The organism is Bacillus cereus group sp. BfR-BA-01492 (genome assembly GCF_022662815.1).
In the GTDB taxonomy this organism is placed as follows: domain Bacteria; phylum Bacillota; class Bacilli; order Bacillales; family Bacillaceae_G; genus Bacillus_A; species Bacillus_A cereus_BD.
Window position 1 is genome coordinate 115343 of the sequence record NZ_JAKUEH010000006.1, and the last position, 95608, is coordinate 210950.

Sequence of the window (95608 nt, forward strand, 5' to 3'; positions counted from 1 at the left end):
GTTTCTGCAACATATCGATATTGTTTAGAAATATTTTGTTTAAAATATTTTCCCACTGTTTTTCTCGATGCTTATATGTCATATTCTCTAAAATCTCCTTAGGCAACAATCCACTATATGTTGTTTTCCAACTATCAACGTGTACTTTTGCTATACTAGGAATATCTTCTTTTCGTGCTGTTCTAACCTTTATTTGCATTTCTTTCCCACCTTTTGTCTTTATAACGATTTCGTGTATAAAAAATAAATGATTGCAAGCCCCATCCATTTTTCTATATCATTTATTTTCGACAGTAACTCTTCATAATCCTATTTATACAACTTCTTTCATTTTCTCTAAGCTCTAAATGAAGATCTTATCGACCGGTAACGCAGTACAAAAATTGTTACAAATAAAAAAAGGATGAAATTCATCACCCTTCTTTACTCTTCCTATCTACTTTCCACTTCAACTGAAACGATATGATCAATTTCTTTTAAAGTGCTATATAACTCTGTTGTATATAAATCCTCCGGTACCAATATCACCATTTCTAATTTTTGTGATGTACCATTCTCAATGTCTTTTATTTTAACTCGTTTCACTTGCATATTTAAATTTTTTATTTGCTTAAAAATCCCATCTAACTCTCTATGTTCATTTACAATAATTTTTATAGATAAGTCTTTTTGTCTTAACGAATAAGGGCCAGCAATTTTAACAAGTTGCGGCAATACATTAATTGCTAATATAATTAAAACCATAGCTACTGTCGCTTGTATATAAAAACCAGCTCCAATTGCAATCCCTAAAGCCGATGCTGCCCATACCATAGAGGCTGTAGTTAACCCAGAAATCACATCATTATTTCTTCGTAAAATGACCCCTGCCCCTAAGAAACCAACACCACTTACAATTTGGGCTGCTAAGCGCATTGGATCCATATTAGTGTGTCCTGGCGAAGAATATACATTTACTGATTCAATTGAAACCATTGTAATTAAACAACTTGCTACCGAAATAACCATACTTGTTTTTACACCAAGCGGCTTATTCTTTAGCTGCCTGTCAACTCCAATAAATAACCCTAAAAAAAGTGCTAAGCCTAATTTCAGTAAAAATTCATATGACATATTTCATTCTCCTTACTTATATGATGCTCATCATTTTATATGTTAACCATCATCTTTCTCTAAATTATAAACTATAACTCTTTTATAGTATGAATTCCAGTCTTTTCTATAAATGAAACGAAAAAAGTCGAAAAAACATGTATATATTTTTTCGACTTTTTTCATTATTTATCTTTCTTTTCCTCTTTTATCTTAATATTGGCATTTTTATAAAAGGCTAATTTTCCTTCATTATATTCTTTTGTATATTGATTAAATTTCTCTTTCTCTTTTTGAATTTCTTCATTCAATGTATTAAAAGCTTTTACTTTTTCGCCAATTTCTTTTAATTTTGTTTCTTTTACTTTCAATTTCTCATATAATTCTTTTTCAATTGTCAATGACTGCTTATAACTTTCATTCATCTTTTTGAAAGATTCATAACGGTTTTTATAAGCTTCATTTACTTTTTTTGCCTGTTTTTGAATTTTTTTATCTTCAATTTTATCTGCATTACCTGGAACAGATTTTATCTCTTTTTGCGCTTTTTCAAGCAAATCTTTTTCATTTGCAACTATTTTTTCTCGTTCATCTACATTTGCAACCGCTTGGTCAACTTTTTGAATAACCACTTCATTATGCTCTTTTCCTTCTTTCATAATTTGAGCATATAATTCTTGGCCTTGCTTCTCTAACTTTTCTAGTTTTTTCACATCACTAGATAGTTCCTTCTCTTGCTTTGCTGCGTTTTCAAAAGCAACATAAATGTTTTCTTCTAGCTTCTCACCAAAACAACCTGATAATAATCCTACTGATAATGCTCCAACAAGTGCTACTTTTCTATAACTCACTTTCCATTCCTCCATCAAATACGGTTATCATGCCAAAAATTCACCGAGAAGTGACTTTCTTCATGATACGCTTCAAATTCATACCCTTTTTCTTTTAAGCCTTTTATAATTGCTGGAACAGCCGCAACAGATTGCGGATGAATATCATGCATTAAAATCACTTCTTGATCATTTGTCGCGCCAGCAAGTACATTTTGCACAATTTTAGCTGCTGCTGCATCGACTGGCATCTTGTTATATTTCCAGTCTAAAGAGTCAATTGTCCAATCCCATACTTTTAGGTCACCTTCAACCACTTTGTTGCGAAGCGCTTCATTTAATCCTGGCATTGATCCATACGGTGGACGTGTTAACTTAGGGGATTGCCCAATAATATTTGCTATTAAGCTTTGATCCTCTTTCATTTCATTTACGTATTCACCACTTGTATATAACTTTTTAAAGTTATGTGTCATACTATGCATACCTACATAATGACCTTCTGCCTGTTCACGCTTTACTAAATCAGGATATTGTTTTACATTTGCACCAATTAAGAAGAATGTAGCTTTCGCATCATTTTGTTTCAAAATCTTTAGCAATTCTGCCGTATATTTTCCTGGTCCATCATCGAAAGTAAGATATGCTACCTTTCTCACTTGACCATTGAATTTACTTGGCGCTGTTTTTTTAAGTTCAACTTTCACTTGTTCACTTGCTAACTGCACCGGATTCTCTTGCTTAGCTACAGCTGTCGCTGGCGAAGTAATAGATTGAAACATGAAATAGCCGACTGCAATTGCAATAATCGCTACCATTATAACGACAATACGTTTTGCTTTTAAAGCATTCTCCATTCTATTATTCCCTCTCTCTATTAATTTTATATATAAATTACACAATGTAATTATACACGTATTTATTTGATTGTAACGATAAAAAGACAAATATGGGATAAATTTTAGCGGAATTGTTATACCGATTTTTTTTGTACTCTCAACATATTATACCTCATATAGAACTACAATTTTTCATAATCACTCATTAGATTTTCATGTGCAACTCTACTCGCATCTATCTTTCTTATTTCTCTCTGAATCCTAAGGAGAACCATACACCGTTATGAATCCGATACAAAAAGGATGGCAAATGCCACCCTTTTCATCTCATTTTGAGTTAATTTGATGCAATGCCTAGGTGCTCATTTAATGTTTTCGAAATTTCTTTCACATTGTTCTCATTTGGAATATAATAATAAATTCCACGAATCCGTTTATCTGTACCTTCTACTTGTATTTTGTCCATTTGCAAATTGGAACCAGCCATATTTTTTGCAATCGAAAGCATATCATCAAATGTTAAATTCGTTTTCATATTATTATCAATTGCATCTAATAATGAACTCATTTTACTAATAGATTGAGCTGACAATGCTTTTTTCGCAATAGCTTCAATGACAAGTTGCTGTCTTTGACCACGCATTGCATCACTATCAATTTTACGTGTTCTCGCTAATGCAAGAGCTTGTTCCCCATTTAAATGTTGATACCCTTTTTCTAAATGAATCATACCTGCTTGATCTTTACTGTCTTGTTCCGTAAACGTTACAGGTACATCCACATCAATGCCTCCAAGCGAATCAACAATTTTCACAAACGAATCAAAATTAAATTTCACATAATAATCCACTGGAACATCTAAAAATCGTTCAACAGTATTTCTTGTACTTTCAACACCACCAAATACATGAGCATGTGTAATTTTATCTAATTTCTTTCTTGATGGAATATATACGCGTGAATCACGTGGAATACTTACTAATTTCACAGATTTATTATCTTTATTAATAGTAGCTAATAAAAGCGCATCAGTACGAACTGCTTCTCCATATTGACCTTTTCTTATGTCACTACCATCTACACCCATAATTAAAATTGAAATATTATCCTTTAATGGTTCAACTTCCTTATCCCGTTTCACTGATTTATCAATTTGTGCATATGCTTCATTTACAACTGCTTTCGCTTTATTATATAGAAAAGAACCATATCCAATGCCTCCAAAAAGAAGCAAAAACAATGGAATTAAAATGAACCATTTAAATGATTTTCTTTTAGAACGTCTCTGTCTACTTCTTGTATTATGTTCTAATTCAGAGCTCATGTTCATTCTCCTCTCTTTCTCTTTTCTTAGTATACTTCATGTATAGTAAACTTCCTATTGAATTTCATTTCATTCACCTTACATTTTTGTAAGGTTTCACTTCAAAAAATGCAAAACGAATATATATTCCAGTTCACATTATACTCTCGTATTTTCTTTTGACAAGGTAAGAAATACTACTTCTAAAAATTCACAATCATAAAACCCTTATCGATTCATACATAATCATATAAGTTAGAACCTTCTCATCATACTTTATAATATGTAACAGAATATCTTTATTTTTTCACATTCCCTGTTTCTATATCTCCACACATACATATACAAAGCGTTTATTAAAAATGCAATAACAAAAAAGAAAGCTAGTACACGGCCAGCTTTCTCTCCTCACGATTTTTCTTTTTTAACATATTTCATGCTACTTACCTGTTCACTGATATGTCCGTATTTACAACTACTCCCTCGTGATCAATCTCCAGTTCACACACCTCTATCTTTGGAAATACTTTCATTAACTGTTCAGCAATCTCCTGACGATTTTCATATGGAGTTAAAATGAAGAGAGATGGGCCCGCACCACTTAGTGCTGTTCCATATGCTCCAAATCGCTTCGCATATGCACGAACAGAAGGTAGAAGAGGAACCAGTTGCAAGCGATACGGCTCATGAAATGGATCTCTTCCCATCATTTCACCAACTATTTCCCATTTCTTTTCACATAATGCTGCCACTAATACGTTACTAATCGAGCTAGCATGAACAGCATGATGAAATGAAAATGTTTCAGGTAGCACGGAACGGCTTTCATTGGTATTTAGTTCTTCATCTGGTATTACAGAAATAACTCCTAATTCTTTACTTTCAATCCGAACAACGGATACATGTCCCTCATTTATTGCACCGATGACTGTTCCTCCTAAAATAGAAGCTGCTACATTATCCGGGTGCCCCTCAAACCTTGTAGCAAGAAGAATTTTTTCGTCTGTTGTTAAGTGTAACGCTCCTAGCTGATTAGCAAGTTCAATTCCAGCAACAATAGCAGATGCACTGCTTCCTAATCCTCTTGTAAGTGGAATATTACTCATAACTTCTATTATATGAGAAGGTAACGATGGACATACTTGAAGGGCAGTACTTATAATTAAATTTCTATCATCGTTTGGAACAGATCGATCAAATGGATGGATAACATGCCAATGCGGTGATTCTTCCTTCACAATCACTTCTAGATATAAGGATAGTGCCATTCCTACAGAATCAAAACCAGGGCCTACATTTGCTGTACTCGCTGGAACACGAATTTTAAATGGTATCACGAAATGATCACTCCCTTAATATGACCTTTCATTTGTTCTAAATCATTTGAGATACTTGTAATTTGTAATGGATTCGAGGAGATTGCAATATCCGGGTCTTTCAACCCATTTCCTGTTAATACAGCGACAACTGTCTCTCCTTGACGAATTTTTCCTAATTGAACATGCTTGATGATACCCGCTAAAGAAGCGTTGGAACCTGGTTCAGCAAATACTCCTTCTGTTCTCGCTAGCAATTGATAAGCCTTTACAATCTCTTCATCCGATACCATATCAATTTCACCATTCGACTGTTTGGCAGCCTCCACTGCATAATGCCAGCTTGCAGGATTACCAATCCGAATTGCAGTTGCAATTGTTTCTGGCGCATCAATGACATGACCTTTTACAATCGCAGCTGCACCTTCCGCTTCAAACCCATGAATTCTTGGTTTTTTATATCCTTTTTCTTTCTCATATTCACAAAATCCTTTCCAATACGCAGTAATATTCCCGGCATTTCCAACTGGAATAGCAAGAACATCTGGCGCTTTTTGCAACTGATCACAAATTTCAAACGCAGCTGTTTTCTGACCTTCAATCCGATACGGATTAACAGAGTTTACTAGTGTAATAGGCTCTTCAGCTGCGATTTGTCGTACTGCTCGCAGCGCATCATCAAAATTTCCTTCTATCGAAATAATTTCTGCCCCATACGCAACCGCCTGTGCTAACTTTCCATGGGCAATTTTCCCTTCCGGTATAACAATAATACATTTCATTCCAAGGCGAGCCGCATATGCTGCTGCGGATGCCGAAGTATTCCCTGTCGAAGCACAAATAATGGCTTTTGAGCCCGCCTCTTTTGCTTTTGCAACTGCCATTACCATACCGCGATCTTTAAATGAACCGGTTGGATTCGCTCCTTCATATTTTCCGTATAAACAGATCCCTAATTTTCCAGAGATATTTCCAAGCGGAATAAGCGGTGTATTTCCCTCCATCAAACTAACCTCTGGTGTATTGTCGCTCACAGGTAAATAAGAAGCATATTGTTTTAATAACCCTTTATACATATTGTTTTTCCTCCTCAATACTGTAGTAACTTTTTATTTCATTTGCTACATCCTCTAATAACTGTAAAACTTGTGAAAATTGATATTTGGAAGTTTGATGCGTTACAATTACAATGTCTGCAAATTCTTTATTTATTGGTAATTGTATAATTTCTTCTAAACTAACAGAACAATTTACGAAACATTCCGTTACTTTTTGAAACATCCCTGGTTCGTCACGTAATACAATACGCAAGAAATATTTTGAAACAATATCTTTATCTTGTTTTAATTCATAAGGCTCAATTTCTTTACATACATCTTGATTTTGCACCTCTTGGTTCATCTTTTTAACAATGGCAACAATATCACTTACTACAGCAGACCCTGTCGGTAACTTGCCTGCACCTGGTCCGTAAAACATGACTTCTCCAACTGCATGGCCATGTACATATACAGCATTGAACTCATTATTTACACTTGACAGAGGGTGTTTGCTCGGTAATAAAGTAGGTGCAACGCTTAAATGAATGGCTGAACCTTCTTTTTCTGCTTTTCCAATCAGTTTCATTGTAAACCCTAGTTTTTCTGCCATTTCCAAATCTTCTTTTTCAATATTCCGAATACCGCGAACGTAGACATCATCTAAAGACACATTCATTGAAAATCCTAAATTAGCAAGAATAGCTACTTTTCTTGCTGCATCCAGCCCATCTACATCTGCTGTAGGATCTGATTCTGCAAACCCTAATCTCTTTGCTTCTTGCAACGCTTCTTCATAAGACCAGCCATTTTGGCTCATCTTTGTTAAAATATAATTTGTTGTTCCATTCACAATTCCCATCATTTTTTTAATATGATCTGAAGCTAATCCGTCGGCAAGTCCTCTTAATATTGGAATTCCACCCGCTACACTCGCTTCATAAAGCAACTCACAATGATTCTCGTTTGCAAGTTGTAGTAATTCTGCGCCATGTACAGCCATCAAATCTTTATTAGCAGTTACAACATGCTTCTTATGTTGCAACGCTTTTACAATATACTCTTTCGCTTCTTGAATCCCGCCCATCACTTCTACAACAATATCAATATCTGGATCATGTAAAAGTTCTTCGGCCTCTCTCGTAACAACCATTCCCTCTATAGACACATCTCGTTCTTTTTCTAAATCACGCACAATAACTGTTTTCACCTTCACTTCACACCCTGTCTCAAGACCAATCTTCTTACCATGTTCCTGTAAAATTTGAACGACGCCACTTCCAACAGTTCCTAGTCCTAATACTCCAACATGTACAACACGATTCATCTTTCAAACTCCTCTCAAATTTAAAAATAAACAGTCTGATCTTTCCTTATTTGCTTTCTATACGTGCTAGCGGTTCCTTCCGTACATATAACCGTCATCTACAGCACCCCCTTTCAAAGTTATAAAAAAACACATTCATCCCTAGTAAAGGGACGAATGTGTTTTCGTGGTTCCACCCTTGTTCCAATCTAGATACGCTTTCCTTCTAGATTGCTCAAGTTCAGATAACGGCTGAGACCGCCAATAATTACTAGATTTCTCGTTCACTATTGAAGTTCAAAGGTGGTAAGATCATTTCTCGTGTTAGGAAGCTCACAGCCTTAGACTTCCCTCTCTGCAAACCGTAAAAATCATCTCGTATCCTTATCATTACTTTTCGATTCATATTTATTTGTTAACTCATTATACGCACATACAAAACAAAATCAATACATTTTTTTGATTATTATTTCTTTTCAATCTGTTTAATTCACAAAAAAAAACACACTCATCCCTAATAAAGGGACGAATGTGTTTTCGTGGTTCCACCCTTGTTCCAATCTAGATACGCTTTCCTTCTAGATTGCTCAAGTTCAGATAACGGCTGAGACCGCCAATAATTACTAGATTTCTCGTTCACTATTGAAGTTCAAAGGTGGTAAGATCATTTCTCGTGTTAGGAAGCTCACAGCCTTAGACTTCCCTCTCTGCAAACCGTAAAAATCATCTCGTGTCCTTATCATTACTTTTTCGTTCATGTTTATTTGTTAATTTATTATAATTACGAAAATTTAAAAAAGCAACCCTATTTCCACATATTTTTAATAAATTTTTTCATTATTATATTTTAAAATAATAATTTCTTATCACCAAAACATCCCATTTCTGCTTACAGCACTCCTTATAAAAATAGAATTGCACATAGTGAACTATATTTTCTTCGATAAGGAGATTTTCTTTTTCCTATTTTCAAAATTATATTTCAAAATAATAAAAAACCATCTTTTAATATAATCTTTTTGTATAACTCTCTTCTAAAGAATATGCAACTTCTTCTTCTGAAGCATTTACTTTCGCATGCTCCTTTAACATTTTTGCAGCTGAAGGTAACTCTTTTTTCTCTAGCCACGATTCTGTATCCCATATTTTTGAACGTATAAATGCTTTTGCACAATGAACATAGCACTCCTCTACCTCAACAACAATACCAAGTAAAGGAGTACGGCCATTTGCTTTCATTTCTTTTAAAATGGCTTCATCGTTCGTAATAGATGCACGGCCATTTATTCTTAATGACTCCCCAAGCCCAGGAATAAAAAAGATTAATCCTACTTGTGGATTGGAAATAATATTCAATATAGAATCTATACGACGATTCCCTGGCCTTTCTGGAATAATAATTTTATTTTCATTTACAACATATACAAATCCAGGTGCATCTCCTCTTGGTGAAGCATCACACTCTCCAAATTGATTTGCAGTCGATAATACTAAAAATGGGGATTTAGAAAGAAAATCTAGACAATGATGGTCAAGCGATGAAATAACTTTTTTCAACGCTCGTTCACTTGGTTGCCCTAATATTTGACGTAATTCCTTCTCTGTTAAAATAAATGACTTTATTTCTTTCTCTTCTCCTTTCACTCAAACCCCTCCTATTTTCTTTATTTTTCAAAATTTCATACGATTATTGTATAATAAAATATATAGAAAGGGGAATTAAAATGGCAGAATGGTTATCGATATTTAATATGCACGGAGAAAAAATCGGCAAGAAGCTTCGAGATGACGTACATCGCGACGGCGACTGGCATGAAACATTTCATTGCTGGTTTGTAGAAAAAAACGAGAAAGATATGTTTTTATATTTTCAATTACGCTCTAAAAACAAAAAAGATTTTCCTGGCAAGTGGGATATTACATCAGCAGGACACATTATGCACAATGAAGAGGTAACAATGGGAGGTCTTCGTGAAATAAACGAAGAAGTAGGACTTTCCTTGCAGACAACTGATTTAATATATAAAGGAATCTACAAAATAGACTATGAAATCCCTCATTTTATTGATCGTGAATTGTGCCATATGTATTTTCATCATGTCACGCAAACACCTCCATTTTCACCAAATGAAGAAGTAGATGACGTGATGAAAGTAGATACAACTTCTTTGCTACAACTATTAAAAAAAGAAATTTCATCCATAACGACTATTTCTAGTTTAAACAATACACCGATTACAATTACATTTAAAGATATTTACCCATATAATCTGACATACTATGAATTTGTTATAAAAAATGGACAAGATTTGCTACAAACAAGTTAATTCATATATCATCTCCATCATATATTTACTTTCTTTGTTTCGATGTACCGAACATACTTGGAAGTGTTACAAAACGTGTTCCTTTCATCTTTAATTCAGGAATGATTCGGTCTAGCGCCTCTACAGATCCTTGTAATTTTCCACCTGGTGTCGAATGCTGAAGTATTACACTACCTGGAAATGTATTTCCCAACACATGATTGGTAATATTTTCTGCGCTTACTCCTTTCCAATCAACTGTATCAACACTCCACTGTACAATCATAAAATTTTGTTCTGTCGCCCACTTTAATTGGTTTTCAAGGATTTCTCCATAAGGTGGGCGAACAAATTTAGGAACATATCCAGCTAAACGGTTCAGTATTTCTTCTGTTTTTATAATTTGATTATGATACTCTTTCTCATTCACTTTCGCTAAATTCGGATGATTATACGTATGGTTACCAATTATATGTTCTTCATCGGTGATGCGTTTTACTATATCAGGATACCTTTCTGCATTTTCACCAAGAAGAAAAAAAGTAGCTTTCACATTATATTTTTTTAACGTATCTAATATTTGTGGTGTAAATATTAAATCTGGTCCATCATCAAATGTAAGTGCTACCTCCGCTTTATTGTAAGGGCCGGAGAATGCATACGCATATTTTTCAACCCACGAAAATGGCGTCCACGATCCCCTTTCTCTTTCTTTCCTTTGCACGTGATTAGGAGTAGTAGCATATATCACATCAGAAATTCTATAAAAATAGTTTTCATAATACGGTATATTTACATACGGCATATAACTACCCAAAGAAGTATTTACTTGACAAGGGCTCATCATTTTAAATGGATATACATCATACATAATCAAAAACCTCCCTAACATTTTATATGCCTTTCCTCTGTACTTTGTTAGAGAAATGATCATCCGTAAATAGAAATGGGATCTCTACTCCATTACAGAATAGAAATCCCATTTTCATTTTATATTTTCTCTTCTTCTTACGGATTAGTGGACCAAAGCCCTGCTGATTTAATAAACGTGCGTTTATTTAACTTCAACTGCGCTACGATAAATTCTGCAATATCTTCAGCTTGCATTACTTTATCTGGGTTACCGTCTGTTAATCCTAATTCTACTGCCATATCTGTTGCTACTGTACTTGGTGTTAACGCTGTGACACGAATATTATGTTTACGAACTTCCATTGCTAATGATTCTGTTAAACCAAGAACACCAAATTTAGATGCACTATATGCACTTGTTACTGGTGCACCTTTTTGCCCTGCTGTAGAAGAAATATTAATAATATCGCCAGATTGTTGCTCGATCATGCTTGGTAAAGCTGCACGAGTTACATAATATACACCCATTAAGTTAACTTGAATTATTTTTTCCCAATCAGCTACATCTAGTTCTAAAAATTTACCGAATTTAGAAACACCTGCATTATTAATTAAAATGTCAATAGAACCTAATCCTTCTTTTAACGTTTCAATAGCAGTTGTAACTTCCTCATATGAAGATACATCAGCAGTAGCAATAACAGCTTTTACACCTTCTGCTTCTACTTCTTTTGCAACGGCCTTTAAATTCTCTTTAGAACGCGCTAATAGACCAACGTTTACACCTTCTTTTGCTAAAGCGATTGCTACAGCACGACCGATTCCGCGGCCTGCTCCTGTAATTAACGCATTTTTGCCTTGTAATAATTCTGCCAAATAAAACACTCCTCAATCTATGTTGCTTATTTCATATCATGAATTCTATATGCATATGATAAAAAATGCAATGATGCACTTTGATGTGCGTAGGTTACTTATAAGTAACTATAAACAATTTATTACTTTTTACAAGCCTTAAATTCCCTCTTCTATCTTTCATACTTCGTAATTCGGAAGAAATATATGGAACTCCCACTTACTTCTACATGAGCTGGAGGTAGGAGTCTTACTTCCCTAAAATAGCGGGATAAATTATAAATATCCCCATTCCTTGAAAGAAGTATCTCTTTATAAACAAATCAGGATGCCAATAAGCAAACTTCGCCCTAACTATTTTCATGATTTATACGCAAAAGTTTTACAAGATCATGAAAGTGAAAAAGGCCTTCCAAGTTTCCTCGGAAAGCCTTTTTTATCATAATGATATTATCTCTTATTATGCTTTTGTATAACCTAATAGATGCTTACTCCAGTAAGAATTATTTACTGAACTAATTCTTACACCAGTTTCATCAGTTTCTGCACTAATGAATTGACCGTTTCCTAAATAAACACCCATGTGTGAAGGACCAGCTTTATAAGTATTTGCAAAGTATACTAAATCGCCTGGTTGTGGATTGTTTGTTTTTGTCTTAGAGCTCCAGTAACCTGCAACTGTTTGACGAGGACCGCTATGCCCTGTTTGTTTTAATACATAGTAAATAAAGCCACTGCAGTCAAAACCAGCAGGTGTTGTTCCAGCTGTTCTATATGGAGAGCCATTTAAAGATCTTGCAAATGCGGCAACTGATGATGTATCACCTGTTGGTGCATTCGGTTTTTGTGTTTGAGCTGTTTCTTGACTTGCACCTGTATTTGTATTCGCTACTCCACCTTTTACGAATTTTACATAGTCTGCACTTACATAACCTGTTCTTCCGTTATGATTAACTTTGTACCAACCATTTTCTACACCAGTTACTTGTAACACTTGACCTCTTGTTACACCACCAATAACAGCATTATATGTAGCAGGACCTGTACGTACTTTTAAAGCACCTGTATTTACTACATATGCTCCACCAGTTTGAAGTGCCACACTATTGTTCGTAGCTGGTTTCTCTGTTTGGCTAGATACAGCTGTACCGCCTTTTGTTACGAAGTCTTTACTTACGTATCCAGTTCCACCATTGTAGTTAACCTTAAACCAATCTTGCACTTCACCTACAACTTGTACTACTTTTCCTTTATGTACAGAGCCTAAAACAGTATGAGATGTACTTGGGCCTGTACGTACATTAAGTGAAGATACATTCACTGTATAGTTGCCTGTTCCTTGTTGAACAGCAGTACCTTTTGTTCCACCAGTTGTTACAAAATCGCCACTTACATAGCCTGCTTTACCATTTACATTTACTTTAAACCAACCGTTTTCTTCGCCAGTTACTTGTAGTACTTGACCTTCTGTTACCTTAGAAATAATGTTATGTTCTGTACCAGCACCTGAACGAACATTCAATACATCAGCTGTTACTGTATATTTTAGTTCAGAAGGTGTTTCAGATACTTTGTTTGTTTCAGTCGTTTGTTGTTGAGTTTGTCCATTGATTTCCTTTAACGCATCAGATGTAACTTGCGCATGAGCAGCGTCCATTCCAGGAACTGCTACACCAGCTACAGATGCTGCTGCCAAACCTGCAATTACTTTCTTCATAAGTTGTTTTTACTTCCTTTCCCTACTACCCTCTTTAAAAAAATGAACTTAATAATCTACAATATTCTTAAAATTGAATGCGCATTAAGTTCCATTTTTTGACAAGAGCTTTATTTTTCACACGTCGTTTATTGTAAAACATTGACGTGAATTTTGTGTGAACTTTGTGTGAACTTTTTAAGATTGCAAGATAAATTGAAAAGGATTACTTAACTTATCAAATTGCTATCTCATTCCAAACGTTCATTCTACAAGTCACTCTCCCATCATGACAAAAATCGAATAATTTATCAACTATATAATATTTCGAAATACTATATCTTTTTTAACATAGTACCTTTTCGTTTAACTGACACTCCCCCCTCTCCCTCTACATGAGCTAAAGATGAGGCGCATCATGAGCATTTTCGTAAAAAATACTCATGATACATTCTTCATTTTTTATAGAGAAAAGAAACGATCTCTTTCTGGAGCAATCCAAGAATCTATATTTTGATCTGCCTCTCTCACTAAACGATTCACTAAAATATCATGCCATATGTAGTTCTCTAATAGATAGACATGAACTGGATCATCTGTATAAAAAGCATGTCCTCGTTTTTCTATAGAATGGCCATATACCATTTCTTTTCCATCAATTGAGATGATAAACCATTTATGCTCTCCAATATTTTCAACATAGCTTGTTTTCCGATGCATTTCTAATCCTCGCAATGGCTTTTCAACTTGAAAAACTATCCCTTTCACGCTACATTCCGGCTCTTTTTTCTGTAATTCTATTAATAATTTTTCATACATCGTATCCCATATTGAAATAATAATCTTTTTTTCTGCCCTTCGAATTAAAATCTTACAAAAAGCTAATATATTTTCTTCTCCTTTTAAAGTAGTAACTTTCGGATCCGTCTCTGGCTCTTTTTTTTCGAACACTTTTAACTCTTGTTCTACATATGTATAAGTCTTCTCCCATTTTTCTCTTATCGTCTCTAAAAATACATCTACAGGTAAAGGAGAATACTCCACCGCCTCATTAACTTCTTCTCTCATAACGATTCCTTTTTGTTCGAGAGAATCTAATATTTCATATATACGTGCACGGGGTACCCCGGAGTTTTTGCTCACTTGATACGCACTAGAAGTTCCATGCTTAACTAATGAAACATATGCTTTCGTTTCATATTGATTTAAGCCTAGCGTTTGAATCTTTTGTAGTAAGTCTTCCATTGTAATCCTCCTAATGAATATATTTTTATTACATCATAATAGTGATTACTCTAATAGTAACCATAAATATAGATAGAGTAAACATACGAATAAAAATATAAACCTCCCTATTTACATAACGTAAATTGATAGGTACTATTTTAGTAGTGACTATTTTATAGGGATGGGAGATAAACATATGGATGATATTCATTTATATACACTACTTTTCTTAGTAGTAGCAGGTTTTTTAGCAGCATTTATTGATTCCGTAGTAGGCGGCGGTGGCTTAATTTCAATACCAGCTTTGTTATTTACCGGCCTTCCACCTTCTACAGCAATTGCAACAAACAAATTAGCTAGTTCAATGGGGGCGCTTATGAGTACAATCTCATTTATTCGATCGGGGAATGTGAATCTCAAATTAGTCTCTAAACTATTCCCATTAACTTTTATCGGTTCTATTCTTGGCGCCTTCGTAGTAAAACTTATTTCACCTGAAATATTAAAACCATTAATACTCTTACTATTAATTGCTGTCGCCATTTATACCATTATGAAAAAAGACTGGGGAAAAGATGCAATGTATAACGGCATGACTACAAAGAAAAAGATTATCTTTTCGATTGTCATTTTTATTATCGGCTTTTATGATGGTTTTTTTGGTGCAGGAACTGGATCATTTTTGTTATTTACATTTTTAATAATGGGTTTTGATTTTATTCAATCAGCAGGCAATGCAAAAGTTTTAAATTTCGGCAGTAACATTGCCGCTCTTTTCATTTTTCTTTATTTAGATGTGGTTCATTTTTCATATGGAATTCCAATGGGAATTGCAATGGTTCTCGGAGCTTTCGTCGGTTCAAATTTTGCTATCAAAAAAGGTGTATCCTATGTCAGGATTTTATTTATCATTGTAACGCTAGTTCTCATTGGCAAAAATATTTGGGATTACTTAGGACTTTTCTAAAAGAATCTCTTGCTATCTTTCAGATAAAAAGTTCGTGCTTCATCTAAAAATAGAAGATACAATTTAAACATGTTAAAATAACTATTACATATAGAAACAATAGGAGAATCTTATTCATGGCTTACGTGATTGATCAACATTTTAAAGAGCACAATGAAATTTACTATGCATGTATGTGTCTATTATCCGTATTAACATTCCGAAAAATTCTAACGATTGAACAAAAAAGAAAAACTTAAAATATGCTATGACTCACGATTTGAATGATATAAACAAAGATAACATTTATAAATTATGAATCTTCTTATACAAAAAAGGATTACATATTTTCTGTAATTCTTTTTTCATTATATTAATACATTCGAAAGGAACTATCGTTCATGAAAGTTTTCGCATTACATATAGACAGATTATTACAAACAAGTGAATTTCATACTTTAATGAAGCGCATTTCACCAGAACGAATTACAAAAATCAATCAGCTTGTTTTTCTTAAAGACAAACATCGTTCATTACTTAGTGAAATTTTTACCCGATTTATTATTCAAGAGGAACTTCATCTCCCAAATCACAACATTACATTTCAATTTGGACCGTACGGAAAACCTTTTGTCAAAAATCTTCCTTCCTTTCATTTTAATATATCTCACTCTGGTAATTGGATTGTATGTGCAATAGATTCTCATCCAATCGGAATTGATATTGAAAAAATAACACCGATAGATTATAGCATAGCAAAACATTTCTTCTGTTATGAAGAATACAAAGATTTGATGGCAAAAATAGAACCTGAACGAATGGCTTATTTTTATCATTTATGGACTATAAAAGAAAGTTTTGTAAAGCAATCTGGTGCAGGTTTAACCGTTCCCTTGTATTCATTTTCAATCTCAATTGATTCATCTCAAAACGTTTATATACGAACTATCGAAAAAACAAATCCTGTTTTTATCGAAATTCTTCACATTGGCACTGGCTATAAATCTGCAGTTTGCTCTTATAAAAAGAATGATCCTACTAAAATTACATATATAAAATTGGAAGACCTTCTTTTGTAGAAAACAGCAAAAAGGATTACCGGTATCGGCAATCCTTTTTGCTTATTTATACATTTTTATACGACTTTCTCACACTGCAAATTCTTTTTATCCAGCTAGCGACTGTCTTATGTATTTCTAGTTATCGAGGATATTCCACTCTTTCAAATTTCAAATAATCTGTTTCTTCCTGTTCCTTTATCTACTTAACGAATTCAAATCCATAAGACATTAATTTATATGTTTCAGTGAATCGTTTTGTTTGACTCTTTGTTCCCATAACAACTGTAATAATGCGTTTATCTCCCTGTTTTGCTGTTCCTGTGAAACAATATCCCGCACTATCAGTAAAGCCTGTTTTTAATCCATCCATTCCTTCTATATGAAGGTTTTTATTAGCTGTATTTAACATCTCATTTGTGTTTGTAACAGCAATATTTTTAAAAGTTAATTGGCTTTGACGTAAATGTGTTACCTCCAATATTTCTGGATATTCTTTAATAAGATGATACGCCAACTTTGCAACATCGGCAGCTGGCATCTTCGTTTCACTTCCATCTGGTTCTTGTAGACCAGATGCATTAGCAAACTTCGTTTTATTAGAAAGCTCCAAATCCTTCGCCTTTTGATTCATGATTTGAACAAAGTTTTTTTCTGTCTTTGCCATATGTTCTGCCAAAGCAACCGCTGCATTATTCGCTGACTGAATCATTAAAGCATGAAATAAATCTTTCACCGTTACTACATCATTCATTTGCATCGGAATTTTAGAACCTTCCGTTTGTGCTGCTTTTGCACTTATGTTCACACGATCTTCCCAATGCACTTTTCCCTTATGTATATTTTCTAAAAGCAAATATGCGGTCATCATTTTTGACATACTCGCTGGAGCAAACGTTTCATTTTCATTATTTTGATAAATTACTTCTCCATTACTCGCATCAATAATAATTGCTGCTTTTGCTTCCACAACCGGGAGATACTTTTGCGGAATGACTTTTTCAGATATACCCAACTTTGGCAACTCTGCTACTTGAAGAGGCGGTCCCTCTATTGAATGATTTTCTTTTGCTTCCGCAATATCTCTACCATCTTTTTCCAAACCCCCATGAAAAATAAACCAACATATACCTAAAATAACGGCTAATAGTATTGTTACTCTTCCCCACCTTAACCTTTTCATCACCTAAACTCCTTTTAATCTATCAAATTATCATTTCAGATTTAACCTTATCAACAATGCCTTCATACCGTCAAGGTAAATAGAAAAGTCCTAACATACTAATACAAATCATACACACTGTGTAAGGTCAATTGTAAACTATTTATTCTACACATTTTTTATAAAATAGAAGATATGTACAAGCCAAAACCATTTTATTTAATAGAATATAGTACATCTTAACAAAAGGAGGAATTACGATATGGCAAATCGTAGTAACAGAGGGCCAATCTTTGAATTACTATCAGGTTTAAATCCTGGAACAGATGTAGAAGATGTTTTTATCAACGGCCTAGAAGAAGCGGTTGATGCTTTTGCTTCTTTTGATAGAAGAAGCGGCCTTGCAACTTTTTCAAAAGGAAATGGAGAAATTTTGGTAGTTGATTATCGTAGAATTGATGCTATTGAATTCAACTAATCATTAAACTTAATCTCTCATTATCTACTCATGCTAAGCATTTTTTTGCTTAGCATTTTTTCATAAAATGAATCCTATTTATGAAGAAACAAGTTTCTTTTCTAAAAAAGAGACTTGTTCCCTCATATTGTTTTCCAACATAAGACATGATACTATATACCTTGGAATGTGAAGGGACAAACATTCTATATCATAAAGAATATAATGAAATACATTCGCTTCAAATTAATGTATTTATATGTAAAAGAGAGTGAATATATGAAACCAACTATAAAAAATTATATCTTTTTACATGCTGCTTTCCTACTATATTCAATTATCCTAGTTTATATGAAATGGGCAGCTCAATTTCCAATCGCATCTATTGGCTTTTTTGGCGCCTACTTCGGACTTATCGTAGTTTTATTTGGATATGCTATTATTTGGCAACAAGTCATTAAACACTTTGAAATATCTAGAGCATACTCACACCGAGGTATTATTATATTATGGTCTATGCTATGGTCTGTTCTCCTATTCGGCGATACAATCAAGTGGAATCATATACTTGGTGCGGCTATTATTATCGTTGGAATTGTGGTGGTGACAAAAGATGAATAATTATATGTTACTATTTATTTTTGGTATTATTTTAGCCAATTACTCACAGATTTTACTAAAAAAAGCAACGTTACAAAAATACGACTCTAAACTAAGAGAATATGTCAATCACTATGTTATTATCGGGTATTCTTTGTTTGTTATGAATGCTGGCTTTAATGTCATTGCATTAAAAGGCTTGCCTTTAAAACAAGCATCTGCCTTAGAATCACTAAGCTATCTTATTATTTTAGTATTTAGTTGGTACTTCTTAGGTGAAAAAATTACAAAAAGAAAGCTCATTGGTAACCTTATTATTGTCATCGGTGTTGTCATTTATTGTATACAATAAATATAGCAGTACAAAAGTCCGTCATTGAAAACGGACTTTTTGTACTCTCACACTTATTGTCCTATATTTTGAATCTTATTTTTCAACTCTTGAACTTGTTGAATTGTCTGCATAAACTCTGAATCTTTAAATTGTTCTAGATCCACTTTACCTTCCTCGACCTTTTTCATCGTTTCATCAATCCATTTACTTAACGTTTCATTATATCCAACAATCTGCTCATGCATTTCTTTTGCTACATCCGGTGGCGTTAATTTATTAAATCTTGAAATATCCTTTTGGATCTCTCCTAACTTATTCTCTAACTCTTTTCTTGCTGTGCTATCATTGATTGCTTTTTCCGCTAACTCTGGTGCCTCATTTGCAAACTGACTGACTTCGTTTATATAGTCCGTTGTCTTTTGTGCATAATCAACGGAGTTTTTCCCCTCTTCAATCATCGAGCAACCCGTTAATCCGATTAAGAGTACAGCTAAAAATGATAAAACTCTTTTGATTACCATTGTTTTATCTCTCCTTTCTCTTCATGGATTCACCACATACATTCATTATTATGTATTCTGGTAAAACGTTTCTTTCCCTTGTTAGTTGACTATAAAAAATATTTTTTTACATATGCTATAACTGTTACATCTTCTAACTCTAAATGGAACTTTCCCCTTCCTTTAGAGGAAAGGGGCTTCTCAGTTATAGTATTCCCTTAGTATACTCTCGTTTAACTAAACATGAGTTTCTATCATTTCTAATGCTCTCTTTATCGTATCTTGATTGAATCCCTCACCTATCATAACCAAATTAGTTGGAAAGCCGAAGTCTTGTTCCAATAAAGTTGGTACTCCAAACGAATATTGCAATAAGTGTGGATACTTATTCCCATGAAATTTCACAAAGCCTTTCACACGATAAATACAATCAGGTAATGTTGATAACCATTCATATAATCTTTCTTGATCGATCGGTTTCGTAAATTGATATGTCATTGTTTGAATATGTAAGTGTTGTTTCACATGTAATGTCTCATGCTCTTCATTGCTTCCAAACTCAGCTTTTTCTATATCAGCTAAAGATATATTACAATACTTTGTTTCATACAATTTAGCATGCTGATTCATCGCCCTTACATCTTCTAAAACCTTGTTCTTATCCTCTTCTGTTAGTAAGTCTACTTTGTTCATAAGAATATGACTTCCATATTTTATTTGTTCTTGTAATAACTGCTGAACATTTGCACTTAATACACTTCGGTTTAACCACCTTACTCCATCTAAAACGACTACAATTGATTTCACTTCAAGAAAAGGAGCTAAAATTGGTGAGACACATGCATCTAATACTTCAATTGGGTGAGCTACTCCCGTTGTTTCTATGTAAATAACATCCGGCTTTTCTTGTTGATATAAAGAATGTAACTGGATTTCAAGTTCTTCTTTTAATGTACAACAAATACAACCTTTTAGTAGCTCCCTTAAAACATTCTCTTTCCCAATAATATCTGTATCTACTGAGTATTCACCTATTTCATTCATTAAAACAGCAACTTTTCTATTATTTTTCTTTTCTGCTAATAATAGGTTTTGAAGCAATGTTGATTTTCCGCTTCCTAAAAACCCACCTAATATATGAATTTCTACTTTCTTCATTTCATCGACCATCCATTTCTCTACTCAAATCTTTTCAAAACGTAACAATTACGATTTATACTCATTATTTTATTAAAAGAACTATGTTTTGTAAACTAAACTGTCTCATTCACCCCCTATGCAACTCGAACTCCAGATTCAATTGCACCATCTGAATAATGGTCGGTTAACAAAGAACCTAATGAATATCTTTTTTATAATGTCATAAACTAGGTGAGAGTCTGTATAAGCAGAATCCATTTGTACATATCAAAATTATTGAAATAGCGAGGAATTGGTGTATGAAAAAAGGTATTAACCGTGTTGTATTAGTAGGAGCTGGAGCGGTAGGATGTAGTTATGCTTACTGTATGATTAACCAAGGCGTTGCTGAAGAATTTGTTTTAGTTGATGTAAATGAGGCGAAAGCAGAAGGCGAAGCAATGGACTTAAGTCATGCAGTTCCTTTCGCTCCGGCACCGACAAAAGTTTGGAAAGGAAGCTATGAAGACTGCAAAGATGCTGACCTTGTTGTAATCACTGCTGGTTTACCACAAAAACCAGGTGAAACTCGTTTAGATTTAGTTGAAAAGAATGCAAAAATCTTTAAACAAATTGTACGTAGTATTATGGAGAATGGATTTGATGGCCTTTTCTTAATTGCTACGAATCCTGTAGACATTTTAACTTATGTAACATGGAAAGAGTCAGGATTACCAAAAGAACGTGTCATCGGTTCTGGTACGACTTTAGACTCTGCACGTTTCCGATATATGTTAGGAGACTATTTCAACGTTGCTCCTCATAATATTCATGCTTATATCATTGGTGAACATGGTGACACAGAACTTCCGGTTTGGAGTCACGTATCAGTTGGTGTTCAGAAACTACAAACGATTTTAGACAAAGATAATAAACATAATCAAGAAGAATTAGATAAAATCTTCATTAAAGTTCGCGATGCTGCCTATCATATTATTGAACGTAAAGGCGCTACGTATTACGGCATTGGCATGTCTCTTTTACGCATTACAAAAGCAATTTTAAACAATGAAAACAGCGTATTAACAGTCTCTGCTTACTTGGATGGCCAATATGGACAAAAAGACGTATATATCGGGGTGCCAGCTGTTCTAAACCGCCAAGGTGTTCGCGAAGTATTAGAAGTTGAATTAAATGAGCAAGAAGAATTGCAATTCGATCACTCTGTTCAAATATTAAAAGAAACAATGGCTCCTGTTCTTTAATCAAGAATAAGCGACATGTATCGCAATCAAAAAAACGCTTGAAGATCAAGCGTTTTTTTGTAACTCTGTTAAAATAGAAAGTGAATCCTAGAAATGAAAGTAGCAATTTAATCGTACTTACATGATCTCCGTCGATATCATGTAAGTACGTATAATGCGGAATCCCGTTCATGCTCGGAAGTTCTTTTTTACATATTTCGCCTCTTTATTATGAAATGATTTCAACCATTCAAACCTTTAGGCTGGAAACATACGTATTCTTTTCATTTCTTAACTATTCTTCATCATTTACTTCAAATACATCTAATAAGAAAATAAAAATTGGAATTCCGATAATCAGGCCCCATGTTCCTAAAAAATGCTGTGAGAAGATTAAAATCATAAATGTATAAAAAATGGGCAAGTTCGTTTTTGCAGACATAAATTTTGGATTTAAAAAATAACTTTCAAGAGCATGAATAACTGTAATCACAATTAATATGTATACAACGTACATCATTCCGCCAATATTGTAGGCAATGATACAAAGTGGAAACAATGAAATAATAACACCCGCAACAGGAATTAAGCCAAGTAGAAAAATCATAATTGCTAATACGAGAAGTTGGGGAAATCCTAAAAAAACAAGTGCAATGACCGTGAGAATACAATTTACAATCGCAATTAAAAACTGCGCTTCAATCACTTTTCCAAATGATCGTGCAAACCGTTGAGCAAAATAGGCAATTTCTTCATAAAAAATCTTTAATTTACTTTCTTTAAATTTGGACGTAAACGTAATAATTCGTTCTTTTTCTAGCAAGAAAAATAAACTTAAAATAAGAGATAATAAAATTTGTATGCTGACTTTTCCAATGTTCGCTAAAGACTGATAAATGACGTCTACACCTTGTTCAATATAGTTTGATACTTCCATTTGATTAATTGTCGCAAGTACATATTTAATGATTTCATTATCAGGCGGATGCTGAAAAAACAGTTTAAAATGATAAATTAACTGAGAAATTTGTATCGTTAATACCGGTAAATATTTATATAATGTTGTAACAATAAATATTACTAAAACACTATATAAACAAGCAATCACTACTTTTCGATTTATTTTTAACTTTGTTGAAATAAATCGTTGAAATCGATCCATTAAAAAAGTAAGAATAAAAGTGATTAATATTAAATTAATCATACTTTTTAATCCATATAATAAAAACGCTAATATGACGAATACAATGAATCGTTGAAATCCTCTACTTTGAAAAAAGTTTTTTACTTGAATCATGACAAATTACTCTCCCCCTTCAATGGATTGATATTCATATATTGAAATACAAGTCTATCTATTGCCATATTACTACATATTATGAATTCCTGTAGACAATCTTTCTCATAAATTGAAAAGAATCCTCTATTTTCTTTATCTTTTCTATTTGTAGCTCTTTTCATTGCTTATTGATAATATCCATACACATTCTTTTTTTGAACAGCCCAATTGCCGAAGATTCATCATCAGTGGAAAACGAAGCACTCATTAATGAAAGTTTCATTTTATACCGCTTAAACATGAACAAAGCTATAAACATAATGTTTATAGCTTTGTTTTCATCTGTTTGACTAATAATTCCTTTACTTGATTATATGTTAGCCCTGAGTTTTTATTTAATCGTTTCACTTCTTCAATGTCAGTGCCTACTACTGTATATTTCTTATCCTTCTTCATTCCGACACATCCTTCTCTAAAAATCCACTACGTATAACACATGATGTATTCTATTTTTCCTTTTCAACCATAAGTTCATACTTCTTCTACCATAATCTTTTATCAACATATAAAAAGAGAGAAGCTATGTTTACATAACTTCTCTTCTTAGCTTTAAGAAAAAACTACTTCGCCTACTCATTTTGTTCATCCATCCATATCCTTAATGCTTTTATCCTATTCTTTCAGTTTATTTGTAATACTTGACTTTCTAAATAAGTTAGTGCGTAATCAAGCGCATCCATAGCTTTATCAATGTCTTTACGGCTTACATTTAACGAGGTTCCAAAACGAAGTGTATTCGGCATTACCCCACCGATTAATACTCCTTTTTCAATCGCTTTTTCTCTAATCATATTGGAAGGAAACGTACTTGGGTCTGCTTCGTGAGTAAAGTTCCTATCTATTTCAACAAAAGGTGTCATTTTCTCATCTTTTACGAGTTCCACAAGCCATAGAACCCCATACCCCGCGATTTGTCCAATTGATTGGTGTTTTTTCTTTAACTCTAATAATTTTTGTTTTATATAATGCCCAGCCGCTGCGGCTTTCTCTACCAAATTTTCTTCCATTATATATTCTAAATTTGCACATACCGCAGCCATAGCGATTGGATGCCCTGAATACGTTGAAACTGTCTCCCATCGATATTGATCCATAAATTTCGCAATTTCTTTACTCACAACGACAGCACCTGCTGGAATAGCTGAGCTAGAAATTCCTTTTGCCATTGATACGATATCAGGCTCGACACCATAATGCTGATATGCAAACCACTCCCCTGTTCTTCCAAACCCTGTCAACACTTCGTCAGCAATCCATAAAATATTAAGTTCTTTCGTCATTTTACGAATTTGTGGAATATACTCATCTGGTGGCTGAACAGAGCCAGCTCCTTGTGTAACTTCTGTAATAATTGCTGCGACTTGTTCTGGTCCTTGATTTTCAATAATACGTCTCGTATATTTCACACAAGCGAGTTCACCATTTTCATCTTGGCAAGTACCATATTTATGACCAAGTGAACAGCGCATACAATTAGGAGAAGGTGCTACGGCAACAAGTCCACCGTCTTGAGCTGGTACATGATGCGGAAGTGAATTAGGAGCTGATTCCGTCACCCCACTTTTACTTCCCTTTAATCTTGTCATTGATGAAGCTCCTTTTGTCCAACCATGATAAGCATATTCTCTCGTTACAACAAGAGGACGATTTTTGTATAGTCTAGCAATCATAAGCGCTGTCTCTACCGCTTCACTTCCAGTAGAAACAAAACGAACTTTCCCTGGCCAACTTTCATTTCCTAATACATCTTCAATAATCATTTTTGCTGCCTTTGCCTTATAATCTGTCACGTAAGCATCTTGTAAAAAGCCATATCGATCTAGAGCGTCCTTAATCGCATTATTAATTTTCTCATTCTTTTGACCAGCATTTACACAATACAATTGATTAAAACAATCTAATAACTTTGTACCATCTGGCAAAATTAAATAATCGCCTTCTGTAGTCGCGATTGGAATCGGCTCATATTCTTCTTGGGTCGAAAATGTTCTCATGATATATTTTTTATCCCACTCTAATACTTGTTGCCAATCCATTTTACTCATATCATTTCCCCCTCTTTTTATTCCCTGCATGCTATAGCAAAAATATAACTTCCACCAATTATTCAATTGATGCCCCCTGATTGACCAAAAAATATGTTATAATCATTTATCCCTCATACCAGTTTAAAGCTCTCTCATTTAAATCAACCCACACATGTTTAGTCTGCGTGTACATCTCCATTGCCTGCACCCCTAGCTCTCGGCCGAACCCACTTTGTTTTGTGCCTCCAAACGGCGCTGCACTATCTAAAAAACTATACGTATTGACCCATACTGTTCCCGCTTTTATACTGCGCGCCATGCGATGTGCTCGTTTTAAATCGTTTGTCCATACGCCAGAAGCAAGTCCATAAACCGTATCATTTGCTTTCATTAGCGCATCCTCTTCATCTTTAAAACGAATCACCGACACAAAAGGTCCGAAAATTTCTTCACGAGCAATCGTCATTTTGTTGCTAACATTTTCAAAAATAGTTGGTGTAAAATAATAACCATCTCCAGCTTCTGGATATCGTTTACCACCGGTTACTAAATTAGCTCCTTCATCAAGTCCAGCTGCTACATATTGTTCAATTTGCTTCAACTGCTTTTCTGAAATTTGTGGCCCCATTTGTGTTGTCCTTTCAAGAGGATCTCCAATGCGAATAGACTTCGCTTTTTTCACAAAAAGATCCATAAATGTATCATAAATCGACTCCTGAACAAATAACCTCGAACCTGCTGCACAGACTTGCCCTTGTGCAAAGTAAATACCGAATGCCGACATATTTACTGCATCTTCTAAATTTGCATCTTCAAACACAATGTTCGGCGATTTCCCTCCAAGCTCCAATGATAGCGGTTTCAATTTCTTGCTTGCTGTTTGCATAATGAGTTGACCTGTACGAGTAGAACCTGTAAAGGCAATTTTGTCAACTTCTGGATGAGCTACTAATGCATCTCCAGCTTCATCTCCAAACCCTGGAACAATATTTATTACACCGTCTGGAATACCGACTTCTTGAAATATTTTTGCTAACTCTAAAATACTAACAGGTGTTTGTTCTGCTGGCTTAATAACAATCGTATTTCCTGCTGCTAAAGCTGGTGCTAATTTCCACATCGCAAGCATAAGCGGAAAATTCCACGGCACAATGGCCCCAATTACCCCGAGTGGCTCTTTCAATGTATAATTTAAACGATTTTTTGGTGAAGCCAATGTTTCACCTTGTACTTTATTTGCTAAACCAGCGTAAAATTCTAATACATCAATCGTTGCTGGCATAGCAATGTATTTTGTCTCATTGATAGGTAAACCGTTATCCAGCGATTCTATCTCAGCAAAGAAATCTAACTTATCTCTCATTTGCATCGCTGCTCTATATAAAAGCCTCCCTCGTTCACTCGGATCCATATTGGACCATGCTCCTGATTCAAAAGCGTTGCGAGCAGCCTTTACAGCTAAGTCAATATCTTGCTTACCAGCTTCTGCTACAATGGCATGTATTGCTCCCGTACTAGGATTAATGGATTCAAATGTTTTTCCCGATACCGCATTTACCCACTTGCCATTTATAAATAATTGATATGTCTTTAACATACGATCCCTCCCCTCTAAACTTAAGAAAATAATAGCCAATTACCGTCCATATTGATTGTAAAAAACGGAACATTTTGATAATTTTAGAAATATTTTTATTTCACCAACTACTCTACATCGAAACGTAACTTTCCAAAAAACTTTTCAGCATATTCCCTTGGAGTTAAGGGGCCAAAACTTTTAAATTCATGAATGAAATGAGCTTGATCATAATAACCATTTTCATTGATGATATCCCAAACGGTAAAGTTCTTCATTTTAAGCAACATATTTAAAGCAGATTGATATCTTACAATTTGACTAAATCGCTTTGGAGAGATTCCGATAGATTCTTTAAATTGCTTCCGTATATATCTCGTTGAATATCCCACCTCACCCGCCAACTGACTTATGTTCATATTTCCTTTTGATTCATAAATTTTATTTAGCACTTGTCCTGTTATGTTCATTGAACCATCTGATGGAAAAACAACTTTACCAATTAACTCCTTAAACAATCCCATTCTTTCTTGAAACCCTTTTGCAAATATTATTTTTTCTATGGCTGTACGTTGAATAGAAAACATATCGATTAAAGGTACTTCTGTATCGACTATTTCTTTTACCATATAATTTGAACGAAGGACCTCTTGATATGGCAGGAACCTTACACCAAAGTATTCACTGCCAGCTCGCAGATGAATCATTCGACTTCTAATGACACTTCCACACATATTTGCAAACAAATCCCGTTCATTACAACCAAATAATATATCTATACACCCATCAGGAATCACTGAAACAGCAGGATGCAAATCTTTTTTTAGACGAAATTGATAAAATAATAATACTGTCTGATTCCATATATTTTTTTCTCGATGTTCTATATAATAGTCTGCCATCCCTTCAAACTCAGGCTGAAATGGAAAATATTGATACGTTTTTATATGTTGAAAAATGCTCAACATACTCTCCTCCCCTGTAAAGCTCTTTGTTTTTGATTTAATTATTTCCCTTTTCATGTTTCTTGTTGTCAATTTTACTATCCGTCACTTTCTAGAAGCAATACAAAGTTACCAACGCCCCTTTCATATAGAAGGAAATCAAACTTTCAAACGTACAATTCGTTTTCTTTCTATCATTTAAAGGAAAACTTTGTGCTTTATTATTTAAAAAGAGACTGATATCGGAAACTGTTCATGTTCTTAAATACATATATATTTTTCGTATAGAGATACTTTTCTAAACAAAACTTCTCATACATATAAAAAACCAACATGGCTAACCATGTTGGTTTTTTACAGAATACATCATCCCTTATACTTTTTACTTTTCATCAACCTTTTTTAGCAATAACGTTTAAGCGAATTCCTAACAGAATTAACATACCACCAAGAAGTGAAAGCCAATTCATAGAGTGACCTGTTGCTGGTAATTTTTTCTCTCCATTCGAGTCTTGTCCAATTGACGATTTGCTTTTATCCACATTTCCTTCTAATGAAGTTCCTGTTTCTTCTAAGTTACTTGATTCTTCTCTTTCCTCTCCTGGTTCACCTGGTTTTTCTGTTTCTTCTCCCGGTTCACCTGGCTTTTCTGTTTCTTTTTCATTTTCCACTTCAACTGTAACTATATCTTGTTCCTTTTGAAGCGTTACCTTCCACTCTTTATTAGAAAGTTTGTATCCCTCTGGTGCTTCCTTTTCTTTTACAACATAATCACCAAGCGGTAAGTCTTTCACCTCTGCTATACCATTGTCATCTGTCGTAACAGTGGCTACAACTTCATTGTCCTTATTTACAACTTCAAATACCGCACCTTTCAAAACAATATTCTTATTACTCGCATCAACTTTTTTAATTTTTAACTGCTCTCTTTTAGGTGTCTTTTTTTTCCATTTTGACCAATTAAGTTGAAAGTTATGAACTTCAAATCCATCTCTTTGATGTAGCCCCCCAAGGTAAACTTGTCCATTAATAGATCCGCCTTTTGTTTCTACTACAGCATTAGGAGCAAATACACTTCCGACAATTCCATATCCTTTAGTTGAAATTTTAGTTGCCTTTGGGAAAACCCAAATAACTTTACTAGCTAATTCAGTAAAGTGTGAATTAGGATCATACGCTTGAGAAGTATTGATCATTTCGGTTGCTGTTCCAATGTCATTTGTATCATAAAAAATGGCACCATTAGCAAAGTTTACTTCCGTTGCATCTGAATAAATAACAATAAAATCTTTGTTATTTACATTAGGAAGGAAAACACTGTCTATATCTTGCTTTTGTTTTCCTGTTAATGTTGAAGAAACATAAATATTAGGATTATTCACATCTTCACCAATTCCAAAAGACATATTCTGTTTTGGGTTGTTTGTATGGAACTGACTTGTCTCTTCAATCACACCATCAATATCTTTTCGGAATTCTTTAAATTTCGCATCAATCTCAGATTTTTCTTTATAAGAGACACGACCATAGGATGATGTTAACGAACCAGTTGGATCGCCTTCTTTTGTCATTACAACTGTACCATCTTGAATAATTACTTTCCCTTCTCCTGCCTTAGTAAATTCCCTCCCCAATAGTAAAGATGGGTATCCTTCATCATTCCATTTTGCCCCAGCTAAATTGAATGCTCCAGTTGCAGCTGCAGTAACTGTATAGCTTGATGCATTCATATTTCCTTGAACTGCCATTGCACCTTCAATATCAGCACTTGTGGCACTATGATCTCCAAAAATAATCGCATTGTAATAAGTTGCATCTCCTAGACCTTTTAACTCTGTTGTAGCCGCTTCTGCTTTACTTGGTAAATGGATTAAAAAATTCATAAGCACAAGTAATAAGGCTATGAAGCTAAAACTTGCTTTTTTCATTTTTTTATTTAACGATTTTACCAAAAAACATTCCTCCTCTTTAAAATTTTATTGAAAAACTTAAAGGCCTAATGACAGTTGCAAAACAATCGTTATACAATACCCACTTTTTACTATTAATCTTAAAAATTTACTAAAAAGAGACTAACTTACATATCATGTTGTCTAGATAACTATTTTGGTTATTTTGAAGAAAAAATACATCAAGAATAAATAGAGTGATTTTTAGAATGCTCACAAAATACGTATATCATCTTCAAATGATGGTAAAAAATAACAACCTCCTCTACTTTACAATACTCCTTCCAACCATTCAAGAGAATTGTATGATTTCAATATTTTTTTAATATTCAATAAATAGTTTAAAAAATAATTTTAGATTAATAAGCTTTTTAAATGAATTATACAAAGAGAATCAGGGCGGGACTATTACAATTTCTATATAAGAGCGTATTCCATACATAGAATACACCTTTCCATATTTCTTTTTACCGCCATAGTAACTTAATTTTAAGTCTTTACGTAAAATTGGAAACGAATTTACATCAAAAAATATCATCATTCAAATGCTCTTAACTATCCAACACAGCAGTCTCTATTTGGTAAATACAACTTTTTTGTGCAGAAATTCTTTTCTGGACTATAGTTCTCATACATATAAAAAAACCAACATGGCTAACCATGTTGGTTTTTTTACTCTCATTACTTCTCAATTAAAATGTTGCAGCTACTTTCTTAACTTTTTCTAATCCTTCTTCAACAATTTGCTGTGAGCGATCTGGATATTGATTATGCCCTTCAATTACGACTGTCTCTGGATTTGTAATGCCCCAGAATCCAAGTACAGTTGTAACATAGTTCACAGCCATTTCCATAGAAGCCATTGGCTCAGAAGAGTAATCAGAACCACGAGCACCTAGTACAACTACTTTTTTCTCACCAGCTAATCCTACTGGACCATTTTCTGTATATTTAAATGTTTTTCCCGCTTGAGAAAGGTATGAAATATACGTAACTAATGGTGCTGGTACTGTAAAGTTCCATAATGGGAAGGCAAATACAACTTTTTCTGCTTTTAAAAATTGATTTAAATATTTGTCAACTGTCGCAACAGCTTTCTCTTCTTCTGCTGTTAATTCTAGTCCTTGACTACGTTTATACCCACCTGTAATCGCTACATTTCCGTAATATGGAAGATTTAATTCATATAAATCTAACTCTGTCACTTCTGTATTCGGATTTGCTGCCTTATACGTGCTTACAAATGTTTCATACATTTTTGAACTAATTGCTTGATCTGCAGGACGGTCATTTGCTTTCACAAATAATACTTTTGACATTGTTTTTGTCTCCTCTACTTTTTTCATTTCTTCTTTCTTACCAAATAATGAACTAAATAAACCCATTTTCTTCACCTAAACTTCCTTTTTATATTCATTATTCATCAACCTAAAAAACTTATTCTAAGAAAAGATTCTATCCTTTATTATCGGAATCTTCTTATTGTATTCTGATTTACACTTTATCTAAGTTGAAGCAAAAACGTTTTATTACCTTACGTAAGTAAGTATACTTAAGTAACTTACTTTAGTAAAGTAACTTTTGATAAAATTTAAATTCTCAAATTAAAAATATTTTTAAAGCTTGTTATAATAATAAAGTGAACTTTGAAACAGTGCATTTTTTCATCCCCCACTGATTGTTAGCCCTCAACTATCTTCCTTGTTTCTCTCTGAATTTGGAGGTAGAAGTCTTACCGATTCCCAATCGTGTAAATAAAGTGAAACTTTAATCAGTGGGGGTTTTCTTCATCCCCCACTGATTATGAGCCCTCACCAATCGGGCTGTTACGGACAGCCCTACTCCCACCTATCTTCCTTGCTTCTTTCTGAATCTTGAGGTGGGAGTCTTACTGCCCTAAAATAGCGGGATAAAAATAAAACAGGGAGAGATCTTCTATTCAACTGTCCAGTTTAATGTAGCAAGTACCGTTTCAAGCGATTAAAGAAACATTCCTTTTCATTTCAAGATTTCCTCTTATAACAAAAGGACCTGCATTCATAAGAAGCAGATCCTTTTATGTTTCTTTCCCTCTATACAGTTTTTGGAACTAGATTAAAACATCTTTTGTATATCCATTCATAATCTTTTACTGTTAGGTCACGCGGGTTCCCAACCGTTTGAGGGTCTTTCATCGCTTCTTTGGCTAGGCGCTCGATCATATCAGCTGGTACACCTTGTTTTTCAAGTGTAGGTATTTCTAGATTTTCTACGAGACCATACATCCAATTTACTGCCGCTTTCGCTGCATCTTCAGTCGATAATTCATGCGTATTAATTCCTACCGCTTGCGCAATGCGTGCAAACTTTTCAGGATTTCCTTTCCAGTTAAATTCCATAACTGGACCCATCATAGCTGCGACACATTGTCCATGGGCAACAGGAATGATTCCGCCTAATGTTTGACTCATCGCATGTGCAGCACCTGCGGATTCACTTCCATAAGATAGTCCTGCTAACATTGCTGCTTGTGCCATACCGTAACGAGCTTCCAAATCTTCACCGTCTGCAAATGCGCGGTAAATATATTTTGATGCATACTCAATCGCCATTAATGCAACTGCATCTGTAATAGGCTGCGCATATTTCATTGTATAACATTCAATCGCATGTGCTAAAGCATCAACACCCGTCATAGCTGTTACATGTGGTGGCATAGATATATGTAATTCAGGATCAATAATGGTCAGATGTGCAGCGATAAGAGGTCCCCCTGTATTAAATTTAAATTCTCGCTCTTCATCTGTAATTACAGCCCATTGCGTTACTTCGGAGCCTGTTCCAGCTGTAGTTGGAATGGTTGTCAATGGTGGAATTCGATTCTCAAGTGGTTTTTTCCCTTCCGCTGCCTCATATTCTAAGACAGATCCTTCATGTGTTGCTTCCACCCCAATCGCTTTTGCTGTATCCATTGAACTACCACCACCGACTGCAACGAGTCCATCGCAGCCTTCTTTTTTGTAAAGAGCAGATCCTTCAGCAACTAAACGTACTGGCGGATTCGGTTCAACCTTATGAAAGATAACTACCTCTACATTTTCTTCCTTTAAATATTTCATAACAGGATCAACAACACCTGCGTTAAAAATTCCAGGGTCTGTGACAAGCAATACTTTTGATACACCTAAATTTTTGACTTCTTTTCCTACATGGCGAATAGCTCCAATTCCATGTTTAATTGCTGTAGGCACCTCAAATTGATGGAACTTATACATCTGTTCAACTTTCATATTTAAACTCATACATGACAACCCCCTGTTTTTTCCTCATTCCTTTATTTAAACCAGTTAATTGCTTCCGGTTTCGTATTTCGATAAATATGTTTGATTTCAGTATATTCTTCCAGCCCGTTGCTTCCTAATTCACGTCCAAAACCAGATTGTTTATATCCACCCCAAGGCGCTTGGGCAAAATATGGATGGAAATCATTAATCCAAACCGTTCCCATTCGAAGACGCGAAGCAACAAACTCAGCTTTCTCAATATCCTTTGACCATACAGCTCCTGCTAGCCCATAAATCGTATCATTCGCAAGTTGTAGGACTTCTTCTGTTGTTTTAAAAGTCTCCACCGTTAAAACTGGTCCAAACACTTCCTCTTGAACAATTCGCATTTGTGAATGACAGTTCGCAAAAATTGTCGGTTTATAAAAGAATCCATTTTGAAGTTCTGGATCTTCTGGACGTTCCCCGCCAAGAACTAATTGTGCTCCCTCTTGTTTTCCAATTTCTACATATCTTTCTACTTTCGCACGATGTTCCATTGAGATAAGAGGGCCACATTGCGTATCTTTATCAAATCCGTTTCCCAATTTTATATTTTTTGCACGGTTAACAACAGCTTGTAAAAATTCATCGTGAATACTTTCTTCAACTAGTAAGCGTGCTCCCGCTGAACACACTTGGCCAGCATGATAAAAAACTGCGTTGAGCGCTTGATCTACTGCTACTTCAAAATCTGCATCCGCAAATACAATATTCGGGTTTTTCCCGCCGAGTTCAAGTGCAATTTTCTTTACATTACTGCTTGATGCTTGCATAATTTTCTTCCCTGTTTCAATCCCTCCGGTAAAAGAAAGAAGATCGACATCTAGATTACTAGATAATTCTGAACCTACTGTCGATCCAGGACCTAATACTAAATTAACTACTCCGTTTGGTACACCAGCCTCTTCCATTAATTCAAATACTTTTATAGTTGTTAGTGGTGTAATTTCACTCGGTTTCACAATAATTGTATTTCCTGCAGCTAGCGCAGGTGCAATTTTCCATGCTGCTTGAAGTAAAGGATAATTCCACGGTGTGATTTGAGCACAAACTCCAACAGGTTCACGAACAAGTCGGCTTTGAGAATTAGGAATAGGAGAAGAAATAATCTCTCCGCCATACTTATCAGCGAGACCTGCAAAATATTGAAATACATTGACGATGTCATCCATGTCCGCTTGGCTTTCAATTAATGTTTTTCCTGTATCTAAGGTTTCTAGCTTAGCCAATTCTTCTTTATCTCGGCGAATGAGCTCCGCAATCTTTTGAACAAGTTCTCCGCGTTCATTTGCAGGCGTACTGGCCCAATCACCTTGATCGAATGCTGCACGTGCCGCTTTAATCGCGAGCTTGGCATCCTCTTCGTCTCCCTCAGTTACAGTTGCAATGATTTCTTGATTAAAGGGATTAATGATGTTTCTCGTTTTTCTAGAAATGGACTCTACCCACTCTCCGTTTATATACATTGTTTTTAGAGACATGCAATCACTCCTTTCAAAGTCACTAAGTTAAATTTGTTAAGTTTTTTCTTAACGTTTTTAACAAAATTAACGTAACATACGTAAAAAATGTTGTCAAAATAAAAAATAAATTTAGAATTTTGCAATCTGTTGGCACATAAAGGATTATCAAGTATAAAAAAATTATTTATCGACGTATTTTTTTGACATTTTTCTGTAATACGTTAATATAAACATTGTTCAAAATAAACTTTACATTCTTAACGCTTTGACTTTTCTCTACTAGGAGGTTTTTTATAGGATGGACGATAAAGGATATGAGGCTATTGAAAAGGCAAAAACATTCGTAATTGATTCAATTGCTGAAACAATGGATCTGTATGGAGTTACACGAAGTGCAGGAACATTATATGGAACCATGTACTTTGAAGATGATATGAATTTAGATGAAATGCGTGAACGACTAGGAATGAGTAAACCTAGTATGAGCACAAGTGTAAAAAAGCTACAAGACTTTGATATTGTCAAAATGACCTTTACGAAAGGGAGTAGAAAGCATACTTATGTAGCCGAAAAAGACTTTTTTAAATTTTTCACTCATTTCTTTTCTCATAAATGGGAAAGAGAGGTAAAGATAAATTTGAATGCATTAGGAAAGTCTCAAAAAATATTGAGAGAAGTGATGAATAATCAGGAAGAGCCAGAAGAAGTCAAAGCGCATGCAAAGCAGATTTATGAGCAATTAGAAGAATCACGGGCTTATTATAAATGGCTACAAAAATTAGTAGATTCTATAGAAGATGAGAGTATTTTTGAATTGATTCCTATAGAAGATAAATCGTGAAAAATGTTACTGAGGGTGATTTGAATCAGAATCGTTTTGGAAAACTCATCCTCATGTACATTTTAAATATACATTTACATAAAAAGGAGTGGTTGCGTGCCAGAAAGTAATAGCACATCAAAAAGAAAGAATATTCCAATAATAGTTTTTGGACTCTTTACTTTAGGGATGTTGGCAGTCGGATTCCTCAATAAAGCTATTCATTGGGGTGGCTTATTTTCTATGCTAGTATTCTATGCTCTTATCTATTATGTAGGAGTGTTTTTCGCCGCTAAAAAATCTTCATCCCTCCAAGATATGATGGTAGCCAATCGAGGTTTGCCTCTTGGTGTTGCCATTTTTACAATGGCGGCAACTTGGGTCGGTGGAGGATACATCAATGGAACAGCAGAATCCACCTACTATTCCGGACTCGCTTGGGCACAAGCACCATGGGGATATGCATTAAGTTTAATCATTGGCGGAATCTTTTTCTCCAGAAAAATGCGCCGTCATGAATTTATGACGATGCTTGATCCATTAGAACAACGTTTCGGTAAGAAAATGGCAGGTGTCTTATACATCCCTGCATTATTAGGTGAATTATTTTGGAGCGCTGCGATTCTTACGGCGTTAGGCACCACTTTTGGTACAATTCTAAATATAGACTTTACGACTTCTATCATTTTATCCGGCGCCATTGCCATTGCTTATACAGTTGTTGGTGGTATGTGGGCAGTTGCTTACACAGACCTTTTTCAAATGGGGATATTAATTGTTGGATTGTTTTTGGTGATTCCTTTCGCTCTCGAACATACCGGAACCGTTCAGCATGTATGGGCAACCTATCAAGTAGATTTCGGAAGTTATGCCAATTTATTTCCACCACTTGATGGCTGGAAAGATTCTAATTGGGGAAACTTATATTGGAATTGGTGGGATAATGCATTTTTGCTAATCTTCGGTGGGATTGCTTGGCAAGTATACTTCCAACGCGTTCTTTCCGCCAAAAATGAAAGTACTGCAATGACATTATCTATTTTAGCCGCTTTTATATGTATTATCGCGGCAATTCCTGCAGTGTTAGTTGGATTAATTGGTCATAGCATTAATTGGACTTCGCTCGGCATTGCCGAACCTGAAAATGCCTCTATTATTCTACCGTACGTGCTTCGTTATTTAACACCTGAACTAATCGGAGCGATTGGACTTGGCGGATTAGCTGCTGCCGTAATGTCCTCCGTTGATTCATCGATACTTTCTGCATCCTCGATGGCTGCATGGAATGTGTACCGTCCTTTAATCAGCCCGAAAGCAAGTGATGATCAGCTGAAAAAAGTAATTAAACGATCCATCATTTTCATTGGAGTGGCCGCAATTATTATTGCACTCAATGTGAAAAGTGTGTATACATTATGGTATTTAGCATCAGATTTAGTTTATTGTATATTATTCCCGCAGTTGACTATGGCATTATTTTATCGAAATGCCAATCTTTATGGGTCTATCGCTGGTTTTGTTGTAGCAGCCATTTTAAGAATTGGCGGAGGAGAGCAAGCTATCGGACTTCCACCATTATTGCCTTATCCGATGATAGAAAATGGAACCGTATTATTTCCATTTCGAACATTGACATGTATTACAGCATTTTTCACCATCTTTGTCGTGTCCAAGCTTTCACAAAAAGTTTGTCCTCCTCAACCATTACTGATGCCGAAAAAACAATCAAAAGCAGCTTAAAGATTTTCTTAATCCCGACAGGCCTCAGCCTGTCGGGATTTCTCTTTTTGTCGGCTAGTATGATATGATAGCATATAATATATAAGCACCAATCATACTTCTTTGGTGATACTCCTATACATACAATGTATCAATCAATATTTGTTTCAATTATCGTTTTCTTTATATTGACGATACTATAGAAATTGAAAACCACTCTTTTCATCTAGAAAATCCTATATGTATTTTCCCTATCCTTCACAATGTTCCTTTTAAAAGGAAACAAAAAACTACCAAACAAAGTGGTAGTTTTACATACAATGATACATTTTACAATAGGGATAGGAGTGTACCCCCAATACCACCAGTCACGACAATGACCCAAGGTGGCATTTTCCAATATACTAAATAATATAGCAGCAAAAGCGAAATCAACAGGTTTTAAGATAGCGCTAGTCCAAATTGGGTGATAGCAAGCTGAAATTAAAATCCCTACTACCGCTGCATTTACTCCCATTAAGGCGCCTTTCATTTTAGGATTTCGTCTTACTTGATCCCAAAAAGGTAATGTCCCTAATATAAGAAGGAATGCTGGTAAGAAAATAGCAATCGTTGCAATGAATCCCCCTTGCCATCCACCGATAATAGCACCAATATATGCTGCAAATGTAAACAATGGTCCAGGTACAGCTTGAGTAGCACCGTAACCCGCTAAAAACGAAGATTGATCCATCCATCCTGTAGGGACAAATTCACGCTCAAGTAAAGGTAAAACAACATGACCTCCACCGAACACTAAAGAACCTGAACGGTAGAAACTATCAAACATTGCAATCCAATTCAATGATGTAATTCCTCTTAGAATTGGCAGGAAAATAAGCAACCCAAAAAACAGTGCTAAACAAATGAATCCTACCTTTCGAGAGATTGGAAAGTTTAGTTTTGATTCATCATTGTCCGCTTGCTTTTTATAAATATAATAACCAATCAGACCGGATAAACAAATGACTGCTACTTGTGTAAAAACCGTTTGCCATAATAGTGTTCCGACTAAGGAAAATAACGCAATAGCTTTTCGCTGTGAATCCGGTGTTAACTTTTGAGCCATTCCTACAATCGCATGTGCTACTACTACGACGGCTACGATTTTCAAACCATGAATCCAACTCGCATCTCCCATATTGAAACCTTGTAGTATACATGCAAAAATGACTAATGCTACGACAGAAGGAAGAGTAAACCCAATAAAAGAAAGAATTCCTCCTAATACACCTGCACGCATAACACCGATTCCAATACCCACTTGGCTACTCGCAGGTCCAGGTAGAAACTGACATAATGCAACTAAATCAGCATAACTTTTTTCATCCATCCATTTTCTTTTGCGGACATACTCTTCATGAAAATAACCTAGATGTGCGATCGGTCCTCCGAAAGATGTAAGTCCGAGTCGAGTAGAAATAAGCAATATTTCTAATAAAGTTTTCAATTTATTTTGAGGCGTTACTTTCTTCATTCTACACGTCCTTTTTCAGTAGCTATATAATATTCCCTAATTTTCCAGATGTATTATACTCTTCTTTCTTCAAAAGTCCATCACATAAAGAATAGAGTATAACGTACCAAGGCTAAATGTCGAAATTCGTAATTAATGTAGCATTGATCTATCGTTTTTTCAATTTAGCATTAAAAACTTTTACATAAATTTTACAAAGTAATATATTCAACTCATTAGAATGTTTTTCAGGACATATCCCTCATCTACAGGCAGGAGCCTTACTGCCCTAAAATAGCGGGACAAAAACCCCCTAATTTCCTATTCACGTATGGGAATCAGGGGGATTATTTTCATAAAGTGAAACTTTAATCAGTGGGGGTTTTCTTCATCCCCCACTGATTATGAGCCCTCACCAATCGGGCTGTTACGGACAGCCCTACTCCCACCTATCTTCCTTGCTTCTTTCTGAATCTTGAGGTGGGAGTCTTACTGCCCTAAAATAGCGGGATAAAATATATAGACGTATCATTTTTTTCATTTCATATTCGTAAAACACTTTTTTATTAGCTACAACTATTAATTCTCAAATACAAAGTTTATTTTATTATCTTTCCATTCTAACTTTGCATCAAACGTTTTATCATTTTTCTTAAATCCTTTAATTAAGTCAGTTTGTTCACCTTTCAATAGTTTTGTCATATTTTTTTGTGAGATTGTTTTGCCTAATATTTTTTTTGAAATTGTAAAATCACATTTTGTTGTATTATAGTTCGAACAACCGTAAAAAGTAGACTTATCGATCACATCGCCATCACATTTTTTACATTTCCCTACTTTTTTCCCCGTTGTAAATTTTGATCCTTTTCGTTCAATCGATTGTACATCTAAGCCTGTGAAATCCCACTTCTCAGACATTTCAATTGCATCTTCAATAATTTTTGCAGATAGCTTCTTCGTTTGTTCCATGAAAGTCGCTGGTGATGCTTTTCCTTCTCCAATTTCTGCAAGACGTTGCTCCCACTTTGCTGTCATTTCTGGTGAAGCTAAAATTTTATCCCCGATCGCTGTAATGAGTACTTTCCCTTTATCCGTTGCATACACTTGGTTTTTCTTCACATCTATATATTTACGGTCTTTCAGCATTGTAATAATACCAGCCCGAGTCGCTTCCGTCCCTAACCCTTCTGTTTTCTTTAATACTTTCTCCAGCTCTTCATTATCTAAATATTTTCCTGCCGTTTTCATTAACGTAATCAATTGCCCTTCTGTATAACGCTTCGGGGGCTGCGTTTTTCCTTCTTTTACTTTCACTTTTACAACTTTTCCTTCTTCCCCTTCTGCAACAATTGGAAGGATCGTTTCATCGTCCTTATCATCTTGAAAGATGACTTTCCGCCATCCTTCTTGAATTTGTTGTTTCCCTTTTGAAATAAATTCAGCCCGTCCATCTACAAGGGTTGTTATTGTTGTATAGTCGAAAATAGCAACTTCATAATGAGCGGCAATCAGTCTTCTTACAATCATATCGTAAATTTTCTTTTCATCACCGGATAGCTTATTTGGATTCGTAACTTGTTCTGTCGGTATGATTGCATAGTGATCTGTCACTTTCTTTTCATTCACATAACGCTTATTATTCATAATCGATTCAATTGGTGCTGGCAACAACTCTTTATATTCATCAAATTGACTTAACTTTTGCAAAATATCAGGAAACGTTGCTGCCTCACCTTGTGTTACATAGTTAGAGTCCGAACGAGGATAAGAAACAATCCCTTTTTGATACAACGCTTGTGTGATATCTAACGTTTTTTTCGGTGAAAATTTAAATGCTTTATTCGCCGTTGCTTGTAGCGATGACAAATTAAATAAAAGCGGCGGCTGAAACTCCTTGCGCTCCGTTTTCACTTCTTTTACTTCAGCTGGTTTTCCTTGGCAAAAAGCTGCAATTTTATTTGCCATGTCAGGGTCTTTCAAGCGAGATTCACCATCTTTTTCCCATTTACCCTCATATTTCTTACCTTCAATATTAAAGTTTGCAAACACTTCCCAAAACGGTTCTGATTTAAAATTTTCTATTTCTTTTTCACGTTTCACAATTAACGCTAATGTTGGCGTTTGAACACGTCCAGCAGAAAAAACATCATTCATTCCTTTTTTCTTTAATAAAATGCTATAGACGCGCGATGCATTCATGCCAACGACCCAATCGGCGCAAGATCTTGTATATGCTTCGTAATACGTATTGATCGTATCTGATTCATCAAGTAAGTTTTTAAATCCTTGATAAATAGCCTGTTTTGTCAAAGATGAAATCCAAAGACGTTTCATCGGCTTTTGCACGTTACAAAGGTTAATAATATTTCGTACAATCAGTTCCCCTTCACGTCCTGCATCACCTGCATGAATGATTTCTGTCACTTGCGGATTATCTAGTAGCTGTTTCACCACATTAAATTGTTTATATTTCGACTTTGTTACTTCAAATTGAAAACGCTCTGGAATCATCGGTAACGTATCAAGCGACCATTTTTTCCACTCAGCGTGATAATGTTCTGGATTACATAACTGCGTTAAATGACCAATTGCCCATGTACAGTAAGCTCCATTTGGAAATAACTCATTTGCTTCTACTTCTAAATACCCATCTTTCCGGCGGTATTTAAATTGAGAAACAAGAGCTAAACCTTGATCTGGTTTCTCGGCAATAATTAATTTCATTTTATAACTCCCTATCTAAATTCCAGTGTTACTTTTCATTTTATCTGTTAAAAGCGATGATACATGAACCTTTCTTTTTATCATTCGCAATGTATTTATGTATGAGACCTATATATTATACGCTTATTCTTTCCGCCTTCACAATAGAAACTCATTATTTGATGTAGCGGTCATATTTTCAAGTTTAGAGAATACGTATAGAAAACAACGAAATCCAAAATAAACTTTCAGTTATTTTTTCTATCTTACAACTCTTTTACTTTAATAAATGCAATTAAATATTCACGAATGCAACAATTCATGTTTTAATGTATATAATATAAAAATATTTCTGTTCATTGGGGTGGTTCTATGAAAGCAAATGTAGGAGATATGATACAATTTGAGCGTGGAAATGTTACAATTACAGGCTCAGTCGTTAAACTATACAGTGAATCTGTATTAGTTGAAATCACAAATGTAAGCGGTGGCACTTTTGAATTTGATAGAACAGTAGTCAATCACAAAAACTATAAAGTACTAAATGGAAATTTGTAATTTTGAAAATCTGATTCTGATAAACTCATAAAAATGAATCGTATTTATGTAAAATGGCTTGCGTATATGAAACTGCGCAGGCCATTTTACATTTTGACATACTCAGAAGCAAAACCTTCTCTTCATTTTATCGTTCCTTACACATGGAATATAAAAACAACTGCTTAAAACTCTTCCCTATTGACATAATAAATAATAAGAAGTAAAATAACTTTAAAATAGTAAGTTACTATTTTAAAGTTAACGAGGGGTGTTGAACATGAAACAAATGTTATTTCGTATTAATGAGCTTGCAAAAAAAGAAAAAACTTCCACATTAACAGAAACAGAAAAACAAGAACAACAATCTTTAAGACAGCGTTATGTGCAGGAATTTCGTGGAAGTTTAAATTCTATTTTATTAAACACAACGATTGTAGACCCTAACGGAGACGATATTACTCCACTAGCTTTACAACGTGCACAAAATCATAAATGAATATCATTTAGTACGTAAAAAGAGCCGATATTTATATAAAAATTTCCGGCTCTTTTTAATCTTATCAAAACGAAATTAAACTAAATCGCCTTTTAAAAATGCTCCAGGTAATAGCTGCTCAACTGTTACTTCCTTTTCATCACCTTTTACATTTGTTAATAACACTGGCATTTCCGGATTACAAAATTCCGCAATCACTTGTCTACAAGCTCCGCATGGTGAAATAGGTCCATCTGTTTTACCTGTAATCACTAAATAGCTAAAATGACGTTCCCCTTCTGATACCGCTTTAAAGATTGCTGTTCTTTCAGCACAGTTACATAATCCATATGATGCATTTTCTATATTACAACCCGTATAGATTTTACCTTCTTTTGTAACGAGTGCCGCACCAACAGGAAATTTAGAATATGGAATGTAAGCTTTTTCTAGCATCTTTGTTGCTGCTTCAATATATCCTTTTTTATCCATGTTATTTCCTCCCTAAACTCGATATATTCTAGAAATGATTCATCTGTAATAATTAGATGAAATTTCACTTTCCTTCTATACATTACTTGCTAATCAAGCGATACTTAGAACATATTTTATAACAAATCTCCCTCTCCTTCGTATCCGCTTACATTTTTTTAAAATGGGAAAGCAATAGATACTCTATATGTGTATCTATTGCTCCTTATCTATTGCTTACTTAATAATTGTCTGTAGCGCCTTTTTCATCATTTAATACAATAGCAACACTTGCACTAGCTCCGATTCTTGAAGCACCAGCTTCAATCATTTTTTCTGCATCTTCACGTGTACGAACGCCACCAGATGCTTTTACCCCAACATTTGGTCCTACTGTTTTACGCATTAATGCGATATCTTCAGCAGTCGCTCCACCAGTTGAGAAGCCTGTTGAAGTTTTTACAAAATCCGCACCAGCTTTCACAGATAATTCACAAGCACGCACTTTTTCTTCATCTGTTAATAGACATGTTTCGATAATAACTTTAACAAGCGCTTTTCCTTTTGCAGCTTGTACAACTTCACGGATGTCCTTTTCAACGAATTCATCATCACCATCTTTTAAAGCACCTACGTTGATTACCATATCCACTTCCGTTGCACCTTTAGCAATTACATCTTTTGTTTCAAATACTTTTGTTTCAGTCGTATTTGCACCTAATGGAAATCCAATAACAGTACAAACATCCACATCATGTCCTGCTAATTCTTCAGCAGCTAATTTTACCCATGTAGGATTAATACAAACTGAAGCAAAATTATATTTCTTCGCTTCTTCAATGACCTTCATTACATCTTCTTTTTTAGAATTCGGTTTCAAAACTGTATGATCAATTAACTTTGCAATGTTCATATCTTTCACTCCTTATATCTTTTAACAATTTCATTTTAACCTTCATTTGAACATATGTAAATATACTTTTGAAATTATGTTCACCTCTTTTTAAAAAGAAAATTTATCTTCAAAAAGGAATTTCGCACCCATTTGCTCTAGCAATTTCAAAAATCAAGAAATATCATGACGAACTCTCTAGTTTTTGAAAAGAACAATCCACCGAAGAGCATTCTTATCCATACTTCATGAAATATTATCCCCTTATTTTCTCATACTAAAATGAACTGTATCCGAAAAAGGCTCTCCCAAAATAATCGTTTTGAGAAAGCCTTTCTTTTAATCTTTTTGATAATGTAATAATTCTGTTGCTGTATGCTGATCTATAATTAGGATATTCGCGTATTTACCTCTTAATGCACCGTCGATTGCCTTTACTTTTCGCGAACCTCCTGCGACAAGAATCGAACGTTTCTTTAATTTTAATTCATCTAGCTCAATTCCAATTGTACGTCGATTAATGTCCTCACTACTAATATTCCCATCGCTATCAAAAAAGCGTGAACAAATGTCACCGACTGCTTGCTTTTTCAACAGATCCATTTCGTCCTTATCCAAATACCCTAACCGGAATAACAGCGCTTCATCACGCACAGTTCCGACAGTAAAAATAGCAATATTCGCTTGTTTTCCCATTTCAATAATATGGTGAATATGTCTATCTTGTTCTACTAGTTCCTTCGTTATCGCATTATCAAATATAACAGGAAGCGGTAAATTTCTTGGCGTTGTTTGAAAAGCATCTGCAAATAAAGCAATCGTCTCATTTGCATATGTATTTACACTCGAATGACTAATGCCCCCCTTTAATTGAACCACTTCTACCCCCTTTACAGGCTGCGGCGCCATTTTCCGAGCAATTTCATACATTGTCATTCCCCAGCTTACTCCAACGATATCCCCATTTTTTACCGTCTTCTCCATATATTCAGCAGCATATTTACTAATATAATCTGTAATTGTTGCATATTCTGGTACAGGAGAAAATACGACATGTGTTTCTAACAAATTATATTTTTCTTTCAGCAAATTTCCGACATTGTCTAAATTAGCAAATGGATCTGTTATTGTAATTTGAACAAAGCCTTTTTCCTTTGCATACTTTAACAGCCTTGAAACAGTTGGCCTTGAAATATTCAGCTTATTGGCAATTTCTTGTTGACTATAATCAGATTGATAATATAATCTTGCAACTTCAACACTTAATTGTTGTTTTTCTTTATCCATAGTAACTCATTACATATCCTTTCCTGTATTTCCCTTTCGTTACAAGCATTATACAGGTTTATGCTCGAAATTTCGACTATCCAACCTTTCCTATTTTACCCTCTATCAAAACGAAAACAAAAAAAGCAGTAGATCATATCTACTACTTTTTTATGTCTTCGTGCAGTTTTTCTGTATATGTTTTTACATCTCTCCAGCTATCCTTCGCTACATTCAAATCTTCTTTAATAAAATGAAACTCTTCAGGGCTAATTCCTTTTACATTTTGCAATAAGTTATTATATTTTGCCCCCACTGTATACCATTGATTTGAAATATTTTGTAGTGCTGTAATTGCGGCATCTACAGTTTCTGTCATATTTGTTGTTTTATTTTTCACATCTGTTAAAATGGCAATCTCTGCTTGTACTCCAGAAATTTTTGTTTTTATATTCGCAATTTCTCGCTCAGCATTTGCAATATCTTTTTTAGCCACAGCGATCATCGGTCCACCTGCAAGACAGGTAAGTAAAGCTACACAAAGTACACCTCCAGCTATGACCCTATCATTGCTCTTTTTTATAGAATCATTATACGTCTGAATTTGTTGCTCTAGCGCTGGAATCCCGGCATTTGTACTTGCTAAAATCGCAGTTAATTGATTTACATCATTTTTAAAGCGATTTGTATCTTTCACCATTCTCTCACGAAACGCTTTTAACTCCCGTAATAAAGCATCTACTTCTTTTTGATTATGTAAAATGTTCGTATACAATGTTTCTAAATTCGCTTTTAATGTGTCACGATCTTTCTGATCAACTGCCAATAGCATGCTGTTGTATTGTGCTTGAAAAATAGTATGAAAATCGATAATATTTTGATCCACTTTCATAATTTGTGGTTTCATTTGATTAATCCAATCTGTTGCATTCATTTTTGCATCTCTTTGATGCTGGATCATATCTCTTCTTACATCATCATGAATGGAGCTTATTTTATGTAAATCTGTTTCTTGTTGATTAAGAATTAATTTCGCATACGAATCCATTGCAAAAATGCTTGATGTTGTTTGCGCCATTACCTCTTGAAAGCCTGCTGGACCAAGAGAGTAATTTCCTGCACCTTTTTGTTCTTCAGCAACAGAATGCAGAGGAAATGCATTATTGATTGCGACTCCAACAATCATGAAAGATAACAGACATTTTTTATAGAAATGCTTATACATACTTTTCCCCTATTCTTTATTGCACACATTATAAATTCTTATATAAAACTATATAAATTAAAAGAATATCATGCTTTTTCCGTATCTACTACTTGAATATCTTCAGCATAAATTTTCTCTGCATAATCTTTAATGTTTTTCCAGCTATCTTTCGCAATACTAAGATCTTCTTTAATAAATACAAGATCTTCAGAACTAATAGAATCTACATTTTGAAGTAATGAATTATATTTCGATCCCATTGTATACCACTGATTTGAAATATTTTGCAACGCTGTAATTGCAGTATCAATTGTATTTGTTAAATATTCTGTTTGCATTTTAATATTTGTTAACCCTGCTACTTCTAATTGTGCGGTAGTAATTTTACCTGTTATTTTTTGAATTTCTGCCTGTGCATTGTCAAGTTCTTTTTTCGCTAAAACAATTCCCGTTGAACCTCCACCTACTGCTGCTGTACCACCTGCGATTAGTGCAACTCCTAACGGCGTTCCCGCTCCAGTAGCGATGACAACTGTACCACCTATAATCGCAATTGGGCCTAAAGCTGTTGCCACAGATGAACCAATAATAAGTGCATTATACTTACTCATCGCCTCACTGTATGTTGTAATTTGACTCTGCAACAGCGGAATTCCTGCGTCTTGACTAGTTAAAATAGATGTAATTTGATTTGCATCCGTTTTGAAGTTTTGTGTATCTGTTGTCATTTTATTCCGAAATCTTTTCAAATCTTCTACTAACTTGTCAACTTGTTCTTTATTTTCTGTAATACTATTAGACAACCTTGTTAGTCCCTTTGTAAGAGTTACTTTATCTTTCATATCTACAGCTTTCACTAGAGTATCATAATAATTTTGGAATTTCGTATTATAATTAATGATATTTTGATTTGTAGAAATAAGCTGTGGTTTCAATGCATCTAACCACTGTTTTGCATTACCTCGCGCTGTATTTTGATGCTGAATCATTTTCGCTCTTAAAGAAGCATCAATCGTTGTTACATTTCCAAAACTAACATTTCCTTGTTTTATTATTGTTAAAGCATATAAATCCATTACTAAAGCATTCGAACCAGTGCGTTCCATTGCATCTTTTAATCCTTCTGGACCTAATGAATACTCTTCATATTCATTATATGCTTTCGCCACTGCATGCACTGGAACTGATTTCACATTTTCTGCTGCAAAAGTATGCGCCGGCATCATATTTCCTGCTGCAAACACTACCATAAATGCTGATAAAGCCATTACTTTAGAAGGTTTTTTATTCATTTTCTTTCTCTCCCTGCTCATTCAATATGTATGCTCTTTTCATGAATGTACTTCGACGTTTGTAATGTAATCTTCAAATTGACTCGTTTGTTTTTTTATTTCATCACTAGATTTCTTTAGTTGATGGAAATGCTTTTGAAGCAAACTACCGTTTGTATATGTTCCAGAGTCAATATTTGTTTTGATTTGGATCATATTTTGATTCAATACTTTCCAATCATTTAATACATATTCTAAAGTTGTAATTTGTCGATCAACGAGCTCTGTAAAGCTACTTACTTGATCTTCAACAAAAGTAATTTCTGTTACCTCTGCTTCCGTTTGTGCTAATTTTTGAATTAGTGGTAGTAACTCTTTTTGCTTTTGTTGAATCCGTAAGGCCACCTCTCTCGTGTGACTATCCGCAGCATTTACAATTTCATCGCTTAAAGAATCGATTGAAACAAAGTCTATCGTTTTTGTTTGCGCTGTTTGATTTGTTATTGTAAATACTTTTTTCCCTATATGAATAGACCCTTTGACGATTTCTTGTGGTCTATTTAAAATATCGCTAAGGTCTATTTGAATTTCTTCTTGCATTCTTTTTATATCTGCTCTTATCTTAACAATATCTCCATTTGACCCTTGCAATGATTGAATAGCCTCATCAGCCTTTTGAGATAAACTTTGGCTATCTTTCGTTAACAGTGTTTTAAACCTATTTAACTCAAACAATGTTTGTTCCATAGTATCCTGAATTGTTTGTACCTGCCCTTGAAGTTTTCCATAGGCATTTGTAAAATCGACCGTTGCTTGTTCATCCTTATTTACTTTTTCCGCTAATCCATATAATTTGTTGTAATAACTATTAAATCTTATACTATATCTCATGATTTCCTGATTTAAATCAATTAACTTTGGATTGTATTCATCAATCCATTCTCGAACATTTGCCTTTGCAAACTTTTGATGATTCGTTAAACTACTCATAGCGCTCACCTTAATATCCGGTTGCTGCAAAATAATCAATCCATATGCTTGTATAAGCGGGGACTGCGATCCTAACATTCTAATTGAATTTGAAAATGTACTTGGAGTCATTACATTTTGTGCATACATTGGCTTTATTCCAGATTGCCCCTCTTCATAGTAAGCGTTTACATCAGTAAACCAACTTGTAGATACTGCTGTAACCAATAACCCCGCAATTAAAGTCTTTTTCACTTTAATTCCTCCTAATATATAAGTTAACAATTTATTTTTTATACAGATTCAGTTGTTATCCTTCATAAATAGATACGACTAACATTCATCCCTTATACTCTCTTCCTATTTACTAAATTGACAATACAACATAAACTTGAATTTACTAAAAACCTTAGAAAAATGGGTCCATTCACACATTGCATATATTACATAAAAATATTATTCATTTTTAGTAAAATCATAGAAAACAATCTTTTGTTTTACATTCAAGTTCTGTACTGTAAAATCATTTAAACACAGCGATTTATTAACGTAAAGAACTATTTTATTCCCCTTTATTTCCAATGGTTTATGTCCTTATTTCAAAATAAAGTAATCAAGATTTTTTAATTTGAAATATCTATGCATAATAGTAAAAATTCTTGTTTCCCCACAAGAGATAGTGTTATATTAAAATAATTATTTTATAGATATGTAATTGTGCATAGTCTCTTCTGTTTTATAAAATTAAAAAAGGAGTTGTCCCAAAAGCTCCTTTAAATGAACAAAACCCAGGGAGAAAATGCATTTTCTCTCTGGGTTTTGTTATTTTTTGCTTTTCTTCCTCAAACAAGCAGTTTTGTTTCGCCTGCTTAAGGCAATTGTGGGCTATGTAGTTTTGTTTTAATAAGAGTTGAACGAAAGCGATTAGTGGTTCGAAAATCCGGCATTTGTTGCCCAGATCACCACATCATTTTTTGGGAGGGAGAACTACGCCTCCCCTTGATAGCGAGAAAAGAATAGATCATCACTGACTTGTTCTATCATCTCGTGGATGACTCTTGCCACATGATTTTCAGGAACTAAGTCGCCTCTACTTTCGTATTTTTGTTGGTTTGGTCGCTTACAATTATACAGGATGAGGCGATTTTTTGCGTGAAAAATAAAAGGGCTGCCTATAAGTCGGTTTCACCGACTTATAGGCAGCTACTAAAAAAAGATTATCCTAGTTTCACTTGATTTTCTGCTTCAATTTTTTCTAGTGCAGCAACAACTTGTTCTTCTGTTAATTCATGTTCTTTTACATAGCGATTTCGTGGATGAACGCGGCATTCATGAGAACATGCACGTAAATATTTTGCTTCGTTTTCTTCTGAACATAAAATTTGCTTGTTACATTCTGGATTTGCACAATTTACATAACGCTCACATGGCTCGTTTGTAAAATGATCTCTTCCCACAATAACATGTTCTTTTTGGTTTACTGGAACAGCGATACGCTCATCAAATACGTAACATTGTCCGTCCCATAGTTCACCTTGAACCTCAGGATCTTTACCATATGTGACAATTCCACCATGAAGCTGACTTACATCTTCAAATCCTTCTCGTACTAACCAACCGGAAAATTTTTCGCAACGAATTCCGCCTGTACAATACGTTAAAATCTTTTTCCCCTCAAGTACTTCCTTATTTTCTTTAATCCAATTTGGTAATTCACGGAATGATTTAATCTCTGGTTTGATTGCACCTCTAAAATGCCCTAAATCATATTCATAATCATTTCGTGCATCAATTACAACTGTCTCTTCTTGTTGCATTGCTTCATAAAACTCTTTTGGTTCTAAATATTTTCCCGTTATCTCTTTTGGATTAATATCATCTTCTAAGCGAAGCGTAACAAGTTCTGAGCGAGGACGCACATGCATTTTCTTGAAAGCATGCTCATCTGCTTCATCTACTTTAAAAACGATTCCAGCAAAACGTGGATCGTTCTTCATTGCTTCCATATATTTTTCCGTTTGCTCAGTAGTACCTGAAGCCGTTCCATTAATCCCCTCTTTTGCGACAAGAATTCTTCCTTTTAATTCAAGTGAATTACAAAATTGTAAGTGCTCCGCTGCAAATTCTTCAGGGTTTTCAATTGTTGTATACATGTAATACAGTAACACTCTATATGATTTTGTCATTGTCAATGTATTTCTACCACCTATCTAAATTTTAAAATCACGTGTATAAGTTAACGATTATATCGAAACATATAATAATAAGAGAATGTATGCCAAGTTGTATATACATCATTTTCTTCTATTTATACTTTTCCATAAGTTAACAAAAAAACAAGATTACATACAAAACACTATGGTTATGTTGTAATCCTAATATATTATATAACATACAATTTAGTTTCCAGCAATTTATATGCTATAAGGCTTATTTTACAAAGAGAAAAGTCTTTTTTCCATTCCAAATTATAGGTTATTTCCTTTACTATCCAAAATATTTAGCGGTTCATTCTATATACATCGTCTTTCTTTATTTTTGTTACATAGTGATTTCTTTCTTCATGATTGCACACACTTTATTGTATATGGTCATATAGTTTGCATTAAGGAAACATTTATGTTCAAATAAAATTACCGAAAACATTTAAATGTATTGAAATCCTTAATAAGAATCCATACAATAGTTTCATTAAGTTAAGAAATAAAGGGGTAAACCACTATGAATAATAATATAACAAAAGAGAAAAACATCCCTTCGCAAAGTACAACTAGTCAATCTGCTCATCTTGCTTTAAGTGGTGAAACAAAAGGGCTAAAAAGACTGCTCCCTTTTCTTGGTCCTGCCTTTATCGCTTCTGTTGCTTATATTGATCCTGGAAACTTTGCGACAAATATTGCAGCTGGGTCACAATATGGTTATTTATTACTTTGGGTCATTCTCGCTTCTAATTTAATGGCAGTTTTAATCCAGTCTCTCTCGGCAAAACTCGGAATTGCGACTGGTAAAAACCTTCCTGAGGTAGCACGCGAGCATTTTCCAAAACCAGTTTCAATCGGTTTATGGATACAAGGTGAGCTCGTTATTATGGCTACTGATTTAGCCGAGTTTATCGGGGCTGCTTTAGGTTTATATTTATTATTTGGCATTCCCATGCTACCAGCCGCGTTCATTACAGCAGCTGGATCGTTTATTATACTCGAATTTCAGCGCCGCGGCTTTAGACCATTAGAGGCTATCATTACAGGGATGGTCTTTATCGTTGTTGTTGCATTTGGTGTACAAGTATTTTATGCAAAACCAGAGCTAAGCCCTCTTCTGTCAGGACTATTTATCCCAAAATTCCAAGGTGTAGATAGTATTTTACTGGCATCTGGTATTTTAGGGGCAACAGTAATGCCGCATGCCATCTACTTACATTCTGCTTTAACACAGCGCCGCGTTGTAGGAACAACAGATGAACAACGCAAACAAATTTTCCGCTTTGAGTTCATCGATATTATGATTGCTATGGTAATCGCTGGAGCAATTAATGCAAGTATGCTCATTGTAGCTGCGGCGCTTTTCTTTAAAAATGGATTGCACGTTGAAGATTTAGATGTCGCTTTTAGAGAATTTGGTAACTTAGCGGGACCGATATCCGCCAGTCTTTTTGGAGTTGGATTGTTAGCTGCAGGCTTATCTAGTTCTTCTGTCGGGACAATGTCTGGTGACATTATTATGCAAGGGTTTATCCGAATGCACATCCCTTTATATTTACGACGATTTATTACAATGGTTCCACCACTTGTTATTATCGCCTTAGGGGTAAATCCAACATACGCTCTCGTTATGAGTCAAGTTGTATTATCATTTGGAATTGCTTTTGCACTTGTCCCACTTATTATATTTACAAGCAGTAAAAAAATTATGGGAGCACTTTCCAACCATCCAATAACGACTGTAATGGCTTGGATTATTGCCGCTCTCGTTATCGCCTTAAATATTTTCTTACTGTATCAAACATTTACAGGTCAATAGAAAAAAGGTCTCATCAAATATAGATGAGATCTTTTTTCTTTTTTCTTCTTTCCTGCTCTCTTTTCACCAAAATTAGAGAGGCAACGGAGTAATAATGTCCCCTACTGGAACATCTTTTCCACGCTCTATTCGAACGCCACCTTTTGGCGCTGCAGGCCCTTGAATCCCTCGAAAATATAAAGGAAGTCCTTCCGTTAGAAATATACTTGTTTTCGATGGATCTTGCCGCTGATGATGTATATGTAAATGGGGTTCACTAGAATTTCCAGAATTCCCAACATTCGCAACGACTGTACCTTCTTTTATATGTTGGCCTTTCTTCACTCGTACGGATCCTTTCTTCAAATGAGCTAGTACTAAATATGTTCCTGTTTCATCTAAACGTATATATATGTGATTCCCAACCATAGAATTAGAATCATCCGCTCCTAGTTTTAAGTCAAATTCATCATTTTGAATGGATACAACTGTACCAGAAGCTGGGGCTAGTACATCTGCTCCATATATACCGTAATCTTCTAAGTTTGAATGTTTCATCCCAGCTGGCATCATCAGTAAATCATATGCCCAGCGCTGATTTGGCGCGATAGCATGATAGTTTGTCTCAATTTCATTCCCACCCCATCCAACTATTGCAGTTTGACTAAGCGGGAAACGAACCGTTACTTTCGGATTTGTTGAATGGGTATCTACTGGATACGCAATTTGTCCGATTCCTCCAAACCAACATACCGGCCAAGCTCCAATAATGGCTAAAATAAAAATAGAAATAATCGTTTTATGTACCTTTCGTTTACAAAATACATTTCGCACAATGATACTACCTGAAATACTTAAAATAATGAGTGAAAACAAACTAAATAGTTGCATCCCCCACCAAGAGATGACAGAGATAACACCACTAGCAAAATAAATGAAAATCCAACCTGTACTTAAAGTAACAAATAAAATGGCAAGTATGATTTTCTTCCACATAATATATCCTCCACTTCTATATCTTCATTTGTTATGATATAAAGCAAAGTTTAAAATAGATGAAAGAAAAACTTACAACTTTCTTACGATTCTCTTTTATATGCTGGTAGGAAAATCGTAAATATCGTTTCCTCATTACTACTACTTACAGTGATATCTCCTTCATGAATATGAGCAACACTTTTCGCAATGGCAAGTCCCATTCCTTTTCCACCAGTATAAGAGTTTCGCGATTTTTCTCCACGATAAAATTTTTCAAACACATATGGAATGTCTTTTTTTGAAATGGGTTGTCCATCATTCTTAATTTTTATTTCGATTTCCTTTTGATTTTGTATAATTTGAATCCTTATTTTTCCGCCAAACTTTCCATACGCGATTCCATTACTAATGATATTTTGTATTAAACGTATTATTAAATTTACATCTGCTTGAACTTGTACGTGATTATTCTTACATTCAATAACAAAATCCATCTGTTTCTCATCTAATTGTGGAATAAAATCAATTATAATTTGTTCTACTAATGCTTTCACTTCTATTATTTCCTTATGTAATCGTATTTCTCGATAATTTATTTGACAATATTCTAGTAACTCATCTATTTGATTCTTTAATTCATAACTTTTTCGTTTTAAAACTGTGACATATTGATCGCATTCCTCTATATTCGAATGCAATTTATTTTCCACTAAATCAACATAACCAATTAAAGATGTTACAGGTGTTCGTAAGTCATGAGAAAGATTATGAATCATTTCATTTTTCATCTCTTGTGATCGTATTTCTTTCTCAATGGATTTCTTTAAACTTCCTACCATCCGGTTAATATTTGCTGCTAATTCTCCAACCTCATCCTGTTTCAATGTTGGTATATGTACTTCTAAATTCCCCTTACTTATTTCTTTCACACCTAGATTCAGCTGTTCCAATCTTTTCATCATATTCTTTGATAATAGTAGAAACCATAGCGAAGTAAGGATGAGGAAAATAACAAAATAAACAAAAGAATACGCTTCTTCAAATCTCTTCGCATCCATATATATATTTGAAATTGCACTTTGAAATACGATTATGCATAGAGTTGAAAATAAAATACTACTTATAAAAATAAGAAAGAATTTTATTCTAATTCCTTTTAATAATTTAATCTTCAATTGTATATCCAACTCCCCAAACATTTTTTATAAATTTCGATTCTTTCGGATTTTGTTCTATTTTATTTCTTAGCCTTGCAATATGAACCATGACAGTATTATTACTTTCATGTGCTCTTTCTTTCCACACCATTTCGTATATTTCTTCTAATGTAAATACTCGATTCTGATGATTGGCCATCAAATATAAAATGTCATATTCCGTTTTTGTAAGATAAATTAACTTTCCATAAAGCCTCACTTTTCTAGATTGTTGATCGATTTCTAAACCTCTAATTTGAATTTTATGTTCATGTCCTTCACTTGGCACTTGATTGAAATAAGTGTATCTTCTTATTTGTGCCTTCGCACGTGCTACAAGTTCAATCGTACTGAACGGTTTCACAAGATAATCATCCGCTCCTGTACTTAATCCAATAACCTTATCTATATCTGTTGATTTCGCACTTAAGAACATAACAGGTATATTTTGTCGCTCTCTTATTCTTCGGCAAACTTCTATTCCATCCATAGAAGGCATCATAATGTCTAAAATCACTAATTGAACATCATTTGTATCGATTATCTTTAATGCCTCTATTCCATTATAAGCCGTTAAAACTTGAAATCCTTCTTGTTTCAAATGCACCTCAATGAATTGAACAATATCCGCATCATCATCTACAATTAAAATAAATTGTTGTCTCATATTCCAGCCTCTTTAATCTTTTTAGAAATATATTCCACAAAAACTATTTTAACATGTTTTCTTTTCCATAAGTTTTTTCAGTCTCTTTACATTTTCATTCCATATTTTAGAGAGTGAAAACAAACATATCTTTCATCAGAAAACTCACAAACGCGGCAGAGTTGTTACCAAATATCTTGAACTCAAAAAATTCTAGTTATCAAAAAGTAAGTTTCTTTACATTCGAGAAAATGAGAGCAATAAAAAAGAGTAAAGCACTTTTAACTCCAGCACTCTACTCTTTCTTGTAGCAAATCTCTATTATTTTTTATTTACATAGGCGAATTTATACGTATATATGCCACCGAATTGATGTTCTTCAATGCCTTTTACATATTCTTTTTGCATATATGCAGAACCTTTATAATAAAGAGGTGCCACAGCTGCATCTTCCAATACGATTCGTTCCGCTAGTTGCAAGGCTTCCCATCTTTTCTTTGAATCTAATACAATATCATATTTAGCCTGCTTAATTAGGTTATCGTAATCGAGATTAGAATATTGCATCCGATTATTCGGACTATCTGTCGTAAATAATTCCAAATAATTAATTGGATCCTTATAATCAGGCCCCCATACGACCATTGAAATATCGTATTGTCCAGTTTGCTCTAATTGTAATTTTTGTTTGAATGGTTGCTGTTTAATTTGTAATGTTAAACCGCTTAAATGTTTTTCTAACTCTCCTTTTATATACTCCGCTATACGTTTTGCATTATCCTGCTCAAATGTCAGAAATTCTATCGTAACCTTTTCAGTACCAAGCTCTTTTTTCGCTTCACTCCAAAGTTCCTTTGCTTTTTCAACATCATAACCTGCGATATCTCCATTTTCCTTCCGAAAATCTTTTTTAGTTACTTCATTTTCATATCCGCTAGGAATTAAACCATAGGCAGGAACAGCACCATTATTGATAAAATGATTTACCATTTCTTCTTTATTTATGGCAAATGAAATGGCCTGGCGAACTTTTTTGTTTGCTAGTAATGCATGTCCTTCATGAAAGCGAAGCATAGCGATCGCTGATTCACTTGACATGTGTAACTCTTGGTTATTTTTGTAACGATCTACAAAGGTAGAATTAATAGGTGCTCGATCAAGTACGCCAGATTCATACAAATTGACAGCTGTCGCTGTATCTTTTACAATGTGAAAATTTATTTCGTCTAATTTCACTTTTTCTTTATCCCAATATGTGTCGTTTCTCTTCAACTGAAACTCTTGCTCATGCTTCCATTCCTCTAGTACAAATGCTCCATTATAAATAAGATGGCTAGATTCTAACCCATAACGTTCCCCTTGTTCTTTCACAAATGGTTCATGCTGCGGTAAATAAATCGGCAATGTTAACAATTGTAGAAAATAAGGAACAGGCCTATTTAATTGTACCTCTAATGTGTAATCATCTAACGCTTTCGCTCCCAGTTGATCTACATGTAATCCACCTTTATTTATTTCTTTTGCATTTTTCATGTCAAATAACATGTAAGCATAGGGTGAGGCTGTGTCAGAGGCTAATGTTCGCTTCCAAGAAAAAATGAAATCATGTGCAGTTACCGATTCACCATTGGACCATTTTGCATTTTTGCGCAAATGAAATGTATATTTCTTACCATCTTCGCTTTTCTCAAATGACTCGGCAACACCAGGAATCGGTTTATCATCACGATCTAATACATATAATCCTTCAAATATATTTTGCATTACATGTGCCGATGTGCCATCCATTGCTTTCGCTACATCAAGAGATGGAATTTCTTCTGCTATCGTTACGTTTAACACTTGTTTTGGAGCTTCTTTATGTATTTTATCCTCGCTTTTATTACAAGCTGCTAAAATAAAAAATGTCATAATGGTAAGCATAAGTAAGCGACTCTTTTCTTGCTTCATGAATTATTCTCCTTACATTCAATCATTATTATAAAACGCTCTTTATTATAGCAGAAAGTTTACTGAAAAAGTGTTACACCTCCATGAATATTTGTCCTTTTATCAATTTAAAAATGCTATTTTTTCGATTTCACGAAAAAATAGCATTCTGTATAAACATTCTTATACGAATTACATTTTCAAACCGTGCTTATAACGTCTAGCCTCAAAAATGATTTTCTCTTCATCTAATGTTTTGCACTCGCCGTTCCACATAATTTGTTTTCCATTGATGACAACATCAGACACATCTTTTCCACTTGCTGCATAAACAAGGTGGGATAATACCTCTTCAGCTGGTTGCAAGTGAGGCTTGTTTGCTGGATCAATCGTAATAAAATCAGCACACTTTCCTCTTTCAATAGAACCTGTATGTTTCATCCCAATTACTTCTGCTGCTCCTTTTGTTGCGAGTGAAAGAGCCGTTTCAACTGGTAATGCAGTTGCATCTTGATGAATTCCTTTTTGTAATAAAGTTGCAATACGCATTTCTTCAAACATATCTAAATTATTGTTAGATGCCACGCTATCAGTTGCAATCCCTACTTTAATACCCGCTTCTAGCATTGCTTTCACATTTGCAATTCCAGACCCAAGCTTTAAATTACTATTCGGATTATGCGCTACACGCACATCATGTTCTGCTAAGAAAGCGCGCTCCTTTTCATTTAGCACAACACCATGCGCAATGACTGTTGGCCTTTTAAATAAACCGCAGCTCGCTATATATTCTACAGGGCGTTTCCCATACTGCTTTTCAGTATCCTGTACTTCGCGCTCTGTTTCTGAAAGATGAATATGAACCATTGTATTGTTTTCCGTTGCAATTCTTGCACACTCTTCTAACATTTCTGTAGAACATGTATATGGACTATGAGGTGCAACCATCGTTGTTAACATATCATGTTCACGATGATATCGTTTCACATATTTCTCTGCTTCTTGAATTGCTTTTTTCTCATCTTCTTTTGTACCAAAACTAAATAACGTTCTTGAAACTGCTGCACGCATTCCACTATTACGAACCGTTTCCATAATCGCATCTTGATCGATACCAATTGGGTTAAACATATCAGAAAAGGTCGTTGTCCCACTTTTCACCATTTCTAACAAACCAAGTTCTGTACTCGCAACGGCAAGTTCTGGAGTGAATTGACGTTCAAGAGGCCAAATTCTCGTTTCAAGCCACGGTTGTAATAACATATCATCCCCGATGCCGCGCAAAAGACTCATTACAACATGAGTATGTGTATTCACAAGACCTGGCAATAACCATTTTCCTTTTAAATCAATGACCTCATCCACTTGATCGTGTTTAGAAAAGTCTCCATGTTGCACTTCTATAATTGTATGATTTTCTACAATGATATATCCATTTTCAAATACTTCATTTTGTTCATTGAGCGTCACAATTGCAGCGCTTACATAAGCTGTTTTCAAAAATATTTCCCCTCTCGATTCTTTAAAATATCATTCCACTTCAATAAGTTACCACCATTATAGTAACTCACTTAATTTAAAGAGTCAAAAGTTTCTTGTATTCCCTACATACATTTTGTTTTAACGCATTATATTGTGTTCTATTTGTATCCGCAAACGCTTCTTCTCTACTTGAAATCGTATCCTCATAAATGATTTCCTCCTTAAATTGCGCTGCTGTAAAATCATATCTCCTGCCATCTATCACATTATAAAAATGCCAATCTTCACCGAATCTCGTCTTCTTTATTTCCCCATCAAAGAAATCGTTTACTACAAGTGCTGTTACACCGTATTGTCCTTTCGCTAGATTTCTTTCTGACCATTTTGAGCTCGTTTCAAGTGACCACGATTTCATGAGCACTTTATATATTTCCTCCCATGTTAACTCTTCCATTTCATCATCCCCCATATATAAACCGCTTTATACATCATACTGTAAAAGAGGTAAACTCCGACCTTTCAATACTGTTGAAGGCGTTTCTCCAATTAACTTTGCTCCCATTTTCATATAATATCCTTTTGCATTTGGATCGCTCTCAATGATAAAGCATGTTATCCCTAATTCAATTGCTTTTTCTACAACAGCTTTCCATAACATTTTTCCATACCCTTTCCCCTTGTAATGCGGATGTAAATAGAGAAAATCAAGAACATCTCTATCTTTACGTATAAATGAGAAAAAACCAATTTTTACTCCCTCATTTTCTAAAACATAAACATAATTGATTTTTATATATGCTTCCGTAATTGTTAAGTCTTCCTTACAAGCTGCTAGAAATTGTACACTATAGTCCCACGTTGCCTTTGAACGAAGCGCGAGTTTACTTAGTTCATTTGCTTCTTCTAATATTGCTTCTCGAATGATCATCAATCGTTCTCCTTTCATGTAAACTACTAATCTATAACCATTCTTTATATCATAATATATATATAAACAAAAAGATCCCACTTATATTTCAGTGAGAGCTTTTCTTACGCAGTATGTTCATTTAACCAGGAGATTACATCTTGAAAAACTTCTTCCCGATTTACTTCATGAAACATTTCGTGTCTCCCGTTTTCATATAAGCGAAGTGTTACATCTTTTATACCACATTTTTTATATGCATCATATACTTCTTTTACACCTTTCCCCATATTCCCTACTGGATCACGATCTCCAGAAAAAATATGGATAGGCAGATCTTTAGGCGTTTTCTCATATTCCTTTAATTTATTCACTTCAAGTACACCTTTAAATAGTTCACGATAAAAACTTGTTGAGCAAATAAATCCGCACAATGGATCTTCTATATATTTATCAACTTGACTTGTATCGGAAGATAACCAATCAAACTTTGTTCGATTTGGTTTAAAATGCGAGTTAAAATTTCCGAACGATAAAAAGTTTAACATCGGGCTTTTCGTTTTTGTACCGCGAAGCTTCATTTCAATCGTTGCTATTTTATGACCTATTATCCCTAACACCCCTGGGTTTCCGCCTGTCCCAGAAATAAGAAAACCATCATATAATTCGCCGCGAAGTTGCACAGCACGTCTAGATAAAAACGAGCCCATACTATGTCCCAATAAAAAAAGTGGACATATTTGCTCCTTCCGAATAAACTCCGATACAAAGATAATATCAGAAACAGCTTCATCCCAGCCTACTTCTGGTTCAAAGTGCCCATAATCATCTTCTCTCTTTACTGTCTTTCCATGTCCCTTATGATCATGAGCATAAACACCATATCCAGCTTGTATGAATGCCTCGACACATTCTGTATAGACCCCTGCATGTTCTGTCATGCCATGAGCAATTTGTATAATGCCTCGAAGCTCGTTTTCTGGTAGCCACTTGCGTAAATAAATTTCAGATCCATCTGACACCGTAACGAAGCTTTCTTGTAATTTCATTGTGATCGCCCCCTAAATCTCTTCCACATACATCATAAAATGAATGAGTATTCATAATTCTTATTATGTATTATATGTAATTCTCTCTCCCCTGACAAACACTTCCTGTTTGATGTACTTTTTAATATGAACACCTCTTACTATGATTCTTTTAACAAATGAATGGATAAATGTATTGACATATAAATATTAAAAATATATAGTTACTTACATAAAGTAACTATATATTTTTAGGAGGTTCATTTATGATGCCATCATTATTTTTAGCTCATGGTTCACCCATGCTTGCGATTCAAGATACAGATTATACATGTTTTCTAAAAACACTTGGCGAAACATATACACCGAAAGCAATTGTTATATTTACAGCTCATTGGGAAAGTGAAATATTAACAATTTCATCCTCTGATGATGAATATGAAACGATTTACGATTTTGGAGGATTCCCTCCCGAATTATACGAAATCAAATATAAAGCAAAAGGTTCTTCTGCCATCGCATCATTATTAGAAGCAAAATTTAAAAATAAAGGGATTCCTGTGCGAAAAGATCTAACTCGCGGATTAGACCACGGTTCATGGACGCTACTTCACCGTATGTATCCAAAAGCTGATATACCTGTTATTCAAATTTCCGTGCATCCATTCCTTCCAGCAAAAGAACAACTTGAAATTGGACAAGCTATCAAAGGACTCGGTCAAGAAGATATTTTAGTAATTGGTAGCGGGGTTACGGTTCATAACTTACGAGCACTGAAATGGGGCCAAACAGAACCTGAAAAATGGGCAATAGAGTTCGATGATTGGATCATTCATCATGTAGAAAAAAATGATACCAATTCTTTATTCCATTGGGAAACGAATGCTCCTCATGCACACTTAGCCGTTCCAAGACCGGAACATTTTGTCCCTCTTTTCATCGCTATGGGTAGCGGAGATACGAAAGGAAAAGTCATTCATCGTAGCTATGAACTTGGAACATTAAGCTATCTTTGCTTTCAGTTTTAATTTATCCCGTTATTTTAAGGCAGTAACAGCCTGATTCGTAAAGGCTCATAATCAGTAGGGGGAAGAACCCCCTCACTGATTAAAGATTCACTTTATATTAGAGAAAGTGAACTACTCGCGGATTAGCAATACTGAAAGCAAAATCTTCTCCGTTCTGCGACGAAAGTGGATTATACCTTTCACATACTTGAGGAAGAATGCTCTTGAAAATTTCGTCGAAAGTTTTATTTTAAACTATTGATTTTTTACTAGAGTTTGCTTAAAATGTAATTGTCAAACAATAGATGGTAATGCTATTTTTACATTCTTTGTTATGGAAATGTAGACATGTTAGTAACATTCCATATAAAAAAATTCATAACTAGAAAGTTAAAGGTATTAAAAAAATCTATTGCCGACAAAATCTTTCAAATCAGATAGATCTAAACATAAGTTCCTTCCAAATATCAACTTATTATGATGATACTTTGTGTTCTGAGTAAACCATGGTAAATAAAAATCCTCCTAAACAACAACTTGGTTAGCTTTATGATAATTTTACATTCTCTTAAATGAATTATCGCTTTATTACCATCTTTGTTTGAGTTATATATTCCCGTTAACAGAACGAACGATAACAGTTCTGTTAACGGAGTTCGATACAGAAAAAGCACATCACATATTTATGGAGATGTGCTTTTTCTAATGTCCTAAAATTCGATTCTTATAAAGTGAAACTTTAATCAGTGGGGGTTTTCTTCATCCCCCACTGATTATGAGCCCTCACCAATCGGGCTGTTACGGGCAGCCCTACTCCCACCTATCTTCCTTGCTTCTTTCTGAATCTTGAGGTGGGAATCTTACTGCCCGTTAATGCGGGATAAACTTAAACTATATAAACTATGTTTCACTTCATATTTTTTCACCTTATTAACTAACTTTCAATCCCTCTTTTTCTGTCACTTCTGCATTTCTATTATGGAAATATACCCAAATACAAGCTATAAATAACAGCGCGGCAGTTGAAAAGAATACATATTGAAAACCAGCATGTGCGGCTATCTGCCCTCCAAGTACGGGACCAATCATATTTCCTAAAAATTGAAAGGATTGATTATATCCAAAAATACGTCCAGTTATGTGATTCGGTGTGTGTTTTTTTAGTAGCGTTTGTACAGAAGGTAATAATCCAGCTTGTGCAATTCCTAAAAGAAATCGTAAAATTAACAATTGCCAAGCAGAAGTCACAAAAGCTTGTGGAATAAAAACAATCCCTGCAACAAATAAAGCTACAATTAATGTTTTTTGCGGACCGATATGATCGGATAAACGTCCTAATCGAGGAGCTGCTAAAATTACAGCCAATCCTGTTGCGGACATGACTGCCCCCGCGATGGTTTCAATATGCGCTGTGTGCGCCCCCGCTAAATGCTTTACATATAATGTAATAATAGGTTGTATCGACATATTTGCAAGTTGAATTATAAATGTAGCCACAAATAAACTCATAATAAAATGTTTTGCTGGAATCATCGTCCATACTTTTTTCGGTTGCGCTTTTTTCGTTTGAACAGAACGATTTTCTTCCTTTAAAAAGAAAAAGACGATGATAAAGGATAGAAATAAAAAAGCTCCTGTTACTAAAAATACATGTCGCATACCAATTAACTCTGATAAATACCCACCGAGCATTGGTCCAAGTAAGGAACCACTAACCCCTCCAGTTGAGATTGTAGAAATCGCCCAACCAGAATGTTCTTTCGGTGTTTCTGCAGCAATAAATGTCATTGCTGTAGAAAGAAAACCAGATACCGCTCCCATTAAAAAGCGAAGGGCAACTAATTGATACACATTTGTCACAAATCCCATAAGCGTCATAATAATCGCCATACCGAGACTAGCACGAATAAGCATCAATTTCCGTCCATGTGTATCACCAAGTTTTCCCCATAAAGGCGATACAATGGCACCCATTAAAAATGTTACCCCGAATGCAATCCCTGACCACTGTGCGATATTAGAAGTTCCAGTCACGCCAAGTTTCTCAATATAGAAGGATAGGAAAGGAATTACTAAACTCATACCGGCTGCAGTGGTAAAACAACCAAGCCAACAAATCATTAAATTTCTTTTCCAGCTGGCCATTTTCACACCTTCTTTCTTAGATAACCATTCTACACCCTTTTCCTTGAAAAGTTTAGCAATATGACTCCTCTTACATAAGTCTTCTTTTCTCGCTAAATTTCGAAATAAAATAAAAAAGTTATGAATGGAGACATATCTCTATTCATAACTTTTTTATTTTTAATTGGAATATACTTCATCCTTCATCATAAATGATTCCAGTTTACAAAACAGTTCTAAAAGCACATGAATCGCTTGTTTCATACGTTCATCATAAGGAACATCCTTTGCTACATAAGATAAAAACTCTTCTGTACAATATACCCCATTACATATAGCCTCTTGCATTTGAATATCTTTTGGAATACTTGTTTCACTTCGGTCATTGTATAAACTAACCGCAAGTAAATATGCCATCGGGGGTAAAAGATGCTCTCCAAATTCAAGCATAAATGAAGATTTCAAAAGTGGATTTAAATAAAAATTCTTTTCATTTTTAAATTTGATCCCTTTAAAAAAAGAATGTTGATTATATTCATCACGAATTTTCAAAAAGTCGAGTAACGAAATGGTTCCGTGCTCCTCTATATGCTTAACTAAGCTTTTTTCTAACAAGTGAACTCCGTATGTGGATAAGACCGTTTGATGTATTCTTTTTATATATTGTCGTGCTATTTCTTGTTTCATTTCAATCTGTATCTCTTCATTTCCTAACATGGATTGAATACAAATGATTTCAAAATAGTATGCCATCATTTCGTTAACTAATTGTGTACTATCGTCAAAAAATGTATGTCCATAACTTTGGTTAAAATAAGCATGTCCCAATTCATGACATAGTACAAATAAACTATCCATATCATTATGATAGTTAAATAAAATTCTACTCTCTTTCATACTTGGAAAATAGTATGTTTTATTCACTTCAACATTATTATATACTTGTATAAAATTCTCCTCGAACATTCGCTCTATATAACGAACAAAATGATGTTTCCCAGCTTTCTCTAAACTTGTAACGATGAAATGTTTTGCCTCATCCAGTGTAATCATACTGCGTTCTTCTTCATTATATGATAAAAAATCTACGCCAATTTCATGAAATGAATTTGAAAACATCATAGATAAACTTTTCGTGAGTAATGTATGGAACTTCTTTTGTAATTCATTTTCGAGTATATGTAACGTTTCCTCTTTAACGCCAAAGACTTCCATGTAGTAATTTGGAATTTCTAAAGATAAATACTTCTTCTTACTGTTTACAAAAAATGAAAGCAGTGTATCACCATTCTGTTTCAATACTTCATAGATTTCGCTTTGCATTTTTTTCTTTTCTTCATAATCCTTCGTGTTACGAATCATTTCAAAAATTTCAAATATAGTGTATACCCCATCTTCATAATTTATTTTCATACTACGAATGAATTGTAGATATTGCTCGTATTCATCTTCATTGTCTTCTGGATCTTCCGTTTCTTCTATTTCATTCATCAGCTCTATAAATTTATTGTAGTGATCTTCTAACTGTAAGCTAGCAATTTGATCCATATAGAATAAAATATCAAATACTTGGTGCATAGATAAAATATCCATTTCTATTACTTTCGGGAGAATCGTCACTTTCTCTTTTTTATCAACAATATTTAAAATGAATTCTATCTTCCGAATTAATTGTTCTTGATCAAAAGGCATAATTCTTTGTAATGATTGAACGAATGGTTCTCTCGGGGTAGATTGACGGTTATGAGAAGTTTGAAATGTAATAAAGTCAAAATGATACCCACTTGGCACCGTACAACTGCTATTTGTTATATCCTCGAATAAAATCCGACTAATTATAAGCGAAACAGCTAGGCTTTGAATGATCGTCCCCCTATTTTCTCGAATAACATATTCTGTATGATAGTTTTGAAAACTCTCTTCAAGCAGTCTCTCTCCATCATTCCGTTTGCTTACATGAAACACTTTGACAAAATCATTATGATATCCCATCAAATAATATTGAATCTTTTCCTTATCACAATAATTCATTATATCTTTTTGCAATTGAAGTGAAGATTCATCAAAACATCCAAAAATATAATGTACATCATGTAAGTTTACTTGTAACAAATCGTTGATTGTTTCGATTTTCATATCATACACTTGAACCTTAACATATGGATCCATTTTCTTTAGTTTTTCTTGAATAACATGTATTTTTTTCTTGTTTATATCTTCTGTTTGAAATATTGTCTGCGCTCTAATATTTTTTAGTTGTACCGTATCAAAATCGATAACAATAATCTCTCCAACACCAAGTTTAGATAACGTCATACATAATGTTGCACCAATCGTTCCAGCCCCGATTACAACTGCTTTTATCTTGTTTATCTTTTGAACAATCGCATCTGCATGTATAGTAGAATCGTGTGTACTGAAATAATGAAAGTTTCTTATATTATATAATTGTTCCTCATCCATTTTTTCACAACGCTTTTCATATAACATTCCATTCTCATTTATAAATTGGAGAATATGATGTAACTCCTCATCCTCTATGTCGTTTTTATTTTTCCATTCCTGTATTTTTGTATGAACATCTTCTTTCGGGCTTTCTAAAATTTTTAATAAGGACCATAGTTTTTCAAATTCATTCACTTCAATCACTCGTTCTTCGCCATCGTAATAAACAATTTCATTTCTATTTGGATACCCTCTAAAATTCAAACTTGTTTTTAATCTCATCTTTTTCTCCCCATTCCATTGAAAAAGAAGGTGCTTGCACACCTTCTTTTTTCAGTCTAGCATAATAATAAACATACACATTGATTATCTTGTTGCGTAGCCTTTTTAACTTTCATTTTTAGTTTCATTTAAAAATCCCCCTTTTCAATTAATTGGTAATACAAGGGTATATTAGCAATTAATCCCACAACATTTCAATTCTTTTTCTTGTATTCAGAATTTTCAGATGTTGATAAACATTTTCTATTACTGGATATTTTTTACTTTCTTTTTTTATTTCCCACTCGTAATCTACCGAAAACAATACACTTTTTTATTTTATCAAGTAAAATATTTTATTAAGGAAATATAATATTTCCAAACATTTTCATGAATTTTATTTATATATGAAGAATTTACTGCAAAAATAAAAAGCTGCCCATGAAGATTCTCCTCCATGAACAGCATTTTCATCGTATAAATTGAAACTTTAATCAGTGGGGGTTTCTTCCTCCCCCCACTGATTATGAGCTCTCTCCTTTTATTATTGCTTCTTAAATCGAAATGTAGCCCCTGAATCATCAGATTCTATACTCCACTCGATTCGCATCTCTTTCGCCATAACGGCAATGATAGACAAGCCAATCCCAGCCCCTTTATTTTTAGAAGGCGTATTTTGAAACCCCGAACCACGGTCTATTATTGTGATCATTTCCTCTTCATAATCTATACATATTCCGATAAACTTTCCGATGCTTGCATGCCGAACAACATTTTGGATGACGTTATCTATCATTCTTTGAAACCAATTTTCATCAATATTCCAAAATAATTGTTTTTCAGGAATTTGAATATCTACTTCAAAACCTTCTTCCTCTAAACTATCGTACCACGATGCAATAATTTTTCGTATTAAACGTGTCATATCCGTATGCTTTGGGTAATATGGATATTTTTTAGCTGTAATGAGCGAATACGATAGTAAATTCTCTATTAACTCCGCTATATAATTGATCTTCTCATCCATTAATACCATCGTTTCCTGTCCCTTTATCGAAAATACTTCTCCCTTTAATGAATCGATTTGAGCTCGCATTGTCGTTAATGGTGTGCGCAAATCATGCGAGAGATCCGCTATTAATTTTCGGCGAAACTCTTCCTCTTGTTTCTCCTTTACTCTACTTTGTTGTAATGCCTCAATCATATGATTAAACGACTCTTCTAACAAACCAATCTCATCTTGTTTTGTTATTGAAATTTTAGATGGAAGTGTCTTATCTTTTGGAAGTTCCATCGCGTTTTGTAATTTTAACAATCTCTTTCTAATTTTAAGAAAAAAGATAACCGAAATGATAACAAATATCGTAAAACTTACAATAATAATCGTTTCAAAAATAAATTCATATCTTTCACGTATTTGAACAATGGGGGCCTGCATATATTTCCTTGGAACTTGAAATACCATAAACGCTTCTTTCTTCCCTTTTCCTATATAAGAAACAATTGTAAATGGGTCCCCAGCAAAACTTTTTTTCATAAATACGATTGCATCGCTTGCACTCCATACTTTAGGAATGTTTTGATGATCAGGTATTTGAAAAGTTGTTTTTCCATGACGATCTACCCAAAACATTGTTCCTTCTGGATATTTCTCTTTAAACCTCTGAAAAGCTTTTACAATTTCTTCAGGGTTGTCCTCATCTAAAGTTTCCGATTCATTTTTCCATTCTTTTTCTATTCGCTCACTAGAATACGAAGTAGAAAACTCTCCGGCTGTCCACTCAATTGTTTTCAAAAAAAGAAATGAACTGACCGGAAGAACTAAAGGTAACAATATAATTGCGATAAATATAATCAGTAAATACTTTCGTAATAGTGATGTACGTTTTATCATGCTTTACACCGATAACCAATCCCGCGTATTGTTTCTATAATTTGAGGAATGCTTGGATTTCTCTCTATTTTTTCGCGTAAATGTCGAATATGAACCATTAGCGATTTATCTCCTTCTATATAAGTCTCATTCCATACCGCTTCAAAAATCTGTTCCTTTGTTAATGTACGATTCAAATTCTTCATTAAGTAGAAAAAGATTTGATGCTGTTTCCCTGAAAGAACGATTTCTTCGCCTGTATCTGTATTCATAATTCGAAACTCTTTCATATATACTTGTAAATGTTTCACATGTTGCACTTCTGCTCCACTTTTATTGTATCGTCTTAATAAAACTTCAATGCGGGCTATTAACTCTTTTGGATGAAATGGTTTTGTTATATAATCATCAGCAAATGTTAGTCCGTATATTTTGTCTTCTAATGTCGTTCTTGCTGTTAACATCATAATCGGGGTATCTGTATACTCCTTTTTAAAACGTTGCCCTAGTGTAAACCCATCAAGTCCCGGCAACATAACATCTAAAACAATAATATCCGCCTGCTTACACTTTTCATTTGTACCTTCTTCTGAAGTAAACCACACAACGTTATATGCTTGCTTTTCTAATTCATTTTTCACCCACTCTCCAATTTCCAAATCATCCTCAATATATAAAACGTATGTCATTTTCTCACCTTCATATATAAATTTAACCTTTCTCTTCCATGATAAGGAATCTAGCAGCATTTGAAAACTAGCATACTCCTAAATTACACGATTCTGTATAATTTTAAACAAATCTTAAACTCCCTTAACATAATCATTAACCTTTCTTTTCTATACTTGATTTGAGGTGATCAAGAATGAGTTATATTGTAGAAACGAAAGGATTAACAAAAAGATATCGCAATAGCTATGCTGTAGATCATGTAGATTTACAAATTCCAAAAGGGGAAATATACGGTTTTCTCGGCCCAAATGGAGCTGGAAAAACAACTAGCATTCGGATGCTCTTAGGTCTTATAAAACCAACGAAGGGAACCGTTACAATATTTCAACAAGATTTAGCAAAAGAGCGCCTTTCTATCTTATCGAAAATTGGTGCTCTTGTGGAAACCCCCTCATATTACGCTCACTTAAATGCTATTGAAAATTTAGAAGTTTACCGTATTTTAAGAAATGTCCCGAAAAACAAAGTAGCAGAAGTACTCCAAATCGTAGGATTAGAGCATGCTGCAACACAAAAAGTAAAAGAATATTCATTAGGAATGAAACAACGTCTAGGAATTGCCATCGCTTTACTTGGCGACCCACAGCTATTACTTTTAGATGAACCAACAAATGGTCTTGACCCTGAGGGGATTCATGAAATTCGTACACTAATTAAGAAACTCGCACAAGAAAGAGGGATTACTATTCTTATATCTAGCCACTTATTAAGTGAAATAGATCAAATGGCAACCTATGTGGGAATTATCTCAAAAGGAAAACTCATTTTTCAGGACAAAATAGAAACATTACGCCGCCATGCTCAGCACTCTATTTCACTTGTAACAGATAAAACTGAAATTGCTTGGAAAATCATTTTAAGTAAAGGCATTCCGTCTATACTAGAAGAGAATCATATCATACTCTCAAATGTATCAAATAAAACTGTTGCAGAAACTGTAAAAACACTTGTAACTGAAAATATTTCCATATTTAGAATTGAAGAAAACAAAAAATCACTTGAAGAAATATTTTTGCAGCTTATAAAGGAGGAAGAGTCATATGTACAAACGTCTCTTTCAATCTGAGCTTTTAAAGATAAAAGGAAAATGGATTTGGTTTTTAATCTTTTTAGGACCAATAGGTGTTATTTCCCTTCAAGCGTGTAACTTTTTTCTTCGTTATGATTTTTTAATAGATAAGTATGTACAAGACTTGTGGGGTGGGCTTATTTCTGAAACACAATCACTTGCTCGCACAACTCTTATATTGGGAATTACCATTATTACATCTCTCATTGCACATATAGAACATCATTCTAGTTCATGGAAACATCTCCTATCTTTACCTATCAATAGGAGACATATTTTTCTCGTAAAATTTATATTAATCGTTTTTTTACTTACTATATCTTGCGCTTTATTATTCGCTGGTATAGTTGCTTTAGGGCTTACCTTACAATTCGATGCTGCTATACCATGGTTTTCTATATTTCAAATGAGTTTTTACCCATATTGGTCAGCACTACCCATTGTCGCTTTACAATTATGGCTTGCCATTCTATTCCAAAATCAAAGCGTGACATGCACAATTGGTTTATTAGGTAGCGTTTTCACTATGTTTTCCGTCTCACTTCCTAATTGGGTTCTATGGAGATGGCCAAGCTTACGTCTTGACTGGGGACCACCGCTTTTATGCGTGGTACTAGGAGGCATAGTTACACTTTGTATGTTAGTGATTGAAACAGAAATTTTTAATAGAAGGGATGTGTACAAATAATGATTTTACTAAATACAATGCGGGCTGAATTTTATAAAATTAAAAAAACAAAAATATGGATATTATTATTTTTAAGCCCTATTTTAGCAGGAGGAGTCGCCTATGCAAGCGGTTCACGCTACCCTGAATATCAACATTGGGAGTTAATTTATAATATCATGATAACAGTACATAGCATGCTACTTTTACCACTGTTAACAGGCATTTTCACGGCATTTATTTGCCGATATGAACATGCAAACGGGGGCTGGAAACAACTTCTCATACAACCTGTAACAAAATATCATACATATATCATAAAGTTTTTCTTTATCTTCACATTTATAAGTATCGTGCAAGTCCTTTTTATTATGAGTTTTGTTACTGCTGGACATCTGTTACATCTATCCGGTCCATTCCCGCTAACTCTAGTAATAAAAAGCGTTGTAGGTGGCTGTATTGCTACTTTACCTTTAATTGCCTTACAGCTATGGGTATCAACCATTTGGTCTAGCTTTGCAGCGCCAATTGCTTTAAATGTTATAGCTACTATCCCTGCTCTTATGATTGCAAATTCTGAACGGTTTGGTCCTTCCTACCCATGGGCCCAACCATTTCTTGCGATGCTACCGAAAGAAGATTCCCAACTACTATACATTTCTATGGAAACACTCATTTTTGTTGTAATGGGAAGTTTTGCACTTTTATTTATAGGTGGCTTCGTGCACTTTATAAAACATTCATATTAATTTTGTAGCAGCTACTAGATCGCCAATTTTCTTGGTCAGCATTTCGTGTTGTGAGTGTATGCTATAACAAATAAAAAGGAAAAGCCTGTGACAAAAGGCCATTTTTTACACCCCTTGTATCACAGGCTCTATTTTAATAAAAATAAATTATATCCATATATAATAGAAACAATCATTCCAACGACCAGTATTCCAGGTAATAAATTTGCAACTTTTATTTTAATGAATCCGAGTAAATTCAGTCCAATTGCAAAGATCATAGCCCCACCCGTTGCTGTCATTTCTATAATAAATTGATTCATTAATTGATCGGGTACAAAACGATTAATTTGCGTTGCAAATAGAGCGATTCCACCTTCATATAAAATAACTGGCACAGCCGAAAATAATACACCAATTCCAAGTGTTGTTGTTAAAATAAGGGAAATAAACCCATCTATAATCGCTTTTGTATAGAGGACATTATGGTTTCCGCGAATTCCGCTATCTAATGCGCCTAGTACCCCCATTGCCCCAATGGCAAAGATTAGCGTAGCTGTAACAAAACCTACAGATATACTTCCTTCTCCTTTGGAACCAACTTTCTTTTCTAACCAATTCCCTAACTCTTGTAGCTTTTCTTCTAAGCAAAGCCACTCCCCAACTACCGCCCCTATTACAAGGCTTAAAATAACAATGAGAAAGTTTTCGCTTTTCATTCCCATTTGTAATCCTAGTACAGTAACTGCTAAACCAATCGCATGCATGACGGTTCCTTTCATACTTTCAGGAATATTACTTAATACTTTCCCTAATAATGTGCCGATTATAATACATATTCCATTTACAATTGCTCCCAATATAACCATTCTTTCTTCCTCTCTCTAAGACTTTATTTTTTAACCTTTCAGGTGAAGTCTTCTAATATGAAGCGATAAAACACTCACAATCATGACCAAAAGCTTTCAATTTGTATTCCCTATTACTTACGTAACGATTTAATATTACGAATTTTCATTAAACAATTCAACTAGCATAAATAACAAAGGTAAAAATAAGAAAGAGAGCTTACCATTTTCGCTCTCTTTCTCTTTATTTATTAAGTTAACAAATCAAACAAAACAGGATTTTTGTTCAGTTCCAGAAATTGAATATGATTTTCCTTAAAACGAGCAATAAGTGGCTCATAATCTTCTTTATGTTTTAACTCTACACCGACAAGTGCAGGACCATTTTCTTTATTATGCTTCTTAATATACTCAAAACGAGTAATATCATTCTCTGGTCCTAATCCTTTATCAAGGAACTCTCGCAACGCCCCTGATCGCTGCGGAAATTCAATAATAAAATAATGTTTTACCCCTTCGTAAATAAGAGAGCGTTCTTTCATTTCTTGCATTCGATCAATATCATTATTTCCACCGCTTAACACACAAACGACTGTTTTTCCTTTTATTTCATCTTTATAAAAATCAAGCGCTGCAATCGAGAGAGCTCCGGCAGGTTCTGCAACAATTGCATTCTTCTTATACAATTCTAAAATCGTTGTACAAATTTTCCCTTCAGGAACTAGGACAATATCATCTAACACATCTTTACAAGTCTCAAAGGTTAGCTTTCCTACTTTCTTTACCGCTGCACCATCTACAAAACTATCAATCATTTCTAGCGTTACATTTTCATTTTGTAAAAAAGCTTCTTTCATCGACGCTGCTCCTTTAGGTTCCACACCGATTACTTTTGTATTTGGACTCACTCCCTTTACATATGTACCGATGCCAGAAGCGAGACCCCCACCGCCAATTGCTGTAAATACATAATCAATCGTTTTTTCCGTATCATGTAAAATCTCGACTGCCACTGTTCCTTGACCGGCAATTACGTGTGGATCATCGAAAGGATGTACAAATGTCATGCCATTTTCTTCACAATAGCGCTGCGCTTCTTGAAAGGAACTATCAAATGTATCACCAACTAACATAATGTCTGCCACATCACCACCGAAAAATTTGACTTGCGATACTTTCTGCTTCGGCGTTGTCATTGGCATAAAAATTTTTGCCGAAATCTTCAATAAATTACACGTATACGCAACGCCTTGTGCATGATTGCCAGCACTTGCGCACACAACTCCGTTTTGCAACTCCTCTTTTGATAAGCTCTGAATTAAATTGTAAGCACCGCGAATTTTAAAGGAGCGGATCACTTGTAAATCTTCTCTTTTCACATATACTTCACATTCATATTTCTCAGATAACACTGAATCTCGTTGAAGCTGTGTTTTATTGATAATATCCTTTAAACAATTATGAGCCATCAGGATATCTTCAATTTTTACTCTCTCCTTTACCTTATGCACCATTTCCTATCATTCCTTATCTCTTTTTTCTATCATTCAATCAAAGTTTTTTATTTTCAGTACTGCCCCAGTATTTGCTGATGTAACCATCTGGGCATAACGGCCAAGCCATCCTGTTTTTACTTTCGGCTTTGGTCTTTTCCATTCTTTTCGGCGTTTCGCTAATTCCTCATCGCTCACTTTCACTTCTAGTAAACGCTCTTCTACATCAATACAAACGATATCTCCTTGTTGAAGAAGTGCAATTTCCCCGCCCGCAGCAGCTTCTGGAGAAATATGCCCGACAGAAATACCTCGTGATGCCCCTGAAAAACGGCCATCTGTTAAAAGTGCTACGTCAGCTCCTAGTCCCATACCAGCAATTGCTGATGTTGGAGCTAACATTTCTGGCATACCAGGCCCCCCTCTTGGCCCTTCATAACGAATAACTACAACATCTCCTTTTTTTACTTTACCAAGCATAATCCCCGCAAGTGCTTCATCTTGTGAATTAAAAATAACACACGGGCCTTCAAAGCGTTTTACTTCTGTCGCACCACTTTTAATAACAGCGCCATCTTTTGCGAGGTTTCCTTTTAATATACGTAACCCACCCTCTTTGCTATGAGGGTTTTCAAGAGAATGAATGACTTCTTTATCCTGAATTTCAGCATCAGCAATATTTTCTCTTAACGTTTTCCCTGTAACTGTTATACGATCTAAGTGCAGTACTCCTTCTTTTCTACTTAATTCTTTTAAAATGGCACTCATACCACCCGCACGATCGATATCTTCCATATGCCAATTTGAGGCTGGGCTTACTTTACATAAATGAGGAACTTTCCTTGAAACTGCATCAATCCGGTTCATGTCATAGTCTAATCCTGCTTCTTGAGCAATTGCTAACGTATGTAATACTGTATTTGTGGATCCTCCCATTGCCATGTCAAGTGCAAACGCGTCATCAATGGCTTCTTCTATGATGATATCTCTCGGTTTAATATCACGCTCAATTAAAATTTTTAAACTCTCCGCTGCTTGTTGAATTAACTGTTCTCGGCGCGAGTCTGTCGCTAAGATGCTTCCATTTCCCGGGAGGGCTAATCCTAATACTTCACATAGACAGTTCATCGAATTTGCTGTAAACATACCCGAACAAGAACCACAAGATGGACAGCTGTGATCTTCAATATCTTTTAATTCTTCCTCTGAAATTTTTCCAGATTGATAAGCGCCTACGCCTTCAAAAACAGAACTTAAGTCAACAACCTCTCCTTTTGATGTCTTTCCTGCTGCCATTGGTCCTCCTGAAACAAAAACCGTTGGAATATTAATCCGCATCGCAGCCATCATCATGCCAGGTGTAATTTTGTCACAGTTCGGAATACAAATCATGCCATCAAACCAATGTGCATTGACTACTGTTTCCACTGAATCAGCAATAATCTCACGGCTTGGAAGTGAATAGCGCATGCCGATATGTCCCATTGCGATCCCGTCATCGACTCCAATTGTATTAAATTCAAATGGAACCATTCCTGCCGCACGTACAGCTTCCTTTACAAGACGACCAAATTCATTTAAATGTTTATGCCCAGGAATAATTTCAATAAAAGAATTACAAATCGCTACAAACGGTTTATGAAAGTCTTCATCTTTGAGCCCGGTTGCTTTTAATAAACTGCGATGCGGCGCTTTATCAAAACCTTTTTTAATCATGTCACTTCTCATATTTTCAAGTCCTTTCCACGTACATTTTTGCTCTGCTGTTTATTTTTTACTAATTTTTTGTTTCTAGCGGCTGAATCCAAGACATCCTTTCACGAAGTTCTGCTCTTATCTTTTCTAGCTGATGATGTTGCTCTTCCTTTTTCATCGTATGATACGCCTTACGTCCAGTTTGATTTTCTAACAACCCTTTTCCCCTAAATTCTCCTTGCTGAATTTCGGTAAGAACACATTTCATTTCTTTCTTCATTTCATCTGTTACAATTCGTGATCCTGTTACATAATCGCCAAATTCTGCTATGTTTGAAATAGAATGACGCATGTTTGTCAATCCGCCTGCATACATGAAATCGACATACTCTCTTTATCATATATTTACTTGCAAAACATCTATTAACTTTTTTAATTGACCCACTAATACATGTGCTTCATTTTCAGTACAAATAGCTGTTACTTTCATATGAGAAATATTTCTTGGAGCACTTTCCTTTAAATCTAAAGAAGAAATATTGTAACCACGCCGAGCAAATATACCACTGACGCGTAATAAAACCCCTGGATCATTATTTACAACCATTGAAAAAGTATAATTCATTCGTCCCACCTCTTGAAATCCGTCTTTCCCCAGGAGAGACTTAGCTACTTGTCCAGTAATCACAACAAGTGGAATCGAATCCATATAAGCGTCAGCTAAACCGGTTACTAAGTTTGGTGCTCCTGGGCCGGAGGTAGCAAATACTACCACCACCTCTCCAGAAGCTCTTGCATATCCTTCTGCTCCGTGAATCGCCGCCTGTTCATGACGCGTTAAAATATGTTTTAAGCCGCTTCCATAAAGCGCATCATACACTGGTAAAATAGCTCCTCCCGGATAACTAAATACGGTTGTTACACCTAATTTTTTCAAGCATTGAATAACATGACTTGCACCGTTCACTTTCCCTTATTCCAACTTCTCTGTCTTACAAACTGTATGCCGGGCTTACATTTTCTTAACTCCTTTCCTATCTTCTATGCCAAACTCTCCGCTAGTCCTGGAACACGTACTCCTCGTTCTCTCGTTAATCGTTTAAACGCTTCGGTTAATTGTTTCGTTACCTCTCCAGGCTTTCCATCTCCAATTTCTCTTGCATCAACTTTTACAACTGGAATTAATTCAGCCGCAGTTCCTGTTAAAAATACTTCATCAGCTACATATACATCGTGGCGGGTAAACGGTCTTTCTTCACATGGAAGTCCCAATTTGTCACAAAGTTCAATCACGCTATTGCGAGTAACTCCTTCCAATGCCCCTAAGTAAGAAGGCGGTGTTACTACTTTTCCATCTTTCACTACAAAAACATTGTCTCCTGACCCTTCACAAACATATCCTTGTTGATTTAACATAAGCGCTTCTAGTGCACCCGATTGTGCTGCTTCAATTTTCACTAGTACGTTATTTAAATAATTCATTGACTTAATACGTGGATCTAATGCATCTGGCATATTCCGGCGAGATGCAACCGATACGACGCTCAGACCATTATCATAAAATTCTTGGGGAAATAATTTCAATTGTTCTGCAATAATGATAACGCTTGGCTTTTCGCAGCTTCTTGGATCCAGCCCTAAATCTCCCTTTCCTCTTGAAACAATTAGTCGAATATATGCATCGGCGTATCCATTTTTTTGTAACGTCTGTAAAACAGCTTTTTCCATTTCTTCCGCTGTCATTGGAATCATGAGCAAAATAGATTTTGCAGATTCATATAACCGCTTTACATGCTCTTTTAAACAAAAGACATTTCCACCGTAACTACGAATTCCTTCAAATACACCGTCTCCATATAAAAATCCATGATCATATACCGAAACAACAGCCTTTTCCTTCTCTACTAATTCCCCATTCATATAGATATACTGCTTTTTCATCTTACATCGCTCCTCTTTTTGATCTCTTTATGCAATCTATCTTTAAATCGATTGCTGAGAAGAATACACAAAGACTAAACATTCTGTATATTATCCATAAAAATATACTCGTCTCAGCAATCGATTTTTTACAACTTGTAGCAACCCATTGCTGAGACGAGGGAATCGCGGTACCACTCAGCTTCCTTATACTCCTTGCGAAATATAAGCTCAATAAGTCCAAATATAGACTTTTGTTCTGCTATCGGAAACAACTCCGCTACTCTCTACTCGTTTCCTTTCGTGAGTAGTGCTCTGAGGTGATTTTCAATCGATAGATTTGTACCACCCTTACAGCCACGGGGTAGCTCTCTGAAACACTCATCATCATCATCTACTTTCCTCTTCTTCACATTCCTGTATTTTTTAAATAAAAACTCTCGCCTCAGCAATCAATCTCTACTCACTAGTAGATTTGATTGCTGAGGCGAGAGTTTCGCGGTACCACTCAGCTTCCTTATACTCCTCACGAAATATAAGCTCAGTAGGTCCTATCAGACCTTCGTCCATTTATCGGAGACGAGCCCGTCGCTCTCTACTCAGTTTCCCTTTCGCAAGCAATGCTCCAAGGTGATTTTCAATGATTTGCTTGTTACCGCCCTCACAGCCACGGGGCAGCTCTCTGAAACACTCATCATCATCTACTTTCCTCTTCTTCGCATATAAAATATAATAAAGTTAGAAAATTCAGAATTCACTTTCAAGTTATTATACGTATTATAGAACTTTCTCTTTTTCATTGTCAATATATTTTCCAAAAATTTATTTTTAAAAATAGAACTAGAATGTATTTTATTAGATATTTCTTAATCTTTTTTATTGCATAATAAAATATTTTATATAATACTTAATAAACCCATCTATTTAGGAGGTATTATAAACATGACAAAGAAAGCATTCGAACTCGCAACCTTTGCCGGTGGCTGCTTTTGGTGTATGGTAAAACCATTTGATGAACTTCCGGGTATTCAAAAAGTTGTTTCAGGCTATACTGGTGGACATATTCCAAATCCAACATATGAACAAGTAAAATCTGGTACATCCGGGCATTTAGAGGTTGTTCAAATTACATTCGATCCTTCTATTTTTCCTTATCAAAAATTACTAGACTTATATTGGTCGCAAATTGATCCAACTGATGATGGCGGACAATTTTTTGATCGTGGTCCATCTTATCGCACAGCAATTTTCTATCACAATGAAATCCAAAAAGAACTCGCTGAGAAGTCAAAACAATCGCTTGCTACTAGCGGTATATTTAACGATCCAATCGTAACAGAAATTCGCCCAGCTGCACCTTTTTATGAAGCAGAAGAATACCATCAGCATTTCTACAAGAAAAATCCAGAAAAATATGCTCAGGAGCGAAAAGAGTCTGGACGTGAAGATTTTATAAAAGCAAATTGGCAGAAGAAATAATAAAAGGACGAAAAAATCGTCCTTTATTTCTTAAGTCTCTCAATAAAATCATGTAATTTATCTAAAGAAGTCATATTTTGATTACACGCTATACTATCTTGACAAATATAATTTCCCTTTTTAACAAACGTTCCTGGTACATCTCCTTTTATTTCAACTAAAAACATACCTACCTCTTCATGCCCATGACATAGTGCACAAATCCCTTTTTTATTTGTACTTTGAAACGTCCCATGAACGCCAACTAATTTATTATTCTTTTTTGCTATAATAAACCTTTTTCCCGTTCCCTTATCAGTCCAACCTAAATATGACATTTCTTTCATGTTTACTTCTTCCATTTCAGGAAGCTTTAATTTTTTCACTTTAGGAAATAATTTTTTTAATGCTTGTGGGGTAACTTCTTGAAATGGTATAACATACGGATTCAATTTAAGCAAAAATGCTTCCGCATCTTCTCTATTTTCAACTGTCAAAATTGTTTCAACTAATTCTTTCTGTTCACTATTTAAATTTTCAAAGGCGTGTAATACTTTTTCAATTGCAAGGGATTTCAAAGCCGTAATGACCCCTCTATCGTTTGCTGTTGCATGTCCATGCACAAGAATATGAGTTTGTGATTTTATAAAATTATATTGATCACTTCTAATAAATGCTTCCATCGTTATCACTCCATACAAATTATCAATCTGTTTTTATTGTATATAATACCTTTCTTTTATAAAATACCAAAAATAATTCATAAACAAACTATACATAAAAAAGCACTGATTATTTCAAAAGAATAATCAGTGCTTTTTACTATGATTTGGAATACACAATTTTTTTTATTGTTTCTACAGAAAGAAAATATTCTTCTGCTAATTGATAGATAGAAATTCCGTTTTCAAAAGCTTCTTTTATCTTTCGATTTCGCATATCGATTTGTTTTCTTCCCCCAGATCGTGTCCCCCATTTATAATGTTCAGTTTCTTGTTTTGGAATGTAAATTGTTTCACCCTGTACATATTTTTGAATTTCTGCAATTAAACTTTCTGGTAAAACAGCTGTCGCTTTTACGTATCCCATGTTTGCTCGCCCCTTATTTCGTATGATTCATTTCAATAAGGGCAAAGCCAAATACAAAAATATACGAGCTCAATTTGGCGATTGTATATACATTGTCTACCTCACGCAAAGTATCGCCATTTCCATACTTGGCTTTGCATGAGACGCTGCAGTGTCCGGCAATTGTATCATAATCACCATAAAAACACCTCCAATATACCATTTATGGTCTCATTATATGATATTTTTTTCCTTCTTGCATCTTTATATATTTGCCTCTTATGATTTGGAACTTATAAGCTTATGAACTCACGAACATACCAATTGTTTAGCCTGTTAACATAGCAATCACAATAAACAAATTACAAACAAAATGATTTGATGACGAAAAAGCCCTAGCAGAATATTCCGCTAGGACCTTTTTTAAATCACTCCAATTACATTTAAAAATACAATAATAATAGCAATTGGTGCAATATAACGAAGTAAGAATAACCATATTATGAATAATGTATATCCTTTATGTTTACTTACACCAAGCTCTCTCATTAATACATCTTTCTTCATTTTTAATGGAACGAATATAGAAACTAACAATACACCAAGCGGCATGAGTACATTACTTACTGAAAAGTCTGCTAAATCGAAAACTGTCTTTCCAAAAACTTTAACATCACTTAATACACCGTATGATAATGCCGATGGAATACCTACTACAAAAATCAATAATCCTACAATGATTGCAAACTTTTCCCGTCTTCCATTTCCTTTTGCTGTTAAAGATGCAACGCTAATTTCTAACATAGAAATGGCTGACGTAACTGTTGCAAAGAAGAATAGTAATAAGAAAAGAACGAAGAATACTTTTCCGAACACCATTTTACTGAAAATGGCAGGTAATACGATAAATAATAATCCTGGTCCTTGGGACGGTTCCATTCCAAATGCGAATACAACTGGGAAAATAGCAAGTCCTGCAAGCAATGTAATAATAAGTGTTAATCCTACAATTGAAAATGCCGAACGCGGTAGACTTTCTTCCTTCGGTAAGTATGAACTATACGTTACCATTACTGCTACACCAACAGATAATGAAAAGAACGATTGGCCCATTGCATATAAAATAACTTCCGATGTCACATTTGAGAAATCTGGTTGCAGGAAGAAACGAACTCCTTTTCCAGCTCCCTCTAATGTAAGAGCACGAATAATTAATATAAAGAATAAAACAAAGAGCGCAGGCATAAAATATTTATTTACTTTTTCCACACCGTTTTGTACACCTTTGCTTACAATGAAAATGGTCATAAGAATAAATAATAACTGTGAGCCAACTGCTAAATAAGAATTGGAAATGATTTCACCAAATGTTGCTTCATATGCGCCATTTCCTTCCCATAACCTTCCTGTAACTGCATTCCATAAATATAATAAAATCCAACCGCCTACTACACTATAGAATGAAAGTAATATGAAACATGTTACAACACCTAATTTACCTAACCATGGCCATAATGTTTTAGGAGCAATTTGTCTATATGCATCAACGGCTTCTTTTTGTGTACTCCTCCCAATTACAAATTCAGCTAATAAGAGCGGTAAACCAATTAATAATGTAAAACCGATAAAAATAAGAAAGAATGCTCCGCCGCCTCCAATTCCGGCCATATAAGGGAACTTCCAAATTGCCCCAAGGCCAATTGCTGAACCTGCAGCAGCTAATACGAAACCTAATTTCGATGTCCATTGCTGTGAATTCATATTGTAATCTCCTCTCTGTTTCTCTTTATTCATTGCGTTCTAACATTAGCTATTTCTAGTAGAATCTCCTCCTCTTTAAATAAAAAACATCCCTACGCATTTGCGTAGGGACGATTAAAATATCGCGGTACCACCCTAGTTATGAAGACACAACGACAGTGAACCTTAAATAAAAAACGCCCCTACGTAAATACGTAGGGACGATATATATCGCGGTACCACCCTAGTTGTGAAAAAACTCTTCACCACTTTATTTAATAACGGTATTCACTACCGTCTTTCATTTCCTCACAATGTGAGATTTATGAAAGATGCTCCAGGACGAACTTCATGAATAATCTATATACTGATTCACACCAACCATCAGCTCTCTGAAATAGGAAGATTTTCACTACTATAACCTTTCATTGCCCAAATATGATGTTTCCGAATTGATTAATATCATTTTTATCATATATTCAAAATAGTGTCAACTAATTTTTTCTGAATTTTTATGTATAATCTATCTACTTTTTGTTGCGAAAATTCAAAATATGAATTTTCTATGAATCATATTCCAACAGTGAGATTTATACTTTATTAAATACTGTGACGGGTTTATAGTAATATAGATGGTTGCATGAGAGCAAAAGTGGGAGGAAAATGTTTTGTCTACTTCAAAAGTGTTAAAAGGAACTGCTTTATTAAGCGGGGCCACAATGATTTCACGTATTTTAGGATTTATCTATTTCTTCCCCTTTCAATTATTAGTTGGTACACAAGGGGTTGCTTTATATGGATATGCATATTCTTGGTACGGTATCTTACTTAGTTTTTCAACAGCCGGCATTCCAATTGCCGTATCAAAATTTGTCGCAAAATATAATGCACTAGGTGATTATAGTACAAGTAAAAAACTCTATAACTCCAGTGTAAAATTGATGCTATTGATGGGATTTGCTGGTTTTTTCATTTTATTTATCGGTGCGCCTTACATATCACAATTTATCATCCGTTCAAAAGCGCCCGATCCAAAGTTTATTGCTGACGTAACACTTACAATGCGGGCGCTCAGCTTTGCGCTTATTATTGTACCAGCAATGAGTGTTACACGCGGTTATTTTCAAGGCTTCCAGCATATGAAACCAAGCGCCGTATCACAAGTTGTAGAACAAATTGCACGTGTTGTTTTCATTTTAGCTGGTAGTTTCGTTGTTACAAAGTTACTAGGTGGCTCTGTCGCTTCTTCTGTAGCAGTCGCTACATTCGGCGCTGCGGTCGGAGCGATTGCTAGCGTTTCGATTTTAATCATGTATTGGAAAAAATACAATCACCTAAAACCACCTAAAGGTGAGCTTAAATCAAGGGCATCTACTCTTCCATTAAAAAATATCTATATGGAATTACTTCGTTATGCAATTCCCATTGTATTTGTCGGCATCGCTATTCCGCTTTATACATTAGTCGATCAATACACAGTTGCTGACGCTTTAAGAGCCCTTGGCGAACCATTAAAAACAGCAAATGCTGTTTTCGCTTATATAACGAACTATGCTCAAAAATTAATTATGATTCCAGCTTCCCTTGCAACTGGATTTTCATTAACAATTATTCCAGCTATAACAAAATCATTTACAAGTGGAAAACGAGAAGAATTACAAGAACAAATTACAAAGATATTCCAAGTATTATTATTTTTCACCATTCCAGCGGCATTCGGCCTAGCTAGTATTGCTTATGATGCATTCCGCATGGTTTACGTGAGCCACGATATCGCAGTAGGTGGTTCACAATACTTAATTTCCTATGCACCATCAGCTGTATTAAGCGCGATTTTTACCGTTTCAGCAGCTATTTTACAAGGAATTGATTATCAACGAAAAACAATGATTGCTTTCTCAGTGGGCATTCTTGTAAAACTGATTATCAACACTCCTCTTCTATATGTATTAGGTGGCCATGGCGCTGTACTTGGAACCATTCTCGGGTATCTCGTTTCAGATGCCATTATGTTATACTGTATCGTTAAATTTGCAAAGTTTGATATAAAAGAGACTGTAAAAACAGTATGTCTTATTCTTATTTATTCTAGTGCAATGTCCGCTATTGTCATAGCATTAAAAGCGATGATCGGATGGTTCATACCTGGACAACCTTACATTGAATCATTACTTATCGTAATCATATGCGGCGTAGCCGGCGGATTCGTCTATCTTTTATTTGTATTAACAAGCGGACTTGCTTCGCGCATTCTCGGTAATCGTATTCAACGATTACCGCTACTAGGAAAATTTATAAAATAAAAATAAGAGATGTAACTGTATAAATTGTTACATCTCTTATTTTTCTACTTTGCGTGCTCTCACAATATGTTATTCAAACAATCCCATACTTAAATACCGTTCACCTGTATCAGGTGCAATACACAATACCTTCTTACCCACACCTAATCGCTTCGCAATCATAATTGCAGCATACACGGAAGCCCCTGAAGATGGCCCTACTAATAATCCTTCTTGTTTTGCTAAATTTCTCATCGTACTTAGCGCTTCTTCATCTGCAATTTGAATAATTTCGTTATATATTTCTGTATTTAAGTTTTTTGGAATAAATCCCGGACTTGTTCCAACTAGTTTATGAGGACCTGGTACACCACCAGATAAAACAGGCGATCCTTTCGGTTCAACTACTGCAATATATAAATTAGGTAGTTTCTCTTTCAACGTTTCCCCAGTCCCTGTCATTGTTCCACCTGTTCCAGCAGTCGCTACAAAAGCATCTAACTTCCCATCCATTTGTTCATAAATTTCAAGTGCTGTTGTATAGCGATGAATATTTGGGTTTGCTGGATTTTCAAATTGCTGTGGGATAAAGCTATTCGGTATTTGTTTTTGTAGTTCTATCGCTTTTGCAATTGCACCTGGCATTCTTTGTTCTGCCGGTGTCAAAACAACTTCTGCACCATATGCTTTTAACAGATTAATTCGTTCTTTTGACATATTATCCGGCATAATTAAAATCGCTTTATATCCTTTCGCGGCTGCATTCATCGCTAAACCAATTCCCGTATTCCCACTTGTCGGTTCAATAATTGTATCTCCTGGCTGAATAAGACCTTGCTCCTCTGCAACATGAATTAAATGATAAGCCGCACGATCTTTCACACTGCGAGATGGGTTAAACATTTCTAACTTTACATATACATCCGCCGCATCTTTCGGAACAAACTTAGATAATCGCACGACAGGCGTATCCCCTATTAATTCTGTAACATTTTTGCATAGTTTCATAGCGCATCCCCTATTCTATACGGATTTTTTATCACTCGGCAGTAACCAGGAAGTAAGTCCAATTAATGGTAAACAACTACATAATACCATAATAAACTGTAGACTATATATATCAGCTAATTTCCCAAGAATGACAGCACCTAGCGCTCCAAGACCAAACGCAAGACCGACAATTAGTCCTGATACCATCCCTACTTTCCCTGGCACAAGTTCTTGTGCATATACAACAATCACACTAAAGCTACTGGAACTAATGAAACCGATACATAAAAATAACGGCACAACCCATAAAAGAGAAACGTGCGGTAATAAAAGTGCAAGCGGCGCAGAACCGAGCATGGAGAATACAATAATATTTTTCTTACCAAATCGATCTGCGAGCGGTCCTCCCAAAAATGTTCCCAGTACGCCAGCAATCATAAAAGCAAATACAAAATATTGCGCATTCTTTATCGATAAACCATAATGCTCAATCAAATAAAATTGATAAAAGTTTCCAATACCAGCTCCATACCACGAACGAACAAAAGTTAAAAAGATAAGGAGAACGATAACAAATTTAATATGCGTACTTACAATTGCATTTTCAGCCTCAAGTGCAGCTCGTTTCTTTCTTTTTACAGCGCCGCTTACCAATTCATTTTTATACCACTTTGACACATACATTAATAATAGAATCCCTACTGCTGCAAAAGCCGTAAACCCAAGCGAACCTTTTTGACCAAGAGGAACGAAAATTAATGCTGTAAAAATGGGGGCAAGTGAATTCCCAGTATTCCCCCCTACTTGATAAATCGCTTGTGCTAATCCACGCTTCGTACCAGATGCCATATACGCAACGCGGGCTCCTTCTGGATGAAAGACTGCTGAACCTAATCCGATAAATAAAACAGAAATAATAACAATAATAAAATTTGGTGCAAATGCAAGTCCAATCATCCCAAGCATGCTTGCGAACATACCGAGCGGTAGCAAAAATGGTGATGGTTTCTTATCTGAATACATCCCAAACACCGGTTGCATAACAGATGACGTCATATTTAGTGCAAACGCAATCCATCCGACTTGCATATAAGATAAATTCATTGTTTTTTCTAAAATTGGAAACAATGCCGGCACAACAGCTTGCATAGAATCATTTAAAAAATGGCCGAAACTAATTGCAAATAAAATGCGATATATCGTTGGCGTCGTCACTGCATTTTCTTTTGAAATTGCCTGCATATTTGAATTTCACCCTCCTTACAAAATATATTTTCATGCGGGTATCATCACTTCTGACTTTTGAAACATTTCTATTCTATACTGGTTTTATCTCTTTTTCCAACAATACAACTTTCCAAAAAACATATTTTTCACATGAACTTTATTGGATTTAATTATAGAAATTTTCTTTATCTTCTTTTATACTCAATCAAAAATAAAGGGGAGGATGAAAGCGATGAAAAAAAACATAGCTACAAAACAAGTATTAAACATTGTAGAAACCGGGGGATTTGGCATATATAACTTTCCCTCTATCCTTTTACTTATAAAAAGTACATCACTTCAGAATCGTGATGTACTTTTATGTTTGAATATATGTTTCACTTATTCAGCCGCATCCAACTCTCGTTTTTCTTGTAATAGTTTTTGAAATTCCCTTTCTAACTCCTCGGACGGTTCAATACTTAACCGGCTTAGCACTTCTGATAATTTCGTTTCCAATAAAAGACGTGTGTCCTTTTTATGATCTTGAGCTTGTTGTACTTGAGCTAGTTTATATTGTTGATAAGTTCCTTCAAACAGTTCAATCTTTTGATTATGAATTGTTAAAATTCGTGTAGCGATATTTTCAATAAAGCGGCGATCATGTGAAACAAAGATGACACTTCCCTCATATTCTTTTAGAAGGGATTCCAATGCTTCAACAGCGGTCATATCAAGAAAGTTCGTCGGTTCATCTAAAATTAAAGTATTTATATCACTTAAAAACAGCTTTGTTAATGCCACTTTCACTCGTTCACCACCACTTAATACCCTTACAAACTTATAGACGTCATCTCTAAAGAAATGCATTCTTGCAAGAACTGTTCGAATCAGTGTTTCATTCTGTTTGGAAGAAGACTGGACATTTTCGATAATTGATTTTTCCGGATCTAATATGTTTAAATTTTGACTAAAATAGCCAACTTTTACAGCAGGAGAAAATCTAACCCCATACTCTTGATTCATAATTTGTTTTACAAGTGTTGTTTTTCCGCTCCCATTCGCCCCGATAATTGCTAATTTATCACCACCTCGAATATGAAAGCTTGCTTTTTTCCATAGCACGCGTTTCCCAACTTTACCTATTCCATCATTCACGCGCAAAATAATCCCATTTTTAAACGTTTCCGCATTCGGTAAGTTCATCTTAAGCAGCGGAAGCTCTTTTACTTTTTCTACCTTTTCAAGTTTTTCTAACCTTGTTTTCATAGCGGCTACTGTTTTTTGTAACTTCTTTTGTTTTTTTGCAAAGTATGGCTTTGTAATTTTCGGTTCTAATTTCCCTTCCTTCTTTGGAGCCTTTGTTGCCCTTTCCGCCTTTTTCTCTTTTAGCTTTACTGCTTCTTCCAATTGCTTTTTCTTTTTTTCGTATTTTTCATAGGCTAGTTGTTCTTGTTGACGCTCTATTTCTTTTTGTTTTACATAATCGCTATAGTTACCTGTATACTCTTTTATTTTCCCTTCATCCAATTCCCATATCTTTGTGCAAAGAGCATCTAAAAACGCGCGGTCATGTGAAATGATAATAAATGCCCCTTGCCAATTTCCAAGTTTCTTCTCCAACCATTCGATATGCTCTGTATCAAGGTTTGTCGTTGGTTCATCAGCAAGTAAAAGCTCCGGATCTTTCAAAACGGCTTTCTGAATATATTCTTGCGTCACTTCACCACCGCTCTTTGTTGTATCTGTTCGCTTCATCTGAGGTAAAAGTTCGCACCTCACACGCTGAACAACACTCCCTTCTTCCGGGACAATTTCTTTAGCTAATATTTGAAATAACGTTGTTTTTCCGCTTCCATTTCTACCAACTAACCCAATTCGAGCGTTTTGATGAATTTGCAATTGATCTATATCAAGTAACAAGCGATCTTGTATATAGTACTTTATACGATTAGCTTCTAATAAAAACATAGTAACATCTCCTCTTATCTCATTTAGGAGACAAAAAATGCCCCCTATATCCATTCAGAATAGGAGGCATAAATCATATATAGGTGTACACAAAAAGAGAAAACCATATTCTCTTTGGTCCAACTATAGAAGTCCATCCTATTCTGAAAAACACAAATTGAAGGCATCACAAATAACAGCGTAATGGTCTGTTAAAAATAGCCTTCAATTGTTTGCTTTCGTAAATAGGATTAGTACTTCATGTAATTGGGTCACCCTTCCGTTCTTTCCGTTTTATTCATATTACTTTTAGTATAAGTGAATATTTGAAATACATTCAATATATTTTATCCCGCATTAACGGGCAGTAACAGTCCGATTGGTTCAACTAATAATCAGTGGGGGATGAAGAACCCCCCCACTGATTAAAGTTTCACTTTATTTCAAATGACAAAACGCTTATATTTCTCAAAATCACTTATTTTGCATTCCAGCGAAAGTTTCGTACCTTCATTTTCATAACTCGTACATATAACATGTGCATACTCATTGAAATAAGAAACAATTTGCCCTTGATCATACGGGATTAACATTTCACACTTTGTATATTCTGTATAAATGTGTGAACGAATCATTTCGACTAATTCTTCCAGGCCAATTTGTTTCTTCGCAGATAAATAAACACGATCTTCCTTCGTTTTTGGAATTTCCACATCCATCATATCTGATTTATTATATGCATAAATTGTCGGAATGTTTTCAACTCCAATTTGTTTTAATGTTTGATTCGTAATTTCAATTAATTGCTCATAATTTGGATTCGAATAATCGACAACATGAATGAGTAAGTCTGCTTCCGCCACTTCTTCTAACGTTGAACGAAATGCCTTTACAAGATGGTGTGGTAACTTACTTACAAATCCAACTGTATCTGTTAATAAAAATGATTTATTATCCGGAAGCTCAATATTTCGGACAGATGTTTCTAACGTCGCAAATAACATATCCTTTTCAAATACTTGCTTCTCTACAGTTCCATTAAAGATTTCAAGCATCGCATTCATCATCGTAGATTTCCCTGCGTTTGTATATCCTACTAACGCTACAACCGGAATTTCCTTTTTCTTTCGTTGTTTTCGCTGTGTTTTGCGCTGTGCAACAAGTGCTTCTAATTCTTTATTTAACGCTGAAATTTGCTCTTCAATTTTTCGACGATCTAATTCCAACTTTTTCTCACCGACACCTTTATTTTTCGTACCAACACCGCCGCTTTGTCTTCCGAGTGATTCACGAAGGCCGATTAAACGGGGCATCATATATTGAAGATGAGCTACTTCTACTTGTAACTGTGCTTCTTTCGTTTTCGCACGCTGGGCAAAAATATCTAAAATTAAAATCGTACGATCGATCACTTTACAGTCTAAATCTTCTTCTAAATTTCGAATTTGCGAAGGGGATAGCTCATCATTGAAAATAACAATATTCGCATCCACTTCCTTCACATAGGCTGCTACTTCTTCAATCTTTCCTGTTCCAATATAATGAGAAGGATTTACACGTTGTAAATTTTGTGTAACTTGCCCGACAACTTCCACATCACATGCTTCTGCGAGATTTGCTAATTCCTCCATTGAATATTGAAAATCGCTTTCATTCCCTAAATTTACACCAACTAATATTGCTCTTTGTACAAATTCTTCCATACATGTTCCTCCATTTCGATTACGCAAACTAAAAAACACAGGCCACTGCCTGCGTTTTCATAAACGGACAAGGATACACGACAAATAGAAGAACATCGTGCTTCTTCTAAATTCCATGCGCCAAAATCCCCAAACGATATACGTATCCAATATGCATACATATATCCAATCATTCTATTTATAAAGGTAAAACAAAAAGAGGGCGTATTCGCCCCTCCCTCTTTTTCACATATGCGTTTTATAAAGGGTTCCTTTAAAATAGGCAGACCAATCCCGTTCACTCCGTACACAAACAGAGCCTTTGAGCGCTATTCAATTATCGGCACAAAGTATTGAGACGTAATCTGATAAAAATCAAAGGAGACCCCTCCGTTCATTTAAAGTTACATAAATTTTAGCATAATTCTATCGTTCCCACAAGAATAATCTCTATATAGGTATAAAAAACATTTTCATGTTTTACGCACATCTTTTATCCCGCATTAACGGGCAGTAAGACTCCCACCTCAAGATGCAGAGAGAAACAAGGAAGATAGGTGGGAGTAGGGCTGCCCGTAACAGCCCGATTGGTGAGGGCTCATAATCAGTGGGGGATGAAGAAAACCCCCACTGATTAAAGTTTCACTTTATCATGACAAAATTTTTCCGTCCTATTTCACACTTGTATCCTGCACAATTTCCAATTCCTCTTGCTTTTCCGCTTTTATTTCATAGTAATAAGAAGGTAGTTCTATACCATGTTCTAAAAAATAATCCTCAATTAATGAAATCATTACTTTCAATGTTTTCACACGTGCATATAATTTATTATTACTAGCGATAATATGCCACTTTGCATTCGGTTGATCTGTTTTTTCAAACATTTCTTCCGTTGCTTCCACATACTCATCCCACTTTTCACGATTACGCCAATCTTCATCTGTAATTTTCCATCTTTTAAGAGGATTATTCTCTCTCTCCTTAAATCGCTTCAACTGTTCGTCTTTACTAATATGATAAAAGAATTTTCCAATGATATAATGATCATCCGTTAATAATTTCTCAAAGCCATTGATTTCATCATATGCTCTTGCCCACTCTTCCTGTGTGGCAACCCCTTCTACACGCTCAACTAAAACACGACCGTACCAAGAACGATCAAAATCCATACTGAGGAATTTTCCGCCAAAATCGTTGCAAATAATGATATCGTTTTTCATGAGGAGCAGGTGCTGCAATAGGCTTTACTTGAAATCCACGCGGATCAAGATGTTCAGTCACTCGCTTAATTGCTCCGCCCTTACCTGCTGCATCCCAGCCTTCCATAACCATAATAACAGCTACTTTTTCTTCTTTTAAAATCTGTTGTAATGCCAATAAACGCCTTTGATATTTTTCAAGTTTCTTATTGTACTTCGATTTTGAATCAATTTTTTTCGTTAAATCTACATTAGCAAGCCACTCTTTTTTCATACAATGTTTCCCCCTCTTTTATACGACAGTATTATTTTACCATAATTTTCATTCTTTTTATTCTTATACAAAAATAACATTCATTATATTTTTATATAAAATACAATGAATGTTATAATTTTAATTATTATCGATTATCCTCAATATTACTTCCAATTCCTTTCTAATCATGACATTGCTCACACAAAATTTCTTTTGCCGTTTTGATTAATATTTGATCCAATACTTCAACTAACATTCTTGAGTGACTTAAGCCTTGAAAGATTCAAAGATTTCTTTTTCTTATCCTAACTTTCGTTCTCCACTTCAATCTAATCCCTTTAACGCCCTCACAGAGACTAGACAAGTTTCTTCATTTACCATTTTTACCTCTCTCTTTTTTTTATCAACTAACTGAATATTATTCTTATTTATTACATAAGACTTGTGACATCTGTAAAAACAATCACTTATTTTTTCAACTTCTTTCATTGAGCCATAAAACTCTAATTGAGAATTTTCTAAATGTAGAATTATTTTGTGTGGAACAGCAGAAGATTCAAAAAACATAATATCCGAGTAATAAATAGATCGAACTTTATCACCAATTTTCACCTTAAAAATTTCTTTTTTAGGATTTTTATCACTCAAATATCTTTTATGAGCTATTTTTACGCAATCCTGGACTTTTCTCTGTATCTCTTCTGGCCTATCTTTAATAATATAATCCATAGCTTCGATTTTATAAGTGAATGTTAAAAAAGATAGCTCACCGTGCGTTGTTACAAAGACAATCTTGCCAAGATCATCTAAATCTCTAATTTCAGCAGCTAATTCCAGTCCTGAAATTTCAGCTTGTAAATCAACATCTAAAAAGTACAAACCAGTTGTTTTAGAATGACTCTTTAAGTACTCAAGTATCTCAAATGGATTTTGAGTCGAAAGTACTAATTCCATATCTAAATCTTCTATTATAATATAATTTTTGATATACGTTTCAATTCTTTCTCGTTGTGCTATATCATCTTCACATATAAACACTGATAACATATTTTTATCCCTCCAAGGTAATAACTAACTTTTGTACAAAATTCCTATTCTTAATAATTGTCTCTGAAACTACATTTGGACACTGTTGAATCAACTCTGATAAATTACTTAACCCAAGTCCTCTATTTTCCCCTTTGGTTGAAAAACCTTGTTCTTTAAGCTTGTGAACTCTCGGAACATCTTCTCTACAAGTATTTTGTATAATCACCATTAATGAACTTTTGTCCTTTATCATACCAACCCATAAATTTCCGTAGCCTAAATATTTAAGTTCATCAATTGCATTATCCATTAATATACCTATTGCTCTAACTAGAATTACTGAATCTACCGGTATATGGTCAATATCCTCATTTGCTTCGAATGTTGCATCAATATTTAATTCTTGAGCCTTAATTAGTTTTGCTGAAAGAACACTTTTTATTTCTTTCACTTTAATCCTTCTTAAATTTTCCAATTTAAAATTATTACTATTTATATGTTCTGAAGCCGTTCTTATCTTTTCTATATAATAAGTTTTAAGTCCATCGTAATCATCTTCATCAATGAAACTGTCTAAAGAAGATAAAATATTTTGATAATCATGCCTAAATTTTCGCATCTCTGTATATTGCTTTTCTATTTCATTCGTATAATGTTGCATATTTTCATATTCCATTACTTTTTGTTGCGCATCATATGTTTTCTTCAACGATTCAGAGTATACGTAAAAAATAGTCAGCGATATCAATAAATACAAAATAAAGAATACAAAGTTTAATTTAATTAGTTCTATACTATTACCTAAATGATTACCTAAATATATACAAGTATAATAAGCAAATACAGTCAGTACTCCCATTATTCCAACAAAAATCCCTACCTTTGAATCATTCGGATTTTTCTGTTTAAAGTATTTTTTAATATATAGCACTAATTTACATATTAGTATCGCAATCACATATGTCATAGCTATATGTATAAGAATTGTATACTGACTAATATCAAAATTAATAATGGTGTAAAAACTTTCTATTGTCGTAGCTAAATGATCACTTAAAATAAAAATTATTATTGCATATGAAGCAACTATAGCAGTTTCAACTATATTTCTTTTAAAATAGTATTGAATTAAAAATACGGAAATGACCATTAAAATTGACGCATATATATTTAAAACTAGATAAGATATTCCAACTAACAAACCACAAGTAATAGTAAGAAATAATTCTTTCATAGACATACAATATATTTCTGTAATTATCTTCGAATTCATAATCACACAAGTATATTGTAAAAACACAACTAGCATTGTTACCATAGCTATTCCCCTTAAATTGTAGAATAACCATATTATAACATTTAAATTTCTTTAACTCTATAAAAATTCTTTTGGTAATTCTGGTTCATACCCAATCCCTATACAACATTGATTAATATTTAAACCTCCAAATTTTAAACATATTCTAAATAACATTCTTTTCATTCTAAATATTCCTCCCGCCATTTCACTACATTTTTTTAATCTATTAACTCTTTTGGTAATTCTGGTTCATATCCAATCCCTATACAACACTGATTAATATTTAAACCTCCAAATTTTAAACATAATTTAATTAGATAGTCCCTTAACATACTACCCCTCCATTTTATATAATTATACGTAATCTCCAGTCAATAATTTATATGTTGTTGGCAATAACATGACACATGCCGTAAAGCTTCCTATCGCAATTAAATTAGCAATTAATAAAGATGATGATAATACTACAACAACTAGTATGAACAAATTCATCTTCAATGCTTTCATTTTCAAATTTCTGATTTTATCCATGTTTGTAATCGGATTCTTTTTTGTACCTGTAGGACCATATTTATACAGAATTAAAAAATTTAAAATTACTAAGGTGATTAATGTTAATTTTGTTACTTGCCCCCCCTCTACTATTAAGTATGGAATTCCAACTAATTGAAAACAACTTAATAGTGTGCATTGAAAGCTAGTCTTAGCATGAGCACCATATGCATATGTTCTAATTATCATAAAAGAAATATGAAAAATAATAACAGGAACTAAAATTTTCAAACATAATGCTATGAGATAGATCAGTGAGATTTTAGAAACATTAAGAAAGAAAACTTCGATCGCTAACTTGCATTTTAGATATTCAACTCTACTAATATCTTCATTTTTTATTAACATATGCAGAACTCTATGTGATACTTTTTCAGTTATTGAGATCGTTTTATGTAATTCATTTTCCATTTGTAATCACCTCTTGATCCCTATAATACATTAAGAATTGAATTTTCTGTAAATCAAATCATAAAATTGATTTTTTTCATCAGAATCGTTTTAATACTTTCTATTCTGATTCATAATCGTTGTTTTTTTTATCAAAATCGTTTTGTATTCATTTTATATACATACAAATAAAAAACTAAGAATAAAAATAGCATATTATGCCCTTTTATTCTTAGTTTTTGCTTCTCTTATCTAGTTCTCCCATAACCAAATTCTCCCTCTATTACTAAACTAGTTTTTAGAGAATCACCTATAATCTGATCTTCTAGCGATTGAATTCTATTAACTTTAATATTATTCTGTTTAAATTTCAACTGTAAACTTCGCGATATTTTCTTAATTAATGCTAGATAATCATTGTTCATATTATCTATGAACATAATATATTGTTTATCTTCATTTAAGTCATTAAATATTAAATTCTTAAAGACCTTTACTTCCTTTTTATTATAAACTTTTACAAAAAGGTTATTATTATAGATAAACACCAAATTTAAATTGACATCATTCATTGCTAAAGTTTTATTTTCATATTCATGTTCATTCAGTTCATTAAATGCTTCCAAAACAGAGCTTGTCTGTCTATTTGCTTTTTGTATCATATCTAATATTTCAAATCTAATTATTGTAAGAGGTTCACCTAACAATAATGTTTTTTCTATCAACTACAGAGACCTCCTTTGCTCTAAAAACAATACAACTCGTAAGTTTATTTAGTGAATGACACAAATTCCAACAATTTGATAGTAAATTTATAAACAAAAACATTTAACAATAACTAACTTAAATTACATATTTTGGATTTGAGTCAATATTTTGGACACAAAAAAGTTAAATCTAAGCTACCTTTTTAGCTAGATCTTCTATTGCTTGAGGAGTTTTATAACCAATGCTACTATGAATTCGTTT

The 95608-nt window shown here is 34.4% G+C and carries 83 protein-coding genes, 5 pseudogenes and 5 other annotated features (1 of these 93 only partly in view); of the genes and pseudogenes, 20 read left to right on the plus strand and 68 right to left on the minus strand.

Annotated elements, in window-relative coordinates:
• The 9 genes and pseudogenes from MR063_RS10120 to MR063_RS10160 all read right to left on the minus strand — a co-directional run.
• Positions 1–199: pseudogene (locus tag MR063_RS10120) on the minus strand (GNAT family N-acetyltransferase); it reaches 337 nt to the left of the window's first position.
• 233 nt (positions 200–432) lie between these two features.
• Positions 433–1113, minus strand: a complete 681-nt coding sequence (locus tag MR063_RS10125; RefSeq protein ID WP_242144658.1) for an MgtC/SapB family protein — start codon at positions 1111–1113, stop codon at positions 433–435.
• Positions 1114–1277: 164 nt separating this feature from the next.
• Positions 1278–1943, minus strand: a complete 666-nt coding sequence (locus MR063_RS10130; RefSeq protein WP_242197197.1) for a YkyA family protein — start codon at positions 1941–1943, stop codon at positions 1278–1280.
• A 14-nt stretch (positions 1944–1957) separates the two neighbouring features.
• A complete protein-coding gene (locus MR063_RS10135) occupies positions 1958–2779 on the minus strand; it encodes a peptidoglycan-N-acetylglucosamine deacetylase (protein ID WP_242197200.1) in 822 nt (273 codons plus the stop codon).
• Positions 2780–3098: 319 nt separating this feature from the next.
• Complete coding sequence (locus MR063_RS10140; protein WP_242197203.1) at positions 3099–4085, minus strand: LCP family protein; 987 nt, start codon at positions 4083–4085, stop codon at positions 3099–3101.
• 422 nt (positions 4086–4507) lie between these two features.
• Entirely contained in the window at positions 4508–5401 is an 894-nt protein-coding gene (gene thrB / locus MR063_RS10145; protein ID WP_242197206.1) for a homoserine kinase, read from the minus strand.
• Positions 5398–6456 carry a threonine synthase gene (gene thrC / locus MR063_RS10150; RefSeq protein ID WP_242197209.1) on the minus strand — a complete coding sequence of 353 codons (1059 nt, stop codon included), beginning with the start codon at positions 6454–6456 and terminating at the stop codon, positions 5398–5400. The genes thrB and thrC overlap by 4 nt, the downstream gene beginning before the upstream one ends.
• A complete protein-coding gene (locus MR063_RS10155; RefSeq protein ID WP_242197211.1) occupies positions 6449–7744 on the minus strand; it encodes a homoserine dehydrogenase in 1296 nt (431 codons plus the stop codon). The genes thrC and MR063_RS10155 overlap by 8 nt, the downstream gene beginning before the upstream one ends.
• Positions 7745–7889: 145 nt before the next feature.
• Positions 7890–8123 (minus strand) — a binding site (T-box leader).
• Between the two features lie 118 nt (positions 8124–8241).
• Positions 8242–8475, minus strand: a binding site (T-box leader).
• A 253-nt stretch (positions 8476–8728) separates the two neighbouring features.
• Positions 8729–9367, minus strand: a complete 639-nt coding sequence (locus tag MR063_RS10160) for a pyridoxamine 5'-phosphate oxidase family protein (RefSeq protein WP_242197214.1) — start codon at positions 9365–9367, stop codon at positions 8729–8731.
• 80 nt (positions 9368–9447) lie between these two features.
• Here MR063_RS10160 and MR063_RS10165 point away from each other — a divergent pair, with 80 nt between their 5' ends.
• Positions 9448–10050, plus strand: a complete 603-nt coding sequence (locus tag MR063_RS10165) for an NUDIX hydrolase (protein WP_242197217.1) — start codon at positions 9448–9450, stop codon at positions 10048–10050.
• Between the two features lie 25 nt (positions 10051–10075).
• On the opposite strand, the gene MR063_RS10170 is transcribed toward MR063_RS10165, so the two are convergent.
• From MR063_RS10170 to MR063_RS10185, 4 genes are all read right to left on the minus strand, one after another.
• Positions 10076–10900, minus strand: a complete 825-nt coding sequence (locus tag MR063_RS10170; RefSeq protein ID WP_242197220.1) for a peptidoglycan-N-acetylglucosamine deacetylase — start codon at positions 10898–10900, stop codon at positions 10076–10078.
• Between the two features lie 137 nt (positions 10901–11037).
• Entirely contained in the window at positions 11038–11757 is a 720-nt protein-coding gene (locus tag MR063_RS10175) for a 3-ketoacyl-ACP reductase (protein ID WP_242197223.1), read from the minus strand.
• A 439-nt stretch (positions 11758–12196) separates the two neighbouring features.
• A complete protein-coding gene (gene entFM, locus MR063_RS10180; RefSeq protein ID WP_242197226.1) occupies positions 12197–13453 on the minus strand; it encodes an enterotoxin EntFM in 1257 nt (418 codons plus the stop codon).
• A gap of 441 nt (positions 13454–13894) precedes the next feature.
• Positions 13895–14677: a TrmB family transcriptional regulator gene (locus tag MR063_RS10185; RefSeq protein ID WP_242197229.1), complete on the minus strand. Its 783-nt coding sequence runs from the start codon at positions 14675–14677 to the stop codon at positions 13895–13897.
• A gap of 178 nt (positions 14678–14855) precedes the next feature.
• Between MR063_RS10185 and MR063_RS10190 the strand changes: the two genes are divergently transcribed.
• The 3 genes from MR063_RS10190 to MR063_RS10195 all read left to right on the plus strand — a co-directional run bounded on the left by MR063_RS10190 (position 14856) and on the right by MR063_RS10195 (position 16684).
• Entirely contained in the window at positions 14856–15626 is a 771-nt protein-coding gene (locus MR063_RS10190) for a sulfite exporter TauE/SafE family protein (RefSeq protein ID WP_242197232.1), read from the plus strand.
• Positions 15627–15742: 116 nt separating this feature from the next.
• Positions 15743–15865: a hypothetical protein gene (locus MR063_RS21805; protein ID WP_277927831.1), complete on the plus strand. Its 123-nt coding sequence runs from the start codon at positions 15743–15745 to the stop codon at positions 15863–15865.
• A 141-nt stretch (positions 15866–16006) separates the two neighbouring features.
• The gene (locus MR063_RS10195) at positions 16007–16684 is read left to right on the plus strand and encodes a 4'-phosphopantetheinyl transferase family protein (RefSeq protein WP_242197235.1); all 678 of its coding nucleotides are present in this window, start codon (positions 16007–16009) and stop codon (positions 16682–16684) included.
• A gap of 181 nt (positions 16685–16865) precedes the next feature.
• Here MR063_RS10195 and MR063_RS10200 read toward each other — a convergent pair whose 3' ends face one another.
• The gene (locus tag MR063_RS10200) at positions 16866–17846 is read right to left on the minus strand and encodes a D-alanyl-D-alanine carboxypeptidase family protein (protein WP_242197238.1); all 981 of its coding nucleotides are present in this window, start codon (positions 17844–17846) and stop codon (positions 16866–16868) included.
• 241 nt (positions 17847–18087) lie between these two features.
• Between MR063_RS10200 and MR063_RS10205 the strand changes: the two genes are divergently transcribed.
• The 3 genes from MR063_RS10205 to MR063_RS10215 all read left to right on the plus strand — a co-directional run bounded on the left by MR063_RS10205 (position 18088) and on the right by MR063_RS10215 (position 19234).
• Positions 18088–18303, plus strand: coding sequence for a hypothetical protein (locus MR063_RS10205; protein WP_242144641.1), 216 nt, complete (start codon positions 18088–18090; stop codon positions 18301–18303).
• A 258-nt stretch (positions 18304–18561) separates the two neighbouring features.
• Positions 18562–18903 carry an EamA family transporter gene (locus MR063_RS10210; protein WP_242197397.1) on the plus strand — a complete coding sequence of 114 codons (342 nt, stop codon included), beginning with the start codon at positions 18562–18564 and terminating at the stop codon, positions 18901–18903.
• A complete protein-coding gene (locus MR063_RS10215) occupies positions 18896–19234 on the plus strand; it encodes an EamA family transporter (RefSeq protein ID WP_242144640.1) in 339 nt (112 codons plus the stop codon). Before MR063_RS10210 ends, MR063_RS10215 begins: the two co-directional genes overlap by 8 nt.
• Positions 19235–19287: 53 nt before the next feature.
• Here MR063_RS10215 and MR063_RS10220 read toward each other — a convergent pair whose 3' ends face one another.
• Both MR063_RS10220 and MR063_RS10225 read right to left on the minus strand, forming a co-directional pair.
• Positions 19288–19737: a DUF6376 family protein gene (locus MR063_RS10220; protein WP_242197241.1), complete on the minus strand. Its 450-nt coding sequence runs from the start codon at positions 19735–19737 to the stop codon at positions 19288–19290.
• A 216-nt stretch (positions 19738–19953) separates the two neighbouring features.
• Complete coding sequence (locus MR063_RS10225; protein ID WP_242197244.1) at positions 19954–20874, minus strand: CobW family GTP-binding protein; 921 nt, start codon at positions 20872–20874, stop codon at positions 19954–19956.
• A gap of 281 nt (positions 20875–21155) precedes the next feature.
• On the opposite strand from MR063_RS10225, the gene MR063_RS10230 reads away from it, so the two are divergent.
• Positions 21156–22100, plus strand: coding sequence for an L-lactate dehydrogenase (locus MR063_RS10230; RefSeq protein WP_242197246.1), 945 nt, complete (start codon positions 21156–21158; stop codon positions 22098–22100).
• 274 nt (positions 22101–22374) lie between these two features.
• On the opposite strand, the gene MR063_RS10235 is transcribed toward MR063_RS10230, so the two are convergent.
• The 10 genes and pseudogenes from MR063_RS10235 to betB form a co-directional block, all read right to left on the minus strand.
• Positions 22375–23376: an AI-2E family transporter gene (locus MR063_RS10235; protein ID WP_242197249.1), complete on the minus strand. Its 1002-nt coding sequence runs from the start codon at positions 23374–23376 to the stop codon at positions 22375–22377.
• A gap of 306 nt (positions 23377–23682) precedes the next feature.
• The gene (locus tag MR063_RS21810) at positions 23683–23814 is read right to left on the minus strand and encodes a hypothetical protein (RefSeq protein ID WP_012093972.1); all 132 of its coding nucleotides are present in this window, start codon (positions 23812–23814) and stop codon (positions 23683–23685) included.
• A 224-nt stretch (positions 23815–24038) separates the two neighbouring features.
• Complete coding sequence (locus MR063_RS10240) at positions 24039–25463, minus strand: class-III pyridoxal-phosphate-dependent aminotransferase (RefSeq protein ID WP_242197252.1); 1425 nt, start codon at positions 25461–25463, stop codon at positions 24039–24041.
• Between the two features lie 106 nt (positions 25464–25569).
• The gene (locus MR063_RS10245) at positions 25570–27042 is read right to left on the minus strand and encodes an aldehyde dehydrogenase family protein (RefSeq protein ID WP_242197255.1); all 1473 of its coding nucleotides are present in this window, start codon (positions 27040–27042) and stop codon (positions 25570–25572) included.
• Positions 27043–27149: 107 nt separating this feature from the next.
• Entirely contained in the window at positions 27150–27986 is an 837-nt protein-coding gene (locus MR063_RS10250; protein WP_242197258.1) for a helix-turn-helix transcriptional regulator, read from the minus strand.
• A 371-nt stretch (positions 27987–28357) separates the two neighbouring features.
• Positions 28358–28636, minus strand: a complete 279-nt coding sequence (locus MR063_RS22295) for an LPXTG cell wall anchor domain-containing protein (RefSeq protein WP_313929024.1) — start codon at positions 28634–28636, stop codon at positions 28358–28360.
• Positions 28613–29917, minus strand: a pseudogene (locus tag MR063_RS10260) (collagen-binding domain-containing protein); the annotation flags it as partial. The gene MR063_RS22295 and the pseudogene MR063_RS10260, both read right to left, overlap by 24 nt.
• Positions 29918–30606: 689 nt before the next feature.
• A complete protein-coding gene (locus tag MR063_RS10265; RefSeq protein ID WP_242197403.1) occupies positions 30607–31299 on the minus strand; it encodes an FMN-dependent NADH-azoreductase in 693 nt (230 codons plus the stop codon).
• Between the two features lie 687 nt (positions 31300–31986).
• The gene (locus tag MR063_RS10270; protein ID WP_242197261.1) at positions 31987–33195 is read right to left on the minus strand and encodes an iron-containing alcohol dehydrogenase; all 1209 of its coding nucleotides are present in this window, start codon (positions 33193–33195) and stop codon (positions 31987–31989) included.
• 32 nt (positions 33196–33227) lie between these two features.
• Entirely contained in the window at positions 33228–34700 is a 1473-nt protein-coding gene (gene betB, locus MR063_RS10275; RefSeq protein ID WP_242197265.1) for a betaine-aldehyde dehydrogenase, read from the minus strand.
• Between the two features lie 280 nt (positions 34701–34980).
• Between betB and cudC the strand changes: the two genes are divergently transcribed.
• The gene (gene cudC / locus MR063_RS10280) at positions 34981–35523 is read left to right on the plus strand and encodes a choline uptake/conversion transcriptional regulator CudC (RefSeq protein ID WP_242197268.1); all 543 of its coding nucleotides are present in this window, start codon (positions 34981–34983) and stop codon (positions 35521–35523) included.
• 168 nt (positions 35524–35691) lie between these two features.
• On the plus strand, positions 35692–37242 hold the full coding sequence (locus MR063_RS10285) for a high affinity choline transporter 1 (protein ID WP_242197406.1): 1551 nt from the start codon (positions 35692–35694) through the stop codon (positions 37240–37242).
• A gap of 309 nt (positions 37243–37551) precedes the next feature.
• On the opposite strand, the pseudogene MR063_RS10290 reads toward MR063_RS10285, so the two are convergent.
• Both MR063_RS10290 and topB read right to left on the minus strand, forming a co-directional pair.
• Positions 37552–38737 (minus strand): annotated as a pseudogene (locus MR063_RS10290) (chromate transporter).
• Between the two features lie 558 nt (positions 38738–39295).
• Positions 39296–41440: a DNA topoisomerase III gene (gene topB, locus MR063_RS10295; RefSeq protein WP_242197270.1), complete on the minus strand. Its 2145-nt coding sequence runs from the start codon at positions 41438–41440 to the stop codon at positions 39296–39298.
• Positions 41441–41791: 351 nt separating this feature from the next.
• Here topB and MR063_RS10300 point away from each other — a divergent pair, with 351 nt between their 5' ends.
• From MR063_RS10300 to MR063_RS10305, 3 genes are all read left to right on the plus strand, one after another.
• Positions 41792–41977 (plus strand): YkvS family protein, encoded by a 186-nt coding sequence (locus tag MR063_RS10300; protein ID WP_242144627.1) that lies wholly within the window; start codon positions 41792–41794, stop codon positions 41975–41977.
• Between the two features lie 33 nt (positions 41978–42010).
• On the plus strand, positions 42011–42145 hold the full coding sequence (locus MR063_RS21815) for a hypothetical protein (RefSeq protein ID WP_277927832.1): 135 nt from the start codon (positions 42011–42013) through the stop codon (positions 42143–42145).
• 91 nt (positions 42146–42236) lie between these two features.
• Positions 42237–42455, plus strand: a complete 219-nt coding sequence (locus MR063_RS10305) for a DUF896 domain-containing protein (RefSeq protein WP_242144626.1) — start codon at positions 42237–42239, stop codon at positions 42453–42455.
• Positions 42456–42530: 75 nt separating this feature from the next.
• Here the strand turns inward: MR063_RS10305 and MR063_RS10310 are convergent, their stop codons facing one another.
• The 7 genes from MR063_RS10310 to trhO all read right to left on the minus strand — a co-directional run bounded on the left by MR063_RS10310 (position 42531) and on the right by trhO (position 50702).
• Complete coding sequence (locus MR063_RS10310; protein WP_242197273.1) at positions 42531–42926, minus strand: cytidine deaminase; 396 nt, start codon at positions 42924–42926, stop codon at positions 42531–42533.
• A 220-nt stretch (positions 42927–43146) separates the two neighbouring features.
• Entirely contained in the window at positions 43147–43818 is a 672-nt protein-coding gene (gene deoC, locus MR063_RS10315; RefSeq protein WP_012093960.1) for a deoxyribose-phosphate aldolase, read from the minus strand.
• Positions 43819–44136: 318 nt separating this feature from the next.
• Positions 44137–45084, minus strand: a complete 948-nt coding sequence (locus MR063_RS10320) for a sugar-binding transcriptional regulator (protein WP_242197277.1) — start codon at positions 45082–45084, stop codon at positions 44137–44139.
• A gap of 142 nt (positions 45085–45226) precedes the next feature.
• Complete coding sequence (nheC, locus tag MR063_RS10325) at positions 45227–46288, minus strand: non-hemolytic enterotoxin subunit C (RefSeq protein ID WP_242197279.1); 1062 nt, start codon at positions 46286–46288, stop codon at positions 45227–45229.
• 68 nt (positions 46289–46356) lie between these two features.
• Complete coding sequence (gene nheB, locus MR063_RS10330; protein ID WP_242197283.1) at positions 46357–47562, minus strand: non-hemolytic enterotoxin subunit B; 1206 nt, start codon at positions 47560–47562, stop codon at positions 46357–46359.
• A 39-nt stretch (positions 47563–47601) separates the two neighbouring features.
• Positions 47602–48765, minus strand: coding sequence for a non-hemolytic enterotoxin subunit A (gene nheA, locus MR063_RS10335; protein WP_242197286.1), 1164 nt, complete (start codon positions 48763–48765; stop codon positions 47602–47604).
• Between the two features lie 962 nt (positions 48766–49727).
• The gene (trhO, locus tag MR063_RS10340; protein WP_242197288.1) at positions 49728–50702 is read right to left on the minus strand and encodes an oxygen-dependent tRNA uridine(34) hydroxylase TrhO; all 975 of its coding nucleotides are present in this window, start codon (positions 50700–50702) and stop codon (positions 49728–49730) included.
• Positions 50703–51231: 529 nt separating this feature from the next.
• Between trhO and MR063_RS10345 the strand changes: the two genes are divergently transcribed.
• Positions 51232–52530, plus strand: a complete 1299-nt coding sequence (locus MR063_RS10345; protein WP_242197291.1) for an Nramp family divalent metal transporter — start codon at positions 51232–51234, stop codon at positions 52528–52530.
• Between the two features lie 72 nt (positions 52531–52602).
• Here MR063_RS10345 and MR063_RS10350 read toward each other — a convergent pair whose 3' ends face one another.
• The 8 genes from MR063_RS10350 to MR063_RS10385 all read right to left on the minus strand — a co-directional run bounded on the left by MR063_RS10350 (position 52603) and on the right by MR063_RS10385 (position 60696).
• Positions 52603–53505 (minus strand): M23 family metallopeptidase, encoded by a 903-nt coding sequence (locus MR063_RS10350; RefSeq protein WP_242197294.1) that lies wholly within the window; start codon positions 53503–53505, stop codon positions 52603–52605.
• An 83-nt stretch (positions 53506–53588) separates the two neighbouring features.
• A complete protein-coding gene (locus MR063_RS10355) occupies positions 53589–54686 on the minus strand; it encodes a sensor histidine kinase (RefSeq protein ID WP_242197296.1) in 1098 nt (365 codons plus the stop codon).
• A complete protein-coding gene (locus MR063_RS10360; protein WP_242197299.1) occupies positions 54652–55350 on the minus strand; it encodes a response regulator transcription factor in 699 nt (232 codons plus the stop codon). Before MR063_RS10360 ends, MR063_RS10355 begins: the two co-directional genes overlap by 35 nt.
• A gap of 300 nt (positions 55351–55650) precedes the next feature.
• Entirely contained in the window at positions 55651–57279 is a 1629-nt protein-coding gene (locus tag MR063_RS10365; RefSeq protein ID WP_242197302.1) for a peptide ABC transporter substrate-binding protein, read from the minus strand.
• 171 nt (positions 57280–57450) lie between these two features.
• Positions 57451–58758, minus strand: a complete 1308-nt coding sequence (locus tag MR063_RS10370) for a bifunctional S-methyl-5'-thioadenosine deaminase/S-adenosylhomocysteine deaminase (RefSeq protein ID WP_242197305.1) — start codon at positions 58756–58758, stop codon at positions 57451–57453.
• Positions 58759–58834: 76 nt separating this feature from the next.
• Positions 58835–59194 carry a YunG family protein gene (locus MR063_RS10375; RefSeq protein ID WP_242197308.1) on the minus strand — a complete coding sequence of 120 codons (360 nt, stop codon included), beginning with the start codon at positions 59192–59194 and terminating at the stop codon, positions 58835–58837.
• Positions 59195–59221: 27 nt separating this feature from the next.
• On the minus strand, positions 59222–59668 hold the full coding sequence (locus MR063_RS10380; protein ID WP_242197311.1) for a GNAT family N-acetyltransferase: 447 nt from the start codon (positions 59666–59668) through the stop codon (positions 59222–59224).
• A 104-nt stretch (positions 59669–59772) separates the two neighbouring features.
• The gene (locus MR063_RS10385) at positions 59773–60696 is read right to left on the minus strand and encodes an alpha/beta fold hydrolase (RefSeq protein ID WP_242197313.1); all 924 of its coding nucleotides are present in this window, start codon (positions 60694–60696) and stop codon (positions 59773–59775) included.
• A 245-nt stretch (positions 60697–60941) separates the two neighbouring features.
• Here MR063_RS10385 and MR063_RS10390 point away from each other — a divergent pair, with 245 nt between their 5' ends.
• Complete coding sequence (locus tag MR063_RS10390; protein WP_242197317.1) at positions 60942–61703, plus strand: DODA-type extradiol aromatic ring-opening family dioxygenase; 762 nt, start codon at positions 60942–60944, stop codon at positions 61701–61703.
• 909 nt (positions 61704–62612) lie between these two features.
• Here MR063_RS10390 and MR063_RS10395 read toward each other — a convergent pair.
• The 4 genes from MR063_RS10395 to MR063_RS10410 form a co-directional block, all read right to left on the minus strand.
• Positions 62613–63827, minus strand: coding sequence for a multidrug efflux MFS transporter (locus MR063_RS10395; protein WP_242145794.1), 1215 nt, complete (start codon positions 63825–63827; stop codon positions 62613–62615).
• Between the two features lie 159 nt (positions 63828–63986).
• Positions 63987–66533 carry a ThiF family adenylyltransferase gene (locus MR063_RS10400; RefSeq protein WP_242197320.1) on the minus strand — a complete coding sequence of 849 codons (2547 nt, stop codon included), beginning with the start codon at positions 66531–66533 and terminating at the stop codon, positions 63987–63989.
• Between the two features lie 523 nt (positions 66534–67056).
• Positions 67057–68406: a sensor histidine kinase gene (locus MR063_RS10405; RefSeq protein WP_242197323.1), complete on the minus strand. Its 1350-nt coding sequence runs from the start codon at positions 68404–68406 to the stop codon at positions 67057–67059.
• Positions 68403–69074: a response regulator transcription factor gene (locus MR063_RS10410; RefSeq protein WP_242197325.1), complete on the minus strand. Its 672-nt coding sequence runs from the start codon at positions 69072–69074 to the stop codon at positions 68403–68405. The genes MR063_RS10405 and MR063_RS10410 overlap by 4 nt, the downstream gene beginning before the upstream one ends.
• A gap of 176 nt (positions 69075–69250) precedes the next feature.
• Here MR063_RS10410 and MR063_RS10415 point away from each other — a divergent pair, with 176 nt between their 5' ends.
• Genes MR063_RS10415 through MR063_RS10425 form a run of 3 tightly spaced genes read left to right on the plus strand, consistent with a single transcriptional unit; the run spans position 69251 to position 71602 of the window.
• On the plus strand, positions 69251–70183 hold the full coding sequence (locus MR063_RS10415) for an ABC transporter ATP-binding protein (RefSeq protein WP_242197328.1): 933 nt from the start codon (positions 69251–69253) through the stop codon (positions 70181–70183).
• Positions 70158–70874, plus strand: a complete 717-nt coding sequence (locus MR063_RS10420; protein WP_242197331.1) for an ABC transporter permease — start codon at positions 70158–70160, stop codon at positions 70872–70874. Before MR063_RS10415 ends, MR063_RS10420 begins: the two co-directional genes overlap by 26 nt.
• Positions 70875–70891: 17 nt before the next feature.
• Entirely contained in the window at positions 70892–71602 is a 711-nt protein-coding gene (locus MR063_RS10425; protein WP_242197334.1) for an ABC transporter permease, read from the plus strand.
• Positions 71603–71730: 128 nt separating this feature from the next.
• Here MR063_RS10425 and MR063_RS10430 read toward each other — a convergent pair whose 3' ends face one another.
• The 6 genes and pseudogenes from MR063_RS10430 to ilvE all read right to left on the minus strand — a co-directional run bounded on the left by MR063_RS10430 (position 71731) and on the right by ilvE (position 77558).
• Positions 71731–72450, minus strand: a complete 720-nt coding sequence (locus tag MR063_RS10430; RefSeq protein WP_242197337.1) for a DUF554 domain-containing protein — start codon at positions 72448–72450, stop codon at positions 71731–71733.
• Between the two features lie 230 nt (positions 72451–72680).
• Positions 72681–73943 carry a threonine ammonia-lyase IlvA gene (gene ilvA / locus MR063_RS10435; RefSeq protein WP_242197340.1) on the minus strand — a complete coding sequence of 421 codons (1263 nt, stop codon included), beginning with the start codon at positions 73941–73943 and terminating at the stop codon, positions 72681–72683.
• A 33-nt stretch (positions 73944–73976) separates the two neighbouring features.
• Positions 73977–75650 carry a dihydroxy-acid dehydratase gene (gene ilvD, locus MR063_RS10440; RefSeq protein ID WP_242197343.1) on the minus strand — a complete coding sequence of 558 codons (1674 nt, stop codon included), beginning with the start codon at positions 75648–75650 and terminating at the stop codon, positions 73977–73979.
• A pseudogene (locus tag MR063_RS10445) lies at positions 75647–76002 on the minus strand (hypothetical protein); the annotation flags it as partial. The pseudogene MR063_RS10445 and the gene ilvD, both read right to left, overlap by 4 nt.
• Before the next feature lie 12 nt (positions 76003–76014).
• On the minus strand, positions 76015–76584 hold the full coding sequence (locus MR063_RS22125; RefSeq protein ID WP_396021830.1) for an ACT domain-containing protein: 570 nt from the start codon (positions 76582–76584) through the stop codon (positions 76015–76017).
• A 74-nt stretch (positions 76585–76658) separates the two neighbouring features.
• The gene (ilvE, locus tag MR063_RS10460; protein ID WP_242197346.1) at positions 76659–77558 is read right to left on the minus strand and encodes a branched-chain-amino-acid transaminase; all 900 of its coding nucleotides are present in this window, start codon (positions 77556–77558) and stop codon (positions 76659–76661) included.
• Between the two features lie 149 nt (positions 77559–77707).
• Positions 77708–77956: a binding site (T-box leader), on the minus strand.
• A 61-nt stretch (positions 77957–78017) separates the two neighbouring features.
• Positions 78018–78263 (minus strand) — a binding site (T-box leader).
• A 216-nt stretch (positions 78264–78479) separates the two neighbouring features.
• Here ilvE and msrA point away from each other — a divergent pair.
• Positions 78480–79016: a peptide-methionine (S)-S-oxide reductase MsrA gene (gene msrA, locus MR063_RS10465; protein ID WP_242197349.1), complete on the plus strand. Its 537-nt coding sequence runs from the start codon at positions 78480–78482 to the stop codon at positions 79014–79016.
• Positions 79017–79039: 23 nt separating this feature from the next.
• On the opposite strand, the gene MR063_RS10470 is transcribed toward msrA, so the two are convergent.
• The 4 genes from MR063_RS10470 to MR063_RS10485 all read right to left on the minus strand — a co-directional run bounded on the left by MR063_RS10470 (position 79040) and on the right by MR063_RS10485 (position 81824).
• The gene (locus MR063_RS10470) at positions 79040–79678 is read right to left on the minus strand and encodes a FusB/FusC family EF-G-binding protein (protein WP_242145782.1); all 639 of its coding nucleotides are present in this window, start codon (positions 79676–79678) and stop codon (positions 79040–79042) included.
• A gap of 139 nt (positions 79679–79817) precedes the next feature.
• Complete coding sequence (locus MR063_RS10475; protein WP_242145781.1) at positions 79818–80084, minus strand: CD3324 family protein; 267 nt, start codon at positions 80082–80084, stop codon at positions 79818–79820.
• Between the two features lie 13 nt (positions 80085–80097).
• Positions 80098–80286 carry a hypothetical protein gene (locus tag MR063_RS10480; protein WP_242145780.1) on the minus strand — a complete coding sequence of 63 codons (189 nt, stop codon included), beginning with the start codon at positions 80284–80286 and terminating at the stop codon, positions 80098–80100.
• Between the two features lie 200 nt (positions 80287–80486).
• The gene (locus MR063_RS10485; protein WP_242197352.1) at positions 80487–81824 is read right to left on the minus strand and encodes a sodium-dependent transporter; all 1338 of its coding nucleotides are present in this window, start codon (positions 81822–81824) and stop codon (positions 80487–80489) included.
• A 193-nt stretch (positions 81825–82017) separates the two neighbouring features.
• Positions 82018–82241: a binding site (T-box leader), on the minus strand.
• A 230-nt stretch (positions 82242–82471) separates the two neighbouring features.
• On the opposite strand from MR063_RS10485, the gene MR063_RS10490 reads away from it, so the two are divergent.
• Positions 82472–84106 (plus strand): putative polysaccharide biosynthesis protein, encoded by a 1635-nt coding sequence (locus tag MR063_RS10490; RefSeq protein ID WP_242197356.1) that lies wholly within the window; start codon positions 82472–82474, stop codon positions 84104–84106.
• A gap of 69 nt (positions 84107–84175) precedes the next feature.
• Here the strand turns inward: MR063_RS10490 and cysK are convergent, their stop codons facing one another.
• The 11 genes and pseudogenes from cysK to MR063_RS10535 form a co-directional block, all read right to left on the minus strand.
• Positions 84176–85093 (minus strand): cysteine synthase A, encoded by a 918-nt coding sequence (gene cysK / locus MR063_RS10495; protein ID WP_242197359.1) that lies wholly within the window; start codon positions 85091–85093, stop codon positions 84176–84178.
• Between the two features lie 15 nt (positions 85094–85108).
• Positions 85109–86317, minus strand: coding sequence for an MFS transporter (locus MR063_RS10500; RefSeq protein ID WP_242197362.1), 1209 nt, complete (start codon positions 86315–86317; stop codon positions 85109–85111).
• A 366-nt stretch (positions 86318–86683) separates the two neighbouring features.
• Complete coding sequence (locus MR063_RS10505) at positions 86684–88252, minus strand: Vga family ABC-F type ribosomal protection protein (RefSeq protein ID WP_242197365.1); 1569 nt, start codon at positions 88250–88252, stop codon at positions 86684–86686.
• Between the two features lie 422 nt (positions 88253–88674).
• A complete protein-coding gene (gene hflX, locus MR063_RS10510; protein WP_242197368.1) occupies positions 88675–89934 on the minus strand; it encodes a GTPase HflX in 1260 nt (419 codons plus the stop codon).
• Between the two features lie 650 nt (positions 89935–90584).
• Positions 90585–91386: pseudogene (locus tag MR063_RS10515) on the minus strand (polyphosphate kinase 2 family protein).
• Between the two features lie 306 nt (positions 91387–91692).
• Positions 91693–92415: a LytR/AlgR family response regulator transcription factor gene (locus MR063_RS10520; RefSeq protein WP_242197371.1), complete on the minus strand. Its 723-nt coding sequence runs from the start codon at positions 92413–92415 to the stop codon at positions 91693–91695.
• A gap of 4 nt (positions 92416–92419) precedes the next feature.
• A complete protein-coding gene (locus MR063_RS10525) occupies positions 92420–93631 on the minus strand; it encodes a sensor histidine kinase (protein ID WP_242197374.1) in 1212 nt (403 codons plus the stop codon).
• Positions 93632–93772: 141 nt separating this feature from the next.
• Positions 93773–93901, minus strand: coding sequence for a cyclic lactone autoinducer peptide (locus tag MR063_RS22130; protein ID WP_087098419.1), 129 nt, complete (start codon positions 93899–93901; stop codon positions 93773–93775).
• 14 nt (positions 93902–93915) lie between these two features.
• Entirely contained in the window at positions 93916–94029 is a 114-nt protein-coding gene (locus MR063_RS22135; protein ID WP_087098417.1) for a cyclic lactone autoinducer peptide, read from the minus strand.
• A 22-nt stretch (positions 94030–94051) separates the two neighbouring features.
• Entirely contained in the window at positions 94052–94660 is a 609-nt protein-coding gene (locus MR063_RS10530; RefSeq protein WP_277927834.1) for an accessory gene regulator B family protein, read from the minus strand.
• 227 nt (positions 94661–94887) lie between these two features.
• Entirely contained in the window at positions 94888–95364 is a 477-nt protein-coding gene (locus MR063_RS10535; protein ID WP_242197377.1) for a hypothetical protein, read from the minus strand.
• Between the last annotated feature and the right edge of the window lie 244 nt (positions 95365–95608).

What these genes read in the sequence shown, in the direction of transcription:
- MR063_RS10125 (WP_242144658.1), bottom strand. Translation starts at nt 1,113, where the DNA reads ATGTCATATGAATTTTTACTGAAATTAGGCTTAGCACTTTTTTTAGGG.
- MR063_RS10135 (WP_242197200.1), bottom strand. Translation starts at nt 2,779, where the DNA reads ATGGAGAATGCTTTAAAAGCAAAACGTATTGTCGTTATAATGGTAGCG.
- MR063_RS10140 (WP_242197203.1), bottom strand. Translation starts at nt 4,085, where the DNA reads ATGAGCTCTGAATTAGAACATAATACAAGAAGTAGACAGAGACGTTCT.
- thrC (WP_242197209.1), bottom strand. Translation starts at nt 6,456, where the DNA reads ATGTATAAAGGGTTATTAAAACAATATGCTTCTTATTTACCTGTGAGC.
- MR063_RS10155 (WP_242197211.1), bottom strand. Translation starts at nt 7,744, where the DNA reads ATGAATCGTGTTGTACATGTTGGAGTATTAGGACTAGGAACTGTTGGA.
- MR063_RS10165 (WP_242197217.1), top strand. Translation starts at nt 9,448, where the DNA reads ATGGCAGAATGGTTATCGATATTTAATATGCACGGAGAAAAAATCGGC.
- MR063_RS10170 (WP_242197220.1), bottom strand. Translation starts at nt 10,900, where the DNA reads ATGTATGATGTATATCCATTTAAAATGATGAGCCCTTGTCAAGTAAAT.
- entFM (WP_242197226.1), bottom strand. Translation starts at nt 13,453, where the DNA reads ATGAAGAAAGTAATTGCAGGTTTGGCAGCAGCATCTGTAGCTGGTGTA.
- MR063_RS10185 (WP_242197229.1), bottom strand. Translation starts at nt 14,677, where the DNA reads ATGGAAGACTTACTACAAAAGATTCAAACGCTAGGCTTAAATCAATAT.
- MR063_RS10190 (WP_242197232.1), top strand. Translation starts at nt 14,856, where the DNA reads ATGGATGATATTCATTTATATACACTACTTTTCTTAGTAGTAGCAGGT.
- MR063_RS21805 (WP_277927831.1), top strand. Translation starts at nt 15,743, where the DNA reads ATGGCTTACGTGATTGATCAACATTTTAAAGAGCACAATGAAATTTAC.
- MR063_RS10195 (WP_242197235.1), top strand. Translation starts at nt 16,007, where the DNA reads ATGAAAGTTTTCGCATTACATATAGACAGATTATTACAAACAAGTGAA.
- MR063_RS10200 (WP_242197238.1), bottom strand. Translation starts at nt 17,846, where the DNA reads ATGAAAAGGTTAAGGTGGGGAAGAGTAACAATACTATTAGCCGTTATT.
- MR063_RS10205 (WP_242144641.1), top strand. Translation starts at nt 18,088, where the DNA reads ATGGCAAATCGTAGTAACAGAGGGCCAATCTTTGAATTACTATCAGGT.
- MR063_RS10210 (WP_242197397.1), top strand. Translation starts at nt 18,562, where the DNA reads ATGAAACCAACTATAAAAAATTATATCTTTTTACATGCTGCTTTCCTA.
- MR063_RS10215 (WP_242144640.1), top strand. Translation starts at nt 18,896, where the DNA reads ATGAATAATTATATGTTACTATTTATTTTTGGTATTATTTTAGCCAAT.
- MR063_RS10220 (WP_242197241.1), bottom strand. Translation starts at nt 19,737, where the DNA reads ATGGTAATCAAAAGAGTTTTATCATTTTTAGCTGTACTCTTAATCGGA.
- MR063_RS10225 (WP_242197244.1), bottom strand. Translation starts at nt 20,874, where the DNA reads ATGAAGAAAGTAGAAATTCATATATTAGGTGGGTTTTTAGGAAGCGGA.
- MR063_RS10230 (WP_242197246.1), top strand. Translation starts at nt 21,156, where the DNA reads ATGAAAAAAGGTATTAACCGTGTTGTATTAGTAGGAGCTGGAGCGGTA.
- MR063_RS10235 (WP_242197249.1), bottom strand. Translation starts at nt 23,376, where the DNA reads ATGATTCAAGTAAAAAACTTTTTTCAAAGTAGAGGATTTCAACGATTC.
- MR063_RS21810 (WP_012093972.1), bottom strand. Translation starts at nt 23,814, where the DNA reads ATGAAGAAGGATAAGAAATATACAGTAGTAGGCACTGACATTGAAGAA.
- MR063_RS10240 (WP_242197252.1), bottom strand. Translation starts at nt 25,463, where the DNA reads ATGAGTAAAATGGATTGGCAACAAGTATTAGAGTGGGATAAAAAATAT.
- MR063_RS10245 (WP_242197255.1), bottom strand. Translation starts at nt 27,042, where the DNA reads ATGTTAAAGACATATCAATTATTTATAAATGGCAAGTGGGTAAATGCG.
- MR063_RS10265 (WP_242197403.1), bottom strand. Translation starts at nt 31,299, where the DNA reads ATGGGTTTATTTAGTTCATTATTTGGTAAGAAAGAAGAAATGAAAAAA.
- MR063_RS10270 (WP_242197261.1), bottom strand. Translation starts at nt 33,195, where the DNA reads ATGAGTTTAAATATGAAAGTTGAACAGATGTATAAGTTCCATCAATTT.
- betB (WP_242197265.1), bottom strand. Translation starts at nt 34,700, where the DNA reads ATGTCTCTAAAAACAATGTATATAAACGGAGAGTGGGTAGAGTCCATT.
- cudC (WP_242197268.1), top strand. Translation starts at nt 34,981, where the DNA reads ATGGACGATAAAGGATATGAGGCTATTGAAAAGGCAAAAACATTCGTA.
- MR063_RS10285 (WP_242197406.1), top strand. Translation starts at nt 35,692, where the DNA reads ATGTTGGCAGTCGGATTCCTCAATAAAGCTATTCATTGGGGTGGCTTA.
- topB (WP_242197270.1), bottom strand. Translation starts at nt 41,440, where the DNA reads ATGAAATTAATTATTGCCGAGAAACCAGATCAAGGTTTAGCTCTTGTT.
- MR063_RS10300 (WP_242144627.1), top strand. Translation starts at nt 41,792, where the DNA reads ATGAAAGCAAATGTAGGAGATATGATACAATTTGAGCGTGGAAATGTT.
- MR063_RS21815 (WP_277927832.1), top strand. Translation starts at nt 42,011, where the DNA reads ATGAATCGTATTTATGTAAAATGGCTTGCGTATATGAAACTGCGCAGG.
- MR063_RS10305 (WP_242144626.1), top strand. Translation starts at nt 42,237, where the DNA reads ATGAAACAAATGTTATTTCGTATTAATGAGCTTGCAAAAAAAGAAAAA.
- MR063_RS10310 (WP_242197273.1), bottom strand. Translation starts at nt 42,926, where the DNA reads ATGGATAAAAAAGGATATATTGAAGCAGCAACAAAGATGCTAGAAAAA.
- deoC (WP_012093960.1), bottom strand. Translation starts at nt 43,818, where the DNA reads ATGAACATTGCAAAGTTAATTGATCATACAGTTTTGAAACCGAATTCT.
- MR063_RS10320 (WP_242197277.1), bottom strand. Translation starts at nt 45,084, where the DNA reads ATGGATAAAGAAAAACAACAATTAAGTGTTGAAGTTGCAAGATTATAT.
- nheC (WP_242197279.1), bottom strand. Translation starts at nt 46,288, where the DNA reads ATGTATAAGCATTTCTATAAAAAATGTCTGTTATCTTTCATGATTGTT.
- nheB (WP_242197283.1), bottom strand. Translation starts at nt 47,562, where the DNA reads ATGAATAAAAAACCTTCTAAAGTAATGGCTTTATCAGCATTTATGGTA.
- MR063_RS10345 (WP_242197291.1), top strand. Translation starts at nt 51,232, where the DNA reads ATGAATAATAATATAACAAAAGAGAAAAACATCCCTTCGCAAAGTACA.
- MR063_RS10350 (WP_242197294.1), bottom strand. Translation starts at nt 53,505, where the DNA reads ATGTGGAAGAAAATCATACTTGCCATTTTATTTGTTACTTTAAGTACA.
- MR063_RS10355 (WP_242197296.1), bottom strand. Translation starts at nt 54,686, where the DNA reads ATGTTTGGGGAGTTGGATATACAATTGAAGATTAAATTATTAAAAGGA.
- MR063_RS10360 (WP_242197299.1), bottom strand. Translation starts at nt 55,350, where the DNA reads ATGAGACAACAATTTATTTTAATTGTAGATGATGATGCGGATATTGTT.
- MR063_RS10365 (WP_242197302.1), bottom strand. Translation starts at nt 57,279, where the DNA reads ATGAAGCAAGAAAAGAGTCGCTTACTTATGCTTACCATTATGACATTT.
- MR063_RS10375 (WP_242197308.1), bottom strand. Translation starts at nt 59,194, where the DNA reads ATGGAAGAGTTAACATGGGAGGAAATATATAAAGTGCTCATGAAATCG.
- MR063_RS10380 (WP_242197311.1), bottom strand. Translation starts at nt 59,668, where the DNA reads ATGATCATTCGAGAAGCAATATTAGAAGAAGCAAATGAACTAAGTAAA.
- MR063_RS10385 (WP_242197313.1), bottom strand. Translation starts at nt 60,696, where the DNA reads ATGAAATTACAAGAAAGCTTCGTTACGGTGTCAGATGGATCTGAAATT.
- MR063_RS10390 (WP_242197317.1), top strand. Translation starts at nt 60,942, where the DNA reads ATGATGCCATCATTATTTTTAGCTCATGGTTCACCCATGCTTGCGATT.
- MR063_RS10395 (WP_242145794.1), bottom strand. Translation starts at nt 63,827, where the DNA reads ATGGCCAGCTGGAAAAGAAATTTAATGATTTGTTGGCTTGGTTGTTTT.
- MR063_RS10400 (WP_242197320.1), bottom strand. Translation starts at nt 66,533, where the DNA reads ATGAGATTAAAAACAAGTTTGAATTTTAGAGGGTATCCAAATAGAAAT.
- MR063_RS10405 (WP_242197323.1), bottom strand. Translation starts at nt 68,406, where the DNA reads ATGATAAAACGTACATCACTATTACGAAAGTATTTACTGATTATATTT.
- MR063_RS10410 (WP_242197325.1), bottom strand. Translation starts at nt 69,074, where the DNA reads ATGACATACGTTTTATATATTGAGGATGATTTGGAAATTGGAGAGTGG.
- MR063_RS10415 (WP_242197328.1), top strand. Translation starts at nt 69,251, where the DNA reads ATGAGTTATATTGTAGAAACGAAAGGATTAACAAAAAGATATCGCAAT.
- MR063_RS10420 (WP_242197331.1), top strand. Translation starts at nt 70,158, where the DNA reads ATGTACAAACGTCTCTTTCAATCTGAGCTTTTAAAGATAAAAGGAAAA.
- MR063_RS10425 (WP_242197334.1), top strand. Translation starts at nt 70,892, where the DNA reads ATGCGGGCTGAATTTTATAAAATTAAAAAAACAAAAATATGGATATTA.
- MR063_RS10430 (WP_242197337.1), bottom strand. Translation starts at nt 72,450, where the DNA reads ATGGTTATATTGGGAGCAATTGTAAATGGAATATGTATTATAATCGGC.
- ilvA (WP_242197340.1), bottom strand. Translation starts at nt 73,943, where the DNA reads ATGGTGCATAAGGTAAAGGAGAGAGTAAAAATTGAAGATATCCTGATG.
- ilvD (WP_242197343.1), bottom strand. Translation starts at nt 75,650, where the DNA reads ATGAGAAGTGACATGATTAAAAAAGGTTTTGATAAAGCGCCGCATCGC.
- ilvE (WP_242197346.1), bottom strand. Translation starts at nt 77,558, where the DNA reads ATGAAAAAGCAGTATATCTATATGAATGGGGAATTAGTAGAGAAGGAA.
- msrA (WP_242197349.1), top strand. Translation starts at nt 78,480, where the DNA reads ATGACAAAGAAAGCATTCGAACTCGCAACCTTTGCCGGTGGCTGCTTT.
- MR063_RS10470 (WP_242145782.1), bottom strand. Translation starts at nt 79,678, where the DNA reads ATGGAAGCATTTATTAGAAGTGATCAATATAATTTTATAAAATCACAA.
- MR063_RS10475 (WP_242145781.1), bottom strand. Translation starts at nt 80,084, where the DNA reads ATGGGATACGTAAAAGCGACAGCTGTTTTACCAGAAAGTTTAATTGCA.
- MR063_RS10480 (WP_242145780.1), bottom strand. Translation starts at nt 80,286, where the DNA reads ATGGTATATTGGAGGTGTTTTTATGGTGATTATGATACAATTGCCGGA.
- MR063_RS10485 (WP_242197352.1), bottom strand. Translation starts at nt 81,824, where the DNA reads ATGAATTCACAGCAATGGACATCGAAATTAGGTTTCGTATTAGCTGCT.
- cysK (WP_242197359.1), bottom strand. Translation starts at nt 85,093, where the DNA reads ATGAAACTATGCAAAAATGTTACAGAATTAATAGGGGATACGCCTGTC.
- MR063_RS10500 (WP_242197362.1), bottom strand. Translation starts at nt 86,317, where the DNA reads ATGCAGGCAATTTCAAAAGAAAATGCAGTGACGACGCCAACGATATAT.
- MR063_RS10505 (WP_242197365.1), bottom strand. Translation starts at nt 88,252, where the DNA reads ATGTTTTTATTAGAAGCTAATCGTATAAAGTACTATATACAAGATCGC.
- hflX (WP_242197368.1), bottom strand. Translation starts at nt 89,934, where the DNA reads ATGGAAGAATTTGTACAAAGAGCAATATTAGTTGGTGTAAATTTAGGG.
- MR063_RS10520 (WP_242197371.1), bottom strand. Translation starts at nt 92,415, where the DNA reads ATGTTATCAGTGTTTATATGTGAAGATGATATAGCACAACGAGAAAGA.
- MR063_RS10525 (WP_242197374.1), bottom strand. Translation starts at nt 93,631, where the DNA reads ATGAAAGAATTATTTCTTACTATTACTTGTGGTTTGTTAGTTGGAATA.
- MR063_RS22130 (WP_087098419.1), bottom strand. Translation starts at nt 93,901, where the DNA reads ATGGCGGGAGGAATATTTAGAATGAAAAGAATGTTATTTAGAATATGT.
- MR063_RS22135 (WP_087098417.1), bottom strand. Translation starts at nt 94,029, where the DNA reads ATGTTAAGGGACTATCTAATTAAATTATGTTTAAAATTTGGAGGTTTA.
- MR063_RS10530 (WP_277927834.1), bottom strand. Translation starts at nt 94,660, where the DNA reads ATGGAAAATGAATTACATAAAACGATCTCAATAACTGAAAAAGTATCA.